The sequence below is a fragment of the Vallitalea pronyensis genome (assembly GCF_018141445.1).
Lineage (GTDB): Bacteria > Bacillota > Clostridia > Lachnospirales > Vallitaleaceae > Vallitalea > Vallitalea pronyensis.
In genome coordinates this window covers 4,530,357-4,645,699 of the sequence record NZ_CP058649.1, presented here as the reverse complement: position 1 = coordinate 4,645,699, position 115,343 = coordinate 4,530,357, and the positions used below count along the sequence as shown (strand labels likewise).

The 115,343-nt window shown below is 34.8% G+C and carries 99 protein-coding genes and 1 tRNA gene (2 of these 100 cut by a window edge); 83 read left to right on the top strand and 17 right to left on the bottom strand.

Features of this window, described 5'->3' with window-relative positions; all coding sequences use genetic code 11:
* The 6 genes from HZI73_RS19260 to HZI73_RS19235 all read left to right on the top strand — a co-directional run.
* Window positions 1-586, top strand: the 3' portion of a protein-coding gene (locus tag HZI73_RS19260) for an ABC transporter permease (protein ID WP_212694992.1). It extends 611 nt beyond the left edge of the window; 586 of the gene's 1,197 nt are visible here — the last part of the coding sequence; its start codon lies beyond the left edge, outside the window; the stop codon is at window positions 584-586.
* Between the two features lie 7 nt (window positions 587-593).
* On the top strand, window positions 594-1,613 hold the full coding sequence (locus HZI73_RS19255; RefSeq protein ID WP_330619598.1) for an ABC transporter ATP-binding protein: 1,020 nt from the start codon (window positions 594-596) through the stop codon (window positions 1,611-1,613).
* The gene (locus tag HZI73_RS19250) at window positions 1,606-2,598 is read left to right on the top strand and encodes an ABC transporter ATP-binding protein (protein ID WP_212694991.1); all 993 of its coding nucleotides are present in this window, start codon (window positions 1,606-1,608) and stop codon (window positions 2,596-2,598) included. Before HZI73_RS19255 ends, HZI73_RS19250 begins: the two co-directional genes overlap by 8 nt.
* A gap of 87 nt (window positions 2,599-2,685) precedes the next feature.
* On the top strand, window positions 2,686-4,407 hold the full coding sequence (locus tag HZI73_RS19245; protein WP_212694990.1) for a peptide ABC transporter substrate-binding protein: 1,722 nt from the start codon (window positions 2,686-2,688) through the stop codon (window positions 4,405-4,407).
* Window positions 4,408-4,649: 242 nt separating this feature from the next.
* On the top strand, window positions 4,650-5,423 hold the full coding sequence (locus HZI73_RS19240; RefSeq protein ID WP_212694989.1) for a type II toxin-antitoxin system prevent-host-death family antitoxin: 774 nt from the start codon (window positions 4,650-4,652) through the stop codon (window positions 5,421-5,423).
* A gap of 115 nt (window positions 5,424-5,538) precedes the next feature.
* Window positions 5,539-6,153 carry a TetR/AcrR family transcriptional regulator gene (locus HZI73_RS19235; protein WP_212694988.1) on the top strand — a complete coding sequence of 205 codons (615 nt, stop codon included), beginning with the start codon at window positions 5,539-5,541 and terminating at the stop codon, window positions 6,151-6,153.
* 96 nt (window positions 6,154-6,249) lie between these two features.
* Here HZI73_RS19235 and HZI73_RS19230 read toward each other — a convergent pair whose 3' ends face one another.
* Complete coding sequence (locus tag HZI73_RS19230; RefSeq protein ID WP_212694987.1) at window positions 6,250-6,726, bottom strand: GNAT family N-acetyltransferase; 477 nt, start codon at window positions 6,724-6,726, stop codon at window positions 6,250-6,252.
* Window positions 6,727-7,113: 387 nt separating this feature from the next.
* Here HZI73_RS19230 and HZI73_RS19225 point away from each other — a divergent pair.
* The 26 genes from HZI73_RS19225 to HZI73_RS19100 all read left to right on the top strand — a co-directional run bounded on the left by HZI73_RS19225 (window position 7,114) and on the right by HZI73_RS19100 (window position 41,104).
* Window positions 7,114-7,210, top strand: a tRNA-Sec gene (locus HZI73_RS19225).
* A gap of 48 nt (window positions 7,211-7,258) precedes the next feature.
* Window positions 7,259-8,317 (top strand): selenide, water dikinase SelD, encoded by a 1,059-nt coding sequence (selD, locus tag HZI73_RS19220; protein ID WP_212694986.1) that lies wholly within the window; start codon window positions 7,259-7,261, stop codon window positions 8,315-8,317.
* Between the two features lie 180 nt (window positions 8,318-8,497).
* Window positions 8,498-9,916, top strand: a complete 1,419-nt coding sequence (selA, locus tag HZI73_RS19215; RefSeq protein WP_212694985.1) for an L-seryl-tRNA(Sec) selenium transferase — start codon at window positions 8,498-8,500, stop codon at window positions 9,914-9,916.
* A 142-nt stretch (window positions 9,917-10,058) separates the two neighbouring features.
* Window positions 10,059-11,936 carry a selenocysteine-specific translation elongation factor gene (selB, locus tag HZI73_RS19210; RefSeq protein WP_212694984.1) on the top strand — a complete coding sequence of 626 codons (1,878 nt, stop codon included), beginning with the start codon at window positions 10,059-10,061 and terminating at the stop codon, window positions 11,934-11,936.
* Between the two features lie 375 nt (window positions 11,937-12,311).
* Window positions 12,312-12,728, top strand: coding sequence for a MaoC family dehydratase (locus tag HZI73_RS19205; protein ID WP_212694983.1), 417 nt, complete (start codon window positions 12,312-12,314; stop codon window positions 12,726-12,728).
* Between the two features lie 75 nt (window positions 12,729-12,803).
* Window positions 12,804-13,943, top strand: a complete 1,140-nt coding sequence (locus HZI73_RS19200; RefSeq protein WP_212694982.1) for an acyl-CoA dehydrogenase — start codon at window positions 12,804-12,806, stop codon at window positions 13,941-13,943.
* Window positions 13,944-13,958: 15 nt separating this feature from the next.
* Window positions 13,959-14,744, top strand: coding sequence for an electron transfer flavoprotein subunit beta/FixA family protein (locus HZI73_RS19195; RefSeq protein ID WP_212694981.1), 786 nt, complete (start codon window positions 13,959-13,961; stop codon window positions 14,742-14,744).
* Window positions 14,745-14,766: 22 nt separating this feature from the next.
* Window positions 14,767-15,774, top strand: coding sequence for an electron transfer flavoprotein subunit alpha/FixB family protein (locus HZI73_RS19190; RefSeq protein ID WP_212694980.1), 1,008 nt, complete (start codon window positions 14,767-14,769; stop codon window positions 15,772-15,774).
* A gap of 197 nt (window positions 15,775-15,971) precedes the next feature.
* A complete protein-coding gene (yedF, locus tag HZI73_RS19185) occupies window positions 15,972-16,307 on the top strand; it encodes a sulfurtransferase-like selenium metabolism protein YedF (RefSeq protein ID WP_212694979.1) in 336 nt (111 codons plus the stop codon).
* Between the two features lie 88 nt (window positions 16,308-16,395).
* Window positions 16,396-16,920 carry a peptidylprolyl isomerase gene (locus HZI73_RS19180; RefSeq protein WP_212694978.1) on the top strand — a complete coding sequence of 175 codons (525 nt, stop codon included), beginning with the start codon at window positions 16,396-16,398 and terminating at the stop codon, window positions 16,918-16,920.
* A gap of 171 nt (window positions 16,921-17,091) precedes the next feature.
* Window positions 17,092-18,579, top strand: a complete 1,488-nt coding sequence (locus tag HZI73_RS19175) for an ABC transporter substrate-binding protein (RefSeq protein ID WP_212694977.1) — start codon at window positions 17,092-17,094, stop codon at window positions 18,577-18,579.
* Window positions 18,580-18,649: 70 nt separating this feature from the next.
* Window positions 18,650-19,588, top strand: a complete 939-nt coding sequence (locus HZI73_RS19170; RefSeq protein WP_212694976.1) for an ABC transporter permease — start codon at window positions 18,650-18,652, stop codon at window positions 19,586-19,588.
* 14 nt (window positions 19,589-19,602) lie between these two features.
* Window positions 19,603-20,499: a carbohydrate ABC transporter permease gene (locus tag HZI73_RS19165; RefSeq protein ID WP_212694975.1), complete on the top strand. Its 897-nt coding sequence runs from the start codon at window positions 19,603-19,605 to the stop codon at window positions 20,497-20,499.
* Between the two features lie 74 nt (window positions 20,500-20,573).
* Complete coding sequence (locus HZI73_RS19160) at window positions 20,574-22,325, top strand: sensor histidine kinase (protein ID WP_212694974.1); 1,752 nt, start codon at window positions 20,574-20,576, stop codon at window positions 22,323-22,325.
* A gap of 118 nt (window positions 22,326-22,443) precedes the next feature.
* Window positions 22,444-24,054: a response regulator transcription factor gene (locus HZI73_RS19155; protein ID WP_212694973.1), complete on the top strand. Its 1,611-nt coding sequence runs from the start codon at window positions 22,444-22,446 to the stop codon at window positions 24,052-24,054.
* Window positions 24,055-24,076: 22 nt separating this feature from the next.
* Entirely contained in the window at window positions 24,077-26,305 is a 2,229-nt protein-coding gene (gene bglX, locus HZI73_RS19150) for a beta-glucosidase BglX (RefSeq protein WP_212694972.1), read from the top strand.
* 83 nt (window positions 26,306-26,388) lie between these two features.
* On the top strand, window positions 26,389-27,141 hold the full coding sequence (locus HZI73_RS19145) for a type II toxin-antitoxin system Phd/YefM family antitoxin (RefSeq protein ID WP_212694971.1): 753 nt from the start codon (window positions 26,389-26,391) through the stop codon (window positions 27,139-27,141).
* 351 nt (window positions 27,142-27,492) lie between these two features.
* Complete coding sequence (locus tag HZI73_RS19140) at window positions 27,493-28,539, top strand: hypothetical protein (RefSeq protein WP_212694970.1); 1,047 nt, start codon at window positions 27,493-27,495, stop codon at window positions 28,537-28,539.
* A 285-nt stretch (window positions 28,540-28,824) separates the two neighbouring features.
* Complete coding sequence (locus HZI73_RS19135) at window positions 28,825-29,550, top strand: ABC transporter ATP-binding protein (RefSeq protein WP_212694969.1); 726 nt, start codon at window positions 28,825-28,827, stop codon at window positions 29,548-29,550.
* A complete protein-coding gene (locus tag HZI73_RS19130; protein WP_212694968.1) occupies window positions 29,547-31,235 on the top strand; it encodes a putative ABC transporter permease subunit in 1,689 nt (562 codons plus the stop codon). The genes HZI73_RS19135 and HZI73_RS19130 overlap by 4 nt, the downstream gene beginning before the upstream one ends.
* Before the next feature lie 321 nt (window positions 31,236-31,556).
* Entirely contained in the window at window positions 31,557-33,080 is a 1,524-nt protein-coding gene (locus tag HZI73_RS19125; RefSeq protein ID WP_212694967.1) for an extracellular solute-binding protein, read from the top strand.
* Window positions 33,081-33,602: 522 nt separating this feature from the next.
* Window positions 33,603-34,559, top strand: coding sequence for an AAA family ATPase (locus HZI73_RS19120; protein WP_212694966.1), 957 nt, complete (start codon window positions 33,603-33,605; stop codon window positions 34,557-34,559).
* On the top strand, window positions 34,546-35,742 hold the full coding sequence (locus HZI73_RS19115) for a DUF58 domain-containing protein (protein WP_212694965.1): 1,197 nt from the start codon (window positions 34,546-34,548) through the stop codon (window positions 35,740-35,742). Before HZI73_RS19120 ends, HZI73_RS19115 begins: the two co-directional genes overlap by 14 nt.
* A gap of 42 nt (window positions 35,743-35,784) precedes the next feature.
* Window positions 35,785-38,133, top strand: coding sequence for a transglutaminase-like domain-containing protein (locus HZI73_RS19110; protein ID WP_212694964.1), 2,349 nt, complete (start codon window positions 35,785-35,787; stop codon window positions 38,131-38,133).
* 194 nt (window positions 38,134-38,327) lie between these two features.
* Window positions 38,328-38,696, top strand: a complete 369-nt coding sequence (locus tag HZI73_RS19105; protein ID WP_212694963.1) for a BlaI/MecI/CopY family transcriptional regulator — start codon at window positions 38,328-38,330, stop codon at window positions 38,694-38,696.
* A gap of 8 nt (window positions 38,697-38,704) precedes the next feature.
* Window positions 38,705-41,104: a M56 family metallopeptidase gene (locus tag HZI73_RS19100; protein WP_212694962.1), complete on the top strand. Its 2,400-nt coding sequence runs from the start codon at window positions 38,705-38,707 to the stop codon at window positions 41,102-41,104.
* Window positions 41,105-41,131: 27 nt separating this feature from the next.
* Here HZI73_RS19100 and HZI73_RS19095 read toward each other — a convergent pair whose 3' ends face one another.
* Window positions 41,132-41,803: a Crp/Fnr family transcriptional regulator gene (locus tag HZI73_RS19095; RefSeq protein ID WP_212694961.1), complete on the bottom strand. Its 672-nt coding sequence runs from the start codon at window positions 41,801-41,803 to the stop codon at window positions 41,132-41,134.
* 72 nt (window positions 41,804-41,875) lie between these two features.
* A complete protein-coding gene (locus tag HZI73_RS19090; protein ID WP_212694960.1) occupies window positions 41,876-42,625 on the bottom strand; it encodes a DUF2087 domain-containing protein in 750 nt (249 codons plus the stop codon).
* Window positions 42,626-43,178: 553 nt separating this feature from the next.
* Here HZI73_RS19090 and HZI73_RS19085 point away from each other — a divergent pair.
* The 17 genes from HZI73_RS19085 to HZI73_RS19005 all read left to right on the top strand — a co-directional run bounded on the left by HZI73_RS19085 (window position 43,179) and on the right by HZI73_RS19005 (window position 60,344).
* Window positions 43,179-44,063, top strand: a complete 885-nt coding sequence (locus tag HZI73_RS19085) for an ABC transporter ATP-binding protein (protein ID WP_212694959.1) — start codon at window positions 43,179-43,181, stop codon at window positions 44,061-44,063.
* A 4-nt stretch (window positions 44,064-44,067) separates the two neighbouring features.
* Window positions 44,068-44,865: an ABC transporter permease subunit gene (locus HZI73_RS19080; protein WP_212694958.1), complete on the top strand. Its 798-nt coding sequence runs from the start codon at window positions 44,068-44,070 to the stop codon at window positions 44,863-44,865.
* Window positions 44,866-44,893: 28 nt separating this feature from the next.
* On the top strand, window positions 44,894-45,688 hold the full coding sequence (locus HZI73_RS19075; RefSeq protein WP_212694957.1) for an ABC transporter permease subunit: 795 nt from the start codon (window positions 44,894-44,896) through the stop codon (window positions 45,686-45,688).
* A gap of 308 nt (window positions 45,689-45,996) precedes the next feature.
* Complete coding sequence (locus tag HZI73_RS19070) at window positions 45,997-46,596, top strand: TetR/AcrR family transcriptional regulator (protein WP_212694956.1); 600 nt, start codon at window positions 45,997-45,999, stop codon at window positions 46,594-46,596.
* 265 nt (window positions 46,597-46,861) lie between these two features.
* On the top strand, window positions 46,862-48,547 hold the full coding sequence (locus HZI73_RS19065) for an oleate hydratase (RefSeq protein ID WP_212694955.1): 1,686 nt from the start codon (window positions 46,862-46,864) through the stop codon (window positions 48,545-48,547).
* A gap of 320 nt (window positions 48,548-48,867) precedes the next feature.
* Window positions 48,868-49,008 carry a hypothetical protein gene (locus HZI73_RS19060; protein WP_212694954.1) on the top strand — a complete coding sequence of 47 codons (141 nt, stop codon included), beginning with the start codon at window positions 48,868-48,870 and terminating at the stop codon, window positions 49,006-49,008.
* A gap of 34 nt (window positions 49,009-49,042) precedes the next feature.
* Window positions 49,043-49,759: a lysophospholipid acyltransferase family protein gene (locus tag HZI73_RS19055; protein ID WP_212694953.1), complete on the top strand. Its 717-nt coding sequence runs from the start codon at window positions 49,043-49,045 to the stop codon at window positions 49,757-49,759.
* A 53-nt stretch (window positions 49,760-49,812) separates the two neighbouring features.
* Complete coding sequence (locus HZI73_RS19050) at window positions 49,813-50,190, top strand: CoA-binding protein (protein WP_212694952.1); 378 nt, start codon at window positions 49,813-49,815, stop codon at window positions 50,188-50,190.
* Between the two features lie 182 nt (window positions 50,191-50,372).
* The gene (locus tag HZI73_RS19045; RefSeq protein ID WP_212694951.1) at window positions 50,373-51,554 is read left to right on the top strand and encodes an AGE family epimerase/isomerase; all 1,182 of its coding nucleotides are present in this window, start codon (window positions 50,373-50,375) and stop codon (window positions 51,552-51,554) included.
* Window positions 51,544-52,731, top strand: coding sequence for a glycoside hydrolase family 130 protein (locus HZI73_RS19040; protein ID WP_212694950.1), 1,188 nt, complete (start codon window positions 51,544-51,546; stop codon window positions 52,729-52,731). The genes HZI73_RS19045 and HZI73_RS19040 overlap by 11 nt, the downstream gene beginning before the upstream one ends.
* A 125-nt stretch (window positions 52,732-52,856) precedes the next feature.
* Window positions 52,857-53,867 carry a substrate-binding domain-containing protein gene (locus HZI73_RS19035; RefSeq protein WP_212694949.1) on the top strand — a complete coding sequence of 337 codons (1,011 nt, stop codon included), beginning with the start codon at window positions 52,857-52,859 and terminating at the stop codon, window positions 53,865-53,867.
* 270 nt (window positions 53,868-54,137) lie between these two features.
* Window positions 54,138-55,502 (top strand): ABC transporter substrate-binding protein, encoded by a 1,365-nt coding sequence (locus tag HZI73_RS19030; protein WP_212694948.1) that lies wholly within the window; start codon window positions 54,138-54,140, stop codon window positions 55,500-55,502.
* A 129-nt stretch (window positions 55,503-55,631) separates the two neighbouring features.
* Entirely contained in the window at window positions 55,632-56,516 is an 885-nt protein-coding gene (locus tag HZI73_RS19025) for a carbohydrate ABC transporter permease (RefSeq protein ID WP_246552213.1), read from the top strand.
* Window positions 56,517-56,518: 2 nt separating this feature from the next.
* Window positions 56,519-57,352: a carbohydrate ABC transporter permease gene (locus tag HZI73_RS19020; protein WP_212694946.1), complete on the top strand. Its 834-nt coding sequence runs from the start codon at window positions 56,519-56,521 to the stop codon at window positions 57,350-57,352.
* Between the two features lie 57 nt (window positions 57,353-57,409).
* Window positions 57,410-58,432, top strand: coding sequence for a glycoside hydrolase family 130 protein (locus HZI73_RS19015; RefSeq protein ID WP_212694945.1), 1,023 nt, complete (start codon window positions 57,410-57,412; stop codon window positions 58,430-58,432).
* Window positions 58,433-58,598: 166 nt separating this feature from the next.
* Window positions 58,599-59,084: an LURP-one-related/scramblase family protein gene (locus HZI73_RS19010; RefSeq protein ID WP_212694944.1), complete on the top strand. Its 486-nt coding sequence runs from the start codon at window positions 58,599-58,601 to the stop codon at window positions 59,082-59,084.
* Between the two features lie 225 nt (window positions 59,085-59,309).
* Window positions 59,310-60,344, top strand: a complete 1,035-nt coding sequence (locus HZI73_RS19005; protein WP_212694943.1) for a serine hydrolase domain-containing protein — start codon at window positions 59,310-59,312, stop codon at window positions 60,342-60,344.
* A 50-nt stretch (window positions 60,345-60,394) separates the two neighbouring features.
* Here HZI73_RS19005 and HZI73_RS19000 read toward each other — a convergent pair whose 3' ends face one another.
* Window positions 60,395-60,574 (bottom strand): hypothetical protein, encoded by a 180-nt coding sequence (locus HZI73_RS19000; RefSeq protein WP_212694942.1) that lies wholly within the window; start codon window positions 60,572-60,574, stop codon window positions 60,395-60,397.
* A 130-nt stretch (window positions 60,575-60,704) separates the two neighbouring features.
* On the opposite strand from HZI73_RS19000, the gene HZI73_RS18995 reads away from it, so the two are divergent.
* From HZI73_RS18995 to HZI73_RS18935, 13 genes are all read left to right on the top strand, one after another.
* A complete protein-coding gene (locus HZI73_RS18995; RefSeq protein WP_212694941.1) occupies window positions 60,705-61,439 on the top strand; it encodes a flavodoxin family protein in 735 nt (244 codons plus the stop codon).
* 31 nt (window positions 61,440-61,470) lie between these two features.
* Window positions 61,471-62,154, top strand: a complete 684-nt coding sequence (locus tag HZI73_RS18990; RefSeq protein WP_212694940.1) for an HAD family hydrolase — start codon at window positions 61,471-61,473, stop codon at window positions 62,152-62,154.
* A gap of 131 nt (window positions 62,155-62,285) precedes the next feature.
* A complete protein-coding gene (locus HZI73_RS18985) occupies window positions 62,286-62,858 on the top strand; it encodes a hypothetical protein (protein ID WP_212694939.1) in 573 nt (190 codons plus the stop codon).
* Window positions 62,859-63,210: 352 nt separating this feature from the next.
* The gene (locus HZI73_RS18980) at window positions 63,211-63,594 is read left to right on the top strand and encodes a MerR family transcriptional regulator (protein WP_212694938.1); all 384 of its coding nucleotides are present in this window, start codon (window positions 63,211-63,213) and stop codon (window positions 63,592-63,594) included.
* Window positions 63,595-63,637: 43 nt separating this feature from the next.
* Window positions 63,638-64,801 carry an iron-containing alcohol dehydrogenase gene (locus HZI73_RS18975; protein ID WP_212694937.1) on the top strand — a complete coding sequence of 388 codons (1,164 nt, stop codon included), beginning with the start codon at window positions 63,638-63,640 and terminating at the stop codon, window positions 64,799-64,801.
* A 254-nt stretch (window positions 64,802-65,055) separates the two neighbouring features.
* Window positions 65,056-66,282: an ABC transporter substrate-binding protein gene (locus HZI73_RS18970; RefSeq protein ID WP_212694936.1), complete on the top strand. Its 1,227-nt coding sequence runs from the start codon at window positions 65,056-65,058 to the stop codon at window positions 66,280-66,282.
* A 15-nt stretch (window positions 66,283-66,297) separates the two neighbouring features.
* Entirely contained in the window at window positions 66,298-66,996 is a 699-nt protein-coding gene (locus HZI73_RS18965; RefSeq protein WP_212694935.1) for a GTP-binding protein, read from the top strand.
* Window positions 66,993-68,018 (top strand): ATP-binding cassette domain-containing protein, encoded by a 1,026-nt coding sequence (locus HZI73_RS18960; protein WP_212694934.1) that lies wholly within the window; start codon window positions 66,993-66,995, stop codon window positions 68,016-68,018. Before HZI73_RS18965 ends, HZI73_RS18960 begins: the two co-directional genes overlap by 4 nt.
* A gap of 112 nt (window positions 68,019-68,130) precedes the next feature.
* On the top strand, window positions 68,131-68,373 hold the full coding sequence (locus HZI73_RS18955; RefSeq protein ID WP_212694933.1) for a hypothetical protein: 243 nt from the start codon (window positions 68,131-68,133) through the stop codon (window positions 68,371-68,373).
* Window positions 68,374-68,547: 174 nt separating this feature from the next.
* Window positions 68,548-68,835, top strand: a complete 288-nt coding sequence (locus tag HZI73_RS18950) for a transcription initiation factor IIE (protein ID WP_212694932.1) — start codon at window positions 68,548-68,550, stop codon at window positions 68,833-68,835.
* A gap of 208 nt (window positions 68,836-69,043) precedes the next feature.
* Window positions 69,044-70,072, top strand: coding sequence for a CotS family spore coat protein (locus tag HZI73_RS18945; RefSeq protein ID WP_212694931.1), 1,029 nt, complete (start codon window positions 69,044-69,046; stop codon window positions 70,070-70,072).
* Window positions 70,073-70,091: 19 nt separating this feature from the next.
* The gene (locus HZI73_RS18940) at window positions 70,092-71,102 is read left to right on the top strand and encodes a CotS family spore coat protein (RefSeq protein WP_246552550.1); all 1,011 of its coding nucleotides are present in this window, start codon (window positions 70,092-70,094) and stop codon (window positions 71,100-71,102) included.
* Between the two features lie 16 nt (window positions 71,103-71,118).
* Window positions 71,119-72,267 (top strand): glycosyltransferase family 4 protein, encoded by a 1,149-nt coding sequence (locus tag HZI73_RS18935; RefSeq protein WP_212694929.1) that lies wholly within the window; start codon window positions 71,119-71,121, stop codon window positions 72,265-72,267.
* A 191-nt stretch (window positions 72,268-72,458) separates the two neighbouring features.
* On the opposite strand, the gene HZI73_RS18930 is transcribed toward HZI73_RS18935, so the two are convergent.
* Window positions 72,459-73,763 (bottom strand): UDP-glucose dehydrogenase family protein, encoded by a 1,305-nt coding sequence (locus HZI73_RS18930; RefSeq protein WP_212694928.1) that lies wholly within the window; start codon window positions 73,761-73,763, stop codon window positions 72,459-72,461.
* Window positions 73,764-73,999: 236 nt separating this feature from the next.
* Window positions 74,000-75,286 (bottom strand): M28 family metallopeptidase, encoded by a 1,287-nt coding sequence (locus HZI73_RS18925; protein WP_212694927.1) that lies wholly within the window; start codon window positions 75,284-75,286, stop codon window positions 74,000-74,002.
* A gap of 149 nt (window positions 75,287-75,435) precedes the next feature.
* On the opposite strand from HZI73_RS18925, the gene HZI73_RS18920 reads away from it, so the two are divergent.
* Complete coding sequence (locus HZI73_RS18920; RefSeq protein ID WP_246552212.1) at window positions 75,436-75,915, top strand: ferritin-like domain-containing protein; 480 nt, start codon at window positions 75,436-75,438, stop codon at window positions 75,913-75,915.
* Between the two features lie 75 nt (window positions 75,916-75,990).
* Here HZI73_RS18920 and HZI73_RS18915 read toward each other — a convergent pair whose 3' ends face one another.
* Window positions 75,991-77,436, bottom strand: a complete 1,446-nt coding sequence (locus HZI73_RS18915; protein WP_212694926.1) for a DEAD/DEAH box helicase — start codon at window positions 77,434-77,436, stop codon at window positions 75,991-75,993.
* A 264-nt stretch (window positions 77,437-77,700) separates the two neighbouring features.
* On the opposite strand from HZI73_RS18915, the gene HZI73_RS18910 reads away from it, so the two are divergent.
* Together HZI73_RS18910 and HZI73_RS18905 are read left to right on the top strand one after the other, a co-directional pair.
* A complete protein-coding gene (locus HZI73_RS18910) occupies window positions 77,701-78,564 on the top strand; it encodes a methionyl aminopeptidase (RefSeq protein ID WP_212694925.1) in 864 nt (287 codons plus the stop codon).
* A gap of 150 nt (window positions 78,565-78,714) precedes the next feature.
* Entirely contained in the window at window positions 78,715-79,353 is a 639-nt protein-coding gene (locus HZI73_RS18905) for a chloramphenicol acetyltransferase (RefSeq protein WP_212694924.1), read from the top strand.
* A gap of 62 nt (window positions 79,354-79,415) precedes the next feature.
* On the opposite strand, the gene HZI73_RS18900 is transcribed toward HZI73_RS18905, so the two are convergent.
* On the bottom strand, window positions 79,416-80,117 hold the full coding sequence (locus tag HZI73_RS18900; RefSeq protein WP_212694923.1) for a TraX family protein: 702 nt from the start codon (window positions 80,115-80,117) through the stop codon (window positions 79,416-79,418).
* A gap of 221 nt (window positions 80,118-80,338) precedes the next feature.
* Between HZI73_RS18900 and HZI73_RS18895 the strand changes: the two genes are divergently transcribed.
* Complete coding sequence (locus tag HZI73_RS18895; RefSeq protein WP_212694922.1) at window positions 80,339-81,208, top strand: leucine-rich repeat domain-containing protein; 870 nt, start codon at window positions 80,339-80,341, stop codon at window positions 81,206-81,208.
* Between the two features lie 3 nt (window positions 81,209-81,211).
* Here HZI73_RS18895 and HZI73_RS18890 read toward each other — a convergent pair whose 3' ends face one another.
* Together HZI73_RS18890 and HZI73_RS18885 are read right to left on the bottom strand one after the other, a co-directional pair.
* Complete coding sequence (locus tag HZI73_RS18890) at window positions 81,212-81,787, bottom strand: AAA family ATPase (protein WP_212694921.1); 576 nt, start codon at window positions 81,785-81,787, stop codon at window positions 81,212-81,214.
* Window positions 81,788-82,006: 219 nt separating this feature from the next.
* On the bottom strand, window positions 82,007-85,189 hold the full coding sequence (locus tag HZI73_RS18885; RefSeq protein ID WP_212694920.1) for a polysaccharide lyase family 7 protein: 3,183 nt from the start codon (window positions 85,187-85,189) through the stop codon (window positions 82,007-82,009).
* Between the two features lie 622 nt (window positions 85,190-85,811).
* On the opposite strand from HZI73_RS18885, the gene HZI73_RS18880 reads away from it, so the two are divergent.
* From HZI73_RS18880 to HZI73_RS18865, 4 genes are all read left to right on the top strand, one after another.
* Window positions 85,812-86,348 carry a GNAT family N-acetyltransferase gene (locus HZI73_RS18880; protein ID WP_212694919.1) on the top strand — a complete coding sequence of 179 codons (537 nt, stop codon included), beginning with the start codon at window positions 85,812-85,814 and terminating at the stop codon, window positions 86,346-86,348.
* A gap of 164 nt (window positions 86,349-86,512) precedes the next feature.
* The gene (locus HZI73_RS18875) at window positions 86,513-87,391 is read left to right on the top strand and encodes a class I SAM-dependent methyltransferase (RefSeq protein ID WP_212694918.1); all 879 of its coding nucleotides are present in this window, start codon (window positions 86,513-86,515) and stop codon (window positions 87,389-87,391) included.
* Window positions 87,392-87,543: 152 nt separating this feature from the next.
* Window positions 87,544-88,074: a dihydrofolate reductase family protein gene (locus tag HZI73_RS18870; RefSeq protein WP_212694917.1), complete on the top strand. Its 531-nt coding sequence runs from the start codon at window positions 87,544-87,546 to the stop codon at window positions 88,072-88,074.
* Window positions 88,075-88,375: 301 nt separating this feature from the next.
* Window positions 88,376-88,840 (top strand): GNAT family N-acetyltransferase, encoded by a 465-nt coding sequence (locus tag HZI73_RS18865; protein ID WP_212694916.1) that lies wholly within the window; start codon window positions 88,376-88,378, stop codon window positions 88,838-88,840.
* 73 nt (window positions 88,841-88,913) lie between these two features.
* On the opposite strand, the gene HZI73_RS18860 is transcribed toward HZI73_RS18865, so the two are convergent.
* A complete protein-coding gene (locus HZI73_RS18860; protein WP_212694915.1) occupies window positions 88,914-91,436 on the bottom strand; it encodes a glycoside hydrolase family 2 TIM barrel-domain containing protein in 2,523 nt (840 codons plus the stop codon).
* A gap of 219 nt (window positions 91,437-91,655) precedes the next feature.
* Here HZI73_RS18860 and HZI73_RS26555 point away from each other — a divergent pair, with 219 nt between their 5' ends.
* Complete coding sequence (locus HZI73_RS26555) at window positions 91,656-92,492, top strand: PocR ligand-binding domain-containing protein (RefSeq protein WP_246552211.1); 837 nt, start codon at window positions 91,656-91,658, stop codon at window positions 92,490-92,492.
* 75 nt (window positions 92,493-92,567) lie between these two features.
* Here the strand turns inward: HZI73_RS26555 and HZI73_RS18850 are convergent, their stop codons facing one another.
* Window positions 92,568-92,906, bottom strand: coding sequence for a helix-turn-helix domain-containing protein (locus tag HZI73_RS18850; protein ID WP_212694914.1), 339 nt, complete (start codon window positions 92,904-92,906; stop codon window positions 92,568-92,570).
* Window positions 92,907-93,771: 865 nt separating this feature from the next.
* Here HZI73_RS18850 and HZI73_RS18845 point away from each other — a divergent pair.
* Window positions 93,772-94,356, top strand: coding sequence for a hypothetical protein (locus HZI73_RS18845; protein WP_212694913.1), 585 nt, complete (start codon window positions 93,772-93,774; stop codon window positions 94,354-94,356).
* Between the two features lie 68 nt (window positions 94,357-94,424).
* Here the strand turns inward: HZI73_RS18845 and HZI73_RS18840 are convergent, their stop codons facing one another.
* Window positions 94,425-95,252 carry a potassium channel family protein gene (locus HZI73_RS18840; RefSeq protein WP_212694911.1) on the bottom strand — a complete coding sequence of 276 codons (828 nt, stop codon included), beginning with the start codon at window positions 95,250-95,252 and terminating at the stop codon, window positions 94,425-94,427.
* 330 nt (window positions 95,253-95,582) lie between these two features.
* Entirely contained in the window at window positions 95,583-97,493 is a 1,911-nt protein-coding gene (locus tag HZI73_RS18835) for a hypothetical protein (protein ID WP_212694912.1), read from the bottom strand.
* A gap of 545 nt (window positions 97,494-98,038) precedes the next feature.
* Here HZI73_RS18835 and HZI73_RS18830 point away from each other — a divergent pair.
* The 5 genes from HZI73_RS18830 (at window position 98,039) to HZI73_RS18815 (ending at window position 105,913) form a co-directional block, all read left to right on the top strand.
* Window positions 98,039-98,866, top strand: coding sequence for a potassium channel family protein (locus HZI73_RS18830; protein WP_212694911.1), 828 nt, complete (start codon window positions 98,039-98,041; stop codon window positions 98,864-98,866).
* A 201-nt stretch (window positions 98,867-99,067) separates the two neighbouring features.
* Window positions 99,068-99,337, top strand: coding sequence for a CDI toxin immunity protein (locus HZI73_RS18825; RefSeq protein ID WP_212694910.1), 270 nt, complete (start codon window positions 99,068-99,070; stop codon window positions 99,335-99,337).
* Between the two features lie 26 nt (window positions 99,338-99,363).
* Window positions 99,364-99,468 carry a hypothetical protein gene (locus HZI73_RS26960; RefSeq protein WP_456300853.1) on the top strand — a complete coding sequence of 35 codons (105 nt, stop codon included), beginning with the start codon at window positions 99,364-99,366 and terminating at the stop codon, window positions 99,466-99,468.
* Window positions 99,469-99,896: 428 nt separating this feature from the next.
* Window positions 99,897-104,246 (top strand): metallophosphoesterase, encoded by a 4,350-nt coding sequence (locus HZI73_RS18820; RefSeq protein ID WP_212694909.1) that lies wholly within the window; start codon window positions 99,897-99,899, stop codon window positions 104,244-104,246.
* Window positions 104,247-104,692: 446 nt separating this feature from the next.
* Window positions 104,693-105,913, top strand: a complete 1,221-nt coding sequence (locus tag HZI73_RS18815) for an IS256 family transposase (RefSeq protein ID WP_212694908.1) — start codon at window positions 104,693-104,695, stop codon at window positions 105,911-105,913.
* 1,221 nt (window positions 105,914-107,134) lie between these two features.
* Here HZI73_RS18815 and HZI73_RS18810 read toward each other — a convergent pair.
* Together HZI73_RS18810 and HZI73_RS18805 are read right to left on the bottom strand one after the other, a co-directional pair.
* Window positions 107,135-107,404 (bottom strand): helix-turn-helix domain-containing protein, encoded by a 270-nt coding sequence (locus HZI73_RS18810; RefSeq protein WP_212694907.1) that lies wholly within the window; start codon window positions 107,402-107,404, stop codon window positions 107,135-107,137.
* A 713-nt stretch (window positions 107,405-108,117) separates the two neighbouring features.
* Window positions 108,118-108,384 carry a transposase gene (locus tag HZI73_RS18805; RefSeq protein WP_212694906.1) on the bottom strand — a complete coding sequence of 89 codons (267 nt, stop codon included), beginning with the start codon at window positions 108,382-108,384 and terminating at the stop codon, window positions 108,118-108,120.
* Between the two features lie 253 nt (window positions 108,385-108,637).
* On the opposite strand from HZI73_RS18805, the gene HZI73_RS18800 reads away from it, so the two are divergent.
* From HZI73_RS18800 to HZI73_RS18780, 5 genes are all read left to right on the top strand, one after another.
* On the top strand, window positions 108,638-109,171 hold the full coding sequence (locus tag HZI73_RS18800) for a hypothetical protein (protein ID WP_212694905.1): 534 nt from the start codon (window positions 108,638-108,640) through the stop codon (window positions 109,169-109,171).
* 1,409 nt (window positions 109,172-110,580) lie between these two features.
* Complete coding sequence (locus tag HZI73_RS18795; protein ID WP_212694904.1) at window positions 110,581-111,648, top strand: methyltransferase domain-containing protein; 1,068 nt, start codon at window positions 110,581-110,583, stop codon at window positions 111,646-111,648.
* A gap of 46 nt (window positions 111,649-111,694) precedes the next feature.
* Window positions 111,695-111,868 carry a hypothetical protein gene (locus tag HZI73_RS18790; RefSeq protein WP_212694903.1) on the top strand — a complete coding sequence of 58 codons (174 nt, stop codon included), beginning with the start codon at window positions 111,695-111,697 and terminating at the stop codon, window positions 111,866-111,868.
* 17 nt (window positions 111,869-111,885) lie between these two features.
* On the top strand, window positions 111,886-112,992 hold the full coding sequence (locus HZI73_RS18785) for a WG repeat-containing protein (RefSeq protein WP_212694902.1): 1,107 nt from the start codon (window positions 111,886-111,888) through the stop codon (window positions 112,990-112,992).
* 143 nt (window positions 112,993-113,135) lie between these two features.
* On the top strand, window positions 113,136-113,975 hold the full coding sequence (locus tag HZI73_RS18780; RefSeq protein WP_212694901.1) for an SDR family NAD(P)-dependent oxidoreductase: 840 nt from the start codon (window positions 113,136-113,138) through the stop codon (window positions 113,973-113,975).
* Here the strand turns inward: HZI73_RS18780 and HZI73_RS18775 are convergent, their stop codons facing one another.
* On the bottom strand, window positions 113,976-114,770 hold the full coding sequence (locus HZI73_RS18775) for a class I SAM-dependent methyltransferase (protein WP_212694900.1): 795 nt from the start codon (window positions 114,768-114,770) through the stop codon (window positions 113,976-113,978). It lies immediately after the preceding gene.
* Between the two features lie 233 nt (window positions 114,771-115,003).
* Here HZI73_RS18775 and HZI73_RS18770 point away from each other — a divergent pair, with 233 nt between their 5' ends.
* A protein-coding gene (locus HZI73_RS18770; RefSeq protein WP_212694899.1) for a nucleotidyltransferase domain-containing protein crosses the window boundary here: on the top strand, window positions 115,004-115,343 show its 5' end (the start). It continues 440 nt past the right edge of the window; only the first 340 of its 780 coding nucleotides appear in the window; it begins with the start codon at window positions 115,004-115,006; its stop codon lies beyond the right edge, outside the window.

Here is a 115,343-nt window from a genome sequence, read left to right as displayed (position 1 = left end):
ACTTGTTAACTTTTTAATAGGTGTTGTCTATGGAAGTATATCGGGATTTGAGGGTGGACGTGTGGATAATATTATGATGCGTATTGTGGACATTATTAACTCTATCCCTCTGGTATTATACGTCATTTTGCTGATGGTATTATTTGAGAAAAGTGATGGTTTAGCAAGTATTATTATTGCACTATGCAGTGTGTATTGGGTGGCTATGGCTCGACTTGTTCGTGGTCAGATGTTATCCCTAAAAGAGCAAGAATTTATACTGGCAGCACGGGTAATAGGTGTATCCAAGAGAAAAATCATTCTTAGACACTTAATACCCAATGCATTGGGTCCTATCATTGTTTCCATGACCATGATGATTCCAGCAGCTATTTTTACCGAAGCTTTTTTAAGTTTTATTGGATTAGGCGTTTCTGCACCACAAGCCTCTTGGGGAACCTTAGCAAATAACGCTTTACCTGGATTATTAACATATCCTTATCAATTATTCTTCCCTGCAGCTGCATTAGCCATTACAATGCTTGCATTCAACTTTTTAGGGGATGGATTAAGAGATGCTTTAGATCCTAGATTAAGGAAAGGGTAGGTTGAAGATGATGAACAAAATTCTTGAAGTAAAAAACTTAACCACATCGTTCTTTACACATTTAGGTGAAGTACAGGCGGTACGTGGTAACAGTTTTACGTTAGATAAAGGTGAAATTTTAGGTATTGTTGGCGAGTCAGGTAGTGGAAAGAGTGTAACGGGGCTCTCCATTATGGGGTTAGTTGATCATCCAGGAAGAATCAAGGAAGGTGAGGTTGTTTTTGATGGAGAAGTCATCTCAACCAAAACAAATAGAGAAATGTCAGAACTTAGAGGGAAAGAAATATCCATGATCTTTCAAGACCCTATGACCTCTTTGAATCCTGTTTTTACAATAAAAAATCTCATGGTGGAAGTTATTCGTAAGCACAAAAAAGTCTCTAAACGACAAGCCTTAATGATTGCTATAGAAAAGCTACGACAAGTAGGTATACCAGAACCAGAAAAAAGAATAAACGCATACCCTCATGAGTTTTCAGGAGGTATGCGACAAAGGGCCATGATAGCTACGGCATTATCTTGTGATCCCAAATTGCTAATTGCCGATGAACCAACAACGGCTTTGGATGTAACCATTCAAGCACAGATACTGGATATCATGAAAAAACTCTCAGAAGATATAGATACATCCATTATTATGATTACCCATGACTTAGGTGTTATTGCTGAAACATGTACCAACTTAATCGTTATGTATGGCGGCTTAATCATGGAGAAGGGGACTGTTGAAGAAATCTTTTATTCCCCACAGCATCCCTATACCATTGGTTTACTGGAGTCTGTACCAAGAATGGATGCAAAAGAAAAAGGACGTTTGGTACCTATTCCAGGGTCCCCTCCAGATTTACTTAATCCTCCCAAAGGATGCCCCTTTTCTACAAGATGCCCGAATGTTATGGAGATTTGTAAACAAGCATTAATGCCTACATTTAGGATCAGTGATACCCATACATCAGCCTGTTGGTTATTACATGAAGATGCACCGGATGTAGAAGGATTTGTAAAAGGATGTGATAGCCATGGCTGACATGAGACCACTATTGGAAGTAAAGAATCTAAAAAAATACTTTGTGGCAAAAAACAGTCTATTTCGTAAGAAAAAAACATACCTAAAAGCGGTTGATAATATCTCTTTTGATATAAAAAAGGGGGAGACTTTTGGCTTAGTAGGCGAATCAGGTTGTGGTAAGTCCACCACAGGACGTAGTATTGTCAGGCTGTATGAACCTACAGGGGGCCAAATTATATTTGATGGAAAAGACATTGCCACACTGTCAGAAAAAGACATGCTACCTTATCGCAAAAAAATACAGATGATCTTTCAAGACCCCTATGCTTCGCTGAATTCACGTATGACAGTTGCGGATATTATTGGTGAGGGGATTGATATTCATACGGATTATAAAGGGAAAGCCCGTCAAAACAGAATATTTGAACTGCTTCATGTAGTGGGTTTAAAGAAAGAGCATGCAAGTCGTTATCCCCATGAATTTTCAGGTGGGCAACGTCAGAGAATTGGTATTGCAAGGGCATTAGCCATCGAACCGGACTTGATTATTTGTGATGAGCCTATTTCAGCTCTTGACGTTTCCATTCAAGCACAAGTTGTCAATATGCTCGAAGATCTTCAACATGAATTAGGGTTGACTTATTTGTTTATTGCCCATGATTTATCCATGGTAAAGCATATATCCGATAGAATAGGCGTGATGTACCTTGGGAATATGATGGAGATTACGGAAAGTGATGAATTGTATAATAATCCATTGCATCCGTATACAAAAGCATTATTATCCTCTATACCCATACCCGATCCAAAAGCCAAAAGTACCAATAAAAGAATTATATTAGAAGGAGAAGTTGGCAGTCCTATTAACCCTTCGGCAGGTTGTCGTTTTAGTTCAAGATGCCGTTATTGTAAAGAGATATGCAATGAAGAGACGCCGGAGTTACAAGAAATAAAACCTGGTCATTTTGTAGCTTGCCATCTGGTTGATGACATAAATAAGTAAGGATGTAATACGTTCAATTTTAATGATGATATTTTTTGCCATGTATTCAACGTGGCAACGAATATAAAAAGTAAAAGGAGGAGTTAGATGAAAAAGATATTATCACTGATACTTGTATTAGCTTTGACAATAACTTTATTTACTGCCTGTGGTAAAAAAGAAGATACAGCGAAAGAACAAGATACGAGTACACAACAACAAGACGATAACAATAAACAAGATGAAGGCAAAAAAGAAGAAGGCACACAACAAGATGAGAAAGATAAAGATGAGGCACTTGAAACAAATGAGAATGTTCTATTGTGGAACGTTGGTGCCGACCCTAAAACAATTGATCCTACCTTAAATGCTGCAAACGATGGCGGTAATGTGATTAGCCAAACCTTTGAAGGGTTAACTAGAGAAAAAAGTGGTGAGGTATATCCCGGTATCGCTGAAAGTTGGGATATTTCTGAAGATGGAAAAACAGTCGTTTTCCATTTAAGAGAATCAAAGTGGTCAGATGGTAGTCCACTTACAGCTCATGATTTTGTATATGCTTGGAAAAGAGGTATGGACCCAGCAACAGCATCCGAATATGCTTGGATATGGAAATATACCAATATTGTCGGTGCTTATGAAGCTGTTAATGGTGGATCATTGGACGACGTTGGTGTAGCAGCCAGCGATGACTACACATTAGAAGTTACGTTAAAGAATCCAACAGATTATATTGTAAGTTTATTGTCATTCTATCATTTCATGCCTGTGAAACAATCAGCAGTTGAAGCAGGAGCAGATGGTGCATGGGCGAAAGATCCTACAGAAGTCATATCCAATGGACCTTTTGTATTGACATCCTACAGAATTGGTGATGGCTTAACATTAGTTAAAAATGAGCACTATTGGAATGCCGATGTGGTAAAATTAGACGGTATTGAAGGTAAGTTCATTGATGAAGACGCTACAGCATATCAAGCCTATGAAAATGGTGAGCTGCACTTTATCCCTTCAGTACCTACAGCAGAAGTACCTCGTTTAATTGCCGAAGACCCAAATTTCTATGTATATCCTCTACTTGCAACCTATTATTACAGCTTCAATTTAGACCTTGATATCTGGAAAGATGCTCGGGTTAGAAGAGCCTTGGCTTTAAGTATTGACCGAGAAGTTGTTACAGAAACATTAGCTGCTGGTCAAGTTCCAGCTGCAGGCTTTATACCACCAGGATTAAAAGACTCAGAAGGAAGAGATTTCTTTGAAACGGCTGGTACGTATGGTCTAGCAACAGATAGCAGCAAAATAGAAGAAGCTCAAGCCTTACTTGCAGAAGCAGGGTATCCAAATGGCGAAGGGTTCCCAGAGTTTACCATACTCTATAACACAAGTGATGGGCATCAAACAGTTGCTGAACTGGTTCAAGAAATGTTCAAAACCAACCTAGGTATATCATGTAAAGTTAAGAATCAAGAATGGGCTGTTTTCCAAGAAAATAGGATTCAAGGTAATTTTGAAATAGCTCGAGGGGGCTGGGGAACAGACTTCATGGACCCTATAGGCTTATTAAGTCTCTTTACAAAAGAAAATGAATTAAATGATCCAAACTACGATAACAAAGAATTTGATGAATTACTAACCCAAGCAACGAAGACACAAGGTAAGGAACACTTTGATGCTTTATATAAAGCACAGGAAATATTCATGAATGATATGCCTATCATTCCTGTATATCACTATTCAGACACCATGCTAGCATCTGAGAAAGTTGTTGACTGGGACCGTTCAGTACTGGGTACAGTTGACTTTAGTGAAGCTTATATAGCTGAATAATACAATGTAAATTTTCATAAATATTCCTATTAGAACTGATCATAGATATGCTCCTCTTAAGTAGACTAAAAAATAACAAAAAATGTCTAACTTAAGATGGAGCATACTTTTTTTGATAGTACACAAGAAATGGTCGAAAAAATCTCTACATCCTTAAAAAAGTGTATGGAAAACAAAAAAACATCGTACGATTTTATTGCTCATATCATCTGCATATGCTATGATGATTTAGAGGTGATAAAATGGATAATACAAAAGAAAACAAAGGTTTAACCATTACGGCAACGGAGTTGAAAAAGAATTTAGGACAGTATCTTGATTATGTAACAGAACAAAATGATGTGGTCATCACAAAGAATGGACAGAAAATCGCACGTTTAACCCCTTATGTAACAGATATCGAACAATATTTTGTCATACGAGAAAAAGCAGTGGACTATCAGTATGGCGGAAAAAGAGTATCTTATGAAGAATTTATGGAGATTAATGAAAAAAGCACCCTACGGATGGAATATATTAATGGAGAAATCTATTTATTACCTTCACCGAATATCAACCATCAAGAAATCTTAGGCAGGTTGCATCTTTTATTTAATGCTTTTTTTAAGAACAAAACCTGTCGTGCCTTTCTTGCGCCATTTGATGTGCATTTTAGAAAAAAAGATATAAAGGACCCGGACGTGATGCAACCGGATGTGCTTGTGGCTTGTGATTTACATGAAGAAGGTAATGTAACAGAAAAAGGACGGTATATGGGGACACCTACCCTTGTACTGGAGATATTATCCAACAGTACCCGTTCAAAAGATATGATCGATAAATTGAATACTTACCGCTTATCTAAAGTTGAGGAATACTGGATTGTAGACCCAAGGCAAAAACAAATCATGGTGTATCATTTTAATGAAACAGAGGTAGGTGAGCTGTGTACTTATAAAGTTGGAGAAACCCTAGAATCATGCGTATTTAACGATCTAAAAGTGGACCTTAGCAGGTTGTTTGAAAACCTTGTTTAGACGGATATATTACAAATAAATGACATGATGAAGGCCTCATTGACATGTATAAAGTGCTATGATATGATGTGACTAGATAGTCAGTTGATGCATACATAGATAAGGAGAATCGCCAATGCCAAAAGATACATTTTTTAATCTATCGGATGATAAAAAAAATAGAATACTAAGTATTGTTATTGATGAGTTCGCTTGTAATGATTATAAAAATGTCAGCATATCACGCATTGTAAAAGATGCTTCTATCGCAAAAGGCAGTTTTTATCAGTACTTTGAAGATAAGAAAGACCTCTATCAGTACTTAATCCATAAAATCAGTGAAAAAAAATTAGAATACCTTAGCCGTTATATGGCACAAAGTGACGGTATTGATTTTTTTGAATTTCTTAAGAGTTTATTGATAGCGAGTATTGTGTTTTCTAAAGATAATCCTAAGTTCTCTAAGATTGCAGAACGCTTAATTAAAGGTGATGATGCCATAAAAAAAGATGTTCTTGGTCAAAGTGAACTGGATGGTGTAACATTATATGAATCTTTATTAAAACAGGGCGTTCAAGAAGGTAAACTTAATAAAAACATCGACATACGTATTACAGCAATCATGATTGCATCCATGGGTTCAGCCGTTATAGAATATGTCATGAATCATAATGAAGATGGGGACTATAAGACGTATGTTCCTTATATTGATCAGGTTATTGAAGTTTTAAAAAGGGGTATTCAGGTATAGTAAGTGATAGAAGCGGCGATTAGCCGCTTTTATCATTATCCACTAATCTCTGAAACTATTTTGCTTGATAATTTAGGTTATATAATTATAATCTTATTAGACTTTTTTTTCATATAAGAAAACCATATGATTAGCTTTTTCTCCAACTTTTATATATCCTGCTTTTGTATAAAGATGCTGATTTCTAACACTATAAAATGGTGTACCTAATGTCCATTTATTTTTTTCAGGAAACAATGATGCCATCATTAATAATGTCTTATAGCCATAGCCCTTACCTTGATGTTCTGGATGAATACAGAAATCATTGAGTTCTATAGTGCGTTCATCTGCTATGCGTAACCAAAAACATCCTACTATATCTGTGTTATGTATAAGTTTATAATAATGGAAGTTTCTTATGAGACTTTCAGTTTCAGTTACATCATTGTACCATTCTTTAATATACCAATCAGGACCTTCACCATCCACTTGCCATGGACCGAACCTTCTTTTTTCATCCCTATAAGCTGCTGTTTTTATGCGAGTTAAAATAACACTATCTTTTAATTGCGCTTTTTCAATGATAATCATAGGTTTACCTCCATTGTACGTGATATCAAAACTAGCTTTGTGTTTATAAGATAGCATATGATTATAGTCATGACAAAGGCTGAATGATTAACTCATATACCCATACAACGTAAGACATTCCATATACTATATTTTACTTCAAAATTCAAAGATTTACTTGTCTATTTGGTATTTGATTGATATCATATAATCATAAGTTATGAAATTTATATTATTTACTTTTTTACATAAACCTAAATCAATCCTTATATTAGAAACTGTCCATTGTTTCTAGTGTAAGGATATTTTATTTATACAACATACAGCATACGTACTATTATACTGTGTGAAGAAGTTAGTAGTATACAAATACAATGAAATCGGGTATAATAAAAAACAGCAATTTATGGGATAGAATGGGTTCTGGTGGATCCAAGAGACTTCAAATCTTTTTTCGGGTGGTAAGACCGTCCGAGGTAGGTTCGATTCCTACTCTTTCCCGCCATTAATAGGAATACGCGAAGTTTTTTTCGTTACTCAGGAGGTGGACGCGATGGTTGATCAAGATAGAATTCGTTTAACACAAATGTCATCAAAAGCTGGCTGAGCAAGCAAATTAAGTCCACAGGACTTGGCGCAAGTTTTGCGTCATTTAAAGAAAAAAGAAAATAAAATTGATCCCAATCTTATTGTAGGATTAGATACATCAGATGATGCTGGTGTTTATAAAATTCGAGAGGATTATGCCTTAATTCAAACATTAGATTTCTTTACACCGATTGTTGATGATCCCTATTTATTTGGGCAGATAGCAGCAACCAATGCGTTAAGTGACGTGTATGCTATGGGTGGTAAACCTTTGACCGCTATGAACATTGCCTGTTTTGCTACATGCTTGGAGTCCGATGTCTTAGCAGATATACTTAGAGGCGGTGCTGATAAAATTGTTGAAGCAGAAGCTGTCTTAGTTGGTGGACATACCGTAACGGATAAAGAAGTAAAGTACGGTTTATCAGTAACGGGTTATGTACATCCTGACAAAGTACTTGCCAATGCGGGCGCACAAGTGGGTGATGTACTTGTGTTGACGAAACCCATAGGAACAGGTATCTTAACCACGGCTCTTAAAAAAGGTATGATTACAGAAAAAGAGCTGGAGCCTGCTATTACAAGTATGTGTACCCTTAACAAAGGAGCAGCAATAGCCATGGAAAGGGTTGGCGTTCATGGATGTACGGATGTAACAGGTTTTGGTATTCTTGGACATAGCTATGAGTTGGCTAGTGGGAGTCATGTACAGTTAACACTGCGTTCAGAATCCATTCCACTATTTGATGGTACTCTTGCATTAATTGAACAAGCCGCAGTACCAGGTGGGGCAAGGTCCAATGAAAAACATTTTGGCAAGTGGGCGCAGATGGCTAATGTATCACGTAACATGCAAACAGCATTATATGATCCTCAAACATCTGGCGGATTATTAATTGCTGTAGCAGCCCATAAAGCAGAACAGCTTGTCAACGAATTAAAAAATGAAAAATGTCTGTGTGCCAATGTGATTGGAGAAGTTACCACGAAAGCAGAAGGTGACACATACATTAAGGTGATATAGACATGTAAGGATGCCTACATCCAATGTTATGAATAAGTTGCCATCCATTTGATTTTATTAACACTATAAGAGGGATATTTATCCCTCTTTTTTGATTTTATAGTAAAGTCCTTGAATATAGCATATAAGATGTTTTCCTATGATTAGCATATACTGGGATGATAACAAGGAGGTAAATGGATGCAACATTTACTCAGACATATTCCATCTGTACACGATGTTCTTGAACAGAAAACCATACAACATCTGTTGGAGAGTCAAGGCAGGAATCATATAAAAGCCTTAATTTTACAAGGCATAGAAATCTTTCGACATAAAGTATTCAGCAGTGAATTAGATACGTTTCACTATCAGTCGAAAGACCAAGTCATGGCAAGGATTGTTGCCTATGTCTTAGACATACAACAGCAAACGGAGAAAAAAGGATTAAGAAGAATCATCAATGGGACTGGCGTTCTCTTGCATACAAATATGGGTCGAGCTCCGTTAGGTAAGATAGCACTTGATGAGATGGTTGAGGTTGCTGGAGGTTATAGTAACCTTGAGTATAATCTAGAAGAAGGTAAGCGAGGGTCACGTTATGATTATGTTGAAACCTTATTAACGGATTTAACAGGAGCAGAAAGTGCTATGGTGGTCAATAATAATGCTGCTGCTGTATTTATAGCATTGAATACCTTAGCTTCAAACCAAGAAGTCATCATTTCTCGATCGGAACAAGTAGAAATAGGTGGGAGCTTTCGTATACCTGATATCATTAACAGAAGTGGTGCCCGTATGGTTGAAGTAGGTACCACCAATAAGACGTATATCCATGATTATGAAAAAGCCATCACAGAAGAAACAGCTGTTTTACTAAAAGTTCATAAGAGTAATTACCGTATTGAAGGATTCACTGCAGATGTGGATGGACATGCTATTGGTGCATTAGCCCATGCAAAAGAGCTCATTGCTATGGAAGATTTGGGTAGTGGTTGTCTTGTGGATTTAAGACAGTATGGCTTACCCTATGAACCAACGGTTACAGAATGTGTTAAACAAGGTATGGATGTCATTACTTTTAGTGGTGACAAGTTATTAGGGGGACCTCAAGGCGGCATCATCGTAGGCAAAAAAAAGTGGATTGACCAGATAAGGAAAAACCCCCTAACACGTATGGTAAGAATCGATAAATTATCCCTTATTGCCCTAGAGCAAGTATTACAATGCTATAGGAACGAGACCATAAATGAACATTTACCCATTATGAAGATGTTATGTCGGGATATGCAGCAATTAGAAGAAGAAGCCAATAAGTTAATGAAAAGGTTAAAGGATAATTTACATGATCATATACAAATATCCATCATTCAAGAAGAAAATAGTGTGGGCGGTGGCGCATTACCTGAAGCTAAGAAAGAATCCATAGCACTTGCCATCAGTAGTCCATATATAGGTGCGGTTGCTTTACAAAAGGCCTTGCGAAAATATACAATACCCATTATCGTAAGAATAAAGGATGAACATCTTGAGTTGAGCATGCGTACGCTGTTTAACCAAGATCATGATGTGATTGTTCAAGGGCTTTGTGATATTATTAACAAGATAGATAAAACGTAAGGAGCTGTTCCATAAAAAGCAATTTTGTTGCCTACGATATTGACGTTATTTTGCTTTTATGAGACAGCCCCAATTATAGGATTGTCAGGTATATAACCGTATAAGTTGCGATGTCACTTCATCATATGAAAGGTAAAATAAAATGGAACACTTAATTATCGGTACGGCTGGTCATGTGGATCATGGAAAAACAGAATTGGTAAAAGCGTTGACGGGTCATGATACAGACCGGCTGAAAGAAGAAAAAACAAGAGGTATGACCATTGAACTTGGGTTTGCACCTTTTTATATTGGAGACCAATTAGTATCCATCGTCGATGTACCCGGACATGAAAAGTTGGTTAAGACCATGGTTTCAGGTGCAAGTGGTATGGACATGGCACTTCTCATCGTGGCAGCCAATGAAGGCATTATGCCTCAAACCATTGAACACATGCATATCATTACGTTGTTGCATATACCTTGTCTCATGGTAGTCATCACAAAGATTGATCTGGTAGATGAGGAAAAAATAGCGCAAGTAAGTGAGGATATCCGAACTTTCTTAGAAAAAACGCCCTATGCAGCAGCTACTATTTGTCCCGTTTCATCTACTCAGGAACAAGGTATGCATACATTAACCTGTCACATTCAAGAACAGGCAGAGAGGCTGGATAAAACCCATAAAGACAGCCTATTTCGTATGCCCATTGACCGGGTATTTACCATAAAAGGTCATGGAACAGTGATTACCGGAACCATTGCAGGGGGACAGATTAGAAAAGATGATACCGTCACCATCTTACCTAGCCGATTACGTACCAAAGTACGAAGTCTGCAAGTACATGGTGAAACCCGAGATAGGGCAAAGGCAGGTCAACGATGTGCCATTAATTTACACAAGATTGAGAAATCCATGGTTCATAGAGGACAGGTGTTGGCTAAGCCAGATGATATAGAACCAACAAAGTATATGGATGTCATGTTACAAGCTTTGCAAGGCAATCGAATCAAACATAATCAACGAGTAAGGCTGCACATAGGTACCAGTGAGGTGTTTGGAAAAGTTCAATTGTATCATCAAAATGATGTAGAAAACGATAGGACCTATGCTAGAATCCGACTAGAAAAGCATGTTGTAGCTGTTCATGGTGATTACTATATTCTTCGGTCCGTAACGCCCGTGATCACCATTGGTGGAGGAAAAGTATTGTTACCACATCCTTCATTGAAGTGTTCAAAAGAGCAGATGGTACAACTGTTATACCGATTAGATGAGCAAAACTACCAGGAAGCACTTGACCAGATTTTAGACATTCAAAGAGAAGTACATACCGTTGCTTCACTATACGGTATGTTAAGAATATCCAGGCAAATCATATGGAAAGCTTTAGATACATTAGTAAAAAGGGAAAAGGCCATAAAACTGGGACAAGAGGGTTATATCAGCCAAAAGGTATTACATGAGGATATCCAACATGCATACGCATATTTGACCTCATACTATGAACGTTATCCTTATCGCATCTACACGGATAAAGAAAGCCTTAGAGCACAATGTTTTCCCAAGCTATCCATACAAGGTTATGAAGCCATAATGAAGCACATGATGGGGGAACAGACATTGGAGTTAGAAGGTCATCTTCTTGTATATCATAAAGTAAAGCGTATCCAGCAGATTGCTAAGTTAGATGGTGTTCAACACATGGAAGAACTTATTAAAGGGGAAGCATTAAAAGGTTTACAAGTATCAACACTTAACATGAAAACCATTGATGATATGGACGATATACTCCATTTCTTAGTAGCAACACTAAGGATTCGAGAGGTGACATCAGGTACGTATATTCATGAAACACATTATAAAGTTTTTGTTAACAAGGTGAGATCATTTATTGAACACCACAAAAAAATATCGGTTGCAGAAGCGCGTGATATCTTAGGCATAGGAAGAAAGCAAACCATAATTTTACTAGAATATCTGGATGCACAAGGTATGACGAAGAGGATCGATAATCACCGTATTTGGATGGATATATAGATAAAAAATGTGTGTGTTTTATAGACAGATGTCTGAAAATAAGACAATAAAATGAGCTTCATAATACGACCATAATATGTTGTGCTACTTTATTTAATAAAACAATAGGATTAAATACCATAATAAAAATAGCAAAACACCTAAAAGGGTGTTTTTTTCTTTTGGGAACAAGTATGATATAGATGTAGAGCAGTAGATATGTTATGATTAGAATAAGTACGTAAGGTGGACCTGTTTAGCGGGGAGTACTTGGAGCACATTGCATTCATTTTAGCATGCAAAAAATTTTACCTGAGTTTGTTAAAAAATTGGCATAGTAATTGCATTATAGATTTACATAAGTAAAATTAATTATTTTAAGGAGGTTTTCTAAGCATGAAAGGTCGTACAATGGCAGAGTTAAAAATTGGTGATAAGGCGTTTTTTGAAAAAACCATAACGGAGTCGGATGTTTATCTCTATGCAGGGATAACAGGTGATTTAAATCCAGCTCATATTAATCAGGTGGAAGCAGAGCAATCCATGTTCAAAGGGAGAATTGCCCATGGTATGCTAACTGCTGGGCTTGTTTCAGCCGTACTCGGTATGCAATTGCCAGGACCTGGCACCATATATCTTGGTCAAGAATTAAAATTCACAGCCCCTGTAAAATTTCAAGATACCATTAAAGCAGAAGTTGAAGTGATGGAAAAAATAGAAGAGAAAAATATCATGAAGCTTAAGACCATCTGTACTAACCAAGAAGGTACTGTTGTACTAAAAGGTGTAGCAACGGTTATGCCACCTAAATAGTTAAGTCCGATTGTATCAACACGTTAAATAACTTATATATAGGCGTTAGGAGACATATAGAAGGAGGAAACATACATGGATTTTCAGATGACCAATGAATATGCAATGTTACAACAAATGTATAGAGAATTTACAGAGAATGAAGTGAAACCTCTAGCTGCTGAAGTGGATGAAGAAGAGCGCTTTCCTGTTGAAACAGTCGAAAAACTTGCTAAGTATGGTCTGTTAGGCATACCATTTCCCAAGGAAGTAGGTGGCGGTGGTGCAGATAACTTAGCTTATGCCATGGCTGTAGAAGAATTATCCAAGGCTTGTGCAACGACAGGGGTTATTGTATCAGCCCATACGTCGTTATGTGCTTGGCCTATCTACGCCTTTGGTACACCAGCTCAAAAAGAAAAATACTTACGTCCCTTATTAAAAGGTGAAACATTAGGTGCTTTTGGTTTGACAGAACCTAATGCTGGAACAGATGCTGCGGCTCAACAAACAACGGCCAGAGCAGAAGGGGACTATTACATACTTAATGGTTCCAAAATCTTTATTACGAATGCAGGATATGCAGACGTATACGTTATCATGGCCATGACCGATAAGAGTCTTGGCACAAGAGGAATTTCAGCCTTTATTGTGGAGAAAGATTTTGATGGTTTTTCCATTGGTAAAAAAGAAGCAAAATTGGGAATCAAAGGTTCTGCAACTTGCGAGCTTATTTTTGAAGGATGTAAAGTACCTAAGGAAAACCTTCTTGGTAAGCTGAATCGAGGATTTGGTGTAGCCATGAAAACCCTTGATGGCGGGCGCATTGGTATCGCCGCTCAAGCACTGGGTATTGCTCAAGGTGCACTTGATGAAACGGTGAAATATGTAAAAGAAAGAAAACAGTTTAATCGTCCAATAGCCAAATTCCAAAACACCCAATTCACTTTAGCAGATATGGAAACCAAAATAGATGCGGCACGCCTGCTGGTTTACCGTGCGGCAAAAGCAAAAGATGAAGGTATACCTTATAGCAGCTATGCAGCTATGGCAAAACTCTTTGCATCCGAAACAGCAATGGAAGTGACAACAAAGGCAATTCAATTGCACGGGGGCTATGGTTACACAAGAGATTACCCTGTTGAAAGAATGATGCGTGATGCTAAAATCACTGAAATATATGAAGGTACATCGGAAGTTCAAAAAATGGTTATAGCTGCGAATTTATTAAAATAGGGAGGTATACGACACATGAATATTGTTGTTTGTATAAAACAAGTGCCAGATACAACAGAGGTAAAAATCAATCCAGAAACAGGTACATTAATAAGAGATGGGGTGCCGAGCATTATTAACCCAGATGATAAGAGTGGTTTAGAAGCGGCACTTACTTTAAAAGATAGATATGATGCAAAAGTAATCGTGATCACCATGGGACCTCCTCAAGCCAAGAAAGCTCTTCGTGAGGCTATTGCCATGGGAGCTGATGAAGGTATTCTCCTGAGTGACCGGGCTTTTGCTGGAGCCGATACATGGGCCACTTCAACAACACTTGCAAAAGCATTAGAGAAGATGGACTATGACCTTATTATAGCAGGCCGCCAAGCCATTGATGGTGATACAGCTCAAGTAGGACCACAGATTGCAGAACACTTACATCTGCCCCATGTGAGCTATGTGCAAGATTTAGAAAAGAAAGATAATAAACTGATTCTCAAACGTGTCTTTGAAGATGGTTATCACATGATCGAAGTGAAGATGCCTTGCTTAATCACAACATTAAGTGATATGAATAAGCCAAGGTACATGTCAGTAGAAGGTATCATGGATGCTTATCAGGAAAAAGAAATTAGGACCTTAACCATGAACGACCTTTCCATAGAAGATGCTGCAACCATTGGTTTGAAGGGGTCACCGACCAAGGTTAAGAAATCTTTTACAAAAGGGGCCAAAACAGCAGGAAAAGTCTTTGAAGTGGATAGCCAAGAAGCCGTATCAATTATTATGGATAAATTACAGGAAAAGTATATCATTTAATGGACATGAAGGAGGTATCGTTTTGAATATATCAGCGTATAAAGGTGTTGTTGTGTTTATAGAGCAACGAGAAGGCCAAGTGAATAAGGTATCCTTGGAGCTCCTTGGAAAAGGCAGGGAACTGGCAGATGCATTACATGAAACATTAATAGCCGTCTTAATAGGCCATAACATGCATGATGCATGCCAGGAACTGATCCATTATGGAGCAGATGAAGTGATTTATGCAGAGGATGAAGCGTTTCATGTCTATATGACAGAACCTTATACAAAAGCCTTGTCCACCATCATTCAGGATAGAAAACCAGAGATTGTTTTAGTTGGGGCAACGGCTATTGGAAGAGACCTAGCACCAAGAGTTTCAGCAAGAATCCATACAGGTCTTACCGCAGACTGTACATCTCTAGAAATAGATGAGGAAAAACACTTATTAATGACGCGACCAGCGTTTGGCGGCAACATATTGGCAACCATTATTTGTCCTGATTATCGCCCTCAGATGTCTACTGTTCGTCCAGGTGTTATGCAAAAGTTAGAGCGGGATATGACAAGGACTGGTGCCATAACAAGTTATCCAATAACCATAAACCCAGAAGATATGACCTATAAAATTCTGGAAGTGGTAAAAGAGAAGAAGGAAAAAGTCAACATTGAAGATGCCAATGTGTTAGTATCTGGAGGTAGAGGTATTGGTAATGCAGAAAACTTTGAGATACTAAAAGACCTAGCTTCTCAGCTAAAGGGGCAGGTATCTGCTTCGCGTGCTGTAGTGGATGCGGGATGGATTCATCGTGACCACCAAGTGGGGCAGACAGGTAAAACTGTTAGACCTTCTCTCTACTTTGCCTGTGGTATTTCTGGTGCCATTCAGCATCTGGCTGGTATGGAAGAATCGGATTTTATTGTAGCCATTAATAAAGATGCATCCGCCCCAATTTTTGAAGTAGCCGATGTAGGTATTGTGGGGGATGTTCATAAAATTGTACCAGAACTAATACATGCATTACAAGTAAAGCAGGAAAGTGAATAAGAGTCATCCTTATAGGTTATGTGGGTACGCTTAATTATTTTAAATGCATGATAGGTTTATTTTACAAATGCATATTGAATGGGGATATGTATCATGATATAATGGAACAAACATGACATCCTGCGCGTGAGTCTTATTTCAGTTTTGAGATAAGACTCTTTGAATGTTATTGTAACGAAAGAAAAGGAGCGTTTCATATGAATCGAGTAATCGTCATTAATAATGATGTGTTTGGACAAGGGGACCGTGAATTAGGTGCAAAACTGATGGGAGCATTTCTTAAGAAAATATGGGTAAGGACAGATAAACCTGATGCCCTATTGTTTTATAATGCTGGTGTTAAATTAACGGTACAGGGCTCTCCTGTATTGGATGTCTTAACAGGACTTCAAGATGCAGGTGTTGAATTATTAGCTTGCGGTACCTGCATTGATTTTTATCATGTAAAAGACATCATGAAAGTAGGACGCATTAGCAACATGGAAGAAATATCATCCACCATGATGGAGGCAGATAGCGTTATTACTGTTTAGGCAAAGAAAACAACAAGTTTTATATTGAAGTTAGGTCCATTATACATTACAATAGAATGGATATACTAATAAATGGAAGGTGATAAACATGGAAAATAAAAATCCAATCGTAACCATAGAAATGGAAAATGGTCATAAAATTGAAGTAGAATTATACCCTGAGGTTGCACCTATCACAGTGAATAACTTTATAGCATTGGTGAACAAGGGTTATTATGATGGTTTAACTTACCATCGGGTTATCCCTGGTTTCATGATTCAAGGCGGGTGCCCAGATGGAACAGGCATGGGTGGACCAGGTTATCAAATTAAAGGCGAATTTAACATGAATAACTTTACCAACAATCTTAAGCATACCAAAGGTGTTATATCCATGGCAAGATCAGCAAACCCTAACTCAGCAGGCTCTCAGTTTTTCATCATGGTAGCCGATTCACCACATCTTGATGGGCAATATGCTGCTTTTGGAAAAGTTATTTCTGGTATCGAAGAAGCAGACCGTATTGTTAATGTCCCAAGAAATCATATGGATAAGCCAGATGAACCACAGGTGATGAAAAAAGTAACCGTTGATACATTTGGTAAAGAGTATCCAGAAGTGGAAAAAGCTTAACGATACATGTGTTTAAAAGAACCTAAGGGTTCTTTTTTTCATGCTTTTTTGTAACCTCAGCTAATCCCATCCACTTTATGTCATAATAATGATAGAACAATGTCAAATAAGTTATAGTACATAAGTGCTTATTTGTGTAAACTATGTCTATAAAAATAAAGGAGGGTCTATATGAAGAAAAAATATGGTATTGGCATACTTATTTTGGTAATGCTTACATCCTTATTAGCTGGTTGTAAAAAGTCAGGGAATGATGAACATACGGCATCATCAGAAGAACCCTATTTGGTAACAATGGTTGTTATGGGAAGTCAGCAAAATGATGAAAAAAAAGTGGAAGCAGAAATAAATGCTCTGCTAAAAGAAGAACTAAATACAGCATTAGATTTGGTTGTACTTCCTTGGGGAAGTGCTTTGCAGCAAATGCAATTGATGTTATCAGGAGATGAAAAGATTGATGTATTCGTTACAGGTGGTTCAACGGCAATTAATCAAATGAAAAGTGGTCAGATTATTGACTTAAGTGGATTAATTGATGCATATGGACACAATCTTAAAGCGTTGTTTGGAGAAGACGTGTTGAACACCATAAGTATTGATGGTTTTACATATGGCGTTCCCCTTCAATTTGAGCGAGGCTCTGTGCCAGCAGCCTATTTACGAAAGGATCTTGTAGAAAAATATGCCATTGATGTATCTCAGATTAAAGAACCAAAAGATTTAGAGAAGGTATTTGAAATTGTTAAAGCTGGTGAGCCGGATATGACCATGCTGTTTTCATCGGCAACAAATGACTCACCTATTGACCGTTTGAACACCGCTGATTTATTAGGTGATGGTAATGGTGTGCTGATGGACCCTACAACCAGTACAGAAGTTGTTAATTACTATGGAACAGAGGAATACTTTAATAAAGCCAACATGCTATTTGATTGGTATGAAAAAGGGTATATTAATTTGGATGCCGCAACGGTCAATGAGAATTGGAGGAGTATGATCAAAGCTGGTAATGTGTTTTCCTTGTTTTACATCTATCATCCTGCTACCCTTATTGAGATTGAATCCTCAACAAGCTATGAATTTGAAGTGGTTAAATTCCAAGATAAACCCACAATTAACAGTGGCGCTTATCAAACCTTTGTCTATAGTATCGCCCAGAATTCCGAAAACCCTGAAAAAGCCATGCAGACTTTAGACTATATCTATCAAAGCAAAGAAATCATGAATCTTTTAAATTGGGGTATTGAAGGTGAGCATTATGTGTATAAGGATAAAGAAAAAGACATCATTGGGTTTCCAGAAGGTGTAACATTGGAAGATGTAGGGTACCATATGAATCTTGGGTGGGAATTTCCCAATCAATTCATTGCGCATATATGGGAAGGCAGTGACCCAGAACAGTGGAAAAACATGGAGCAATGGAATAAGACGGATAAAAAATCGTTAGCTGTGGGCTTTACCTTTGATAACACTGGTCTAGAAACGCAAATAGCAACAGTTAAAAATGTGATTGATCAGTATAGAGGAGCCATCGCATCTGGTTCAGTTAATCCTGAAGAATATATACCACCATTTATAGAGGAGCTTGAGAAGGCAGGCATTCAAGATCTCATTGAGGAAAAACAGAAACAGCTTGATCAGTGGTTACAATCTAAATAAGATGAATAAGCCTATTGTCCCTGATTTCAATGTTAGGACAATAGGCTGGATTTTTCGAAGGAGTTTTTGGATGAATAATACACACACATTAAAGAAGAAAAAACGTCGTCGATTCAAAGACCTGATGCCTTTATATATCATGCTTTTACCAGGGATTATCTATCTTTTCATCAATAATTACATGCCCATGACAGGGATTATCATAGCATTTAAACAAGTTAATTTTGCGAAAGGTATTTTGAACAGTCCTTTTATTGGCTTGAAAAATTTCGAGTTTTTATTTCGTACAAAAGATGCTTGGATTATTACGAGAAACACGCTGCTCTATAACCTGGCTTTTATTATACTTAATATGATAGTTGGTATATTCATTGCTGTTTTAATCGTGGAGATAAAGCATCTGTTTGCTAAGAAGATATATCAAAGTGCCATACTTGTACCCTTTTTAATGTCCACGGTTATTTTGAGCTATATTGTCTTTGCGTTATTTAGTTCAGAAAACGGCATGATTAACAATAGCATTCTTAAGCTGCTCGGAAAAGATCCCATCTCTTGGTATAATGAACCCAAGTATTGGCCCGCAATACTTATCTTAACGAATTTATGGAAAAGTGTTGGTTATGGCTGTCTTATCTATATAGCATCCATCATTGGTATTGATAAGTCTCTATATGAAGCAGCTCAATTAGATGGTGCAGGCAGGTGGAAACGCATCCGTTATATTACCTTACCCAGCTTATTACCTACCATCATTATCCTGACGCTGTTAAGTGTAGGAAGAATTTTTTATTCAGATTTTGGTCTGTTTTATCAAGTCCCCATGAATTCTGGAACTTTGCTCAAAACCACCAATGTCATTGATACCTATGTCTATCGGTCTTTAATGCAGTTAGGAAACATTGGTATGGCTTCAGCAGCAGGGGTATACCAGTCTGTTGTAGGCTTTATTGTTGTACTTTTAAGTAACTGGTTTGTGAGGAAAGTGGACGATGAAAAGGCATTATTCTAAGGAAGGAGAAAAGTATGCTAAACTCAAAGGGAAATAAATTATTTCAGACATTTGCACATATCATGCTAGGGATTATGGTATTGTTAGTTCTATTACCATTTGTACTTGTATTCATGTCGTCCATTACAGATGAGACTTCTTTAATCACCAATGGGTATTCTTTTTTTCCTAAGAAGACCAGTATAGATGCCTATCTCTACATTCTTCAACAAGGAGGAAAAATTGTACGTGCTTATGGTATAACCATTTTTGTTACCATCCTTGGGACGAGCATTAATCTTATCATGTCAACACTCATGGCGTACCCATTATCTTTAAAAAAGTTGCCCTATCGAAGAATCATTACGTTTTATGTTTTCTTTACCATGCTTTTTAATGGAGGATTAGTACCCACATATTTGATGTATACCAATGTATTGCATATTAAAAACACACTTTTTGCTTTGATTGTGCCTAATTTGCTTTTAAGCGCCTATAACGTACTACTCATAAGAACCTTCTTAAGTGTGAACATTCCAAGTGCATTATATGAGGCAGCACGGATGGATGGGGCAGGACAATTCAGAATACTGATCAGTATCGTCTTACCATTGGCTAAGCCTATTCTCGTTACAATAGGTTTATTTACAGGACTAGCTTATTGGAATGACTGGACAAATGGTTTATATTATTTATCAGGAAATGAAGGGCAGAGCTTATACGGTATTCAAAACTTATTGAATCAGATGATTACAAACATACAGTATCTTGCCAGTGGAAAAGTAGGTGGTATTGGTTCAGAAGTAGCTAAAATGCCAGCCGTATCCATTCGTATGGCTATTGCTTTTGTTGCTATGATTCCTTTGCTTGTGCTGTATCCATTCTTACAAAAGTATTTTGCGAAAGGTATAACTGTAGGTGCTGTCAAGTAATTTGCTAAAGCTTAATGGATGGCCTATAATTGTTATAAGACAATTGCTAAACAGCTAGACATAAGGAGGCAACAATGAAACCTTCTAAAAGGCATAAAAAAACGGCTTTTACAAAAAAAATAAGACTGATTATTATTACTTCCATCGTACTGGTCATGTGCGTTGCAGCGATTAATGCATTCATATTAGCCTATACGCGACAGCAAACCTTTCAATATTTGGATAATATGGCTACGTTATATGTCCAAGAGCTGGATGATAATTTCTTTAAAATTGGCAGACGCTTAGTCACCATTCTTATGGGGGATGAAGGAACACAAAAAGATATTAATGATCAGTTTAATATCTTAGAAAACAGCAAGGACGTGATTCAACGAAAAACAGCCATTGACCAGTTAAGAGATAATTTCCTAGAATATACATGGGAATATGGACCTGAATATCAGTTTTTTTCTTATTTAGATCAAACCGATACGTATATTCGGTTAAATAATTTCTATGCACATCGATTCGATGATCAGTTGATTAAGCATAATATCATTCAATTAATTAACCTTGAGCAAGCCAACACGTATTCCATTAAGAAAAAATGGGATGTCATGTCCATTGGTGATGAGAATTATTTGGTAAAACTCATGAAGACAAATGACAGGTACCTTGGGTGTTTTGTTAAAGCAGATGCATTACTGAAATCATTAGAGTCCCTTAGTAGCAATAGTGGAAGTCTTTATCTTCTGGTGGACCAGCAGGATCATTTTATAACCGGTCATCAATTAACAGATAAGCAAAGAAATGAGATCCAAAAAATCTTACAAAAAAGAGACTTAAATCATTGGTTATCCAAATATGTAGTTTTGGATAAACCCTTTAAACGGATTCCATATCATGTAAAAATATGTATAGCGAATAATGGTATATTTACGAATGTCATCATCGTACAGTCCATGCTGATTGCTTTAACGATTATGGTACTTGGTACGTTAAGTTTTATCATGATTTATTTAAGAAAGAGTATACTAAAACCCATACAAGTATTCACAAAGAATTTATCTGCCTATGATGATGATAATTTCGTCTTTAATATAACGGATAATAAAATAAAGGAATTAGAAGCTGCCAATGAACAATTTCGGCATCTGTTAAGACAAATAAAAAAAATGAAAGTAACCCTGTATGAAAACGAAATCAAAAGACAGAATATCCATATGGAATATTTACAATTACAGATTAAGCCCCATTTCTACTTAAACTGCCTTAGCTTTATCCATCAAACCATTGATCTAGGGCATTATGATAAGGCTCAGAAAATGATTCGAACAACATCAGACTACTTAAGGTATCTATTTTCTAATGGCATGGACCATGTATATCTCAAGGATGAATTATGCCATGTTAAAAACTACTTGGATATTTATAAAATGCGATATCAATCAGCTTTTAGTTACCACATTGAACAGGATAAGCGGACGGATGGGTGCCGTATAGTACCCCTCATTATTCAAACCTTTGTTGAAAATGCTATCAAACATACAGTGACATTAGATCAAAAAATTCACATATCCGTTGTGGCATCAATGGTAGGTGATCAAGACAAATCTTATGTTAAAATAGCGATTACGGATACAGGTGTAGGATTTCCTAATGATGTGCTGACAAAACTACAAAAGGGAGAGAACATTAAACAAGAAGGAGGAGAGCGTGTAGGTATCATGAATAGCCTCAATCGTCTGCATTATTTTTATGGTGATGACGCAAGTATTCAGTTCTCAAATAATCCTAGCGGCGGCTCATCTGTGGAAATCATGATTCCTTTTCATCTTATTTAAGAAAGAAGTTCACTGAATATAGCCTATAAAAAAGAAGCGTTTTCCAAGAAAACTTTCTTCATGCTATGATACAGTTGATTGACCAAGAGATGGTGCACGAATAAGGAGTGTGTTTTCAATGACGATACTCATTGTTGATGATGATATATATGTGATACAAAGCATACAGTTAAAAATGCATTGGGATGCATTAGGCATTGATGAAGTATATGTGGCACATAATGCGAGACAGGCAAGACGTTTATTAGAAAAGAAGCCCATTGACATCATTATATGTGATATTGAAATGCCCCAAGAAACAGGGCTGGATCTCATACAATGGGTTCGTGAAAAAGGTTATGCCGTACAGACCATCTTTCTAACATCTTATGCGGACTTTACCTATGCAAAAAAAGCCTTAGAATTAGATAGCTTAGACTATTTTTTGAAACCCATTGCCTATGATGAACTGCACAAAGGTATACAAAAAGCCGTGGAAAGGGTAAACAAAGCAAAAGAACAGCTCAAGCATCAAGAACAGAGCAATCTTTGGGTAGTTAATCAAGATAAGATCATGGAAAACTTTTGGCAGAATCTAGTGATTGACCCTGACCATATAAGTGAACGTGAGTTACAACTATCCCTACAAAAATATCATATCAATTATACGCTAGAGGATCGCTTTATACCCATTCTCCTTAACCTATTTGACCCACATAAAGAACTTGAAAAATGGTCAAAAAATCTATTTAAATTTACCTTAAATAACGTGACCAAAGACATTTATGGCGTAAATGGTTATGGTATCGTATCCATGACGTTGGTTGATGATAGTTCATGGCTCATTATATTAAAAATTGAAAAGCTTGACCATGATGATTATACCTTAAAGCAATTATCTAATGCGTATCTACAGCATATTAACGACATATTTAAAGTAGAATTGCTATGTGAAATTGGTCTAGCTTCAACCTTATTGACCATTGGACAGGTTATAAAAGAACTACAGGTAATAAGCACTCATCATGTAATCATGCAAAACAAAGTGATCTTATTAAGCGAATACACCCACACAAATTTCAAATACAACACGCCTGCTATGGGTGTCTGGGAGTCCTTGTTATCTAAGCATAAGATGGATGTTTTACTACGTAATGTTGACATGTATCTCAACTCACTTGCATCTAAGGATGCCTTAAATCAGGATATTTTAAAAGCATTTCGATTAGATTTCACACAGCTTATATATTCTTTTCTAAAACAGAGAGAGATCAGTGCACATAAATTATTTGCAGACCAAAAGAGCGAACAACACTATCGTGATGCTATCAAGTCCTTAGAAGATATGATGCATTATGTAAAGTTATTGATTGATTGTTCAGTGGAATATATCCATTATGCCCAACAGACAGATTCCATCGTTGATCAATTAAAGGCATATATGGATAAGAATTTTGAAAAAGACATCACCCGAAATCATTTAACCGATATCGTGTATTTAAATGCAGATTATATTTCAAGATTATTTAAAAAAGAAGTCGGTATATCCATTACAGCCTATCTCATTGAAAAGAGAATAAGAAAAGCCGAAGAATTATTGGTCCATAGCAACATGTCCATCAGTGCTATTGCCATGCATGTTGGGTACAGCAACTTTTCGTACTTTACAAAGATCTTTAAAGAAAATACAGGCTATTCTCCTAAAAAGTATCGAGAAGTTAAGAGCCAGTCATCATCTATCCAAAAATGAAAATTAAGGAGGTAAACATTAGATGAAACAGGAACGTTTAATTCAATTATTAGAGAGCATGTCTCTAGAAGAAAAAATCAATCAATTGTTACAATTATATGGGGCTTTTTATGAAAATGATGGGGCATTGACGGGTCCTTTAGCAGAAATGGGATTAACAGAAGAGCATCTTAAAGGTGCGGGTTCCATGATTGGTATAATGGGAGCTAATAAGGTAAAGGCATTTCAAAAGAAATATATGGCTACACAGCCTCATCACATTCCAGCACTTTTTATGTTAGATGTTATCAATGGGTTTAAAACCATATTTCCCATCCCCTTAGCTCAAGGGTGTACCTGGTCGCCAGACCTGTCAAAGAAATGCGCTTCCATTGCAGCAAAAGAAGCATCCGTATCGGGTATACACGTTACTTTTTCACCCATGGTTGATTTGGTTCGGGATGCTAGATGGGGAAGGGTTATGGAAACAACAGGGGAAGATACCTACCTAAACAGTTGTTTTTCAAAAGCAATGGTGGAAGGTTATCAAGGACAACATGTATCCGAAAAAGGTAAAATTGCCTCTTGTGTGAAGCATTTTGCAGCTTATGGAGCACCAACTGGTGGCAGAGATTACAACACCGTTGAATTATCCGAGCGTACATTAAGAGATGATTACCTACCCGGTTATCAGGCTGGCATTGACGCAGGCTGTGAACTTGTCATGACAGCATTTAATACCGTTGATCGTATACCTGCAACTGGCAATAAAAGATTATTAAGACAAATATTAAGAGAAGACATGGGATTTGATGGTGTTGTGATTTCCGATTGGCAATCCATTAAAGAAATGATTGGTCATGGGTATGCCAGAGATAAAAGTGAAGCGGCTGAGTTAGCCATAAAAGCAGGTGTAGACATTGATATGGTCAGCAATGTGTATATCAGTCAGCTTAAAGATTTAATAGCATGTGGTAAAGTGGACCAACATCTGATTGATGAAGCAGTGATGCGTATTCTCCAGCTTAAAAATAAGTTAGGCTTATTTGAGAATCCGTATAAGGATGCAGATGAAGAGGAAGAAGAAAACGTTATTTTATGTGATAAACATCGAAAACTGGCACGAGAAGCAGCCTCAGAGTCATTTGTGTTATTAAAGAACGACCATGTGCTGCCCCTAAAAAAGGAAGGTCAGTCCATTGCATTTATTGGACCCTATGTTGATAGTAGAGAAATATTTGGTGCTTGGTCGTTTTTAGGTGAAGCAAAAGATTGTATATCTTTAAAAGATGGTATTCTATCCAAAATGATGAACAATAAATTAATATTTGAAAAAGGATGCGATGTTTTAAAGTCTGAGGAAATACCAAAAGGATTTTTAACATTGCCAACAGAAACAGATGACGAAGAAAGTGCTCAAAAAAATCTTAACCAAGCAATACTTGCAGCAGAAAAATCTGAAATGGTTGTGTTAGCCCTAGGAGAGCATCGCAACCAATCAGGCGAAGCAACAAGTAGGGCTGACATTGGTATTCCAGAGATTCAGATGAACCTATTTAGAAAAATACATAAAGTCAATAACAATATCGTCGTGGTACTATTTAATGGCCGACCACTTGATCTTAGAGAGATAACATCGAAAGCTAAGGCTGTATTGGAAGTATGGTTACCAGGAACAGAGGGTGGCCATGCCATTGCTGATGTGTTATTTGGTGACGTCAATCCATCGGGTAAGCTGTCCATGAGTTTTCCATACAGTGTAGGTCAAGTTCCCGTTCATTATAATGAGTTTTCAACAGGACGGCCTCATGTGCCCGGGAAAGATAAAGACCGTTTCCGCTCAAAGTATTTGGATATACCCAATAAACCACTCTATCCATTTGGTTTTGGTTTATCTTACACAACTTTTAGTTACTCAGGTATAACACTTAGTAAAAAAGCCATAGACAAAAAAGAAACCTTAACAGCTTCTATTACAGTGAAGAATACGGGGCATGTCATGGGGAAAGAAGTGGTTCAGCTCTATATACAAGACCTATTTGGGAGTGTGGTAAGACCTGTCAGAGAATTAAAGGGTTTTCAAAAGGTAGCATTAGAACCCAATGAAAGTAAGACAATCACTTTTGAAATAAAAGAAGCGATGTTACGCTTTCATGGCGCTGATATGATACACCAAAGTGAACCTGGAGCATTCAACATTTATATAGGTGGTGATAGTACAACGGTTAATGAAGCTACATTTGAATTAACGGATACCACGAAAAGTCGTTAAAAAGATTTAATCAATAATCGTACGATTTAATTTGACAAATAATCGTACATATTGTATAATTATCGTACGAGGTGATAGAAATTATGTATGATAATAATAAAAAAATCATAACAGCAACAGAATTAAAATCAAATCTGGGTAAATATCTGGATTATGCCATCGATGACCATGAGATTGTTATCACAAAGAATGGCAAGAAGGCTGCAAGATTAACACCTTACATAACGGATATTGATCGTTATATGGTGGTAAAGGAAAATGCATTAGATTATCAGTATGGCGGTAAAAAAGTTTCTTATGAAGAATTTATGGAAATCTATGAAAGCACAGATTCTAGGCTGGAGTTCATTAATGGTGAAATTGTTATATTGAGTTCACCAAGTGTTTTTCATCAAGTCATATCTGGTAATTTATATTTGCAATTTAGAGCTTACTTAAAGGGGAAAACGTGTAAAGTATTTTATGCGCCATTTGATGTACATTTTAGAAAAGAAGGATTTAAGGAACCGGATGTGATGCAGCCTGACTTACTTATTGCCTGTGACCATGATGAAACCACCAATGAAAAAGATCGTTACATGGGTACACCAACATTGGTTGTTGAAATTTTATCACCAAGCACAAGATCTAAGGACATGGTAGATAAATTAAATACCTACATGTTATCAGGTGTACAAGAATTTTGGATTGTGGACCCTCAGAAAATGCTCGTGATGGTATATACTTTTCAAGATAGAACCATAAAAGAATTTAGCAGCTATAAATTAGAAGATACCGTACAATCCATGTGTTTTGAAGGAATGGTTATACCATGTCAAGATATCTTTGAGCAATAATGACTTCTAGCAAATGTTAATGATTGCTAAGACAAATAGTGATAGAGAAAATTAGGCAATAAAAAACACCTCTTAATGTGTAAAACTAAAAAAGTAACCTGTGGCAGATTAGAAATAAATTGCTAGGTTATAATCTAATAGTATAGGGATTCTCATTAAAACTCAAGTCAACATATGAGATTTGATGAGAATCCCTTTTGGTTCTCTAGGTGTTTTATGTCATAAATTTGTAATCCGTTAATAAAAATATAATAATATTTTTATTATATTTTAATATTAATGCAAGAAATACTTGTTATACTAGTGAACAAGAAGTATAACAAGAGAAGATAGTGAAATGAGGATAGTTAAATGAAAAAAATGTGTAGTTGTATAGTGGTCTTAAGCATGTTATTAACGGGTTGTACCGGTTTAGTAGATAAAGAAGCGGTTAGTAATGCTATCGATGAAGGTGATGGCAGCAATAAAGCAGATACAAGCAATACACAAGAAGCCTCCAATCATGACAGCCAACAATTGGATGAGAAGGCAGGCTCAACATTGGATAATGTATTGCCCGATACAATAGGTTACGGTTGGCGATACTATGGATCCGTTGAATATGGAAGAAGTGAATCCATTGTTGACGTTAAACAATTAGACCATGAGAAGCATATCATTGTACAAGGTGCCATTGATGATATGAGTGGCGGTGAAAGTAGTCGAGATTACAGCTTTACAAAAACTTATAAAATAGTTGAAGACGGTATTAAACTCAATCATCAAGACAGTAGTGGTGAAACAGAATTTTATTGGATAAAAGAACCCATAGAAGTGGGGAATACATGGGAACATCCTTGGTATGAGGATTCTACAGGTAAGTCAGAGATTGTGAAAGCGGATGAACAAAACATCGTAGTACGTACGGAACGGGTTGAGCCTAATCCCCTTCAATCTTATAACATAACCGAGTCTGTTATGACCATTACACGGGGCATTGGTATCATGAAGGAAGAACTGGTCATGGAAGGTTTTGATTTTTCGGCAGGTCTTGATTCCTATGGTGAACATATTTTTGATTGGCTTGGTTATTACGAGTTTGAAAGCAACGATGACCAATCAGGCTATGTGACCATCTATAAAATGAATAAAAACGAAATTGCCTTTGATTTATTTAGTATGAAGGGTGTAGAATTTGAAAACGAAACAGGGATGCAAAAGATAGGCAAGATAGAAGGCAATAGAGCTGTATTCAAAGAAGAAATACCTCTTGGTGATGGAAGTAAATCAACTTATACGGTACAAGTTGTATTAGAAAAAATAGGTGATACCATACAAGTAACAACAGATAATGTGACACCTGATTACAGTGGCTCTGATTTAATCATAGATGGAATTTATAAAAAAGTTAGTCCATAGTATTCAAGGAATATCAAGTGGATATAAACGGTTATATTCTAAGATAAATAAACCAGCTATATGGTTTAAAGCCTATAGCTGCTATACATACAGGGATGATTCATCATACAATAAGATGAATCATCCCTCTTTACATTCAGATATAATTATGGTATTATACAACTATATTTAGAAGTTTATCTAAATATATAATTACTTAAAATGAGCGTAACATAAGGGATGAATTCGATTAAAAGAGGCAGACTATGAACAAAATGAATACTAAGAGGGAGAGAGGCGATATATATGTTAAAGGTAAATAATCTATCCAAAACCTATGCAAAAGGGAGTGTTAAAGCTGTAGAAGACATTAGTTTTTCCGTAGAGCCTGGAGAAATATTTGGTTTTCTTGGTCCTAATGGAGCGGGTAAGACAACAACCATAAAGATGATTGTAGGTTTGCTAAAACCTACAAATGGGCAGATAACAATCAACGGTTTGGATAACCAAGAACAACCCATTGAAGCTAAGAAACAAATCAGCTATATACCTGATAAACCTGAGATACTTGATAAATTAAAAGGCATTACTTATCTGAACTTTATAGCAGATGTTTATGGTGTCAGCTCAGCAGATAGAAAAGAACGGTTAGCCTATTACTTAGACTTGTTTCAGTTGAAGGAAGCCGTTAATGATGTGATTAGCAGCTATTCACATGGTATGAAGCAAAAGATTGCCTTAATTGGCGGTTTACTTCATGACCCCAATCTTTTTATTTTAGATGAACCCATGGTTGGGTTAGACCCAAAGTCGGCCTTTCATCTTAAAGAAGTGATGCGTCAGATGTGTCAAAAAGGAAAATCGGTATTTTTCTCAACCCATGTGCTGGAAGTAGCAGAGAAACTGTGTGACCGTATTGCAATCATTAATAAAGGTAAGATCATTGCTCAAGGAACCATGGAAGAGTTAAGAGCCTTAGAGGGTACAAAAGGGTCTTTAGAAAATATATTCTTGGAGTTGACGGAAGCATGAGAGAGGTATTAAGATTAACAAAAGTCGGTTTAATCAATGGATTCAATCTACAGGGATTGAATCTTAAGAAGATCTTACAAGATAAGAAACAGCTTCTTAAATATATAGGGTACCTTGTGCTGGTGGTATTTTTTGTGGTGCTGTACGTAGGGTATATTAAGTTTATAGAGCAGATAACAGCAGGTTTTATTAGTTTAAATCAAGAGACATACACCAATGCGCTTGTCTATAACCTTCTCAGTATACTCATATTTATTTTTGGTATTCCATATATCATGGCTTATTTTTATTTTTCCAGAGATACGGAGATGTTGCTTGCACTACCTATAAAACCTAGAAATATTGTTTTATCCAAATTCATCATGCTCACATTATTTGAATATATACTCGTGTTTCTTATGATGATACCTGTGGTTGTTATAAGTGGGTCGGCATTGCATGCAGGGGTTAGTTATTATCTTATAGCACTCATTGTTATAGGCATGATACCCATTGCACCTCTAGCGTTATGTGGTATCATTATTATACTGCTTTCTCGCATCACCAATCTTGGTAGTAAAAAGAATCTTATACGAGGCATTTTTTTATTTGCTGTTACATTTTCTGCAATTGGTATACAGATGTATATTCAAAAGCATGCCATGGATATTGAGCAGAACCAAAATTTTATTATGGAACTCATTACAAACAATCAGTCCATGATTAACATGTTAGGGGATGCAAATCCATTTGCAAAATGGTTAGGAAATGCGTTAGATCCCATGGTCACAACAGGCAGTATTGTATCCTTACTTTACTTTTGCATTGGAAATCTTCTGATTTTCGCACTCTTTATCCTAGTAGGTGAGAAGATATATTTAGGTAGTATTATTGGTGGTCATGAAGTGGCTACTAAGAAAAAGCAACTCAGTGATGAAGCATTTAATCGAGAAATAAGTAAGGGCAATAGACCTTACATGGCTATTTTTAAAACAGATATGATTACCATGTTTAAAACACCCATATACTTGTTTAACTGCTTTGGTGTTGTGATTATCTTACCTGTTATCTTGACATTCTCATTTGTTACAGGTAGTCAGATGGAAGGACTGAGTATTCATTTACTTCAAGATATCTACAACAATAATACCCAACTTGCAGGATTTATACTTACAGGTGCTATCATGTTAACAGGGGCTATGACGCCCATTGCTCCCACAACATTCTCAAGAGAGGGAAAATATTTTTGGATCAGCCGTGTTATTCCCGTCTCTGCAAAAGAGCATATCATAGGCAGATCCATGACGGCCATGGTAGCTCAACTATGTCTTGTACTCATGCTAATTATAGGGTTAAATATAGCTATTGCCTTGGACATGAGTACGTATTATTATATAGCACTAGGATTGTTAGGTTCCATACCTATTATCTTATCCGGTATGCTAATTGATATAGAAAAACCATTGCTGAATTGGACAAATCCTCAGCGAGCAGTCAAGCAGAATATGAATGCAGTCTTTGGCATGTTAGCGGGACTGTTAATAGTAGCAGTTTTAGGAGGATTAACCTTTTTGATGCTTCAAGCTGCCATGAATCATGTGCTGATCTTTATAGCTGTTGTGATACTGATGATTGTGTTAACAGTGATGGTTTATAAGGTATTGGAAAAGAGAATAAGAATCAGGTTTATTGAAATTAACATGTGATACATGATATTGAGGCTCCCTAGGGGGCCTTTTTTCTTATAAAGTAATGCCCATGAAATTGCATAATCAAGTTATGATGAAAATACCGAGTGGAAATATTCTCCTTTACTATTGGAACGACTGTTGTTACGTTTATTTTGGTGGGAAAATTCTCTGAATGTAGCATATGAAATAATGTTCATGTTTCCTTGGTTATGTATGAGAAGTAGAAGAGAAGGAAATCCTATAGCTAGGGTGTTCAATAGTTGAAGTGTTTATCATTATGTGATACCAAATACACCCCATGATTAATGATGATCGTTTAGAGATAGGAGACTGGTTATGAAAAGAGTTCTTGGGTTAATTCTAGGCATGATTCTTATAATAGGGAATATAGCCGCTTGTTCACCGGAAAAAGAAACAGAACCAACGGTTCAAAAAAGTAAAGAGCCTGTTATAAGGGATACCAACACAAACAGAGAAAATGAAAGAGAAAAAGAAAGACAAAATGAAGATGACATCCCAACCCTGACGTTGGTCCAAAAAGATTTTGTACCCTCTAACCCAAATGATATGGCTTATATAGAAAAAATTAATACAGCATTATTGGAAAATGGGATAAAAGCTAAACTGGAACTTGTTGAGCTGCCTCGTGGTGGTTATTCGGAAAAACTAAATCTTATGCTTCAAGGTGGAAACGTACCGGACATGATATGGTTTAGAGATGGTATGGATGAACACTATATGGAGGAAGGGTTGCTGGTTGATTTAACAGAATATATAAATGACTCGGATGTCTTTAACCAATCCATGGAACCTTATCACAAAGCAAGAATAGCATCCTATCCTTACTTACTAAATATTCGTTACAACACACCCAAAATTGCATTGGTTCGGCAAGATTGGCTGGATGCATTAGGTTTAAAACCACCAGAGACAGTGGATGATTACTATGGCGTATTAAAGGCTTTTGCAAATAGTGATTTTGATGATAATGGTGAGAAAGATACCTATGGCATAACAGCAACAGGTGGCACAGAGCGATTAGATGCCATTTTTAATGGGGCATTTGGTATGCCAACCACTTGGATACAAGGTGATGACGGCCAGTATATATATCATAAAGTAAGTCAAAACGAGAAAGAGAAATTAGCTTTTTATCGACGGTTAAGAGAAGAAAAAATACTTGACCCAGCTTATATTACAACAAAATGGGATACCATGGAAGAGAAGTTGTATACAGGTAAAGTAGGTATGGTTGTTGGGTCTGCTGGAAAAGTGGTGGATATCTACAGCTCTAAATTGCAGCATGCTGGGGCTGATACCATGCTTATTCCACTGAATCCACCAAAAGGCCATGGTGGACAAGGTTTTGCACCTGTTGATGTGACAAAAGAACAAAAGGGTTTTGCTATTTCTACTGTATCAGAGCATCAAGCATTAGCTTTTCAGGTATTGGAGTTTATGGCATCGGATGAAGGGCAGTATCTCGACCGCCTTGGCTTTGAAGGAAGGGATTATGAAAAGGATGGTCATGGTATAATCACTCGGACGGAAAAAGGACAAGAATGGTATGCTCGATTCTTCGATGTACCATCTTGGCAATCACCTGTACCCCTTATAACAGATGTTGCTCAAGCATCATTAGATATAACAGCCCGTTACTATATAGAAGATAAAAATTTTGACATACCCAGTGAGCATAGCGCAAAATGGGAAACGATGAATAATCTCTATAAAGAATATGCTTATAAGATTATTATGGGTGACTATACCATGGATAAATTTGATGAATTTGTTAACAGATGGTACGAAGCAGGGGGAAATGAAATAACCGCTTTAGCAAATAAAATATTACTAAAATAGGGTTATTTTTACCTGGTATCAAAGAAAAATGCGGTTTTTATGGGTTTATTAGTATTTATTCCAAGGAAATAATTTAAGGCATAAATTATATAGTAAAAAATCAACAAAAAGAATTTAAAAATAAATCGAAGTTTGTTCAGCATTATTTGTCATATGCTGTATAATAGAAAGTGTAAGAAAACCCCATAAAACCTATAAACCCCCAAAAATTTATTTTTAAATACCTTCTCCTTAAAGAAGACAGCGATCGGTAGCTGTCTTCTTTTTATGTTATAAAATGAATAAATTATTTCATAAAGATACCCAAATATTACAAAACATTTAAGATTGTGTCACATGGGTGAATACGTTAATTTTGACTACAATTAAAGTCTAAAATATGATATAATTTATGAATGCAAGATACGTAACATCATGATTTCTTGTCATCATAATGTGTTGTAATAGAAAGTTGTTATAGGTGTTTATTCGACTTATTATGGTAACAAGAAAAAATACGCATGTAGAACGAGGGAGGTATATATGGAAAAATCAAGAAATATACTAATGCACATGGTTGATAATATCGAAAAAGTCATTGTAGGAAAAGGAGAAGTTGTCAAATTAATGGTTTTAGCCTTAGCTTGTGATTCACATCTTCTCATTGAAGATGTACCAGGGGTAGGAAAAACCACCCTTGTATCAGCACTGGCAAAGTCCATGAACGGGGTATTTAAACGTATACAGTTTACGCCAGATGTGATGCCATCAGATATAACCGGATTTTCTATGTATAATCAAAAAACACAAAGTTTTGACTTTCACGAAGGTGTGGTCATGGGTAATGTATTATTAGCCGATGAGATTAACCGTACCCCACCTAAGACGCAATCCAGTTTGTTAGAAGCCATGGAAGAGAAACAAGTGACCGTTGATGGCAAAACATATGCCTTACCAAGACCCTTTATGGTATTAGCCACACAAAATCCAGTGGAGTATATGGGAACATACCCGTTACCCGAAGCACAAATTGATCGGTTTATTATGAAGATATCCGTGGGTTACCCGTCTCACGAAGAAGAGAAAAGTATACTTCAATTGTACGAACATGATAATCCCATAGAGAGTTTAAAACCTGTGGTAAGTTGTGAAGATATGCTCCATGTACAAGGCAAGGTTAGAGAAGTTTATTGCAGCAGTATTATGATGGATTACATAGTGGAGATTGTTACAGCAACGAGACATTCTGAAAATATTATCTTAGGTTCAAGTCCCAGAGGGTCCCTCTATGTACTTAATGCTGCCAAAGCATTAGCCCTATACAATGGACGAGATTATGTGTTGCCAGACGATGTCAAAGAAGTATTTTTACCTGTTATCTCACATCGTATTCTTCTGAGAAATGAAGCTAAGTTTAATAAGATAACACCAGAGAATATTTTAACGGATATTCTTAATCGTGTTGAAGTGCCGGCTGGTGATTATTATGAAACGAAATAGAATCTATTTGATAACGTTAATAGGTGTTTCTATACTCACCTACTTTATAGAAGGTTATATTTTAACCACGTTATTTTACATGCTGTTATTTATTCCTGTTTTATCCTATCTATCCATTTGGCTCACATACCGACGATTTTACGTAACCCATGAAATAAGTAAAGATAAAATTGTTAAAGGGGATACGGTACAATATACGTTGACGCTATATAATGAGACGAGTCTGGTTTTTTGTCCTTTTCGTTTAAAACTTTCATTAGATAGGATTTTATTTCAAGGTCAATTTGAATCACCTACTTTTATTTTATATCCCAAGTCAGAAGAAAAAATTGTAATACCCTTACAATGCAAGTATCGGGGTTTTTATAAGGTTGGTATCCAGTCCGTTATCATTGAAGACTATTTTGGGTTGTTCTCTAAAAAAATAAGAACGGTGGATGCCATTAAAATGATGGTTTATCCTCGGGTTAAGCGTTTGATCGCATTACCCATGAGCCAAGTCAATATGGATGAAATCACCAACGTGAGTGCGAAAAAGCAAGACGAGCAAAATGATATATCCCACATGCGTGAATACGAAAAGGGGGATAACCTGAATAAAATTCATTGGAAGTTATCCGCTAAATATAAAGAACTCATGGTGAAACAATACAGTGGTGAAGTAAGTAATACGGTACAGATTATACTAGATGTTAACCGTCATTACCTAGATGAGGAATCCAATATAGCCATTGAAGATAAAATGGTTGAGACGGTTATTATGATGACCAGTTACTTGTTGATGCATAATAAACCTGTATCGTTGGTGTTTTATGACCGTCAATTTGTTGAGCTTAGCGGAAAAGGTTACAATGATTTTGAACGGTTTTATGAAGAGTGTGCATTGCTTGAGTTTCCCAGACAATATGATTTTAGTCAAACGGTAGTGGATTATTATCAGAGCATGGATGATCATGGGATGACCCATAGCCATGCTTATATCATTACTTCCAATGTTGATGAGGCATTGATAGATAAAATGAACATATTAACCATAGATAAAGCAAAAATGACCATCATGAACATCTATATGGACCAGCGTGATAAGAACGATAAAGGTATATACAGAGCAATAGCTGAAGGTTATGATTTGATGAATATACCTTATGAGAGAGATTTAGATACGTTAATAGAAGGTATATAGTGTAAGATAACTCCAGAATCATGCAATGAAGGAGTTGATATTGTGAGAAATTATATTAAGAAATTAATCGATATAGCGTTAATTGAAATGACTAAAATAATGATGATTTTTAGCTTAACCATTATTTTGTCAGGCCTGCTATATTACCAGTTATCTTATACCCACTTATTCCTAGCAATTGTCATGACGTATAGCCTTATAAAGGTGATGACATATAATCTAAAGTACTTTTTTTATAGCAGTGTAACCATTATTGGGTTGATAATAGGGGCTATTATTGTCAATTGGACCACAGAATACCTTTCCCAGATCGTTATAAAAATTGATCAATATATCTATGTTTATAGAACAGCGCTCACCAAAGGATACCTCATACCAGAAGAATACCAGATGGTGGTGGGTATAATCATTGGTTTCATTATTTGTTGTGTGGTACGTATGATACAAGGAAGTAAGCATGCCTTTATGTCGTATATCTTCATGGGGCTAACGATTATTCTAATTGCTTTCTTTGTGAGAGGTTTTTATAATCAGTCTGCTTATTATGTCTTTATTGGTGCTGTTATTGTTTATTATTATTATGAATTTTATCTGGGTAAAATAAAGGCCAAACATATTGCCAGGTTCTACCCATTAGCTATCCATGCAGTATTGTTTGCTATCGTATTGGTGTTTATATCGGGTTACAGCTACAGAAAAAGCCCTAGACCCTTACAGTTTGTCAATGAGATTGGTAAAACCATTGATAAGTATATTATCAATGGGAGAAGCGGTAGTGGAAGAGGTGGCAGCGGCACAGGAGCAGTAATAGACGACGAAGAACCTGTCATTGTGACATATGAAAACACAGAGGCGTTAAAAGCAGAAGTAGAGTTAACCAATCATGCTATTCTAAATGTCTACATTGATAACCCTACCTACTTAAGGGGAGGCGTTTGTAATATTTTTGATGGTAAAGAATGGTCTTATGATAATCCATCGATTTATGAAGTAGATGATTTTGAAGAACAATTATATGGTTTACAGTGGTTAAGCGAGGATGTTGATTCCCTATCAGACAGAAGCCAAGACACGTTGTTAGAGACGTATTATAGAAAATATGAGGTCAATGTTAGCTATAGAAATATAGCAACGGATATACTTTTTTTACCAACAAATGTGACCAGTGTATTAGACCCTTATGGTGATGAAGCAATGGATTCATTTTCATACAATGAAGGTGGTATTGCTAGCTTTGACAGTGATCTAATAGAAGGGTTCAACTATACGTTTACTTATCATAAACCGAAATATGACGAACCTATTTTGGAAGAAGTTTTGGTCAAGAGCCATAAAGGCTTTTATAAAAATATACCATCCTTACTCCATAAAAATGACTTAATCCGTAAGGCAGATAAAGTTCGTGAACATTATTTACAGATTCCAGATACGACGACAGAACGTACCTTTGAATTGGCAAAAGATATCACACAGAGTAGTCAATCAGATTATGAACGTGCAAAAGCCATTGAGTTGTATTTAAAATCTACATGTAATTATACGTATACAACAGAGCTGCCAGATAATGGCGATCCTATTGATTATTTTCTTTTTGAAACAAAAGAAGGTTTTTGTACTTACAATGCAACGGCTATGGTACTTATGCTTAGAATGAATGATATTCCAGCCAGATTTGTAAAAGGTTTTGTGGCAAAAGGCTCCCAAGTGGATGAGGAAGAAGTCATGCCCGATAACGAAATGATGTATATGACTGAAACAAAAACCAATCTAAATGTTATAACAGGTTGGGATTCTCATGCATGGGTGGAAGCTTATCTTGAAGGCTTTGGTTGGATTGCTTTTGAACCTACCAGTGGATTTGAAATCCGTACGGAAGCAGAGCGGTTACCAACGCCAGTGGTAGAGCTTCCAGATGGTGCCGAAGTCAATGAAGTATATGATCAAGAAGCCTTAGCAGCAGCTAGAAAAAGGATACCTGCATACGTTTTAGCCATTGCACTCAGTATTTTTATAATAGGTATTATCATCTTGGTGTTGGTGATACGATGGAAGAATAATGAACATAAATGGGAAGCAAGCCAAAATCGCTTTAAATATTTAATGTTATTCCACAAGTGTTTACTCATGCTTAAACTAATTGGATACGCAAAAGGTTCTCATTTAACCATGCGTGAATATGCAAAAGCCATTGCAGGTGATGTAGATACAGACGATTATCAATTAATGACTTATGTAACACAGTATGAAATTAGCTGTTACAGTTCAAAGTCTGTTCCTGATATATGGATTGAAGATGTTAAGGCTTACTATGGCTATCTTAAACAATTAGCTAGACAGAAAACCAATTATTGGCATGTACAATCCGCATTATTTATATACCATATTAAATAACTTAAAAGCTGTATATCTTACCTTGTCGATTAGACTATCATACATCTAATGGACTTGGAGGATAGACAGCTTTTTTTGTGTTCTAAAAATTAAAATATGACTTGACAAAACAGAATTACACGTGTAATCTTATATGTAGGATTACATGTGTAATTTAATATATATTAGTAGTCATGATGAGGAGGTGAGAAGAAATGGCTTTGCCGCAAATTTCAGATTTAGAGCTAGAGGTTATGAAGGTTCTATGGGAAGAGAGTCCCTTAACATCAAATACTGTTATTAAGCGTATTAAGGATATGAATCCCCGTACGGTGAAAACATTGTTATCACGGTTGATAAAAAAAGAAGCGATTCAATATAAGGAAGAGGGACGTACTTATCATTATTATCCAGTGGTCAAAAAAGAAGAATATATTAAACTTCAGAGCGATCATTTTGTGAAGAAGCTCTTCAATGGTTCATTAAATGCCATGTTTGCTAATTTTTTAGATCAAAAGAACTTATCAAGAGATGAGTTGGATGACCTAAAAAAGATGATTGATCGCTATGATGATGAAAGGTAAGGGGAAGTATGAGTGGTGTATATGATATATTATTAAAAACAACCATTATTTCAAGTGGGATGATAGTCGTTATCCTGGCGATTAAGCGCATCATGGCTAATAAGTTATCGTTAAGGTGGCATTACACCATCTGGTTTCTGTTAGTGATAAGACTCATGTTGCCCATTAGCGTACCCAGTTCACTAAGTATTTATAATTTGTTGGGAACATATGAGAGAAGTTCTACAATACAAGAACCTGTCACATATGAAATGGATAGTTCCCTTATAACAGAAGATAAGGTATCACCCAATGCATTGATAACACGTGATACTCAGCCTCAAAGTGAAAATCCAAACATGGGTGGAAAAGATCAGAAGCATCATATAGAAAAACCAAGATGGGAGATACATCAAATAGATGTCAAGGCGATAAGTGTTATCTTATGGTTAGTTGGTCTAATCCTTATAGGTAGCATAACACTTTTACATAATTGCCATATTCGGTATAAAATTGCTCGTAGTGTGCCCATAGAAGAGCATAACATGATGACTGTTTTAGAAGCTTGTAAAGAAAAATTGGGTATCACAAAAAAGGTACACATGAAGTGGGTAACAGGCATATCTTCACCGGCAATAACGGGTATGCTATCACCAACCATTTTATTACCAATCAGTTATCGAGAGAACTTACCAGATGGCTTAGAGATTATCATACTTCATGAATTGCTGCATTATAAAAGAAGGGATGTTATCCTATTACGCTTACTTACAATCTTACAGGTGATCTATTGGTTTAATCCGTTGGTATGGATTGCATTCTATAAAATGCGTCAGGAAATGGAAATGTGCTGTGATGAAAGTGTTCTAAAGATTATTGGTATCCAGCATAAAGCTGCCTATGGTAAGTTAATCCTTAACCTTATTGAGAGGAATGTATCTGCACCCCTATCATTGCCAGCACTGTTAGGAGGGCATAAAGCTATGAAAGCTCGACTTAGTCAGCTAATGAAGCATCATAAAAGAACAAAGTATACCATAGGATTAGGGATTGTGATTATCTGTTTGGTAATGGTGTTTTTTATGACAGATAAGCAGGATACAACAAAACAAGAAGAAGGGAATACGATAGCTACTTCTCATTCTGAAGATGGTGAAATTAATGAAAACCAAGACCTAACCATAAACAGTTTAGAGGAAGATAAGACGGTAGCAGATATAGGTGGTACAGATGGACCAACAGTTATGTTTACAGGGGAAAAAATCAAAGATGTGAGACTAGATGAGGCAGATGTTCAAGAACTCCAGATACTGACGAATGGAGAGCATTATAAAACCATAACTGATCTAGAAACCATTAATCGACTGGCTAGAAATCTGATCTTTGAAATAGGTATTCGTAGCGATATGGCTGCAAAAGAATTTTTGGATACCATTTCGTTAGCTCATGGTAGGAATCAACCCATAACACTTATCATTGATAAGATTTATAACCAAAAGGTTGATAAGATAATTGTAAAAATGGAATCAGGTGATTTATCCGCAAATTATACGCTTGCTAATAATAATGTAATGGTATCCAATATAATAGATATTCCGATGGATACATTTGATTATCATTTACCAAAGGATGTTAAAGCGTTAGTTGATAAATATAGCCTAAATGTTGGTTATTATTTGTTAAACACTAAGTTAATATTACCTGAGTCCTTTGATTATTATGTTGGAGATAATCCAATTCCTTTATATTGGGCTTATAAAAATGAATTAATTAAAGATATTAACATGGATATAACAGACTACCTTGGTAAAGAAATTGAATTGATTTGGTATACCTTAGATGATATGCCTGAAGTCAAAACATCTAAATATTATTTAAGACCTAATCGATTAACAATTTTGCGATACGATGGTAAGATTATTGGGGCATACATTGGAAGTAATGTAAGTCAAAGGGCTTGTTATTCGTTAAAAGGATCTACATTAGAACAGATGACTAAAATGGCATTTAATCCATGGGTGGATCAATTTGTTGTCATGACTGAAGAAACAAATGCATTAGCCAAGCTAACGCCAAAAGAAGTCGTAGAGGCATACTATGCAGCCTTAGAAAAAAAGGATTTTAAAAAAGCCAATCAACTCGTTACAATATCAACATTATTTGATATTGGAAGCTATATAGGCGATTACAAACTTCATGGATTTTTCCATCAAAATATGGAGAGTCTTTCACTTATCCGAATTAATGAGACTAACGTATCAACAAATGGGATTTATCGATTTGATATCGATTTAGATGTTCAATATAAGGAAAACAGATTGGGTGAGTGGACTATCTCTAGTCAAAATGTAAAAAAAGAACAAAAACAGGTGGGTTATAAGGTAGATGCAATAGTAGGTGCTTTTGATATAGCGACCCCCAACGAATAACCACTCATTGAAGGTCGAAAAGACTATCTACAATAAACAATCTTCAAGCATTTGAAGGTTGTTTATTTTTATGGTGTTTTTATGATAATCGATAATGCTCTCATCTTTCATAGCAGCTAACTCACGAGATAAGGAAGGTCTTGTGACCCCCAATGATTCTGCCATTTCTTTTCGGGATACATTCAGTTCAATGTAGAGGTTCTGTTGCCTTTTATATTCCGTTAAAATATAATCAGCAATTTTTTGGCGCATATTCTCATAAGATAGATTTCTTAGCTTTTTATTTAATGTGAGTATCTTACTGGTCAGTACATTCAGCAAGTTGTTCATGATGATGGGGTAATGTTCCATCAAGGCTATGATTTGCTCCTTGGCTATAAAAAGGACCTGTAGTTGGTTACAAGCCACCAATGTTGATGGGTAGCGTTTCATGTTGGAAAACAAGATCACTTCACCAAATATATTACTGGGATTAAGCCTTGTTACCGTAACGGATTTACCCATTGGATAAATTTTTCTAATTTCAATAGCACCCTCTAAGACAATACCTATACGATTGCAAAGGTCACCTTCAGTACTAATAACTTGATCTTTATTATAAGATACCATTTGATAATCAATGGTGTCTAACATGTCATCAATCTGCTCTTTTGTTAGGGATTGAAAGAGTGAGCATTTTAGTAAGATATCTGTTGCCATGATATGATCCTCCATAAGGTTTCAGACGTATATACTTAATATATACTGTAGGGAATAAAATATCAATGGTTTTTATTTCACCCAATAACGACTACCATCTTTTTTACGATCCAAAAACCCATACTCAATGAGATAACGTCTCAGAATAGCATGGTCCTCATAGATTCGCTTCAGAATACGGTTAATCTCAAGTTCACTATAAGATTTTTCGGGTTTAAATAATTTAATAATTTCACGTAGGACAATGATTTTACGCTTTTCCTTGGCAGGAAAATCTTTAAGGTAACCTTCTTCTGTAAAATAACGTTTTACGATTTTTTCACTATCCTCTATGGTAATGGCATAACGGTCATCAATCATTGTAGCTGTTGGATGTGGCTCCTTGTAATCCTCTTCTTTTGAGGTATTTTCTTTCAGAAGCTCCATCATGGTTACCATCATTTTAGCTTGTTTCTCTTTTTCTCTTAGCTTAAAACGATAATTTCGAATGGTTGAATCGTTAAGACTTAAAGCCCTAGCTGTTTCTTTATCACTTTTGTTTTCATAGAAACAGGTTAGGACTTCACGTTGATTATCTGTAAGCCCCGTAAATTTCTTATTGAGGTTTAGCAAATAACGAAAGACACCACCATGATCTTCTTCCATATGATAAGCCATACGCTTCTTCGATGTCATCATAAGTCCAGCATGTTCGTGAATAAGTCCAGACGCTAAGGTATAACCACAAAAAAGACACGTATAACAAGATGTCTGTTCATCGTATTGATACCCTTTTTTTAACACATCAATGGGAGCATTCCAAAATAATTCTTCTCTTTCCATTTATAACACCTCATTTCCTATTTCAAATAATATATAAACAGCATAACACAAAACATACTATAGTGCAAACGAATTTTATATTAGTTTGCTTTTATGCAAACAAATAACGATTTGGATTGGATAATGAGCTGTTTATCATGTGTTAATGGAAGAAGGTTCAACCTTCAAAAGTAACATTTAACATGCCGTATCAGAAATGAACTATTGACAAGGTAGATGTAGAAAGACATACTATTATTAAGGAATAGAAAATGTCAGTTTTTATAGTGAATAGCGATACATAAATACAAGTGAAAAGTGAAGTCAATGTTTAATTCAGATTCATAAAGCTTATACTAATAACGAATGTCATGTAACATAGGTTGTCTTACTTATTATTATGAAGTAAATTGCTTTGTGCTCTTAGCATTCATTATAAAAAGTGGTGGATTTGATACTTTTATTTTTATGTAACTTTATATTGAATTAAAACAGTGAGTGTGTTAAAATGAAATTGACCGAATCGGTCAATGAAATATTTTGGTTAAAGGACAGTATTAAAGGAGGTTATCTTATGCATGTTATAGAAACCAATAAGCTTACAAAATATTATGGAAAATCAAGGGGAATCCTTGATGTATCGATGAAAGTTAATGAGGGTGAAATTTATGGTTTTATTGGACCGAATGGCGCGGGTAAGTCAACAACGATTCGTACCTTATTGTCTTTGATTTATCCCACCAGTGGCAGTGCTAAGATATTTGGCAAGGACTGTATAAAGCATGGGGCACAGATAAGACAAGAAGTGGGCTATTTACCATCAGAAGTATTTTATTATGATAACATGAAGGCCATGGATTTATTAAAGTATTCAGCTAGTTTTTATAATAAGAATTGTGATAAACGTATAAAAGAATTAGCTGAAATAATGGATCTTAATCTAAACAAGAAGATTAACGATTTGTCTTTTGGAAATAAAAAGAAAGTAGGTATTGTACAGGGATTACTCCATGAACCTAAGCTCATTATCTTAGATGAGCCAACAGGTGGCCTGGATCCCCTTATGCAGCAAAAATTCTTTGATCTCATTCGTGATGAGAACAAAAAAGGAGCAACCATCTTTTTTTCATCCCATATTTTAGATGAGGTTCAGAGAATGTGTGACCGTGTGTCCATTATCAAAGAAGGTAAAATCATTAAAACAGAAAGTATTGAATCCTTAAGACAAGATAATTATAAGAAACTTCGTATTGAAGGGGCAACACCATTACCAGAAGGTATATTTAATGGTGCAGGTGTAACGGATTTACAAGTGGAAGCGAATCGAGCAAGCTTCTTATATAAAGGTGATATCAATAGCATTGTGAAGCAATTAAGCACCATACAATTAAAGAATCTATTGGTTGAAGAACCAACACTTGAGGAGATTTTCATGTATTATTATGAGAAGGAGGCTTAAGGGTATGAATATTTATCACTATGAATTTCGAAAATATCTTAAGAGTATGCTCATATGGACATTTTCCATGGTAGCCGTATTGTATTTCTATTTAGTACTCTTTCCAAATTTTGCAGAGGAAGCCTCTCAGCTTGAAAAAATGATGTCACAACTTCCAGAAGGGTTATTAAAAGCTTTTGGTATGAACAACATGAACCTATCCAATATAGGCGGTTTCTACAACTTTATATTTACTTACATTATCCTCATTGGAAGTATCTTTGCCACGAAATTAGGCATCGATATAACATCAAAGGAAGCAAGAGAGAAAACATCAGATTTTCTCTTAGTTAAACCACGTACAAGAGCTGCTATTTTAACGCCTAAGTTATTAACAGCTTTTACACATATTATTATCAGTAATATTATTTATATGGTATTTGCCTATATCGGCATGGAGCTATTTAAAAATGAGGCTTATAACAGAGAAGTTTTCTTTTTGATTACACTCAGTTTGCTGTTTATTCAGATTTTCCTCATGATGTTAGGTTTTTTGTTAGGTACAATTGTCAAACGTCTAAAGGGCGTTTTACCCCTTGCCTTAGGTGTGGTATTTGGGTTATTTGTTATTAATCTCTTGAATCAGACCTTAGAAGATGCCAAATACAGCTATCTGACACCATTTGGATATTTTGAGAGTGGGTATATCACGGAGAATCTAGCATATTCCACACCTCATCTATGGGTAAGTATAGGTGCTACAGTCCTATTTATCATTGCATCTTATGTGGTTTATTTGAAAAAAGATGTAGCGTCTGTATAGAAAGTCATGAGGGAAAGGAGGATTTTGTATGAATATCGTATTAAGAGAAATGCGTGCTAATCGTAAAGCACTCATCATATGGAGTCTAAGTATTATCGCATTTGTAGCCATGGGTATGGTGAAATTTTCTAGTTTTTCAGCTATGGGAGAAGAAGCCAATGAAGTCATAGAGGTACTTCCAGAATTCATGCAAAAGGCATTTGGTTTTGCAACGATTTCCTTAACGAACATTCGAGGCTACTTTAGTATATTCAATATGTACTTTATATTACTATTAGGCATTCATGCTTCTATGTTAGGTGCAACAATCATTGCAAAAGAAGCAAGAGATAAAACGGCGGATTTCTTAATGGTAAAACCCATAACAAGGCAACAGATGGTTACGGGTAAAGTCATAGCAGCCTTTATCAATTTGGTTCTTCTTAATGTGGTACTGACCGTTACATCAATAGGTTTTGTTGCAGCTAATAATGATGGTGAATCAGCTACAGGGGCTATTATAGCAATGATGGGCACCTTATTAATACTACAATGCCTATTCTTTAGCCTTGGATTAGCTCTGTCTGCCTTAACAAAATCATCAAAAAAAGCTTCATCAACGGCTACAGGCATATTGTTGGCCATGTATATCTTGTCCATAGCAAAAGACCTCTCAGATAATCTTGATTTTATTAAATACATCACCCCTTTTGCTTATTTTAATGCAAGAGATATATTATTTAATAGAGGAATTGAAGGGGTATATGTGGTCATATCACTTGTTGTGATCATTATTGGTTTGGGTATTTCTTATAACCAATACCAGAGAAAAGATATTTTATAAACACGAACGATTGTATTGTAATAAGCGTGGATAGCAGGGCATGTGAGCTATCCACGCTTTATTTTCTTATAGGAAAGTTCTCAATTTAACAAATGAGATAGAATCATTCTCATTTGTGCTAATGAAACTTTCCTAACGGACAAATCCGCTTTGCGGAATAAGGCGTAGCCTCTTTTGTTCTTTGATTGATTTATTTTTATGAAAGGTTTTCATATTAAAATTGCTATGGATATTATATTGTGTTAAAATTTACATAGAATAGAATGAAGTGGAAATATTTAAATAAATGTATAAAGAGGAGGTGTTACATGATTCATTCTCATATGACGAAACACGCTATGGCTGTAGCATTAAAAAAGGAGATGGAAAAAAAGTCTTTTCATAAAATCTCCATAAAGAATATCACAAAGAGTTGTGGTTTAACACGGCAAGCTTTTTATTATCATTTTCAGGATATCTATGAATTATTAGGATGGATATATAGCCATGAGGTAGTAGAAACCATGCATACCTATCAATCTCATGAAAATTGGAAGGACGTTTATTTAAATGTCTTTAAATACATAGAGGAAAATAAATTGTTCTGTATGAATACACTACACTCCATTGGTCGAGATCATCTGGAGAAGTTTTTGTTTGTGAATACAGCTGCTTATTTATCCCATATCGTTGACGATATATCCGAGGGAACCCAAGTAGACCCATCAAAAAAAGAGCTTATTGTGGATTTTTATACACCGGCGTTCATTGCACTTGTGGCAAAATGGATGGAATCTGGCATGAAAGAAAAGCCAGAAGAGATTGTTGAGAATCTAGCCGTATTGGTAGAAGGGACCATTGAAAAAGCGTTAAGGCAGTATGAAGCAAATGAAAAGGGGCTGTTTCATCCAAATAATTTTGCCGGTTAGAGGTTAATAAGTATATCAGAAGGTTAAGCCATTCAGATAACTAAACGTGTGTGTTTAGATGGTCTGAATGATAAGCTTAACCTTTTATATGTTCTTAAATAATCCTGATTTTTTATGATGCCCTTATTGGTTTTTACAATTAACGATTTTTGTAAAGAATCTTTACACATGAGCTTAGATGTCAATTGTAGAATATTTAAAAATAGATTATATTACAATTATCCAAAATATTTACATGAAATAACCATTAAGAAAGGGTGTTTAAATGATTAATTATGAAAGAATTAACACAGTAGCTCAGGAAGATGTAAAAAACAAGCATGCATACCTTGTGGGAGGCGGTATTGCTTCACTGGCATCAGCAGCTTATTTGATTCGGGATGGACATATGCCGGCTGAACATATCCATATCTTGGAGAAGTCACAGGTGTTAGGCGGCAGTATGGATGGTGCAGGTGATATGGAACAAGGTTATCGTGCACGTGGCGGAAGAGAATTAGAAGCCCATATGGAATGCTTATGGGATCTTTATAGCTTCATTCCTTCGCTGACCAATCCTGATCGCACAGTTCTAGATGAATTTCGGGAACTTAACATTGAGGAACCTATAAAATCCCATTGCCGATTAATGGAAAACGCAGGTCAAATAGCTGATTTTTCTACATTGGGTTTAAGCACAGAAGACATCATGTCCCTTAGTAAATTACTTTTCACCCATGAAGATGATTTGAGTTACATTACCTGCGAAGAATGGTTTAAGCCTGAATTTTTTGAGACTAATTTCTGGTACTTCTGGCGTTCCATGTTTGCTTTTGAGAATTGGCATAGTGTCATGGAGGTTAGACGTTACATGGCTCGTTTTATGCACTTAATAACAGGCATGAATCAATTGGAGGGTATTCTTCATACAGAATATAATCAATATGATTCGTTAATTTTACCGTTAATCACTTGGTTGGAAAAACAAGGTGTACACATGGAGCTGGGTGTGGAAGTAACAGATATAGATATCAACGTAACGGATACTGAAAAAACGGTAGAACGCATATACATGACCCGCAATGGTAAAAAGGAAACCATAGATACCACAGTGAATGATTTGGTATTTGTCACCAATGGTTCCATGACTGAGAATTCTACATATGGAAGTATGGATAGGCCAGCTGTTCTTAATCGTAATCAAAAGGATAGAGGATGTTGGTCCCTCTGGGAGAAGATTGCAAAACGCAGTCCTGATTTTGGGCATCCTGAGGTGTTTGCTGGTGATATTGACCAATCAAAGTGGTTATCGTTTACAACAACCATTATGGATTACCCCAAAGTGTTTGATTACCTGTATGAATTATCAGGAGATAAACCAGGTATGGGAGGCGCAGTGACCATTAAGGATTCTAATTGGTTAATCACGTGGGTTTTACCAAAAGATCCTCATTTTATGAATCAGCCAGATAACGCTCAGATTATTTGGGCATATGGGTTATTCGCTGATAAAGAAGGTAATTTCATTAAGAAAAAGATGTGTGATTGTACAGGAGCAGAGTTATTGTCAGAACTTCTTTATCACATGGGATTGGAGAAAGACATTCCTGAAGTGTTGGCGTCATCTAATGTAATCCCTTGTATGATGCCTTATATAACAAGCCAGTTTATGCCTCGTGGTAAAGGGGACCGACCAGATGTGGTACCTAAGGGTTCTAGGAATTTAGCTTTTCTGGGACAGTTTGCAGAAGTGCCTCATGATTGTGTGTTTACAGTGGAGTATTCCATTCGTTCTGGCATGATGGGGGTTTATACGTTGTTGGGAATAGATAAGCAGGTGCCTCCGGTGTATGCGGGTAAGTATGATGTGCGTGTGTTGTTAAATGCTGCGAGAACCATGTTGGGAGATCGGGAGATTTCTGTTGATCGGTTGATTGGGAAGTTATTGTTTAATACGGGGTTGAAAGGTTAGTTTGGAAGTGTTGTTGTGAAAATGGAGCTGTTTTGAAAGAAATGTATTTCAAGACAGCTTTTTTTTAGGGTAGGGCAAGACGTTCGTAGATAGGGGGATGGGTACCATAAAGCGGTTTGGGTTAAAAGTGTCTAAGAAAAACTAGGTGCGTTTCAGAGGTATTTCCTAAAGCTTACAACTCCCTGCGGTCAGACAAGTAAGCTTCTTAACGGAAAGACCTCTTTCACTTACCAAGATTTTCTAAGACACTTTTAAAAGTCATCGCTTTATGGTACCCATCCCCCTATCTACTAGGCTAGGTGTGAGTTTTGGAGGCGTTGATGGATAAGGATGGGGGAGAGATGGTAGTTCATGTTAGAATTGGTTTGTGGTATATTTGGGTTAATAGGGGATGTGGTAAATATGGGGGGATAGTTATGGGGGATATAGTTGTTGTGGTGGGGGCTTTAGCTGTGTTATAATAGTGCATCAGAAGAAAATACTAGGAGGAAGGGCATGATACGTACAATCATATGGTTTGTTGCTTTTGGTATATCGTTATTGATTGCTTTGATGGCTGAGTTTCGTTATTGGTATTTGGGTAAATGGGGCAGAAGTGAAAAGCAGATGGGGGTGTTGCATAACACCACTACAAGGTGGGCAAGATTAATGGTTAGGTTTACTGGTAGTGCTGTGGATGTGGTGGGTGTTGAAAAGATTCCTGATGGGCATGTGCTTTTTGTATCCAATCATCAGAGTAATTTTGATATTCCTCTTTTAATGGGTTATGTGCCAAAATTTAAGGGGTTTGTTGCTAAAATAGAGTTGGAGAGAGTTCCTGTTATTAGTTGGTGGATGAAGAAGATGGACTGTCTGTTTTTGGATAGACAGGATATGCGGCAGTCTTTAAAAGTCATTCTTCAAGGGATTGATTTATTAAAGGCGGGTCATACCATGGTTGTTTTTCCAGAAGGGACAAGAAGTCGAAGTCATGAGATGGGTGAATTTAAAAAAGGCAGTCTTAAGCTTGCTGTCAAATCGGGTGTACCCATTGTACCGGTTACCATTGATGGCTCTTATACGTTGTTTGAAGAGCATAACCGTATTCGAAAAAGCCATGTGAAGGTAACGATTCATGATCCTGTATATACAAAGAATATAACAAGGGAACAAGAGGATGGTTTGGTGGATCAGGTGTATCAAGTGATTGAAAAGGGATTAATGGATGAATAATATGAGGATAATATAGAATCCTATGCTATATAGAATGAGAAAGGTGTGACGATATGAATAGTACAGATATGTTAGCAATGAAGAAATGGGCAGTGGTAGGGGCAACAGAAGAACAGAATAAGTTTGGTTATCGGATATATAAGAAGCTGAAAGACCATGGTTATACAGTGTATCCTGTTAGTGTCAAGTATGATGAGATTGATGGGGATAAGGCCTATAAGAATCTAAGTGATTTACCTGAAAAAGTGGATGTTGTGGATTTTGTTGTTAATCCTAAGATTGGGTTATCCATTATCGAGCAATGTAAGGAACTGGGTATTGAGCATGTATGGTTACAACCTGGAACAGCGAGTACTGAGATATTGGATTATGCTAAGGAAAATCAGATAGCAATTGTAGAGGGATGTGTGTTGGTTAGTTTAGGTGAATAGGCATATGAATCAGTTGTAAATGTCAACAATAGAATAGATAATCATGAAGAACTGTAGGCCGTATAAGAGGTTTACAGTTTTTTTATTCCTGTAAATAACTTTATTGACAAAAGTAATCCATATAAGGTATTATTAATTTGTAAAGTTATCGGTTAATTAAAATGTTAGGGAGGTGTTCTTTCATGAATGGGATAAAAAAAGAAATTGCCATGGAGTTAAAAGCGCATATTCTGCCTTTTTGGATGGGTTTAAAGGATGATGTTCACGGTGGTTTCTATGGGGCTGTAGACCATGAGCTTGTGGTTAATCAGAAGGCAGATAAAGGTGGTATAGCTTCGGCTCGAATATTGTGGGCTTATGCTGCTGCTTATCGGGTGACTGGTGAACAGGAGTATTTAGACTGTGCGGATCATGCCTATGCTTTTTTATATGATAAAGTCTATGATCATGAGTTTCAGGGTATATATTGGATGCTGGATTACCAAGGTAACCCTGTTGATACAAGGAAACATATTTATGCTCAAGCTTTTGCTGTGTATGCATTAAGCGAATATTATCGAGCAACCCACCATCAGGAAGCCCTAGATTTAGCTAAGACCATCTATCAGGTGATTGAAAATAAAGGCTACGATGAAGAAAGAGAGGCTTATCTTGAAGAGTTTAACCGCTATTGGTTGCAAAAACCTAACAAGATGCTTAGTGAAAATGGCGTTATCGCAGATATAACAACCAATACACATCTACATATTCTTGAAGCTTATACGAATCTCTATCGGGTTTGGAAAAATGCTTCTTTAGAAAAAAGACTAATACGGTTAGTGCATATTTTTTATGACAAGATATACAATAGAGATACAAAGTTTTTGAAAGTGTTTTTTGATAAAAATTGGTGTGAAATCGTCAATTTAAAATCTTTTGGACATGATATAGAGGCCAGTTGGCTATTGGATGATGCCATTAAAGTTCTAAATATACAGAAACCCAAATATACGGAAATGGTAATAGATATTGCATATAACATTGGAGATTATGCTATTGAGAAAGATGGTTCTTTGATTAATGAAGAGCACAATGACAAGAAGGATACCACAAGAATCTGGTGGGGGCAGGCAGAAGCCATGGTCGGTTTTTTGAATGCTTATGAGCGAACGGGGGATACCTATTTTCTAGGATTGGTGAAACAGTTATGGCAGTATACGAAGGACCACATGATTGATGTGAGACAAGGCGGTGAATGGCATTGGTCCATTGATCAACATGGGCAGCTCTCCAAGAAGCCCCTGGTAGAGCCATGGAAAACGCCTTACCATAACACACGATTTTGTATTGAACTGATGGAAAGGAAGTGGAGTCATGATACATAAACAATATGAGGTGTTACGACGCAAACAGGAAGAACTGTTAACAAGAAACAATAAAAAAGATGAAGGGTTTTATAACGGTATTTTTACAAAATATCAATTTCCAGTCATAACAAGGCATCATGTGCCTATTCATTGGCGGTATGATTTAGATGAAACAACGAACCCATTTTTTATGGAAAGATTAGGGGTTAATGCAACATTCAACCCTGGAGCTATCTATTTAGATGGTAAATATTATTTAGTTGTTCGAGTTGAAGGCTTTGACCGAAAATCTTTTTTTGCTATTGCAGAAAGTGATACTGGTGTGGATAACTTCCGTTTCTGGGATTATCCGGTGTCATGGGATGACATGGACAAGGAAGAAACCAATATCTATGATATGCGGCTGGTTCAGCATGAAGACGGCTGGATCTATGGTACGTACTGTTCAGAGAAAAAAGACCCAGAAGCAGAACCTTCTGATACGTCATCTGCAATAGCTCAAGCTGGATTGGTAAGAACAAAAGACTTAAAAACTTGGGAAAGACTGCCCAATATAGCCACCTCTTCACCTCAACAAAGAAACGTTGTCCTTCACCCAGAATTTGTTGATGGTCAATATGCTTTTTATACCCGTCCTCAAGATGGCTTTATTACCACGGGTACAGGAGGGGGGATTGCATTTGCATGTTGTCAAGATATCCTAGATCCTGTTATTCATGAAGAAACGGTCATGCATGAAAAGAAATACCATACGGTTTATGAAGTGAAGAATGGACAAGGTCCTGCACCTATTAAAACAAAAAAAGGATGGATACATATAGCTCATGGTGTGCGTAACACTGCTGCTGGCTTAAGGTATGTACTCTATACCTTTGCAACAAGTTTGGAACAACCAGCAAAGATCATTGCAGAGCCTGGTGGATACTTCATTGCACCCTATGCTAAAGAGCGTGTAGGCGATGTATCCAATGTTATCTTTTGTAACGGCGCAGTGGTGAATGATCAGCAAGAAGTATATCTCTATTATGCATCCAGTGATACCAGAGTACATGTTGCCACATCGACCATTGATCAATTAATGGATTATACATTTAACACACCTGAAGATCGTTATCGCTCACTGGATTGTGTGGATCAGAGGACAGCCATGATTCGTCATAATCTAACGTTACTAAAGGGTAAGCCTATAGGATAGGTTTATAGCAATGACTGGCGGCTAAAGAGGCTTAGGGATTGCTTATTTCCCATGACGCTTATATAGGAGCATTGTATTTAGTCACTTAACTATGTTAAAATAGACACATCAAGGAGGTCCTTTATATGAAAAACAACGTGACAATGCAGGACATTGCAGAACAATTGGGGGTTAGCAAAGTAACGGTCTCCAAGGCACTTAACGATAAAGAAGGTGTCAGTGATGAATTAAAAGAAAAAATTAAAAATATGGCAAGAGATATGGGATACCGGTATAATGTCATGGCAAGATCCCTAAAAGTGAGCCACTCCTTTAACATTGGTGTTATTATTGCTGAAAGATTTACAGGCGAATATAAGTCTTTTTATACGGGATTATATCAACAGTTGTCCAAAGTGCTCGATACACAGCAATACTCAGGTATATTACATATTTTGAGTAAGGAAGATGAAAAGGCGCTCAATCTACCAAGAATCTATCATGAGAGGAAAGTGGATGGGTTTATCATATTAGGTCAAATTCATAAAAAGTATATTGAAGTGTTGCAAAAGATAGATATACCCATTATCTTTCTTGATTTTTATGATGATCATGTTGGCATTGATGCGGTAATCACCGATAATTTCTATGGCGCATATGAACTTACCAATTATCTTGTCATGAACGGCCATCAACAGATTGCCTATGTGGGTAATCTTCAAGCAACAAGCAGTATTCAAGACCGATTTTTGGGCTACTACAAATCTTTGTTGGAGCATCGTATACCCTTAAATAATGATTATGTGATTAATGATCGTGATGAAAATGGTAAGTTTATCGACATTGAACTGCCTGCCAAGTTACCATCAGCTTTTGTATGTAATTGTGACCAAATAGCCTATACGATAATTAATAAATTAAAAGCATCGGGTTATCGGGTACCAGAAGATTGCTCTGTTGTAGGCTTTGATAACGATATCTACGCCACCATATCTGAGCCAAAAATAACCACTGTGGAAGTCAATGTAGAAGATATGACCAATACAGTTGTCAAATACATGATAGAAAAAGTAAAAGGCAGCGATAAAACATATGGACGTGTTTTAATCAAAGGTAAAATTATCTATCGGGATTCAGTAAAAAAAATCAACGCTTAATCGTAGGATAACGATAAAAATGCAAGGTAATTCAATACCTTGTTTTTTATTTCTTTTTTTGAGTGAAACATGGGTCTAATAGCTGTTATAAGATAATAGGATTAAATCTATGATTTGTGCAGATTTCTATATAGGAAGCTGAAGAGTCACCCAAAGGTAATCAATCTGAATAAATGAAAGCATTCACTTGACAAAAAACTATTCATAATCTATAATTATTGTGTAACCTAACCGATAAAGTTACATAATAAAAGAAAGGGGTATTTAAAAATGAAAAAGATTTTTCCATTGATACTGATTCTGCTGTTACTGACTTCTGTTTTTGCAGGATGTGGCAGTAAGGATGACAAAGACACAGAATCTAGCGGCAACCAAACTGTTCAGGATACATCTGACAACAAGGATAGTAACGAAGATGACAACACAAATGAAGAAGCACCTATTAAGGGTGATATTACGGTATTAACCAATAGAACAGATATTGTCGATACGGTGTTTGAAGAATACAAAAAGGCATTCAACAACCTATACCCAGAAGTTAAGGTGAGTTTTGAAGCCATTACAGATTATGCAGGACAAGTTAAAATCCGTATGAACACGGAAGATTATGGAGATGTTTTATTAATTCCTAACGATGTACCGGTACAGGATCTACCAGATTTCTTTGAACCTCTTGGTACCCAGGAAGCATTAAGCAAAGACTATTTGTTTACGGAAGAAAAAGCTTATGATGGCACGGTATACGGTATTCCTGTTGTTGTTAATGCACAGGGGATACTCTATAACAAGAAGGTTTTTGAACAAGCTGGTGTGTCAACGTTACCAAAAACACCAGAAGAGTTCTTAGATGCCATGAGAAAGATTAAGGATAATACGGAAGCTATTCCTTATTATACCAACTATGCGGCTGGTTGGACCATGAATCAGTGGGAACCCCATCGGACATCTGTAGCAGGTGATTCCGATTATGTCAATAGCATGATACATATGGATGATCCGTTTGGACCAGATAAACCCCATTATCAGGTTTATCGCTTATTATACGATTTAGTAAAAGAAGGTTTGGTTGAAACAGACCCTATGACAACAGATTGGGAATTATCCAAACAATGGATAGCAGATGGCAAGATTGGTGCCATGGTATTGGGTTCATGGGCAATAGTGCAAGCACAGGAATTAGCAGCTAATCCAGATGATATCGGCTATATGCCTTTCCCATATACCAATGACGATGGTAAAATCTATGCTGCAAGTGGCGGCGACTACAAAATTGGCATTAATAAAAACAGTAAGAATAAAGAGGCAGCAAAAGCTTGGTTGGATTGGTTCATCAATGAATCTGGTTTTGCCATTGACCAAGGTGGTATTTCACCTGTTATAGGGGTAGAGTTTCCAACAACATTATCTGCCTATCAAGAGCTCGGTGTAGAATTAATTAGTAATAATCCACCATCAGCAGAAGAACAAGGTTTACTGGACCAAGTGGATCAAGAAGCAGAAATCGGCTTCTGGCAGCCAGACTATAAGCAACGCATCATTGAAGCGGCTTTGGGAAATAGAAGTGAATCTTTTGATGACATCATGAATGACTTAAATAAAAAATGGGCGAAAGCAAGAACTGAAATTATCAAATAATCGCACATTGTAGCAGTTATTTTAAGGGCTGCCTCACTAAAGCAAAAGATGTCTTAGTAACGATTGCTTTTAGGAGTCAGCCTTTTTGATAGGAGTATTATAGACAAAATTGTTATGGGAGGTGTGATTATGTTTAGGTTCTCTAACCTAACGTATAAGCAACAAAGACGGATTATCATTATACTTTTTTTGATAATTCCATTGACACTATTGTTTACTTTTTCTTTTTTACCCATGATCAATATGTTTTATTACAGTTTTTTAAAGTGGAACGGTTTTAGTAAGCGGCAAACATTTGTAGGGTTTGATAACTACATAAAGATATTTACCAACCCGGAGTACTTTTCGGTTTTCAAAGTTAGTTTGTATTATTTCGCAGCATCTTTTGTACAGCTTGGTTTGGCATTGTATTTTGCTACAGTACTTAATTTTAATATCAAGGCAAAAGGATTTTTTAAAGGTGTGTTATTCTTCCCATCTTTAATGAACGGTGTAGCCATTGGCTTTGTTTTTCTTTACTTTTTTAGACCAGAAGGCACACTGGATTCTCTCCTTAGTTTTTTAGGTACAGGGCACTGGATTAGATTATGGTTACAAGATATTAAGCTCATTAATGTATCCTTAGCAGCCACATCCATTTGGACATACATGGGTTTTAACTTTATTGTGTTTTTAGGTTCTATCCAATCCATATCTGGGGACATATATGAAGCAGCAGACATCGATGGTGCTAATCGTTGGCAGCAATTTAAATACATTATTTGGCCCAGTATACGAAGAATCATTGAATTAAATCTTATTCTAGCTGTTAAAGGGTCTATTAGTGTGTTTGATATCCCTTACATTATGACAGGTGGTTCCAATGGCAGTAAAACCTTTGTTATTCAAACAGTGGATACGGCCTTTAAATATGGAAAGTTTGGTTTAGCTTCAGCCATGGCCGTTGTCTTATTGCTGATTATTGTCATAGCCACCATTATACAGAAAAAATTCTTTAAAGAAAAGGAGGCATAACCATGCTCAAGGTCAAGTATGGTCTTCTATCCCTATGCAAGTATTTATCTTTGTTGTTAGGAGTCTTTGCTACAGTAACGCCTATCGTTGTGGTATTTTTTGCTTCTTTTAAAACATCGGAAGAATATGGTCAGTCGGGAGCTCTAGCACTACCAGAAAGCTTCATGAACCTGGCTAATTATAAAAAGGCTTTTGTAGACGGACATATGTTACTGGGCTTTTTCAATACATTTTTTATACTCATCATATCCATAGGCGGGGCCATTCTCATTGGAACCATGGTCGCCTATGTTTTAAGCCGGTTTCAATTTAAAGCACGTCACCTGATCTTAGGTGCTTTCTTAATCGCTACCTTAATACCTGGTGTCACCACACAAGTGGCTACCTTTCAAATTATTAATAAACTAGGTTTTTATAATACACGTATAGCACCTATTTTATTGTATATGGGAACCGATATTATATCCGTTTACATCTTTATGCAATTTATGGACAGCATATCCGTGTCCTTGGATGAGTCAGCCATGTTAGATGGTGCATCTTATTTGACCATTTACAGGAAAATCATCTTTCCTCTTTTGAAACCAGCCATTACAACGGTACTCATCATAAAAGGTGTTGCCAGTTATAATAACTTTTATATACCTTTTCTATACATGCCTAAAAAAGGATTGCAGGTTGTATCAACTGCTTTATTTAAGTTCAAAGGTCCATATGGTTCCCAATGGGAAGTCATATGTGCAGGTATTATATTAGCCATTATTCCCACGTTAATCTTGTTTCTAAGTCTACAAAAATATGTGTACAACGGATTTACCAGAGGAGCTGTTAAATAGAACATTTTTAAGAGAATCGATAGAATATATATGCAATGCATGGAGGGAGACATGAGAATGGATACAATTAAAATAATAGGTGACGCATTACATCATATACCTTGGCAGGATAAACCACAGGGACATGAAGGTCCCGTATGGCGATATTCGGATAATCCGGTGATACAGCGCAATCCAGTAAAGGGTATTTCAAGGATTTTTAATAGTGCAGTAGCACCGTTTGAAGATAAATTTGTTGGTATATTTAGAGCTGAAACCATCAATGGCAAGCCCCATTTACATCTAGGCTGGAGTATGGATGGTTTAAACTGGGACATTGACGAACATCGAATCGAATTTGTTGACCAAGAGCATAAGCCTTATCAACCTCGATATGCCTATGACCCTCGCCTCGTGCGTGTGGAAGATACGTTTTACATCATATGGTGCACAGATTTCTTTGGTGCTTCTATAGGTCTTGCAAAAACGGATGATTTTAAGACATTTACTCGCTTTGAAAACCCATTTTTACCGTTTAATCGTAATGGGGTACTGTTCCCCAAAAAAATGAATCAAAACTTTATGATGCTGTCACGCCCAAGTGATAGCGGGCATACACCTTTTGGTGATATTTTTATCAGTGAAAGCCCTGATTTAGTTTACTGGGGCAATCACAAGCATGTGATGAGCAAAGGCGGAGAAGGTTGGTGGCAGTCTTTAAAAATCGGCGGCGGACCTGCACCCATTGAAACCTCAGAAGGATGGCTCATGTTCTATCATGGGGTCACACAAACATGTAATGGGTATGTCTATAGTATGGGCGGTGTCATTTTGGATAAGGATGAACCATCCAAAGTCAAATACCGGTCAAAGCATTACATCTTAACACCTGAAACATGGTATGAAGAAAGAGGATTTGTAAGTAATGTTATTTTTCCATGTGCTACCTTACAAGATGCTAGAACAGGTAGGATTGCCATATATTATGGTGCAGCGGATACCTATGTAGGTGTGGCTTTTACAAAAGTGGATGACATAGTACAGTACATTATGGATAACCATGAAGCTGTAGGAGAAGACCAAGCATTGGGTAGAATCTAGAAATATTAGTGTCATACCTTTGCACAATCTTCATATAATCTTGGTTGAAGGGGTAGAATAATAATGCTATAATATAATGACGAATGTTGTCAAGCTTAACCTGTAGAAGGCAGTGCTTAGCTGGATAACGAAACGTCACATAAAACATTGAGATGAGGGAGATAGCATGCGTTTTCAAGTAAGAGAAAAAGTATTCAGTTTTGGTGATGATTTTACCATCAAAGATGCAACAGGCAATGATTACTTCATTGTGAAAGGAAAAGTCTTTAGTTTAGGTGATAAACTACGGTTATACAACATGGCAGGGCAAGAGTTATTCTATATCGAGCAAAAATTAATGCGCTTGCTGCCAGAATACACCATCTATGGTGGAGGTAGACCAGTAGCCACTGTTAAGAAGAAAATATCCTTTTTTGGCTCGAAATTCATGATTGATAGCGAGTATGGCAGTTATGATATTGAAGGACAGCCTTTTAATTATAGTTTTGAAGTGAATAAAAACGGGGGACGGGTAGCTACTGTTTCAAAACAATTTTTCAGTTTTTCAGATACCTATGGTGTGGATGTAAGCGATCAAGAAGATTATGGTTTTATACTGGCACTGGTGATTGTTATCGATCAGATTATTCATGATAATAAAAATAGGCATTAAGCACCTTATATAAGACGTCATTTCATATCTTTTTTAACATAGTCGAAGCAGGGTCGAAACCACGAATTAGAGGTGGAAACATGATAATATAATGAACGAAATACCTTGAACGATGATAATGAAGAGGTGAAAACATGATAATATAAATAGAACCTAGATGCATGACAATATGCCATTCATTAGAGTGGACAATGAATAGAAGAGGTGACGTTTATGTTAAAAGATATGATAAAGACATTACATGAGCAAGGAGCACTTGATCATTTTAACGGTGTTGTATATATAAAGCAAGGTGAAACAACGTTATTAAAGGAAAGTTATGGCTATGCCAATCGAAGCTTTCTTGTACCCAACCAGATACATACGAAGTTTAGAATAGCTTCTGTATCTAAGATGTTTACAGCGGTTGCAATACTGCAACTTATTCAAGAAGGTAAGCTGAATGTGCACACAAGCATTGTGGAGCTATTAAACCTTAAGAACACAACATTATCAAAAGAAATAACCATACATCATTTATTAACCCATACATCAGGTATTGCTGATTATTATGACGAATCAGCAGGGGATGAAGCATGGGAAAAAATGTGGCAGGAAACACCTATCTATACCATGAGAACCTTACAAGATTATATGAAATTATTCATAGCCCTTGACCCAATTTCAACGCCTGGTGAAACCTTTCACTATAATAATGCAGGTTATATTTTACTAGGTTTGGCCATAGAGAAGGTATCCGGTATGTGTTACGATGCCTACATTAAGCAACATATATTTGATAAATTAGGTATGAAAAACTCAGGTTTTTATAGCTTGGATGAAGTGATACCAGAAGTGGCTGAAGGTTATGAACAAATGGAGGGTAAATGGATAAGAAATATCTATACAGCAACCCCAACAGCAGCTTCTGATGGTGGAGCAACATCTACCGTTGACGACTTGATGCTTTTTATTGAGGGATTACGACATGGTCTATTACTGAATGATGACATGACCAATAAGTTACTGACCCCCTATGTTATCGATGAAGGTTCCAATGGCTTTAGGGATTATGTATGGAAGTATGGTTACGCTAATTATTACTTACTAGATGAAGAGCATCATATTGTAAGAGGCGGTCATACAGGAGAAGAATATGGGTTCAGCAGTCGCGTGTATTACTACCCACAAGAAGATATTCATATTATCATATTAGGTAATGAAGGTTTTAATGCAGGGAAATTAGGCTGGGCCATACATGATATGATTATCAAGAAATAGCATAACAATAAAGGCACCCCCTCGGGTGCCTTTATGTCATCTAATGGGTATTACTCATAATAAACATATTGCCGTGACTGATCATCCATAGGGGTTGTATCCTGTTGACGATCAAATGCAATGATGTAGTACTTCTCATTCAGATCTTTCTCAAGATGGGTGAGCTTATCCAGTTCATGGTGATTAAGCTCAGCTATTGGCATCTCGTTCAGTTTGTTAAGATTTTTCATATATGACCATCCTTTATAATAGATATAGACTAAGAAACTTGATTATGTGATCAAGAACATATATAATCATTATTATTATAAGTAACATGTCCAAAAATTAACCATGAAATAAATGGAGGCCAGTTGGTTTATGGGAAAAAAAGTAATAGCCATTAACAGCAGCAAACGTAAGAAAAACACGTATGGTTTGCTGATTGAATTGAAAGAACAACTAAAACCGTTGGACATTCATATGGATATTATACATCTCCATGACTATAGCATAAAAGCATGTGCCGGTTGTGAAGCATGTATTATGACGGATCGCTGCCCTATACAAGATGATTCTCAAAAACTCATGAAAAAACTCCTAACCTATGATGGTATTGTTATCGGTTCACCTGTCTATATGAATCAAGTAAGCGGTATGCTAAAGAATTTTTTTGATCGTACATGCAAATGGGCACATCGGCCAGCATTGTATGGTGTACCTATGCTATTTGTCATATCCACAGCAGGTTCAGGTATTAAGGCTACTTCAAAATATCTAAAGAATGTAGCTCTTCAATGGGGAGCTTTTCCAACAGATACAATTGGGCGAAAAGTATCCACCATGGATAAAAAAATAGTACCTGAAGAATATAACAAATTTTTACAGCATTTAGCCATGCCCATGGAACATTATCGACCATCTTTTGGTCAAATTATTTATTTCTCAGTCTACAAAGCGTTGGCATTGAAACTCCTTGACATAGACAGAAATTATTGGGTTGAAAAAGGCTGGCATCAAAAAGCGTATTTTTTCGATAGCCGATTGCATCCTTTAAAAAAACTGTTTGGTCACTTGTTTTTTAAGCGACTATATCGTAAAATAAATAAGGTATAATGCAGTTATGTTACGAATGAGGAGGAATTAAATGAAATTAGCAATTTTTGATTTCGATAAAACACTACTTCAAGTGGATACATTACCTTTTTTGTTATCCAGATGGCGGTCATTTCGATATCCAGCAATCCGATATTATAAAGTATTTTTCTCTATTGTTTTTTTATACATACAGTATAAATCAGGGATCGGTCGGTTATCCAAGTCAGAGATGAAAGTCATGGCCATTAAACGCTTTAATCGCGTGTTTAAAAACATGACAGAAGAACAAATCGAGGTTTTTTTTGAAAAATGTGCCATAGAAGCTAGGGAATTATTAAACTTAGGTGTCTTACATGAACTTGAAATTGCTAAAAAGAAGGGGTATCATACGGTATTATTATCAGGTGCTCATAGCAAGTTCATCTATCCCATTGGGGCTTTTCTAGAAATGGATACGGTGATTGGCACATCCTTGAATTATACCAATGGTATCGTTGACTTGGAACAAGGAATAAACATTATTAGTGGTGAGCAAAAATTGGATAAAGTGAAAGAAATATTCCAAGATGAAAAAATTAATTGGAAGAAGAGTATGGCCCTTACAGATGGTTATTCGGATATATCTTTACTTGAAGCAGTAGGTAATCCAATTGCTGTTAATCCTGATCGTCATCTAAAAAAAGCAGCAAAGGAGCGGAGCTGGCGTATATTAGATGGGCTTTCTCGAAAATAAATATGACGTAAAATTTAACATTATACGGTGTTTTTTAATACTATTTTAATTGTACTTTTAGACAATTTGTGGTAACATTGCAACATAGAAGATGAATGTTAATGAGATTATGTAATAAACGAGGGTTGGGCATGAAGAAAGAGACACGCTACACATATATAATGCTTTCCGATACGGGTTCTATTTTAACACGATTAATTAAAAAGTATACGAAGATTCCTTACAACCATGTATCAGTTGCTCTTGACGAAGAATTGAATGAAATGTATAGCTTTGGTAGAAAGTTTCCCAGAAACCCGCTTATAGCCGGTTTTGTAAGAGAGTATGTGGACAGAGGAACATTTGCTAATTTTAAAGATACCACTTGTTTAGTGTTAAAGATAAAAATTACAACAGAACAGCGTAAACAACTCATTCAGAATATTGAATACTTCAAACAGCGTAAAAGGCGATTCTATTATAATATTTTCTGTTTATTTACTATGCCTTTTAATATACCTTTAAAAGTACCTTATGGGTATGTGTGTACACATTTTGTAGCCCATGTTCATGAAAGAAGCGGTGTGAAATTATTCAACAAAAAAAGTTATCTCGTATCAACAATAGATTTTTATCAATTAGATAATGTGGATATTATTTATGAAGGTAAACTTTCCGATTTCCAGAAATATAGACATTTAGATGATGAACTTGTATGCAGTTAATTTTGAAGAAAGTCATACGTACATAGATGTATTAGAAATATATCAGGATTTAAGTCAAAGTTATTCCTATTAAATGTGTTTAGAAGAGTAAAAAGGGTATTTTATAAGATAGCCTCTTTTAAGACTTGAATCCTTTAAGAATTCAACGTGAAGAAATATGGATTAACCGAATGAAAGATGTATACTTAGTAGCTATTCTAATGCTATTCTGATTATAGATCTTTTTTAGTGTGTTACCATCTAAACAAAAAATAAGCTTAAAGGATTCATTTTACGAAAAAATAAATTAATGCTTGACTTAGAGTTAACTATAAGGCATATAATAAACTTGCGATAGTTCCAATACCATAATATGATGGAAGGTGAAAGCATGGGCTATACAATTGGACAGACAGCTGAAAAAGTGGGGTTAAGCACCTACACGCTACGTTATTATGAAAAAGAGGGGCTAATACCCATTATACATAGAAATGCTAGTGGCATAAGAATGTATAACGACGATGACCTGTTCTGGATTGATTTTGTTCGATGCTTAAAAGATACAGGTATGTCTTTGGCTGGTATTAGGGAGATTATAAGTCTTAGTATGAAAGGGCAAAGTCGTTTTAACAGCACCAGGAAAAAAGAGATTCTACTGGAACATCGTAAACAAGTGATGCAACATATAGAAGAACTGCAAAAAAGCCTTGAAAAAATTGACAATAAAATTCGTCACTTAGAAAAAGAAATGGTTTAACAAGGATAACCAAAAGTTTAGATAGAAATAAGGAGAGATAAACATGTTAGATTTTCGATTTGATAATAAGACAGAAATTATTTTTGGAAAAAATACCGAAAACCAAGTGGGTACTGAAACTCGAAAATACGGTAAAAAAGTGCTTTTACACTATGGTGGCGGGAGTATTAAAAAAATTGGTTTATACGACCGCATCATTGCATCATTAAAGGATGCACATGTAGACTATGTGGAACTTGGTGGGGTTAAGCCTAATCCAAGATTGTCCCTTGTACAAGAAGGTATAGACCTGTGTAAAAAGCATCATATTGATTTTATTTTGGCTGTTGGTGGAGGAAGCGTTATTGATTCAGCAAAGGCCATAGCCATGGGTGTTTTGTATGATGGTGATGTATGGGATTTCTTTAGCGGTAAGGGTCAAATAGAGGCTGCATTACCTATTGGTGTTGTTCTCACCATTCCTGCTGCTGGCAGTGAAACAAGTGCAGGGACGGTTATCACCAATGAAGAGGGTTGGTATAAGCGCCCTACAGGTAGTCTGTTATTAAGACCAAAATTTGCGATTATGAACCCAGAAATCACCTATACATTACCAGCCTATCAAACATCATGTGGTTCGGTGGATATCATGGCTCATGTCATGGAGCGTTATTTCACCAATACACAACATGTTGATTTAACAGACAGATTAAGTGAAGCTACCTTAAAAACCATGATTCATAATGTACCAAAAGTCTTAAGACAACCAGAGGATTACCATGCAAGAGCTGAAATTATGTGGGCAAGTACGGTTGCTCATAATGACCTGTTAGGAACAGGTCGCCAATCCGATTGGGCTTCCCATGATATCGAGCACGAAATAAGCGGCATCTATGATATTGCACATGGTGCAGGACTTGCTATTGTATTTCCTGCTTGGATGAAATATTGTTTAAAACATAACCCAAATAAATTAGTACAATTTGCTGTTCGCGTATGGGATGTGGATTACCTGCCCGAAGATCATGAAGGGGTTGCCCTTGAAGGTATCAGACGATTTGAAGCCTTTTTAAAGTCCATTGATATGCCTATTCGATTAAGTGATGCGGATATACCTGAGGACCGTATTGAAGAAATGGCAACAAAAGCAGTTGGCGATGGTACAATGGGTAGTTATGTACCCCTTAACAAAGAAGCTATTATCGACATATTACAATTAGCTAAATAATAGTCGTATCCATAAGCGAATATGGGACTGTCCAGAAAAAAAATAGCATAGGCTATGCTATTTTTCAGTGGACAGTCCTTTTTTGGGTTCTGATAACACATAAAACATGAAGTTGGTAACATAAGATACGGTGAAATCTTAAAAAACAGGTATAATAAGAAACAAATAGAAAAAGCTTTTAGTATGATAACTTTAGCATGTTACCCTTTATAAATAGATGAAAAATATGGAACAAATATGAAAGGATGGATGATATGGCTAATTATGTGAAACAAACAGATACCTTATATGCTATAACCAATAGATATCCAGAAACCATTGATTTGTTTATATCAATCGGTTTTGAGAGTATGGGTGATGAAAAACAAAGAGAAACCATTGGAAAAATGATTAACCTTGAAGCTGCTATGAAAATGAAAAAAATAAACGTGGATGTTTTTATTGAAAACCTTGAAGATGCTATTAATCACAACAAGGCCATTCAAGATGAAGCGGATAAAGGAACCCATGAAGGTGCTAATGTAAAAATTGAAGGGATATTACCCTGCCCTGTAAGAATTCCATTAATGGAAGGTTTCACAAAGTGGATGGAAGATACAGGTAGTCATTTGGGCATCAAAATTGATTATGAATTAAAAGCTGCTTCTATGGGCGTTGATTGGTTAAAGGAATCTCTAGAAAAGGCAGAAAATCCAGATGTGCTTGCAGATGTTTTTATTTCTGCTGGATTTGATTTGTTTTTTGATAAACATTTAATTGGTAAGTTTAAAGAAGAAGGTGTTTTTGAAGATATTACAGGGTTCGAACATTATAATAAGGATTTTGAAAATGACCGTATCGCTCTAAAAGACCCCGATAAAAGCTACTCCATGATAGGGGTTGTGCCAGCAGTATTCTTAGTGAATACAGAAGAGCTGAATGGGCGAAGCATACCAAGGTCATGGGAAGATATATTAAAACCTGAATTTGAAAATTGCGTGAGTCTGCCCATAGGTGATTTTGATTTATTCAATGCCATTTTATTAAATATTCACCAGAAGTACGGCGAAGAAGGTGTACGGAAATTAGGAAAAAGCTTGCTAAAAAGTATGCACCCATCAGAAATGGTTAAATCGCATCGTAAAAAATACGACAAACCTGTTGTGACCATTATGCCATATTTCTTCACCAAAATGACAAAACGTGGCGGTCCAATGACGGCTATATGGCCATCAGATGGTGCCATTATTAGCCCCATATTCTTATTAGCTAAAAAAGATAAAAAAGAGTTGTTAAAACCTGTTGTGGATTTCTTTGCCTCTAAAGATGTCGGCGAAATTCTTGCACATAATGGCAAGTTCCCAAGTGTCAATCCAGAAGTGGACAATATGATTTCTAACGAGCACCAGTACATGTGGCTTGGTTGGGACTATATTAAGGAGACAGACATTGGTGGGTTAATTGAAAAATGCGAAAAGATATTTAATGAAACCATAGAATAGAAAGGGTGGTTAGCCATGAATTTAGTAACGATTTCAGGACCTCCATCATCAGGAAAAACCTCTGTTATTTTAAAAACCATTCAAGCCTTGCAACAAAGAGGGTTATCCGTAGGTGTTGTGAAGTTTGATTGCCTCTATACAGATGACGATATTTTATATGAGAAGGCAGGTGTACCTGTTAAAAAAGGTCTTTCAGGTTCTCTTTGTCCAGACCATTATTTTGTTAGCAATATTGAAGAAGTGGTACAATGGGGCATTGAAGAAAATCTGGATTTGCTCATTACAGAAAGTGCCGGTTTATGTAACCGTTGTTCACCCTATATCAAAGACATTAATGCCATCTGTGTGATTGATAACTTAAGTGGTATTAACACACCTAAAAAAATTGGACCCATGCTTAAGTCAGCAGATATTGTTGTGATCACCAAAGGTGATATTGTCTCCCAAGCTGAACGAGAAGTCTTTTCATCAAAAGTTAATTCCGTGAATCCAAAAGCAGTCACCATGCATATTAATGGGTTGACAGGGCAAGGAGCTTATGAACTAAGCACCCTATTATATGATGAAACAGCAGATATAGATTCCGTTAAAGGAAAACAACTTCGCTTTTCCATGCCATCGGCTATGTGTTCTTATTGTCTTGGAGAAACACGTATTGGGGAAGATTATCAGATGGGTAACGTCAGAAAAATGAAATTAGGTGAGGAAAAATGATACGTAAAGACATGTTAAATACATTGACCATTGGCGAACTAGAAGAAAAATACCCCTTCATTATGTCTTTCTTTGCAGATAACAAGTTAGATGTGGATGCTTATAAAGCATCAACTTTCAAAGCATATCTGGATCATTTTTCAGAAGAAGATATTGAAGAGTGGGCTATTGATACCTCAAAACTAATGGATGACATTGTGATTTATATTAATCAGATGCTTACATTCCTAGGTATCAAGGAAGAAAAAGGGGTAGAATCCTTAACCATCCTTGCAGGGCATGATAAATCAGGAAACAGAGAAGGCTTTGGTGAGCTTGTTATTCATAAAAGTGAGATTGTGTCCATCGTGGGTCCTACTGGTTCTGGGAAGAGCCGTTTACTAGCCGATATTGAATGGACAGCCATGAACGATACACCCACAGGTCGCTCCATTTTAATTAATGGTGAAGAGCCAGATAAAAAGTGGCGTTTTTCCTCTGGCAATAAACTAGTAGCTCAGTTATCTCAGAATATGAATTTTGTCATGGACTTAACGGTGAATGAATTCTTAGAGCTCCATGCAAAAAGCCGTATGGTAGAGAATGAAGAAGGTGTCATTAAGAAAATCATTGAAGCAGCTAATCATCTAGCTGGTGAGAAATTTGATCTGGATACACCCATTACCAGCCTTAGCGGAGGTCAGTCTAGAGCGCTTATGATTGCAGATACTGCCATACTCAGCACATCACCAATTGTGCTTATTGATGAAATAGAGAATGCTGGTATTGATCGTAAGAAAGCCCTTAATCTCTTAGTGAGTAAAGAGAAGATTGTGCTCATGGCTACTCATGACCCTAGCTTAGCGCTTATGGCAGATAAACGTATTGTCATCAAGAACGGCGGTATCTATAAAGTCATTGAAACTGGTGATGAGGAAAAAGAAATGCTCATTGAACTAGAAAAAATGGATAAGGTCATAAAAGCTATGCGTTCTACACTGAGAACAGGTGATATGATTCATGAAGGATTACTTCATGCATAGTGTACGATTGGTATACGTTTATTAACTGTTTTATAACAGCAATGCAATGGATTGTGGTTTAGTTATGGTCACATAGTAAAAAATAAAAGTTGCCTTAAAGGAGGATATTAGAATGCACGAAGGATGTTCAGGAAGTTTTGAAAATGGAAAACAAGTGGTTGATAAGGTAAGAATGATGGGATTTTCGACACAGCATATGCCCATGCCCCTTACCATAGAATGTGAGGCATGTGATCAATCATTTGAAATGGTAACATTTGAAGATAAATGTCCCCATTGTGGAATGGTTTTTGGTGTTACACCATGTCATGCTTTTGATCCAGATAATGTAATGGCAGCAGGTATTGACTATTAGTCAATGGATAAAACGTTGATCCTATAGGGGTTGACGTTTTTTTGTTTGTACAATTTTTTGTGTACAAGGTGAACACTTTTTTTTCTTATTCATATACTATAGTAACTTTAAAAATGTATAACAGACATTCATTGAAGTTGTTATGATGGTATTAAAAATAAGGAGGAACAGAATTTGAAGTGTAAAGAGGTTTTTGTAGGCAATAAAAAAGAAGGTGTACATTTTCTAAATTCAATGCTTTCGAAATTATTCAAAGGCGAATTACAGATTGAAGGCGAAGATGTTTTCTTACCAAGCGGCGAAGAATTTGAATTCAAAGTAAAATTTGAATATGATGAAGAGTACAATTACGGCTCTTTTGGACTAAAGATTAATTGGGGCGAAGAACCAGAATTTGATGAAGAGGAAGAGGAGCAAGAAGGAGAAGACATGTTTAAAAACCCAAAGGATTATTATCTCTAAAATAAGATAACAAGGCTGTCCATAAAACATTTTGATGGTTAGCAGTTTCTAGGAGATAGACTCTATTTAGCTATTTAGACCATTAAACGTCTTAGTAGATGGTCTGCTTGCCTATATGGTTTAAGCTTAACGCTGAAGAGAGTCTATCTTCATGAAATGAAGGGACAGTTCTTCATAGAAAATATGTGTAAAAGGAGTTGATTCATACATGCCAGTTGAAGACTTATCAAAAGTTTTAAGTGCATATGATATGGAGGTTCTTCGTATTAGAAATGAGAATTACAAAGTGAAAAAGGGTGTATGGTGGATTGAAACACCAGAAGGCTATAAAATTCTAAAGAAAAATTCAATTCCATGTGATAAATTTGACTTTATCATTGCAGCAATCGAATACCTGGTAGAGCGAGGCATTAAGATGCCTGCAATATTACCTTCAAAACAGGGAGAAAAATATGTTCAAGTAGATGGCGCTAACTATGTCCTTAACGAAGCCATCAAAGGCAATGCACCTAGTTCTAAAAAAAGGGCAGGGCTTGAGATGATCATAAAAGAACTGGCTAAGTTTCATGCAGCTTCTGTCGGGTTTCAAGCACCAAGTGGCAGTAAACCCAATGATCTGCTTGGAACATGGGGTCATAAAGTGAGTAAAAAGATGGAACAATTAAACGGGTTTTATGAAGAAGAAAAGGCAAAACAAGAGCATTCTGCCTTTGGACTGTTGATTTTGACAGAGTATCCATTGTTTCGTGATATCGTGGATAAGGCTCTTGCTATCCATCATCAATCCCAATACAACAAATGGTCAGAAGACATGAAACAAGCAGGATGTTTGGTTCATCAAGATTTCATTGATGGGAATTTAATATTGGATCCAACAGGGCATATCTATGTACTTGATCCAGATTCCATAGCCTTTGATTTACCAACAAAAGACATACGAAAGTTCCTTAATAAAATTATGAAAAAACGTGAAGGATGGGATATTTCCTTAACAAGAGACATTCTAGCATGGTACCAAGAAGAAAATCCACTAGAAGCATGGCAATGGCAGGTACTATTACCAACTATCATGTATCCCCATTTGTTTGTAGGACTTATGAGTAAATATTATCAACAAAGAGAAGCAAGTTGGTCAGAAGATAAATACGTTAAGAAGTTGAAGCATGTGATTGCTATTGAAAAATCAAAAGAGCCTATCATTGAAGCATTCAATAGCATCATCGATTCATTATTATAAAGAAAGGAACGTGAGATTAATGAAAGTAACCAATTCATTGAGTGAATTAATGGATATAGCCAGTCATGTACTTTCAAAATATAATATTGTCCCTCAAGATATTAAAGTGATACAAAATGATGGTTTAAAAAGTTTATGGCGATTTAATTATAATGGTGAAACATTATGTTTGAAACGCCTTCGACATACCCTTGAAAAAGCTACTTTTTCCGTGAATGCTCAACGCCATATCTATACTAAAGGTGGAAAAGTACCTAAAATCCATCTGAATACCTCAGGTGAGGCAATTACCATTCATAACGAACAATTGTTTGTTCTCTACGAATGGATTCATGGAAGAGACCTTAATTTTACGAAATCAGCTGATTTTGTTAGGGGCATTGAAGGATTAGCCGCTTTTCATGCCATGTCTACAGGTTATCAAGCACCCGAAGGAGCAAAAATATCCACAAAGCTTGGAAGATGGGTTGACCAATATACATCCATGCGCAATAGAATGGAGAAATGGAAGGGGATAGCCAGTGAGAACCCTTCACATAGTGGGTATAAAACGTATCTGCAATACATTGATGGCATCATAGCATTATGTAATCAAGCCATTGAGCAGCTTGAAAAATCCTCTTATGGTCAATTAACCAACAAAGCATTACATGAATCAACCATGTGCCATCAAGATTATGGTTCTGGTAATGCCATTGGAACCACTGATGACGTATACATTATTGATCTGGATGGTGTCACCTATGACCTGCCTGCTCGTGATCTAAGAAAAATTATTGGCAAAAGAGCAGAAAAACGGGGGAAATGGGAATTAGATGATATCCATAACATTTTGGCTATGTACAATAAAAACAATCTTTTATCATCAGAAGACAAAGAAGTTCTAAAAATTGATATGCTATTTCCACACTGGTTTTTTGGCACCATCAAAAATATATTCGCCAAAAACAAATCCGTGAATCCTGGTAAGATCGCTAAAATTGCAAAATTGGAGCAACAAAAAATAGCAATTCTTAATCAGTGGCACTAGAGAGAGGGGGGACGCTATGAATATTGCATTTGTTTGCACAGATAAGTTACCTGTTCCACCTGTACTTGGGGGAGCTATTCAGCTTTATATTGATAATATATTACCGATGATAGCCAAGGTGCATCGTGTCACCGTGTTTTCAGTTTTAAAGGGTGATTTACCGGAGAAAGAAACCAATGGCAACATTACATTTATTCGCCTTGGTGCAAGAACAAAATCAGAATATGTGAGGAATATAAAACAAGTATTGAGTATGAACAAAGAATCCTTTGACTTAATTCACGTGTTTAATCGACCAAAGTGGGTTAAACAATTGAGTCAAGTGGTACCCCATACCAAGTTCAGTCTTAGTTTGCATAATGAAATGATGATACCTAAGAAAATATCACCGCCCCAAGCCAGAGAAGTGATTGATAAAGTAGAGTTTATTACAACGGTAAGTAAATTCATTGGTAACGAAGTGATTAACATGTATCCTTCTGCTATGGGAAAAGTACATCCTGTTTATTCAGCTGCAAATGTTGATCTCTATCACCCAGCTGGCTCTAAGGAAGCACTAGCAATAAAAAATCAACTGTTAAAGAAATATAAAATAGAAGGGCGAAAAGTAGTCTTATGTGTGAGCAGATTGAGTGCCAAGAAAGGGCAGCAAATCGTTTTAGAAGCCATGAGGTCTGTGATGGAAACGCATCCTGATACAGCTGTAGTATTTGTTGGAAGTAAGTGGTATGGAAGCAATGAGATCGATGAATTTACCACTAAAATACATGAAGAATCCAAGACCTTACCTGGTCCGGTTGTCTTTACTGGTTTTTTAGCAACAGATGAAATTCCAGATTTTTATAACATTGGTGATATCTTCATATGTGCCTCACAATGGCGCGAACCTTTAGCTCGTATTCACTATGAAGGCATGGCAGCAGGTCTACCCATTATAACAACCAATCGTGGTGGTAACGCTGAGTTATTCCAGCAACATGTTAATGGTATTGTCATTGATGATTATGATAATCCAGCAGCAATGGCAGAGCAGATAACCTATCTATTAGATCACCCTGATGAGGCTGCAGCTATGGGAAAACAAGCTCGTCAAGATGCAGAAGAACACTATACGTTCAGAAGGGTAGCGAATCAATTATTAGCCTTGTTTGAAACAGTAAAATAATGGTCGTATCATCCTATATTATTCATGAAAAAAGTGTGCACAGCACACTTTTTTATTCTTATAGTTATAGGAAAATCCTCGAACTAGCATATGAAATAGAAGCGTTTTCATATGCGTCAAGGAAATTTTCTAACGCAACAACTTGCTTTACAAGATGCCACGTAGTCGCTTTTATCATGTATTTACAGTACTTACGTATAAGATCCTTTTCCCATAGAATAGTAACCCTTAAACCCCTTAGATTTCACCTCATCCATGTCAAACATGTTTCTTCCATCAATCATGATAGCATTCATCATTTTCTTAACCACTTTCTTGAGGTCCATTTGATAGATATCATCTAATTCAGTACAGAGTATAAGACACTCCGAATCAACAACACTGTCATAGAGGTCATCACAGTAGGTCAGTTGAGGGTATATTTTTTTAATCTCATTACTTACCATGGGATCATAACACTTAACGATGGCACCTTTTTCAAGTAAGGCCTTAATAATGTATAGGGAAGGCGCTTCTCTTATATCGTCCGTTCCCGGTTTGAATGTAAGACCCAATAGGGTAATGATTTTACCTTCCAAGCTTTCATAATGATTTAATAATATGTCAATAGGAAGAAGGCGTTGGGTTTCATTAACATCAATGGCACTTTTAACAATACGAAAGTCATAGTCATAATGTTTACCGATATTAACGAGCGCTTTTGTGTCTTTTGGGAAACAGGATCCACCATAGCCAATACCTGCCTGTAAGAATTCAGGGGATATACGTTTATCCATACCTAGGGCATAAGCAATGGTATCTATATCAGCTTCAACAATATTGCTGAGATTAGCTAATTCATTAATAAAAGATATTTTAGTTGCCAGGAAAGCATTGGAAGCATACTTAATCAGCTCTGCTGTTGGAGGGGTCGTTACAATAACAGGGGTTCTTAAAGGTTTGTACAATTTTTTCATGATGCTACTAGCTTTTTCTGAATCACAGCCTAGAACAATTCTTTCACCATGTAAAAAATCGTTGATAGCTCTACCTTCTCGTAAAAATTCAGGGTTTGACACCACATCATACTTGTTTTCTTGTACCCCATTATCATGGATAATGTCCTTAATACGCTTTTGTGTTCCCACAGGAACAGTACTTTTCGTTACAATAATTTTATACGTGTTTATGGATTGAGATATTTGATTAGCCACTTCCATGACCTGGGATACATCAACACTCCAATCCTCTTTAGTAGGTGTTCCTACAGCTATAAATATAATATCAGATTTCTTAACAGCCCTATCTATATCCGTTGTAAATATTATCTTTTTTTTCGATAAACATGTTTTTAATAAGGGTTCTAACCCTTTCTCATATATAATAGGAACACCTTGTTTTAATTTATCCACTTTTTCTTGATCTTTTTCGACACATATAACGTTGTTTTTAAATGTTGCAAAGGATAATGCGGCTACGAGTCCTACATATCCAGCACCTATTACACATATTTTCAATTAATCACCTACTCATTTTGCTTTACAGATACAGCCAAGCTTCCTATTTTACAATATTATATGCTTGTTCTAAGAATGATGTGATTAAAGAGGGGTAGATTAATGCTAGATGAAGCTTTTTTGTTATTTATTTAACAAAAAAAGCTGCTGTCATCCAACAATATGTCTTAGATCATTGACATGCTTGGACAACAGCGGCTTTATGTTTTGTAGATGCAGCAACGTGTGACGATTATTTAGGATGGCGTAGGGACATAGATGGTACCATCATTGGTAAGTATGAAGTCAAAGAGCGTATCTGCTACCTTCCTCATTTCATCATAATCCACATAGTCCAGATTATCATCTTTGGTATGAATCATTGTACCGCCGTTTTCACCCATTAGGTCTTTTTGGCCAAGGGTAATACCTGCATGACCGTTATTAACAAAATGGATGTGATCACTTGCACCATAGAATTCATCTAACAGTGTTACATGATTCTTTTCAAAATTGGTTAATAAAGCTTGTGTTAATGTGGTATTGATGGGGGATGCATCATGCGTACCATTGATGGTTATGTCACCGCCATCGGTTTTACCGATACAGTCAATGTTAATGTTATAGAATGCATCATATTGCTTTTCTATATCTTTTACAAAATCATGACTACAGAATAAGAAAGAATCCTCACCATTAAATGCAGCAAAGATGATATCGTGTTTAAAAGTATAATCCTTTGAATGGTCCTTTAATCGTTTGGCTAATTCCAATAGAATGGCAGTGCCAGAAGCATTGTCAATGGTACCGCGAAAGATGGTATTACCAGCCCATCCCACATGATCAAAGTGAGCAGATATGACAACAGCCTTGGTGGAATCTTGTCCTTTAATTTTTCCTACAACACTTATGGCATCTATATCAGTGGGTTCATATTTGAACTTCATGGTTACTTGGTCAACATCTTGTGTTGTTAACTGTGTAAATAACTCTGGGGAGATGGCCGCCTTTGGAGCTTTTAATTTTAACATGGAGCTCAATTTGAAGAGTGAATCATATTCCAAGAGAACCCCTTGAGCTTCAACCCCATAGGATTTGCTTTTTGATGCTTTATCCAGTACAAGTATTTTATTGGCTAAGTCTGGGTCCTTATCATCGGTGGTTATCTTAGCTGTCACATCTGCATGAGGTATAGGGTATTCAAGATAATCATCTCCATAGGCATAGACTTTACTTGTACCATCCGTATAGGTAACTTCCATAAAGTGTTCTTGTTGATGAGGTGGATAGATGGTTTGTCTGCTTTCATGATAATAATCATCATCATATTTTGCTAAATCAAGATTGTCAAATACTTTTGTAATATAGTCTATGGTCTTTTCGTTGCCTTCTGTGCCAAGAAGTCGACCATTAAAAGCATCAGAAGATAGTGTTTCAACTGTTTTTTGTATAGTGACAGTATCTTGTTGTATATAACGTAGTGATATGTAAGTAACGAAGATGATGGTAACAATAAGGACTGGTATAAGCATTCTTTTTTTCATATAAGCACCTCTTTCGCATTATTTAAACAACTACAAATGTAGTCTAATTGTAGTATACCATATATGTAAACTGGAGTGAAGTCATTTTAGTTGAACCAACAACTTGTATATTTCATACATTATAGTGAAAACGACTTTGGGAGGATTATATGTATCTCGATCCAATTAATATGATGGAAATGAATGAAGAACCCATGCCTATGCGTGATGACTACATGGAAGAATTTAATGAAGTGTTGGGTATGATTCGTGATTCAATTGAAAGTGAAAAAGAAGATGAAATGTTTTACGATTATCTCATAAGTATTGCGCCAACAGAAGATGAAAAGCAAATTATTGGTTCCATACGTAATGATGAGAAGAAGCATAATATGTATTTTAGACAAATTTATGAAGATTTAACAGGCGAGACCATAGAACCCATTGATAATATTACTTTTGAAGAGCCGGCTAGTTATGTGGATGGTATAAAAACTGCTTTATTTGATGAGCTAAGAGCTGTTGAGAAATATAGACCCATTAGAGAGCTTATGCCCAATAGATATTATAGGGACGTTTTATTTGAGATAATTACAGATGAATTAAAGCATGCTGCAAAATATAATTATTTATTTGCACTCAATCAATAAGGTAAAATAGAAACAGCTCCCACAATGATAGGCATCTATCATCGTGGAGGCTGTTATTTTATTGAAACATATGTTCTAGGAACGATTGGAAACTTTTTTTACTGTAACAGGTCGTCCTTTTACTTTGCCTTGACGAAGCCCATTTAACACACGAAGTCCTTTGTTATTGAAGATTTCAATATAAGAACAAGTGTCATGTATATCAATAATGCCAATATCTTCGGATGTTATACCAGGCAAATTGCTAACAGCACCAAGTATATCTCCAGGTCTAATTTTTTTCTTTTTTCCAGCATTTATTCGGAGTTTCGTAATATCTTGATACCGCTTTTTATTTTTTGAGTGAGTTTCTTTTTTTCTTGGTTTTATGGAAGGTGATGGATGTGTCCCCCTAAGCATATTCTCAGACCCTTGTTTGACTTGGTAGTTAATAAACGCTTGAATTTCTAACCATCTTTTTTTATCATGTTCTGAAACAAAAGAGATGGCTTCACCCTTTTCACCTACCCGACCTGTACGCCCAATTCGGTGGACATAACTTTCGTTCTCATGAGGAATTGTATAATTAATCACCAAATCAAGTTGGTCCACATGAATACCTCTGCCAGCTAAATCTGTTGCAATGAGATAGGGTACTTTACCATTCTTAAAATCCGATATAGCTCTTAAACGGTATTTTTGAGCCATTTTACCATGTAGAGCAACGCAATTATATTTTCCTCGTAAGAGTTTGTTAGAAAGCTGATCAACTTTGTTTCTTGTATTACAAAAAATCATACATTTTTTAGGTAGATAGACATCTAAGATTTTCGTTAAGAGTTTAAACTTCCAATCTTGAGATACCTCGTACCATGTTTGTTTAATTTGGTCAATGGGTATTTGATTGGGTTCCATTTCAATCCTTATGGGATTGTGCATATAATCAGCGCAAATAGCCTCTATCTGGGATGGCATGGTTGCAGAGAAGAGAAGTGTAGAACGTTCTAGTGGCATTTTTTTGACAATAGCTTCCACTTCCTCCCAAAAACCACGTTTCAGTAATTCATCGGCTTCATCAATGACTAAATATTTCATGGCCTCTAATTTTAGATTCTTTTTCTTAATGAGGTCCAATAGGCGTCCTGGTGTTCCAACAGCTATATGGACCCGTTGCTTTAATTGTCTTAGTTGTATGTGTATAGGTTGTTTTCCATATATAGGTAAACAGCGTACTTTTTTATACTTACCAATTTCAGCTATTTCTTCACATATCTGAACGGCAAGTTCTCTTGTAGGGGTTAATATTAGGGCTTGTGGAAGCGTTTCATCTATCTTAATGTGATGAACAATAGGAATACCAAAAGCAGCTGTTTTGCCACTACCTGTATTGGATTGTACAATCAAATCTAAGCCATCTAATACATGGGGGATGACAATTTCTTGTACAGGCATCGGTTGATTGTATCCCATCAAAGATAAGGATTTACAGACATTAGCATCGATATGGTATTTGTTAAAAAACGTATTCGTATTATTTTGCATGATTCTTACCTTTCATAAAACATCATCTATAGGTTTAATTTTAGGATTAATCGTGATGAGCATTACGTTACATTATAACATATCCTATTAGAAATAGGCGGATTATTATTCATACAATCTAGCCCATACGTTAAGATTTCTGAAAGTCATTATGTAGACTTGACAAGATAGAAGATTAGTCATAACATGAAGATAATTATGTATGGATATAAAAGATCCGTTAATAGATATAAAAAGGTGAAAGGATATTAGAGGTGATGTAAGTTGAAAGATATATCTAGGAATGATGCATGTTGGTGTGGCAGTGGTAAAAAATATAAACACTGTCACTATAATACGGATATGCAGTTAAAGAAATATGAACAAGATGGGTATAGGATACCCGATAGAGAATTAATCAAACCGTCAGATGCCATTAAAGGTATTGAAGAAAGTGCAGTAATAACAACGGGCATATTGGATGAACTGAATGAGATGCTTGTTGCAGGAATTACAACATCAGCCATTGATAAGTTTGTGTATGATTATACAACGACTAGAGGTGGAAAGCCTGCTACATTAGGATTCAACGGCTACCAATATAGCTGTTGTACATCCATAAATGATGTGATTTGTCATGGTATACCTGACCAGACAGTTTTAAAAGATGGTGATATCATTAACGTGGATATTTCCACAGAGTATAAAGGCTATTTTTCTGATGCAAGTAGAATGTATGCAATAGGTGAGGTGGATAAAAAGGCAAAAGATATCATGGACATAACCCATGATTGTCTCATGATAGGTATTGAATCGGTGATACCTTATGAAGCAACAAATGTTATAGGCGAAGCTATTGAGCATTATGCTAACAGTAAAGGTTATTCTGTTGTTCGGGATTTTGGTGGACACGGCATCGGTTATGCATTTCATGAAAAGCCTTTTATCAATCATTTTGCAACGCCCATTAAAGGGATGATCATGGTACCAGGTATGGTATTTACCATCGAACCCATGATTAATGAGGGAAGCAATCGAACTAAAATTCTTAAGGATGGGTGGACAGCTAAAACAATCGATGGCGGATTGTCTGCACAGTGGGAACATACGATTCTGGTAACGGAAGAGGGGGCTCGTATTCTTACCTAAACAAGTAAATGAGGGTAGGCTGTTTAGTCTAAAATAAAACATGAAACATACTATTCAGTATTCATGTAATATGATAAGATAAGCATAGATTTATAAGATTATTCAAGATAGTAAAAGTTCCAAGTAACATGAAGATGGAGAGTGATTCTAGTGAAAGTAGTGGATATGGATAAGTGGAAACGAAAGGAACATTTTAATTTTTTTAAAGCATTTGATTATCCGCATTTTAACCTGTGTGCTAATGTAGATATAACAGCTTTTTTGGGTTATATAAAAGAAAAGAAATACCCTTTTTTTCTTTCTAGTGTATATGCAACCTATAAGGTTGCTAATCACATAAAAGAATTTCGTTATCGCATACGTGGTGAGCAGGTGATTGAACATGAATATGTGGATCCTGCTGTGACAATTATGAATGATGATGGGGTATTTAATTTTTGTACCATACCCTACGAACATACATTAAGCGCATTTTTACAAGCAGGTCAACAAGAAATAGACAAGGCTAAGAAAAACATATCCATTGCAGATGAAGAAGAACGAGACGATTTGATCTATATGACCAGCATTCCTTGGGTGTCCTTTACAAATATTATGCATCCCATTCACATGAATCCAGTGGACAGTGTACCTCGAATAGCTTGGGGAAAGTATTTTACAGATGGGGATAAAGTGATGTTGCCCTTATCCATACAAGCCCATCATGCTTTAATGGATGGTATGCATGTAGGACTTTATTATGAACAGATTCAAGCATTTTTTGATCATCCTGAAAAATATATGAAGTGAAAGAGTAAAGCTGCCTCAAACCGATAGGGTTAAGGCAGCTTTTTTACTTTATTATGGATATTTTACGATAGCTTATATTTCACCAACCAGTTGACGATACCAAGTAGAGCTATGTGTGTCGGATAAAATACATAAAACAAGTATTTAATATCCTTGCCTTTTTTACCATTATAAAAATACAGAATAAAAAGGCTTAACACCGCAAATCCTTGAAGAAACATGTAAAAGGATGTTCTAGGATAGAATCTTATAAGCAGTTCAGTAATATAAGCAGCCATTAATATCGTTAAGCTGCCTGCTTGTTTAATAAAACTTCCTCTAAAGATATAGAAGAAAAACACAAGAAGTATGCCATAAGCACCATAACCTGTATGAATCACCGATTGATTGAGATAGCTAATCACAATAACGGCTACAATACCAGCATACTTATTCTTTTTATAAATCCATAGCGCAAATAGAGCAAAGAAGAAATTGAACAGGATGTTTAATTGATCCCATTGAATCCATTCATGTTGAAATACGATATTATAGGGTATCTGGGAAATTATTGCAAATAATAATAATCGGCTTAAATATTTATATACATTTCTCGTATGGTAAAATCCCTCTGCAATAAGAAAAGCAAATATGGGAAATGCCAGTCGACCAATAGCATGCATGGTGGCTACAAGATTATAATCGGCTTTTGAATCAAAAAACAGGGTCGCATGATCGATAAGCATGGTCACACACGCAATAATTTTCAGTTTAGTTGAAGTCATAATATCATCCTCCTATGTAAAACGATGACTACAAATGTAATTATATCATATCATATTATAATTTGCATTAATGATTATGGTCTTCCTGCAAATTATTTAATCTTCCTAGATTTTTTAGATAATAGAAGTTTGTTTCCGGGCTATTTTTGTTTAGTTGATTGACGTGATACTTGATAAAAGGTAATATAAAGTATAAATAAGTTGTCTAGGAGGAATAAAATATGTTAAAAAATGAAACTATTTTGAAGGCAGTACAACAACTTTTAGGTAAAGACAACATATCAAAAGCAGATATACTATCTATAAAAGCGTTAAATCTCAATAACAAACAATTAATGGATATATCTGATCTTGCGGTTTTTGAGAACCTTGTAAAATTAGAAATTAAGCAAAATGCTATAATTGATTTTTCACCACTATCAAATCTTTTTCAGCTAGAAGAATTAGACATTTCAAATGATCCTTGGAATGAATCACCCCAGCGAAATAAAATTAAGTCTTTAGATTTTGTACAAAAATTAGTCAACTTAAAATATGTGAATTTTTCACATACCGCCTTAACAACCATTGATTTTGTGAAATACTTACCAAAACTCCAACGCATTGAAGCTATGTGTAATAAGATTTCAGATTTATCACCATTAAAGCATTGTTCAGACCTTAGAGCAATGAATTTCTATAGTTGCCGTATCTGGGATATTGATGTTTGTCGATACTTACCTAAGCTTGAAGGTATTTCTATCAATGAAAATGCTGTAAGAGATCTATCACCTTTAGAAAATTGCATAAACTTAAGGGTTTTAAATGTTCATTCAAATAAACTAGGTGATATTAGTTGCCTTAAAAATTTAACTCAAATCACATATATTACTTTAGATCAAAATAGTATTGGTGATATTTCAGTCTTGAAAAACATGCCTAATATTAATCATTTGACTCTTTCCCTTAACCCATACATAAAAGATATGAGTGTACTTAAGGAACTCAAAAAACTAAGCTATGCAGAAGTTGCTAATCTTGACTTAACACCTGTGCAAAAACATGAGTTGCAAGAGGATCATCCAAAATGTAAATTTGTCTGGAGCTATTAATCGTTATTCGTGTCCTAAACGCGAATATTGACTTTTAATCCATGTTGAGATGATATCTGTACCAATCGTTGGCAAACTTGAACCATTGAGGATAATATCCGCATGCCAACGGGATGGCTCAACGAATTCTTGATGGCGATACCTTACGGCATCTAAATAAACAGAAGTAATGTCTTCAAAACTCTGGCCAAATGCCAAGTTACGATTGATTCTTCTAACGATTCTTTCATCGGCTTGACAATCAATAAATATTTTTAGATGTAGAAGCTTTCTTATGTCGTTGTTATAAAGTGTCATAAGACCTTCAATGATGATAACGTCATATTCCTGCTTAAGCAATTGTTTGTAATCATCTAGGAGCTTATCAAAATCAAAAGAATCTGGATGATTGTGATCTTCATACTCAATTTGTGTATAAGGTGCTGTGATGGTGGGTTTATCTTCTTTAAAATAATCATCCATGTGGATAACTTTCACCTTAAGATTTAATAAATGATCCTCTAAATGGGACGAAAAAGTGGACTTACCACTTCCTGAACCACCAGCAATACCAATAATGATTGTTTCTTTCGTATTCATTAACCTCAGCTCCTTCATCTTATATTAATATCTAATACTCGTATTATAGGATAGTTTTAGATAGTTTACAATCCGTTTATCTATTATTTTATCATAAAATAAGGCTGGATCATTATAGTTGACCCAGCCTCATTTAGCCTGATTAATTATCAATATTACCTGAACGCTAATGAACACTTATATTACAAGCATATAGTAGTTGTTCTGACTGCTGATATATTAGGGTGTTTTATACCATACCCTGAGTTCAGGTGCTTTTGCGGTATTTTCACTGGTGCCAAGTTTTAAATCAGAGTTGGCTCCTGCTTCATCCAGTAAAACGAAGGTGAACTGATCCGTATCCAAATGATCGTTAACAAACCCAGAGACATCAAGGGTGTAATCCGTGTCGTTATCATTCAAACCGAAGTTAATGACACCGATTTTAACAGCATGCTCACTTAGCCATGTGGGTATATCGGTATTGTCATTTTTGCTGTATCTTGAATCAGCAGTAAATAAGTCCGTCCAAACAAGTGTTTCTGAGAAGGTTGTAGGTAAGCCATATACTGTAATGGCTGAATCTGCCTTTTTAAGACTGTGTTTTGTTAGTTTTAACTGAGCTGTATCTATGCTGTTGTTGATAGAACGCTTATCAAATTCAATGAATCCAATCCGAATGGTTGTCTGTCCACTACTCATTTTAACATACATGGTATCTTTATCATGATATGGGGTCGTGTTAGGGTTTTTAGATGCTAACTCGATGTAAGTATCCATAACTGGATTCATGGTTACATCTGCTTCATTATTAGGCGTATCGTTGTTGGATGATTCCGAATGGGTTACAACCAAATCATAGATTTCAGATTCACCATAAGCAGTTGGTTTATCACCTTTTTCGGTATTGGATTGGGTGTACATGCCGGCTTTAAAATAGCATCCATGCTTAGAATTACCAGTTGTTGTAGGAGAATCTTTTACATCATAAGTTACTTTTTCATCTTGGTTGTAATAGACTTTAATGATATCATTTTCAGCTTCTATTTTAATGGTGAACCGGCTACCTAATTGATAGTTAGCATCAAGTAAACCCACATCTTCACCTTCAGCTTCAACAAATAAACGATTGTTTTCAAGTCTAATCATCATAACATCGTCAGAGGCATCATGAATCTGTCCAACTACCACATGCCGCTTAACATCAGGTATGTGAGTTATTCTTAGGTCCATGGTCATCACATGTTTTCCAGAATTGGTTGACCAACTTGCTCTGGTGGTACCATTATTCGCCATTTCTCTTAGTTCAGATCGGGGGTATCCAGAACCACTTGTGGTTTCACCACCACAATGGGCTTTAAACAAAACCCCGTTGCCATCTGTATTGGCATGGAAATAATCGTCATGCTCATAATCCATTAATGCTGGCTGTTTTATTTCTTGGGCATTATTAATGGGCAGGGTTAATTTCCAATTTGTTAAATCCAGTATCTGAGAGGGTAGTTTACTAGCTGCATATTTGTAGGTTCTTGAATCAAGGAAAGGTGTATCTAATATATTAAAATAGCTATTATTTTGAACAGTTATATCTGTTCCAGATGTAAGCCTTATCCCATTGGTACAGTTTTCTAGGGTATTTCCCTCGATACTTATATTATGGGGGCTTCCATAACCTCTGCCATTTGTACCTTTGTCATAAGCTAATAAGACACCTACAAAATCATAGGATGTATTATTATAGATATGATTGTTTTGAACAAGGGTACCTGGAGCATTTTGAAGGTATATGCCTTTTGCACGGTTAACGGTTGCTCCTGTTATGGTGTTATCATGTATTAGGGTATCTTCTGAGCCAAGGTGCACTTTAATACCTTCTCGACAATTATCAATATGATTGTGATGAATAACATTACCTGGACCGGATTTATCATGGGTTGCACCGGAGTTACCAACGCCAATACCAGCCCCTGTTTCAATACTTTGGATGTTATTATGATGTATGTCATTGAGGTACTCATCTTCACCATGTAAATCAATGGCATCCAACTTGGTTTGAATAAATGTATTATGGCGTATGACATTGTTATGAGAATAATATTGAATCAATACACCATGACGCAGGTAAGGTCCTAGGAATGTGCAGTCTTCAACCAAGTTGAAACGGGAATCATTCAGATAACCGAGACGGTCAATGTTATTCCCTTCACCTTGAATGGATACGCCATAGCCAGCACCGCCACCGCCTATATCTGTAGCATTTTGGAAGATAGACCGCTTAACAACGATATCATGGCTGTTACTTATCCGAACACCCATGGTTTGATATTTTTCAAGGATAAGTTGATCCATGGTTATGTTATAGGATGGTTCATTCATGGCATTATCTTCAATTTGAATACCGTATCTGGATCCTGATGCGTCTGGGTTATTGCTGATATGATCCAATGAGTAATTCCCAGAAAAATCGGAGGTAATGGTCATGTTGGATACAAGGATATTATGTTGTCCCATGGCTTTAATAACACTTGAAGGGTAATAACCATCTTTGCCACAGATGATGAGTTTGGTTCCTTCTTGACTTTCACCACGTAAGTTAACACCAGATTTTAGCTTCAAAGCATAGCCAGCATCGGATTGTAAATTATAGGTACCATTTGGTAAATAAACCTCATCACCATATTGAGCTGCATTGATTGCTGCTTGTATAGCACCCACATCATTGGCACCATTGTCGGCTATATCAGCACCAAAATCAACCACATTCAAGATGGTTCCAGTGACATCATTTGGCTGATGTACGTCATGTACAGGTATATCATTAGGATTGTCTTGAGGTGAAATACCTTCATAAAATCCTGCTTTTGTATAAGTTATATCCATAGGTGTCTCTGGTTCTAATTCATTTATTTTATCAAATGGAACGTCATCTGAGGGGTAAAAATGAACTTCATTTAAACTGTTCCATTCTCCTGTTTTTGAACCGTCAGTGTATGTATACCCATGACAAATCAATTTTACGTATTGGGCTGAAATATCTTCTATATCAAATTTTTCCATATCAATTGTGGTCCCTGAACCTCGACCGCTAAAAACTTCTTCCCAAGTCACATCATCCGATGAAACGAGAATATCAAAATCTGTATAGCGTATATCGCCCTTGTGGAAAGCTACTCCCACATACCCAATGGTTTGCTGACTACCCAAGTCATATCGAATCCATTCGTCTGGTCCTTTTGCTGACCATCGGGTATCAATAACGTTATCTATTGTATTGGCTGGTACATTACCATCATCACTGCTTGCTGTAACATAAGCGATATCAAGACGATTTTGTATGACTTCTTTCCCATAAGATAGATTGGTTGATGCCAAAAGGTTAAACCCAATCAAAACCGATAATAATAAACCCATTGTTTTTTTCAATTGTTTCTCCTCCTAATCGTTGGATTAATTTTGTTCTTAAGAATGCTATGGTTAGCCATAGATGCTTTTAGAAATCATAACGAAGCTAAAATAAACATATAGTTGTACTTTTTTCCCTCCTTTATGATACTTAGATTAGCTTTGTTACATATAATGACGAAGTAAGATTCACCTCCTTGAGTAACTTGAACAACTGCTCATCGCATAATAAGTAATCATACACAACTTATTGTTGGATAATTGTTTTCAAGCAAAAGATTTTATTAAGACAAAGATAATGATTTGTAAGCCATATTGAAGCGGTATCATATATAATCGATTGGATATTTTACGTATATACATAATAGTTACGAAAAAATGGATATGATTTTAGTATACTTCAATTATTATTACGAGTCAAACTATTTATTCAATTTTTTAATTTAAATTTTATATGCACTTTTTGTATCACTACCTTCAATCCTTGTGCAATATAATGTTTTAAAATGTAATTGCTAGCTATGTATTGTAATGATAAAATAGAGAAATGAGAAAACAGCTTTATTTAAAAACAGCTATAAATAATTAAGAAGGGTATAGGGTAATAGATAAGATGCTGTCCAAAAGATTGGAAGTGAATGGAATGTGTGAGATACATCTAACAGAATTTAAAGAATCAGATATATCCCGATTAGTTTCATGGGTGCCTAGCGAAAGATTTTTGTTACAATTTACAGGTCGTGCATATGCTTTATCAACATTAGCAGAGCAGTTAAAAGGCGATATTCATCGCATGATAAGTAAAAAAGATATGATGCTGTATAATATTGTCCATGAAAAAAATACAATAGGACATATGCAGCTACTGCGTATTAACAGAGAGGATAAAACAGGTGCAATTGGTCGCATCATAATCGGAGATCCCAATGCAAGAGGTAAAGGTTACGGTACGTTGGCTATTCGAAATGCATTACATATAGCTTTTGATGATATAGGTTTAGAGAAGGTGCTATTAAGGGTATATGACTTTAACGCAGGAGCTATTAAATGTTATAAGAATATTGGGTTTAGGATAATTGAAAAACTTGAAAAGAAGGTTGAGTTTAATGGTCACCATTGGGGATGCTATGTAATGGCGATTAACAAGGAAGAATTTGAAAAGCGTAATAATACGGATTAAAATTACAAATAGCCATTAGGAGTCAAAATAAATGGTAGTGATAAAATAAAGAAATAAAAACCTCTTTCTTATGAGCGGCATATAAAGGGGAGAAGGCTAATAATAAAATACTAGCAATTAATAGTAGTATTGAAGTGAATGTAGATAGAGGAGGAGGTTTAAAGGTGTCTAAATATTATTGGGATAATAAAATTGAATATTTAAGAAATACACGTGGGTTGTATTATAACGATGACTATTTAGAGTTTTTGGTTAAGAAAGTATGGAAGATAGATGAGCCAGTAGACATGATTGATTATGGATGTGGTTTTGGATATATGGGTCTTAAGCTGCTTCCAATATTACCTGAAGGTTCAACGTACACAGGTGTTGACAGAGGTCATGATTTGATAGAAGAAGCTAAGAAAATTTTTAAGAATCTTCCATATAAAACAGATTTTATCGTGGAAGATATAACCCAAATCGTCATGGAACGCCAATATGATATAGCTCTATGTCACGCGGTTTTATTACATATGGCTAATCCTAAGGTAGTCTTGAAAAATATGATCAATAGTGTTATTAATAATGGAAAAGTTATTTGTTTTGAGACGCACAGAATATCGTGTATGTCCAATTATCATGTTGACGGTGTGGAACACTCTCAGATTGTACGTTTAGGTGTTTTGCAAAAGTTATATGAGAACGATTTTTTAGAGAAAGGCAAAGACGGTAATATTGGCATAAAGTTGCCCATCATTCTTAGTCAACTTGGATTAAAAAATGTAGAATGTAGGGTTAGTGATAAAGTCAATTATTTTGACCAATTGATGGAGCAGCATAGTAAGGACATGCTTTATGAAGCTTTGAAAGAAGAAGGGTTAGGCTATGAACCGAAAGATAAATCTAATACCATTAATTATTTAATGGATAGGGGGTTGACTCAAGAAGAAGCAAATGAGCAGTATGAAGCAGAATTATTGGAGTCCAAGTTATTTAATAAGGAATCGCGGTTAACATTCGCACCCAATATGAAAATTACTTTTGGTGTGGTGAAAAGATGAGCTTTTATTAAGCTGCAGATGAAAAATTATGACAATCAAATGTAAACAGTGACTTAGAAGATTGAGTAAAGGAGAAGACGATTGCTTGTCGAACTTTAATAATATGTATAAAAAGAGATAGTCTTAAATGTATAAGCGAGAGGAGATATATTATGAGAAAGATAATACTGTATATTGCCATTAGTCTTGATGGTTATGTGGCAGATTCTAAGGGACGAGTAGATTGGCTTGGTGGACAAGACCCTAATAGTCAAGACACGGGCACATACGAAGCGTTTTACAAGACAATTGATACGGTGATTCTGGGGTACAACACCTATAAGCAGATAATAACCGAGTTATCTCCAGATGCATGGGTTTATGCTGGTATGCACAGTTATGTATTTACAAGTAGAAACTTGGAGAATACAGATGATATAACGTTTAAGAATGGCGATGTAGTTTCACTACTGAAAGAGCTGAAAGGAAAAGAAGGGAAAGATATTTGGATTTGTGGTGGTGCTAGTATTGTGAATCAAGCCATCAAAGCAAATATAATTGACCAATATAGAATAACCATTATTCCTACCATACTAGGTAGTGGTATACCTCTTTTTGACGGTAAGAATGATACAATACCTTTAGAACTAACGGAAACAATCACAACCAACGGCATGGTAGAGCTTATTTATGAAAAACGTTAGCTATCCACTTTACCAATGTTGTACAAAAATATAATACACAGAAGTTAATACAGAAGCGTACTTAATGAAGTACCATTATTAAAAATGCATATAACAAGATAATTTTGGCACATGATCTTTCATGTGTCTTTTTTATTGGAAAGATGGATGTAAAATATAATTGTACCTATGTAGTTTAGTCTATAGAACGTTCTAGATTACTCTAGATTCAATAACAAATCAAAAACCTTGATATCGAACAAGTGTTCTGGTAGAATAGTTAGTAGAAGCATGACAATACTGTGAAAAGGAGAAATTAATTATGTTACAGTTAATAAGAGCGAAGGATAATGATATAAGTGTATTAGCAGATATAAAGAAAAGTGCGTTTAAAGAAGAGTTTAAGAAATATGGCTTTACTCCTGAAGATATGATTCGTATAGAATGGCATAAAAAAATGCTAATTAACAGCATCTATTATGCGATATACTATAATAATGAAATTGTGGGTGGTGTAAATATTTTTAAGGGAGATAAAGGTGAATATTACCTTTGTAGTCTATTCATTGTAGCTGAACTACAAAATAAGGGAATAGGCAAACAGACAATGGATTTATTAGAAACATTACATAATGATGGTAAGAAATGGCAGCTAGAAACGCCATCCATGAGTACTCAAAACCATCATTTTTATGAAAAGTGCGGTTATAAATATGTTAAAGATATGACTCCCGATGGTGCTCCAGAAGGTTTCTCGTTAAGGGTATACGAAAAAATAATGGATTAACATCACACAAAAATCCTTCTAGATTAGCCTTATTATCATCTAGAAGGATTTTGTTTTGATCAACACTTAGATACTAAATGCCTCCATCAGCATGTGCTTTGGGTCGATTAATGGTCTCATTGGATGTGGCTGTTTCAATAATTGGCATATAATTTGTTTCATTGGATGTAATCATAACGGTTACTTCTTGATCGTTCCAATGACCTGTGACTTTGATTTCACCGGCTTCATAGGTGGATTGAACAGCTACAAGGCACTTTCCAACAAATAAAGTTCTTTGTGGCTCAATATCGGATTCATTACCAAAGTGGTCGCCATTACCTGTACCCAAGAAAACACAAGGTCCGTCAAAGGCAAAGTTTATCATCTCACTAGACGTCATAACCATATTTCCTTCACTGTCTTCAAGATGGGCTGATACAAGTACGGCATCTTCATTATCTGCTAATAGACTTGTTTTATTAGGGGTTAACACCAACGTCTCAGGTGTACCAGCTGTCACCTTATAATCACGCATGATTTCAATGCCATCACGATAACCAATTGCTTCAAGTTTGCCAGGTTCATAGCTTACAGACCATTCAAGATGTCCGTATTGTTCGCAGGTCTTACGGCCTTGACTCACACCATTAATGAATAATTCTACTTCATCACAATTAGTAAATGCCCAAACATCTACGTTTTCACCGGTTTCTAAATCCAGATTCCAATGGGGCAGTAGGTGGAGTACATCACGATCTGTCCAATTGGATTGCATGTAATAGAACCAATCTTTTTCAAAACCACATAAGTCAATGATGCCATAGAAGCTGATAACCGCAGGATAATGAAAAGGGAATACCTCACCACGATAGTCAAAACCCGTCCATAAGAAGACACCTGCAGAATAGGGTTTATTCACATGTACTTTCCATGACGTTTCTGGGTCCATCCCCCAAACAGGCTCATTAGACCCATAACATGTAATCTTATATTTATATTTTTCGTTCTTCCAACGACTAATTTTATCGTATTCTTTCGATACCAGACCCATATCTTCTTTTGGCAATACAAATGCTCTTGTGGAACACATGCCTGTTGTTTCTGAGTTAATCATGCATAAGTCAGGATATTGCTGATGCATGGTTTCAAGAATATTATCGTCATGTGGTACAAAATAATTCAAGCCAACAGGGTTCATCATTAAATCATGGTTACGATCAAAAGTCACAATGCGGTCGTAATCGGCATTAATAGCATATAAAAAAGGTCTGGAATGGTCGTATAATTGACCAATTGCAATCATTTTTTTATAGATTTGAACACCAACTTCAGTGGCGTGAATAGCCATTTCTTCATTACCCATGGACCAAGCAATGATAGATGGATGATTCCGGTCTCGTTTAATCATGGCCACATAATCACCTAGATCATCCTCATTGACACCAGATAAACGGGTTTCATCCATAACGAGCATACCCACTTCATCACAGTAATCTAGAAATTTGGGGTTCGGTGGATTATGGGAACAACGATAGGCATTAGCACCCATTTCCCTTAATTTATCAATTTTAAACTGCATGATGGGGCGCGTTAGTGCCACACCAACACATGCAAAATCATCGTGACCATTAACCCCTTTAATCTTAACGGTTCGTCCATTTAATTCAAAACCATGTTCCGCACTATACTTAATGGTTCGAAGACCAAATCTTGCACAATGATGATCTTGCATGGCTTCACAGCGGGCTGTTATGACAACAGAATAGAGTTGAGGTTGATCAATATCCCAAAGCTGAATATCTGTTAGGTCAAAATCCAATGTGAATGCAGCTTGTTGGAATGTTTTAGCTTTTAGCTGTATTGATTTGCTTGCTAAGGTGGATGTATTGGAATCAGTTGTTTTGCTACCACATGTATCTTTAGAAGGTGGTTTTAACTGGACGTCAACGGTTATATAGTCATCTTCGATATAGCCACAATCAATAGCGCCATGTACTACTATTGAAGCAGTCTTATCCTCTACAGAAATGTCGGTTGTTTCAATGTGCACTTCTTGATCCATAACACGTATCTGGTCTGTTTTTAGTAATCTAACATCCCGATAGATACCACCGCCTTCATACCACCAACCTTCAAATTCAGATACATCCACTTTTATGGCAAAACTATTCACCTTATCATAGTGAATGAGTTCGGTTATCTCAAATTCAAACCCCATGTAACCGCCAATATGACGTCCCACAAGATTACCATTGAGCCAGACTTCACTATTTCTATAGATACCATCAAATTGTACAAAAAGACGACGATTTCTATCTTCTTCAGGTATAAAGAAAGATCTTCTATACCAAACAATTCCTTTCTTCATGGAACCTGTACAGCTGGGAACAGAATCATCAAATACATTGCGCCTAATCACAAAGTCATGAGGAATCTGTACAGTTTCCCAATTACTATCATCATAGGATGCATAAGCTAAACCATGATTACCAGCTTTTACGTATTCCGGTCTTTCAAATTGAGCATGTACGGTATTGATATTATGCTTGGTAATGTCCCCATCATGAAATTTCCAGTCAGAATTAAAATTAAACAATTCACGTTTATGAACCATTGTTCTCCTCCAATCATTGGATTTATCTATTTTCCAACACAATATAGTAGTAGGAAATAGATGATTACTTGTTGTTGTTATTATAGCAAGCACTATGATATAATAATAGCAAAGTTCACCAAAAGTAGGACGAATCATCATAAATGAATGAAATATACAGGAAAAAAGTGAAAGATATTTTTATGATAAAATACGGTATGGGATAGGTAGGGAGACGATATGGCATTACTGTTAGAATTAGAACAAGCAGAAAGAATATTTAGCGATTATTACAGTCTGTTGGGTATCGGTATCGGCCTCTACGATAGATACTACAAACCCATATGTCTCATACCTAAAAGAGACTGGACATTCTGTAATAGCATTAGGCAAAATAAAGAGGTATTAAAAGCATGTTCCAAGTGCGATCGAATAGCTTTTGAACATGCCAAAGAAACAAAAGAATTATATGTGTATAAATGCCACATGGGCTTATATGAAGCAGTTGCACCTATTATTGATAACAATATGATTATAGGCTATATTATGGTAGGGCAATTACTGGATGAGCAATCACCTGAATTTCAATGGTTGCATATAAAACATCAATGTAAAGCATATGGGTTTCATGAGGAGGAATTAAAAGAGGTCTTTTTTCGATTGAAACAAATGAATGTGGCGCAGATAGAAGCAGCCGCAAACATTATGCATGCTTGCGTTGCATACTTATGTTACAAGAATATTATACATGTTGAGCGGAGTGGCATATTCAATCAAGTACACCAGTTTTTAGTTAACAATATGAAGAATACAATAACCCAAGATATGGTTTGTCAACAGTTACGTATAAGCAAAACCACCCTTTATAATACTCTTACCCATCAAACATCTCTATCATTAACCAAGTATCTACGTCAGCTTCGTATGACCAAAGCTAAAGAGCTCTTAAGTACAACGTCACTTCGTATTAATCAAGTGGCTGAAGAAGTAGGTATATGTGATTACAACTATTTCTCAAGACTCTTCAAAAAAACATATGGTATGTCACCACGTCAATTTAAGGAACTTAAATTGTAATCATGCATGTTAAAATAGGAGAAGAAAAATCTTTGAATACCTACGCCTAGCAAAAAAAATAAGAGTGGGAAGTCCCTACTCTTTTTTCGTTAACTTGTAGTTTGTAACAAAATCTAATATACATGCTTGTTCCTCTTTATTTAGTTCCATTAATTTGGCTATCAAAATTGGAAATACTTCATTATCTGTTTTAGAGGAAGGTTGTATCTGTTTAAAGAAATCTTCAAAGCTTATGTCTAGAGCAGTAATGACTTTATTTAACATTTCTATGGTACAATTAATTGCGCCTCGTTCAATTCTTCCTATATGTGTGGGATGAACGTGTGCTCTATCAGCTAATTCCTCTTGACTTAAATTTTTTGATGTTCTAAAGTGCCTTACTGCATGACCAACAATATTTATTATATCATTCATTTTATCACCCCAGTTTCCATGTATCTAACTTACATATTTGTTTCAGTAATAACAAGAGCATATATGCTGTATAAATTTAATAACAAAAGCGTAAAATGCTTGACAATAAATCATACATTTCTTATACTTAATATAGGGGAAGTTGTTGTATTAATAAGAAAAATGATAAAAGGGCAGCTACTACTAGGTCGAAGAGTGGTATGATTATTTAATATAGCAATTTCCACCGCTCACATCTTAACCCCAAGTTGAAGAAAGGGACGTGAATGTAATCCCTTTCTTTTTACTGTCGTTTATTATTAGTATTGACAAAGTAATAAGGTATTCTGATTTATTTTCATATTTATTGTAGGAGTAATTGTATTTTGATGGAAAAGAGGGGATAATATATCATGTTTCTTAACGTCCAATAATGTAATAAATAGCAATATATGCCTTAAGGAACTACTGATAGGATGTAAAATAGACCTCAATATATCAACGAAATTTGTTAGTCATGTGAGGGATTCAAAAGTCATTATAAAAGTATATTTTGTAAATTGTTTTGTAAAATGCTATAATCATAGATGTAAATTCTAAGATTCTTCGTAATGTATTCATTATTAGAGCAAATCAATTTTGACGTAGAATCTAGGTATAACAATGTTATAGTGTAGATGCTTTTGAAAATGTGTCTTAAAGGAAGAGAGAATACATGAATCGATTTGGCTACAACGTTTTTTTCTATATATTAACGATTATATTAGTTATAGTGCTAATGATGCTAGGAGTTAAACCTTTACTAGCATGGCTATTAACCTGTATTACTGTGATTATTTTGTATATTAGCATTAGCTTTCATCGACATCGGAAAAGGATAAATCTATTGGATGATGCATGTGACCCAGAAGCCTTTTTAGTTCAAATAGCTAAACAAAGAAAAATAACTGGCAAAAGTAAAAGAGCCAATGCTATTTTTGATGTAGATGTAGCGGCAGGTTTGATGTCTTTAGGAAAATATCAAGAAGCACTGATTGATTTAGAATTAATTGACCTATCATACCTTTCAACTAAGAATGGAACGCTGCTCGCCTATTATATTAACCTTATTGGATGCTATCATGAGTTAGGTGAAATAGAAAAAGCAAAAGATGTATTCGATAATAAAATAAGTACGTTATCTCCTATTAATAAACAATTAGTGGTTGCCGTTGAAATCATGATAGCCGAAAAATATTATGCTGAACAAAACTATCGGCAATCCAAAGAAAAAATATTACGATTGTTAGAAAGCCCTTATATTTCTAAACGCCAAAGAATGTACCTGATATACCGGCAAGGCTTAATCCATGAACAAGAGGGAAATAAAGAAGATGCCCACGCTAATTTCCAATATGTTATCAAACACGGTAATAAGTTAGGTATTGTTAGCCTGTCAGAAAAGCATATACAAGATGTAAAGAGCCAGTAAAATTATCTCTGAAGCTTCTATAATATTTCGGCATAAAACTTAAATAGCAAAACAGAAATAGTATATATTTATTCCCTGGCATTATTACTTAATTTATTGAAAATTGAGCTAATAAAAAGCCCAATAATAATTATACCTAATACTGACTCCAAGCCAACTAGAAGTCTCGCCCTATTTGTAATCGGCACAATGTCACCATAACCTAGTGTTGTAATTGTCACCATACTTAAGTATAGCATTCGTTTATATGTTCCCTTTAAACCATAAGGAAGCCCATTCAAACTATCTACAAAGATTTTAAGTTTTCTAGATACTTCCATGGGTAACTTTATACTACACACCTTATTTTCCTTGATCGTAAAAATTCTATCTAATTCAATCTTAGAGTAACCTAAGTCAGTCAAATTAGTGGGCGTCTCGTTTATAAGCCTAAAATAAAAAGTATGAATTTCACTATTACTTTTCAAACTTCCTCCATAACTATGTAATTGAAATTTATCATTTGTTTGAATCCACCCAGTAGCCGATGTCCCTTTATTAAATAAATACACTACAAGACTTATATTTAAGTTTCTACCATCTGCATTAAAATCAGTAACATATAAATCGTTGATATCTAAAATCCAGCCTTGTTCATCATCTAAATATGCAGTTTGTCCATTATTTATATCAATAAAATTTTTCTTTATTGATAATTCAATTTCATCTTTTATGTATTTATATGTATCTTGAACAGAGTTCTCATATTTGATGGTTGTATGATAAAATTCATCACTATAAAGAGTAAAAAGCCCCGAAAAAACAAGTATAAAACCTATGTATATGCAAAGAAAAATGAATCCAGTATTTTTAGTTAAAACACTCTTTGTAAAATTAATCTTTTTTATTCTAGCCATTATTTCGCTCCTTTATCTGTTGTGGTCAAGTCTGCGAATGGTTCTAAGAGCATTCGGCAGGGAAAAGCTTCTGAGAATCTTTCGGTGAGAAGTCATAAAGATACATATCGTATACAATATACATACAATCTTGTCTATAGCTACTACAGCGCCATCCACAGGAAGGCTTCGAAGAACAACCCCAAAAACCTCTCCCTCTTCTTTTTCATTATCGCCCTTTGGGCGACTATATCTATACTTACAACAAAAGTAACTTACTTAATGATCATGAAACCTTATTCATTTACAGTATATAAAAAGATATACAAGTATTATACTTAGTATAGACTCCTATTGAGAATTACTCATGTAATCCTCTTTGATACATAGGTCATCATTAATTTTAATAACAACGATTACAATCAGTTTCAAAATTATGTGGTAATCTGTTTTATATTGTTTTTCATTATTGCTATTAGTTCCATGGAGATACTTATTTCGAATATCATGACCATTTGTGAATTTAGACTTATTAAGATAGTAATCAAAATAATCTTGTTCATTTTTTGAAAATAAGCTACTCTTAAGATTAACGAAGTTTTGGTTATATAGACCCTCTATCACTCGTCTTATATTATCAGGATAGTGCCAATAGTTTATTACTTCCTCATAAAAAAGTTCTTTTAAAATATATATGACTTTCTGGTCAATGAATTCTAAATAACCCTCTTTATCTTCACAAATTAAATTATTCTCAAATAACCATTCCATATCTTGCAACTGATATTCTTCAAAATCATTCTTCTTCAAATGTTCAGATATCATTAAATCTAAGAAGTTCTCGTAATTATCTTCTTTATTTGGCATATAAAAAATACTACTCTGGTCAGAAAACAATAAATGTGAGGCTCTTTTATACCAATCACTTGTAGAATAGACATACTTCTTTTCAATTAAAGACTTAATATCTTTGCTTTTAACACTTGATGATGACATTTGAATCAGTTCTTGGTCAATAAAGCCATCTTCAACTAAAAGATTATACTGCTTAAAGATTCTATCAATTTCAGGGAGAATAGTTCTACACTTTTCAAAATATGAAGTTTCTTTAGATGGCATTTTAACTATAAAATTACTGATTTTAAATTCATCTTTAAGATACTTACTAAAGAACCATTCAATCATATCTTCCAATCTTATATCAAAATCATTTAGCACTTTTATATAGCTATATATCTCCGCATTTGAAAGCATTTTATTATATCTAAAAGAAAACGAAGTAGTATAAAGGTGTTCTTCTTTAGGGTGCATTAGTGATTCTAATACACCCATATCACTTGTCTTTGAGACGAATTGCAGTCGCATTTTAATATCCACAAAACTAAAAATATAAATAAAATTGTTCCAAAGTGTTGGATAATCTAAGTTCTCCTTAATCCATTTTAGACTTATGTTTATATTTGCAGTATTATCATTCATCGTAATTATTACTACTTCTTCTTGGTCGTTTGGATATGATATCATTACACGAGTTTTAATACCAGTTCCATCATTAAATAATTTACTTTCTTCTATTTTTTCTTTTCTCATAGCATGTAACTTGATTTTATCAGGTATATTAAGCCCCTTACCTACGGGATACGTAATTATCTGCCGTAATGTATTTATATTAACTTGTGGTGAATCAATATATTCATCAATTAAACTATAAATCTCTGTTTCAGTCAAAGATGAAGGTAAATATAAATTATCTTCTTTAATATATTTTGACAGAATAATCTTTGCATTGCTAGAATCAGTTAATATTACCTCTTTGATCTCACTATCAAAATGCTTTGCTAATTGCTTAAACTTGAGTATTGAATATACGTGAACATTATCTTTATTAAGAAATGCTCTAAAGTCACTATTTTTCACTTTCTTATATAACTTATATTTTTCAAATATTTCCCAAAAATCATCAGTACTATTAGAGGCTATGTTATCGTGAAAATTGATATAGTCATTTTTATACTTGTTTATGAAATGACCTATTTTATGGTGTATCTTTTTCTCATATGTCCTTATTTCAATATCTGTTTTTTGAACTATATAGTCACTAAATTGCTTGATATGTATATATTTCAAAATATTGTAGAAATCAATTAAATCTGTGATAGACCACTCAGATTCAATAGCATTTTCCTTAACTTTTTTTACAATCTTATTAAGCTCCCAGCCACAAGCCATACCATATTTTGAATTGAATTTAATTCCCGCCATACATCCTCCATTCTGAATAATCTAAAGTAACGTGCGACAAAATAATCTCTGTCGGTGATATTGATAAACTACTATTCTTCGTTGTATGTTAATATTATTTCTGCAATAACTGTACCATAAACCAATAATTTTATTTATCTATATATTATAACAACAAAAAAATTGATATGTATAATTTTATCATAATAAAACCTAAAATCAATATATGCTATTAAATCATACAGAATTATTAGCTCTTTTAATAGCATTTACGTATGTTTTCTTAAATAAGGTTTCACGGCCATTAAGTAAGTTACTTTTGTTGTAAGTATAGATATAGTCGCCCAAAGGGCGATAATGAAAAAGAAGAGGGAGAGGTTTTTGGGGTTGTTCTTCGAAGCCTTCCTGTGGATGGCGCTGTAGTAGCTATAGACAAGATTGTATGTATATTGTATACGATATGTATCTTTATGACTTCTCACCGAAAGATTCTCAGAAGCTTTTCCCTGCCGAATGCTCTTAGAACCATTCGCAGACTTGACCACAACAGATAAAGGAGCGAAATAATGGCTAGAATAAAAAAGATTAATTTTACAAAGAGTGTTTTAACTAAAAATACTGGATTCATTTTTCTTTGCATATACATAGGTTTTATACTTGTTTTTTCGGGGCTTTTTACTCTTTATAGTGATGAATTTTATCATACAACCATCAAATATGAGAACTCTGTTCAAGATACATATAAATACATAAAAGATGAAATTGAATTATCAATAAAGAAAAATTTTATTGATATAAATAATGGACAAACTGCATATTTAGATGATGAACAAGGCTGGATTTTAGATATCAACGATTTATATGTTACTGATTTTAATGCAGATGGTAGAAACTTAAATATAAGTCTTGTAGTGTATTTATTTAATAAAGGGACATCGGCTACTGGGTGGATTCAAACAAATGATAAATTTCAATTACATAGTTATGGAGGAAGTTTGAAAAGTAATAGTGAAATTCATACTTTTTATTTTAGGCTTATAAACGAGACGCCCACTAATTTGACTGACTTAGGTTACTCTAAGATTGAATTAGATAGAATTTTTACGATCAAGGAAAATAAGGTGTGTAGTATAAAGTTACCCATGGAAGTATCTAGAAAACTTAAAATCTTTGTAGATAGTTTGAATGGGCTTCCTTATGGTTTAAAGGGAACATATAAACGAATGCTATACTTAAGTATGGTGACAATTACAACACTAGGTTATGGTGACATTGTGCCGATTACAAATAGGGCGAGACTTCTAGTTGGCTTGGAGTCAGTATTAGGTATAATTATTATTGGGCTTTTTATTAGCTCAATTTTCAATAAATTAAGTAATAATGCCAGGGAATAAATATATACTATTTCTGTTATTTATTAATCCTTTAATTATTCAAAGATTAGTCGCCCCCTCAACATATAGGGTGATAACTAAGCAAAATAAGAATTGGCTTTTACTAGCCTAGGGGACGAAATTCTGTTTTTGCTTAGTTATCACCCTATATGTGGAGGGGATGAGTAATCTTAAAAGTTATATATGAAAGAGGAGATATAAATGACGCTTTTAGATGAGTGTTTGGAAGCACTACAAGATAATTACAAAATATTATCTAATACTCAAAAGGAACAATTATTAAAAGAATTATTTGAAACATTTTCTCTTACAAACTGGGGAAGAATCAACTGGGTTAAATTGAAAACAGTAAAAAAATGTATGGATACAGAGAATTTTATTGATAGTATTATTGATTTCATTGGAGGTAATAATGAAGACATTATTATTGTATGGGATGAGATAAATCATCCTAAAATACTTCTAAACTAACATCAATTTTAAACGTAATTGATGATGTGACTGCTGTAAGTTTTAATACTTGGATATTCTCAAAAGATAAAAAGAAAATAGTAGAATTTTATCATGATGGTGAGATTATCTTAGGAATAATCAATGCTTAATTACTAAGTATGATTTATCTAATAGCTATTACTATTAAATAATAATTCCTCTAACTGATAAGGTTCTCTACTTAATAATAAAATTATAATACACAGCATGTATACAATGTACATATAGTGCTGGTATATAGCCTAGAGTAATATGTTGACCCCAGAGCAACTCACAGGAAGACTTCGAAGAACAAACCCAAAACCTCCCCCCTTTCTTTATCGCCCTTTGGGCGACTTCTTTTTAGAATATTGCCCTATGGGCAATAAATGGTTCTCAATGTACTAATTAGTTGTTCAGTTCAAGATTCTCTTATAATACAAACTCACTCTTTATATCTGCCCTTTTCATTGATAATTATGCTCTTATTAGATATAATTATATTAAATTTAAATTGAATTAATTTTTTGTAATTAAATTAATTGAAGAGGGTGGCTTAATGACGAGAATTAATTGGATTCATATATCGGATATACATTATAATTTTGATAATTACAATACAACAGTAATGAGAGAGAAAACTATTGACTATCTTAAATCCATAGAGCAATCGTATAACTTTATTGTTATTACTGGTGATATTAGATATAGAGGTGAACCATATACAGATGAACTCATTGAATTCATAAGTAACATATTAAATGAGTTGAAAATAAGTAACACTAACCTTTTTATAGTACCAGGTAATCACGATGTAAAAAGAAGTCAAAAAAGAAAAATACTTATTAATGGAATTTGTAGCTTAGAAAATCCATCTGATGAAGTGGATACGCTTGATACTGAAATATATAATGATTTATTGTCAGGACAAGACGAATACTTTAATTTTTATAATAAGTTAATGGGACATGGCTATAAACAAGAGGAACTTCATTATGTGGCATGTAGAGAGAATTATAATATCATACATATAAATACTTGTTTAATAAGTGGTATTGATGGAGAGGATAGTCATAAGAAATTAATAATTGGTCAAAAAAAGTTACGAAATGCATTAAAAAATATTAATAATGAAAACTTAAATGTAGCAGTTGGACATCATAGCATTGAATGTCTAGCTATAGAAGAACAGAAAAGATTTGAAAACAATCTTTCAGATCATAATATAGATATGTATTTAAGTGGACATGTTCATAAACCTAGAGCCACATTTAATGTTAATAATGAGAATGATTTACTATATGTTAGCTGTGGGTCTGGTATGTGCGATAGCTATTCCACGGTTGGGATAGTAACGGGTTCTTTAGACATAGAAACTGGTAATGGACAAATTACATTCCATAAGTGGTCTCAAAGTTTAGGGAAATGGGTTGAAGATAATGAAGTTTCAAGAAGAGCTTCTGGTAATAGTTTAGAGATTTCGATAAATAGATTATTAAAAAATAATGTAAAAAAAAATGCTGAATGCATAAAATCAACAAATATTAATTTGGCAAACACAGATGTAAATAATATCATTTCGCAGTACTTAAAAAGTAGTACTGATTATAAAGAGCTAACAATTAAAAATTCTAAAAGGAACATACATATAGATATTCCAATTATTTCTACAAAAATATCTACTCGTCAAGACAATGTTAACGATTTAATAGGAATTTTAAAGGAGAAAACATGGATACATTTACATGGTGATATTTGGTCAGGTAAAACTTATCTAGCCACTTTAGTGGCACAAAAATGGAAAAACAATACACTATGGATTACTCTTAAAGGATTTAATTCAAAACAAGCTTATAATAATATATATGAATTATTAATTTCACTAACAGGGGTCCCTTCATCACATCATTTAGAACATTTTTGTAAAAACGTTTGCGAGCAAATAAATGAACATACTCTAATAATATTTGATGATGTGCCAATGCTTTTATCCAACTTAAGGGAATTATTTCTCAGGTTTGTCCTTCAATGCAAAAAACGCAATATTAAAATTATATCTACTGGAATAGAAGATATTCCATTAAATGTACGACAATCTATAGGAGAAGAAACGTTGGCCTTAGATATTCCTAAGTTCTCTAACTACGAAATAAATGACTTATTAAAGGTATACAAAGCTCCTGAAGAAATAATTACAAATGAAAAATTTACGGATTTTATAGCTGTTAAAACAAAAGGAAATCCTTCGTTGATAGGGGCATTAATTTATTATTTATCCATTAATGAGTGGCAGTTTACAAATGAAATACTAATGGATATTATCAATGATAGATATTCTTTAAATCTTGAAAGTGAAATACAAGATATAGTAATTAAAACCTTAAATAATCCTCAAGAAAGAGAGTTGTTATATAGACTGTCAACAATCGGTTGGGCATTTACATTTAATGATGTTAGAATTATATGTAATATATTACCAATAATTGAATTACCTTTAGAGAATTTCAATAAACTAATAAACATATGGGTTAAAGAAGAAAACAATAAATTTATTGTATCACCTCTTATTAAAAAGATTGCTGAAAAAAATATTACGTTAACTACAAAACGCTCTTTGAACTTATCAATGGCAAATGAATTGATGAAAAAAGAAACTCTTACACCATTAGAAATTTTAAGAGCTATCACTCACTTTATTGATGCCGAAAAATTTGATGATGCTGGTTATGTACTAATCAAAACACTAAATGAAATGGATTCAAGAAATTTGATTACTGATGAGTGGGGATTTGCAGGTATCTGGTACAATATATCATTACCACCACAAATGAATATTGAGACTAAATTGTATTTAAGAGTAATCCAAATTAAGTTTTGTATAAGAATAGGGAAAGATATAAAGAAATTACTTGAGGACTTTGATAATCTAATAAATGAGTTAAGTATACCTCATATCACTTTTTATATGTCAACAATACTTGCACTAACTAAACCTCAAAAAGCAAATAAATATTTATTAAATTCCATAGATTCATTATCTGATATGCAATTACCTAACGGTGAACCTGTATTATTACCCGAAACAATAAAACCAGAATCTATCATTTGGTTAACAGGAGCTTCGATTAAATCGTATAAAGATATTAGAAATTGGATAGATACCCTTAGTAGTTTATCTCACGACCAACTTAAGATTGCTTTTAGTGATACGCTTGCTGAACAATGTTGTTTCAGTATAATTGATAATATATGGCTCATTGAATATAAAAAAGAAAAACAGGAATGGAAATTGTTAATGGACTACTTTATCGAATTAACATATTTTGCCTATCAAAGAAATTTAGAAATTTTATGGGCTTGCGCTATAAGAGGGAGAATCATTATTTTAGCTGAAAATCAGCAAAATCTTAATGAAGCTATTAAACTAGCTAATGCGTCTCTTAAATTAGCTTCAAATAATCCAATAATACAGTTTATTATAAAGTCTATTACTGGAAAACAATTAGTATACAAGGGAAAATATACTGATGCTATAAAGTGGCTTAAAGATGCTTTATCTAATAATATAAACTTATATCTATTTGAGAAAGTAGATACATACTTAAAACTAAGTGAAGCAATAGCATTTAATGATTTAGAAGAATCTGCCCAATATGCAAAACAGGCTGTTGAAATTTCTAAAAGCAACCAAAGTATACCTAAATATTATTTAGTTAAAGTAATTGGAGAGTGTATTATAGCATTATGGGAAGCGAAAAATGTAGAGGATATGTTTTTATATTATGATGAAGCGGTTAATATATTATTAGGAAATAAAAAAGATAGTAATAGTTGGAAAGAAGTGTTTACTATTTTTGGACACGTTTCAGGGTATATAATTATTCTTTTACAAACTGGAAGTGCTCCAGATAAAACAAAGGATGGAACTCCATATAAACGTCCCTATAGACGAATGTTTCTTAACGATAGTCCTCTTTTAGCTGAGCAATATGATCAAAGTATGGATTATGTGCTAGCTATCCATACTTATTGGTTCGCAGAAAAGATTGGTGAATATGATAAAGCTGAAGAGTGGGCAATAAGTGCGTATGACATGGGAATGAAATCTCATAATAAACACATTCTAATAGCGGATGGATATCGTTTAGGCAGTTATCTAATAAATAGAAATATGTATAGAGATGCGTTGGTTATACAATTAGATTGTATTATTAATTTAGTCAGAAATAATGTTGGTAATTCTAATGAGAAAGGTGACAATACCGAATTCGTAACATATAAAAATGAGATATTAAATAGTACTAAATTAGAAGCTGAAAAAAAGATGATAATTTACTGGGCGATACCATCTTTTATGAAAGTAAGTACAATTCACTTTTTGGATGCAAAATTAGCACAAGATTATGCACATGAAATTATTGATATATGTAATCAAGCAAAAGAAACATATAGTAATCAAGAGCTATGGGACAATATAATGAATTTATTTGTTTCGGTTTTCAATACGAAAAAAGACTTTAATAATTTTTCAAACGAGTATAGCCATATAATTAATTCTCAAGATACATGGCTTAAAGCATTGTACTATATTGGTGCTTCTACTTTATGCAATGATCCAAATCATAGCATAAAAATACAATTATTATGTGCTCCACTAATTAATAATCAATACATTGGATTTCCACCAATGTTTAAAATGATAGTAGGTGATTATTTTAAGTTATTTTGGTTAAACTTTTTATCAATTCACAAGTCTAAATTTATTGGTTGGAATAGGACGATTAAAAGTCAAATAGATAGATGTTATTTCTTATCAGATGATGTAGCTATAAAAAAAATATTGGGAGTTATCTCAGTAAATTTAGATATTGACTTAGGTGAAGATATAATGAATTGGTTAGAAATATAATCATAAAATTATCTAAGACAAGTGTAATACGAAGAGTGAGTTTGTATTATAAGAGAATCTTGAACTGAACAACTAATTAGTACATTGAGAACCATTTATTGCCCATAGGGCAATATTCTAAAAAGAAGTCTCCCAAAGGGCGATAAAGAAAGGGGGGAGGTTTTGGGTTTGTTCTTCGAAGTCTTCCTGTGAGTTGCTCTGGGGTCAACATATTACTCTAGGCTATATACCAGTACTATATGTACATTGTATACATGCTGTGTATTAATTTTATTATTAAGTAGAGGACCTTATCAGTAAGAGGAATTTTATTTAATAGTAATAGCTATTAGATAAATCATACTTAGTAATTAAGCAATTGATGAGACGGTGAAAAAAAGTCTGTAAAATACAAATTTTGAATGGCTTTCTATGATAAAATAAATATCATAGGAGGCTATTTTATAATGGCGAAAAGGAAGAAGAAATTATCAGAAGGAAAACAAAACATTATTGCTGCTCTTTTACAAGAGTATGATATCAAATCAGCTGAAGATATTCAAGATGCATTAAAAGATCTGTTTGGCGGTACTATTGGAAGTATGATGGAGGCTGAACTTGACGATCATCTAGGATATGAACCTTATGAGCGAACGAATAATTCTAACTCTCGTAATGGGTGTAAATCAAAAACTGTACGTAGTAAATATGGCGAGATAGATATTGACGTGCCACAAGATAGAGATTCATCCTTTCAACCTCAAATCGTACAAAAACGCCAAAAGAATATTTCTCACATTGACGATAAAATAATAGCTATGTATGCAAAAGGGTTATCCACTAGGCAAATATCTGAGCAAATAGAGGATATTTATGAATTCGAAGTTAGCGAAGGTATGGTATCTAACATTACGAATAAACTTCTTCCAGAAATAGAAGATTGGCAACACCGTCCCCTATCTAGGGTTTATCCCATCGTGTTTGTAGATGCTATCCATTTCTCGGTTAGAGATAATAATGTCATTAAGAAGATTGCTGCATATGTTATTCTTGGAATTAATGAGGATGGTATGAAAGAAGTCATCAGTCTTCAAATAGGACAAAACGAAAGTAGTAAATATTGGCTAGGCATCCTAAATGAATTGAAAAATCGTGGAGTTCAGGACATTCTAATTCTTTGCGCAGACGGATTATCAGGAATGAAGGAGGCTGTAAATGTAGCTTTTCCAAAGACTGAATATCAAAGATGTATAGTACATCAAGTAAGAAATACCTTAAAATATGTATCATACAAAGACAAGAAGAAATTTGCAATAGATTTAAAGACTATTTATCAAGCACCATCTGAAGAAATAGCCCATGAAAGAATGCTTGAAGTTACTGAAATGTGGGATACTCATTATCCAAATGCTATGCGAAGCTGGTCTATGAATTGGGATGTAATTAGCCCTATATTTAAGTTTTCGGCGAATGTTCGCAAAGTAATTTACACAACAAATGCTATAGAAAGTCTAAACAGCACTTATCGTAGGCTAAATCGAGGAAGAAGCGTTTTCCCAAGTGATAAGGCATTGCTTAAAGCTCTATATTTAGCGACATTTGAAGCAACTAAGAGGTGGAGTATGTCCGTCCGTAATTGGGGGAAGATCCATGGAGAACTTTCCATCATGTTCGAAGGATGGTTATAAGAAAACCCTAAAATACACGTAAAGCAAGGGTTTTATTGACATGCTCTTAAGTATATCATATAGTTGAGATAGGCATGAGTATTGCATATTACAAGTGTTCATGCCCTCAAAACTTATCATAGAAAGCTAATTTACAGAGATTATTCCCTTCTCGAATTGGATGTTGAATACAGGATAAAATTCCTTGAATAAGTTGTCTAGAAAAATATTTTCAATGCAATTGCTACTATAAAAAATATTGCACTTGTTTTAAGAAAATATTTTATTCTATTTTTATAAATATCTTTATCATTCTTATCAAATAGCCAAAATACATAGATAATACAACTTAAAAGCAAAGTAAAGATACCTGATACAATAAACATGAAGCTAAAAATTTCAACGTTACTCCACATACCACTAAACCTGAACATGGGGTACTCCTTTCAATAGGTAATTGAGAATAATAGTATAACTTTAAGAAAATCATTTGAAAATAATTCATCAATTAAATATCTATCATTTGAAAAATAATACATCATAAACTAATATTATTATATCAAATAGTTGATAAAAAATATATAAAATACTTTAACTTTCTCCAGTTAATAAAAAGGGCTAAAATCAGCCCTTTTCATGATAGTGATTATGTAAATGTAAAACTTTCAAACTAAAATTAATCTTAATTAAGTTGGAAATTCTACGATTGTCCATGAATAGGAATCAATATCCCAATCCGTTATTTCTTCTAGTGTAAAAGGATATCCATTCGCCTGTGATATTGAACAAATAATAGGACTAAGGTTTCCATAGAAATCAGATCCTAAAAAATCTTATTCTTAATTTCTTACCATTGTAACGTATACCATCAGCTGTATCATCGATTTGTTGAGCAATAGCGTTTCTATTAATATTATATGCAGTCAAACCTAGAGAAATGCCAGTACCAGTAACACCAACCCATGGAGCCGTAAAAAGTAATCCACCACTCAAAAGCTAGACCAATATCAATATACATTAGATTTCTTATAGTATCTGCAAGTGCATCTACCTCAGCATAGGTTAGATATATTATTCATATTGGTAACAAACTCAATTTCCCAACTGCTTAAGACTGGTTGCGCTATAGTATATTTCATCCAAAGTGCTTTCTTCTAGAAGAATTCTAAGTAATATTTCTGCTTTTTCTTGTAGACTAAAAGTTCTTCTTTTTCTACTCATATCTATATTATAACTTATTTTTTAGAATTTGCGTCCAACCTTATGTACATTATAATAAGAGGCATGAACATTCCAGTCACAATCATTTGAGTACACATCATTAATTAATGAATACCCTAATTTGTTTGAGAATAATTTAACGATATAAGCTGACGGTAATCGTTTACTAGCTTCAAGCCTATAGACATGTTGTTTAGAACAACAACCTTCTGCTAATTCTTTTTGGGTTAAACCTTTTTCTAGTCTTAAATTTCTAATTACTTCTCCTACTGTTTTTTTTTGTTCATTCATTTGTAACCTCTCCTTCCAATTGATTCATTAAAGAAAACGGCAAATTAAAATAAAATTTAATTTTAATTTATAGTAGAGTACATAATTAAAAAGAAAAGCTTAATATATATTTGTTTGGGTTAAACATATTTATAGTTATCATTCTAACTTATAAATGGTTAAAGAGTTATCACTATTATATTATGTCAGAATACTATAAAATTTAAATGATCAATAGGTTTTCTAAAATATCATACAAAAGCAAGCTTACTTACTATATTTAGTTTTCTATTAAACTAGTACTCTACTTCAACAATATTCAACATTATCAATATAATTATAACACTATATAATATTTTTTTGAATAATAAACACATTACAAGATGTTGATTTAATTAAATAATAATATGATGTACATATTAATGTAATACTTTTATGATTTGAAATGCAATTTCGTTCACCTTATATTCGTAAAAAACATATATAAATTAAAGTAGTTCTTTTGACACCTTTCAATCATTGAAAATAAGAGCATTTTATAAGTTGTAAATTTTTTATCCTGGTACTAATATAACTAAATATGAAGCTCAAATTTTGATTAAATATGTCTACAATACTTTTAAGCCGTAATCTTATACTATACATAGTTTTGTACAATATTTATAGATATAACCAGATTGGTCTTGTGCCAAGATATCGGACAACTTAAATTTAACAAACTATGTTGTACCTTATTATGTAAGATTTGACATCTCGTTATTATTAGGTGACTCTAAACCACATGTACTGTGGGTTCGTCTTGTATTGTAGAATCCATCAATGTATTGAAAGATTACGATACCATCATTTTTCTTGGCATTTTGTATCCAATTGTTGATTGATGCCTGACTTACTTGAAGTTCTTCGGCTACCTTTGCCATTGATTTGTCTGATGAATGATAATAATTGACTGCATCTTGTTTAAACACAGCTATATAGTGTCTTTTATTTTTAGTTCCCATAAATATCTCTCCTTCTCAAAGTATTATATATATTTTTGAGTTTAAGTATATTTATGTCTAACTCCAATTGAGTTTCGAATATTAAAATAATATATTATTTAGTAATGCAGTAGAATTATTAAACTAATTAACGCTGTTCATATAATTAAATGAACAGTGTAAACCAATTGGTCTATTTAATGTATTATGATATAGAGTTATTATTATATTGTAAACGTCAAGTACAAATTATATTAAAAAGGAGATTGATAATATGAAAAACACAAAAAAAATGATAAGTTTAGCTTTAGCTATCATGCTGTTATGTTCTTTTTCTGTGACTTCAAATGCTTCTACAATGGTATTTAAGGGTGTTGAAGCATCAGATCAAGCGCCAGGGATAGTTTTGTATGAAGAAATACTATATCTAACCTATGCTGAGGCAGATGCACTTGCAGATACTATAAGAAATCCAATGTATATTGATATTGGTCTAGCAGTTTTGAGTGGTGGATTACTTTTTACGGCTCCATGGGTTGGTGTTACTGGTACTGGCATTTCTCTAGGTTTGACTGCATATAATATTAATAGAAACGCTATTGCTCAACAAATCGATGATGCAGCTGATGGTATACGTTACAATGGTAAGAAATTAAGAGTAAGATTTTTTAGATCTGATTTCTATGGAAACCTTAGTCCTATTAATTGTTCAATATCACAGGCGAATGGGTATCCTTTTACACTAGAAGAAATAACGGATTGGGATATTGATTCCTATTCATGGACAACTATAGAATTTCCAGCTTAATTAAGATTAATTTTAGTTTGAAAGTTTTACATTTACATAATCACTATCATGAAAGGGCTGATTTTAGCCCTTTTTATTAACTGGAGAAAATTAAAGTATTTTATATATTTTTTATCAACTATTTGATATAATAATATTAGTTTATGATGTATTATTTTTCAAATGATAGATATTTAATTGATGAATTATTTTCAAATGATTTTCTTAAAGTTATACTATTATTCTCAATTACCTATTGAAAGGAGTACCCCATGTTCAGGTTTAGTGGTATGTGGAGTAACGTTGAAATTTTTAGCTTCATGTTTATTGTATCAGGTATCTTTACTTTGCTTTTAAGTTGTATTATCTATGTATTTTGGCTATTTGATAAGAATGATAAAGATATTTATAAAAATAGAATAAAATATTTTCTTAAAACAAGTGCAATATTTTTTATAGTAGCAATTGCATTGAAAATATTTTTCTAGACAACTTATTCAAGGAATTTTATCCTGTATTCAACAGAGCAATTCCAATAAGCCCTACTTTATGTTTTTATTGAAAGAATATATTATCCCCATGGTTGGACATAGAGGTTTCCATTTATGCCTATTGATTTCAGATAAATAATAAAAATGAAATGACACTATATCTACATTGTACCAAATTATTTTGTTTTTGAAACTAATATAAATGGTAAAGAACTAAATTAAGCCTTTCTCTTTTATTCTGTAATATCGCAATTAAAATTCAATATTACTGGTCTCCTCTTTTATCAAACAAATACAATTACTCCCACCCTAAATATGAAAATAAATAAGAATACCTTTAGTATGTCTTGGAAGCTTAAGTTACTATTCATATTTCTTAGCCTTTTGTTTACATAATTAGTACTCATAAATCATGAATCACAAATCGTGGTGATTAAGAATATTTCGCTCTATATCGTCTAGAATAGCATCTTATTTTGACTATAGATATATAGGATAATACCTAACTTGTTAGAGTTACCAATATAAATCTAGCAAAGCGCTTTTGGGTCTTTTTTTATCTCTATTCCCATTTCTTGTAATGGATTCAAGATGGTAGTATTGGTGGTGGCGATATAAAACTTGTTGGAGCAACTGAATTTTCTCTATGCTTTTCACAGACTATATTTTCATCTATTATAGGAATTATTGTTGTGTTATAATTCTATTGCCTTTATTGTTTAACCAAAGAAAGTTTAAAAATCAATCATTTTCATTGCACCTTTTTTAGATGGGGTTGCATTTTGATTATGATATTTATGTGAAAGTGCAGACAAAGCAATGATAAGCTATTTACCAAAGAGTTCATTAGCTTATTAACTGTTTTATATAATTCTACGATTCGTAGGTTTTTTTATATTTACTAATGAAATATAATGACTATAGAGAGGTGGTGTCGCGTTGGATCAAGTTGAAATTGGACGATTTATTGCAGTACTGAGAAAGCAACAAAATTTAACCCAAATTGAACTTGCTGATGTTCTAGGAATTAGTAACAAAACTATTAGCAAATGGGAATGTGGTAAAGGAATGCCGGAATTATCCCTTATGATGCCACTTTGTGAATCGCTTAAAATTAATCTAAATGAGTTGTTCTCTGGTGTAAAGTTGACCGATACTGACTATAAAAAGAAAGTTGAGGAAAACATAATGAAGCTTATTGAAGATGCAGAAAAAACTAAAAAAAATGTAGTTGGTGGAAAAGTTCTAGGCAAGGTGGCTAATATAGATATGGATGTGAGTAAAACTCATAAGACTAACACCGAGTTTTGGAATACAATTGGTAGTGAATTTTTGGGAGTAACTGCTTTACCAAGTTGGGGTGGGTATTTACCATCGGAACTAAAATTGAATTTACTTGGAGATTTATCAGGTAAAAGTATACTTGAACTTGGTTGTGGTAATGGTCACTCATTAGATTATGTTGCTGGTTTAGGAGCAAAAGACTTATGGGGAGTGGATATTTCAGCAAATCAAATTAATAAAACTAAAAGCTATTTAAGTTCACAAAAAATTAGTGCTAATCTAATATGTTCCCCGATGGAGGAGGAATGTGGGTTGCCGACCGACTATTTTGATATAGTGTTTTCAGTTTTTGGAGTGGGTTGGACAACAAGTTTGGACCAGACCTTTGAACATGTACATTCATATCTGAAAAAAGATGGAATCTTTGTTTTTGGATGGTCACATCCTATTCATAAATGCGTGTCTATTGAAGATGATAAATTTGTTTTTAGTAATTCGTACTTTAATGAAGAATGGTATTGTGCCGATATGAGCGATAAAGAGATTATGCTCTCTAACCGTATGCTGAGTACATATATTAATACACTTGCCAGAAATGGTTTTGCTATTGAATCACTAATTGAAGAAACGGATAAAGAAAGAGCTATATCATCAGGAACTGATTTTGGTAAAAAGGCGTTGATGTTGCCAACGGCTTTTATCATTAAGGCAAGAAAACTGTAGATATACAAACAAATAGAGCTCGTTAATTAACGATAGTGGTTATTACATGATTGAAAGAACAAAAGACAGTACACTGGAAGACATGCTATTAAAGATTGAACCACATTTTGGATTACAAAATAATAGAATAAAATACTTGAAAAAAGAAGTAACAATCACTAATAAGCCTTATATTCTATCGTATAATATAAATATATACGTCTTACAGAATATGGAGTGAAATCAGTGAATAGATTCATGAAAGTATTTGTTGTAATATTAATCACTTGTACAATAAGCATTGTTAGTTGTCGTCCTGATAAAAACCACAAGTTTTCAGATACATCCCATAATGATGCAAATAATAAAACCACTAATTTAACTACACAAATGCAAGACTATAGAGCTTATGGTGATTTCCGTGATGGACTAGCACATATTCGATCAGAAGGGAAATCTGGTTACATTAATACATATGGAGATGTGGTTATTAAACCTACATTTGATATTGCATATGATTTTAGTGAAAATCTTGCGGTAGTAGAAATAAATTATAAAGAGGGCGTTATAGATAAAAATGGTGAACTTGTAGTAGAGCCTATATATAATACTATAAAATCATTTAGTGAACAGAAAGCAGCTGTAGCTATTTATGATAAAAATAAGAATGGTGGGTATAGATATAGTAGTAGTTATAATTGGGGCTATATTGATACTGAAGGAGAAATAATAATAGATTTAAACTATACGAATGCATTCCCTTTTAGCGAGGGGCTTGCAGCTGTAAGGATTGAAGATAAATATGGTTATATAAACGAACTAGGTAACATGGTTATTGAGCCTCAATATGAACAAGCAAGCAAATTTAGTAATGGTCTAGCCCCAGTTTTATTTAATAACGGTAAATGGGGAGCTATAAATAAAGATAATGAAATAATAATAGAACCCAAATATGATAGATTAAACGAGTTTAAAGACGGGATAGCATTCTGTTATGATAAAAACACACAAAAATACGGAGGATTGGATTTGAATGGTAATATTGTAATTTCTCCAAATTATGCATGGGCATTTGATTTTAAGAATGGTTTAGCTGTGGTGGTGCTTCCCAATCATATGTATGGTATGATTGATAAAACTGGTGATTGGTTTATTGAACCTAAATATCAATTCTTGTCAAATTTTAGTGAGGCATTAGCAGTTGCTAAATTAGGTGGGAAATATGGTTATATAGATATCAATGAGTCTTTCGTAATTAGTCCTAAATATGATACGGCTAATGATTTTAGTCATGAAAGAGCAAAAGTCTCTTTAGGTAATATTAAAGGATATATTGATAAGAAGGGTAGATGGATATTTCCTTAAAACATTAAAAAACGAATAGGTTGGAAAACTATTTTCTAAGTAAGCTCTCATTTTATCAAGAAATTGTAAAAAGATTTGACGGAGAACAAATGTTCTGGTAAAATTTTCTTATACATTACAATTTCGTAAAGGGGTGTGTATATATGAAAGATATAAAAGGGAAAGTAGCACTTGTTACAGGTGCAACGCGAGGTATCGGAAAAGGCATTGTTATTGCACTTGCAAAAGCTGGAGTAATCGTTTATTTTACTGGAAGAACTGAAAAAGAATATGAAGGTGCAGTTAAACTTTCAGGTTCTTTGAAGACTACAGAAAATGATGTTAAAAAACATGGGGGTATAGCCATTGGTTTAAAATGTGACCATACGATACAGGTAGAAGTGGAAAAGGTTATTGATACAATCATGGCTGAACAAGGACAAATAGATATCCTTGTCAACAACGTTTGGGGTGGATATGAACATTTTAATAATGGTACAGAGTTTTGGAAAGAACAAGAATTCTGGACAACGCCAATGTCACGATGGAATAGTATGTTTGACGCTGGTGTAACGGCTCATTATATGACAAGTCATCTAGCAGCACCAATCATGATCAAACAAAACTCCAGTTTGATTATTAATATTTCATTTTGGGCATCACAAAAGAATGATCGAGGTGTTGCTTATGGAACTGCGAAGGCTGCAACGGATAAGATGACGGCTACAATGGCTTATGAACTTGAAAAGTATCATGTTGCTGTTGTTTCTTTATATCCAGGTTTGGTAAGAACGGAATCCGTGTTGGCAGCACAGGATTATTTTGACTTATCTAATTCCGAATCTCCTGAATTTATTGGGCGAGCAATTATAGCATTAGCTTCCGATTCTAATGTCATATCAAAAACTGGTAAAGTATGTATAGCTGCTCAGTTAGCAAAAGAATATGGGTTTACAGATATAGATGGAAAACAGCCAATACCTTTAACGTTGGAAACGTGTTAATTATTTTTCAGCTAGTTCTTGTTTTAATGCAATCAAAGTAAAATCACCAGGGAGATTTTTGTAAGAATCAAATCGTGGACCTTCCACAAGCTGTTTTATTACAAAACCAGCTGATGCAAAGGCCGTAATAATTTCGCCCATAGTCCAATACCTCAAAAGGCATTTTGGGAATTCATCTTGTGTATTATGGGACAAGTACTTTTCGTAAGAAACTTCACCTACGATTAACTCGCTCTCAAAGTAGTTGCCAGTGAGTTCAAGATTGTCATTTGCATCTTTAAAAATATCACGTTCCTGAAGTAGTTTTCTAAATGGGTGAAAATCATTTAATATTAACTTCCCATCAAGTTTTAACAACGAATATAGCTTATTAGCGAATTTATGTAAGTCTGAAAAATAATGCAATACGCCACCTTCAAGGTAAGCAATATCAAATGGATTGTGTATGTTATCAATGTTAAATTCTAAGAAATCAGATACAATATAAGTTAGATTTACATTGGCTGCTACTGCAATGTCAGTAGCATATTTCTTGTTTTCTTCTGAAATATCAACAACGGTTACATCAGCACCAAGTATGGCTAAAGGAACTGCTTTTTGACCACATGAGCCAAGAGGATTAATGATTTTCTTCCCTCTTATTTCATCGAAAAATTGAATATGTCTACGCAAGTAATAATGAGGTCGTTCTATCATGTCTTTGGCTGCTTGACTGGGTTTACCTAGTTTATTACTCCAGAATTCAGTAGCCCTATAAGACCATGCCTTTTTATTAATTTTACTTTGCTTATTCATGATACACATCCTTTCACATTATCAGACATTATTTAGCTCAAATGAAAGCTAACTATCAGGAACCTTATTGTATAGGAATTATTAATAATTTGCAACTTAAACAAGAGTAAATATACAAGTTATAGACATGGAAATTGGAGTGATAGAAGTGAATGTGATAATATATATAGGAACTTGTTACTCCAGTTTACAAGTAAACAAAATAAGAATCGGACATTAAAGGGGAGAATTTAATGAATAATAACCAACATGATACTATTCAACAGTTAATTAATTATGTTTCTAAAGATGAGAGTGTTCTAGCACTTATACTATGTGGTTCTATAGCAAGAGGAACTGAAACAGATCGTTCAGATATTGATGTTATTGTTGTTGTAACAGATGCAAGATTCAATAGGGAAAGAACTTGCAAAAACTATTTTTGGGGAACGGATTTTGATTCAAAAGACTTTAAAGTAGAAGTTGATGGAAAAATAATACCCAAAGAATTCTTGGAAAAGGTATGGAAGGATGGCAATGAAAGTATTAAAAGTACATTGTATCATTCCAAAGTACTTTATTCTCGAGATAGTG

Bases quoted from the DNA above. Each gene is read 5' to 3' on its own strand.
- HZI73_RS19160 (WP_212694974.1), top strand. From the start codon at position 20,574: ATGAAACCTTCTAAAAGGCATAAAAAAACGGCTTTTACAAAAAAAATA.
- HZI73_RS18940 (WP_246552550.1), top strand. From the start codon at position 70,092: ATGAAAGTAACCAATTCATTGAGTGAATTAATGGATATAGCCAGTCAT.
- HZI73_RS18820 (WP_212694909.1), top strand. From the start codon at position 99,897: ATGACGAGAATTAATTGGATTCATATATCGGATATACATTATAATTTT.
- HZI73_RS19145 (WP_212694971.1), top strand. From the start codon at position 26,389: ATGTATGATAATAATAAAAAAATCATAACAGCAACAGAATTAAAATCA.
- HZI73_RS19030 (WP_212694948.1), top strand. From the start codon at position 54,138: ATGAAAAAGATTTTTCCATTGATACTGATTCTGCTGTTACTGACTTCT.
- HZI73_RS19175 (WP_212694977.1), top strand. From the start codon at position 17,092: ATGAAGAAAAAATATGGTATTGGCATACTTATTTTGGTAATGCTTACA.
- HZI73_RS18850 (WP_212694914.1), bottom strand. From the start codon at position 92,906: ATGAATGATATAATAAATATTGTTGGTCATGCAGTAAGGCACTTTAGA.
- HZI73_RS18970 (WP_212694936.1), top strand. From the start codon at position 65,056: ATGGCTAATTATGTGAAACAAACAGATACCTTATATGCTATAACCAAT.
- HZI73_RS19250 (WP_212694991.1), top strand. From the start codon at position 1,606: ATGGCTGACATGAGACCACTATTGGAAGTAAAGAATCTAAAAAAATAC.
- HZI73_RS19040 (WP_212694950.1), top strand. From the start codon at position 51,544: ATGATACATAAACAATATGAGGTGTTACGACGCAAACAGGAAGAACTG.
- HZI73_RS18865 (WP_212694916.1), top strand. From the start codon at position 88,376: ATGTTACAGTTAATAAGAGCGAAGGATAATGATATAAGTGTATTAGCA.
- HZI73_RS19235 (WP_212694988.1), top strand. From the start codon at position 5,539: ATGCCAAAAGATACATTTTTTAATCTATCGGATGATAAAAAAAATAGA.
- HZI73_RS18825 (WP_212694910.1), top strand. From the start codon at position 99,068: ATGACGCTTTTAGATGAGTGTTTGGAAGCACTACAAGATAATTACAAA.
- HZI73_RS19050 (WP_212694952.1), top strand. From the start codon at position 49,813: ATGAATAGTACAGATATGTTAGCAATGAAGAAATGGGCAGTGGTAGGG.
- HZI73_RS18775 (WP_212694900.1), bottom strand. From the start codon at position 114,770: ATGAATAAGCAAAGTAAAATTAATAAAAAGGCATGGTCTTATAGGGCT.
- HZI73_RS19180 (WP_212694978.1), top strand. From the start codon at position 16,396: ATGGAAAATAAAAATCCAATCGTAACCATAGAAATGGAAAATGGTCAT.
- HZI73_RS19205 (WP_212694983.1), top strand. From the start codon at position 12,312: ATGAAAGGTCGTACAATGGCAGAGTTAAAAATTGGTGATAAGGCGTTT.
- HZI73_RS18830 (WP_212694911.1), top strand. From the start codon at position 98,039: ATGGCTAGAATAAAAAAGATTAATTTTACAAAGAGTGTTTTAACTAAA.
- HZI73_RS19155 (WP_212694973.1), top strand. From the start codon at position 22,444: ATGACGATACTCATTGTTGATGATGATATATATGTGATACAAAGCATA.
- selA (WP_212694985.1), top strand. From the start codon at position 8,498: ATGCAACATTTACTCAGACATATTCCATCTGTACACGATGTTCTTGAA.
- HZI73_RS18870 (WP_212694917.1), top strand. From the start codon at position 87,544: ATGAGAAAGATAATACTGTATATTGCCATTAGTCTTGATGGTTATGTG.
- HZI73_RS19000 (WP_212694942.1), bottom strand. From the start codon at position 60,574: ATGAAAAATCTTAACAAACTGAACGAGATGCCAATAGCTGAGCTTAAT.
- HZI73_RS19130 (WP_212694968.1), top strand. From the start codon at position 29,547: ATGAGAGAGGTATTAAGATTAACAAAAGTCGGTTTAATCAATGGATTC.
- HZI73_RS18805 (WP_212694906.1), bottom strand. From the start codon at position 108,384: ATGGGAACTAAAAATAAAAGACACTATATAGCTGTGTTTAAACAAGAT.
- HZI73_RS18890 (WP_212694921.1), bottom strand. From the start codon at position 81,787: ATGAATACGAAAGAAACAATCATTATTGGTATTGCTGGTGGTTCAGGA.
- HZI73_RS18780 (WP_212694901.1), top strand. From the start codon at position 113,136: ATGAAAGATATAAAAGGGAAAGTAGCACTTGTTACAGGTGCAACGCGA.
- HZI73_RS18860 (WP_212694915.1), bottom strand. From the start codon at position 91,436: ATGGTTCATAAACGTGAATTGTTTAATTTTAATTCTGACTGGAAATTT.
- HZI73_RS19125 (WP_212694967.1), top strand. From the start codon at position 31,557: ATGAAAAGAGTTCTTGGGTTAATTCTAGGCATGATTCTTATAATAGGG.
- HZI73_RS19055 (WP_212694953.1), top strand. From the start codon at position 49,043: ATGATACGTACAATCATATGGTTTGTTGCTTTTGGTATATCGTTATTG.
- HZI73_RS18840 (WP_212694911.1), bottom strand. From the start codon at position 95,252: ATGGCTAGAATAAAAAAGATTAATTTTACAAAGAGTGTTTTAACTAAA.
- HZI73_RS19255 (WP_330619598.1), top strand. From the start codon at position 594: ATGATGAACAAAATTCTTGAAGTAAAAAACTTAACCACATCGTTCTTT.
- HZI73_RS19045 (WP_212694951.1), top strand. From the start codon at position 50,373: ATGAATGGGATAAAAAAAGAAATTGCCATGGAGTTAAAAGCGCATATT.
- HZI73_RS26555 (WP_246552211.1), top strand. From the start codon at position 91,656: ATGGCATTACTGTTAGAATTAGAACAAGCAGAAAGAATATTTAGCGAT.
- HZI73_RS18785 (WP_212694902.1), top strand. From the start codon at position 111,886: ATGAAAGTATTTGTTGTAATATTAATCACTTGTACAATAAGCATTGTT.
- HZI73_RS18810 (WP_212694907.1), bottom strand. From the start codon at position 107,404: ATGAATGAACAAAAAAAAACAGTAGGAGAAGTAATTAGAAATTTAAGA.
- HZI73_RS19195 (WP_212694981.1), top strand. From the start codon at position 13,959: ATGAATATTGTTGTTTGTATAAAACAAGTGCCAGATACAACAGAGGTA.
- bglX (WP_212694972.1), top strand. From the start codon at position 24,077: ATGAAACAGGAACGTTTAATTCAATTATTAGAGAGCATGTCTCTAGAA.
- yedF (WP_212694979.1), top strand. From the start codon at position 15,972: ATGAATCGAGTAATCGTCATTAATAATGATGTGTTTGGACAAGGGGAC.
- HZI73_RS18880 (WP_212694919.1), top strand. From the start codon at position 85,812: ATGTGTGAGATACATCTAACAGAATTTAAAGAATCAGATATATCCCGA.
- HZI73_RS19020 (WP_212694946.1), top strand. From the start codon at position 56,519: ATGCTCAAGGTCAAGTATGGTCTTCTATCCCTATGCAAGTATTTATCT.
- HZI73_RS18900 (WP_212694923.1), bottom strand. From the start codon at position 80,117: ATGACTTCAACTAAACTGAAAATTATTGCGTGTGTGACCATGCTTATC.
- HZI73_RS19135 (WP_212694969.1), top strand. From the start codon at position 28,825: ATGTTAAAGGTAAATAATCTATCCAAAACCTATGCAAAAGGGAGTGTT.
- selB (WP_212694984.1), top strand. From the start codon at position 10,059: ATGGAACACTTAATTATCGGTACGGCTGGTCATGTGGATCATGGAAAA.
- HZI73_RS19100 (WP_212694962.1), top strand. From the start codon at position 38,705: ATGAGTGGTGTATATGATATATTATTAAAAACAACCATTATTTCAAGT.
- HZI73_RS19170 (WP_212694976.1), top strand. From the start codon at position 18,650: ATGAATAATACACACACATTAAAGAAGAAAAAACGTCGTCGATTCAAA.
- HZI73_RS19105 (WP_212694963.1), top strand. From the start codon at position 38,328: ATGGCTTTGCCGCAAATTTCAGATTTAGAGCTAGAGGTTATGAAGGTT.
- HZI73_RS18815 (WP_212694908.1), top strand. From the start codon at position 104,693: ATGGCGAAAAGGAAGAAGAAATTATCAGAAGGAAAACAAAACATTATT.
- HZI73_RS18925 (WP_212694927.1), bottom strand. From the start codon at position 75,286: ATGAAAAAAAGAATGCTTATACCAGTCCTTATTGTTACCATCATCTTC.
- HZI73_RS18920 (WP_246552212.1), top strand. From the start codon at position 75,436: ATGTATCTCGATCCAATTAATATGATGGAAATGAATGAAGAACCCATG.
- HZI73_RS18895 (WP_212694922.1), top strand. From the start codon at position 80,339: ATGTTAAAAAATGAAACTATTTTGAAGGCAGTACAACAACTTTTAGGT.
- HZI73_RS19060 (WP_212694954.1), top strand. From the start codon at position 48,868: ATGGATAAGGATGGGGGAGAGATGGTAGTTCATGTTAGAATTGGTTTG.
- HZI73_RS19005 (WP_212694943.1), top strand. From the start codon at position 59,310: ATGATAAAGACATTACATGAGCAAGGAGCACTTGATCATTTTAACGGT.
- HZI73_RS19240 (WP_212694989.1), top strand. From the start codon at position 4,650: ATGGATAATACAAAAGAAAACAAAGGTTTAACCATTACGGCAACGGAG.
- HZI73_RS19090 (WP_212694960.1), bottom strand. From the start codon at position 42,625: ATGGAAAGAGAAGAATTATTTTGGAATGCTCCCATTGATGTGTTAAAA.
- HZI73_RS19085 (WP_212694959.1), top strand. From the start codon at position 43,179: ATGCATGTTATAGAAACCAATAAGCTTACAAAATATTATGGAAAATCA.
- HZI73_RS18995 (WP_212694941.1), top strand. From the start codon at position 60,705: ATGGGAAAAAAAGTAATAGCCATTAACAGCAGCAAACGTAAGAAAAAC.
- HZI73_RS19065 (WP_212694955.1), top strand. From the start codon at position 46,862: ATGATTAATTATGAAAGAATTAACACAGTAGCTCAGGAAGATGTAAAA.
- HZI73_RS19115 (WP_212694965.1), top strand. From the start codon at position 34,546: ATGAAACGAAATAGAATCTATTTGATAACGTTAATAGGTGTTTCTATA.
- HZI73_RS18935 (WP_212694929.1), top strand. From the start codon at position 71,119: ATGAATATTGCATTTGTTTGCACAGATAAGTTACCTGTTCCACCTGTA.
- HZI73_RS18965 (WP_212694935.1), top strand. From the start codon at position 66,298: ATGAATTTAGTAACGATTTCAGGACCTCCATCATCAGGAAAAACCTCT.
- HZI73_RS19140 (WP_212694970.1), top strand. From the start codon at position 27,493: ATGAAAAAAATGTGTAGTTGTATAGTGGTCTTAAGCATGTTATTAACG.
- HZI73_RS18985 (WP_212694939.1), top strand. From the start codon at position 62,286: ATGAAGAAAGAGACACGCTACACATATATAATGCTTTCCGATACGGGT.
- HZI73_RS18955 (WP_212694933.1), top strand. From the start codon at position 68,131: ATGCACGAAGGATGTTCAGGAAGTTTTGAAAATGGAAAACAAGTGGTT.
- HZI73_RS19080 (WP_212694958.1), top strand. From the start codon at position 44,068: ATGAATATTTATCACTATGAATTTCGAAAATATCTTAAGAGTATGCTC.
- HZI73_RS19095 (WP_212694961.1), bottom strand. From the start codon at position 41,803: ATGGCAACAGATATCTTACTAAAATGCTCACTCTTTCAATCCCTAACA.
- HZI73_RS18790 (WP_212694903.1), top strand. From the start codon at position 111,695: ATGATTGAAAGAACAAAAGACAGTACACTGGAAGACATGCTATTAAAG.
- HZI73_RS19165 (WP_212694975.1), top strand. From the start codon at position 19,603: ATGCTAAACTCAAAGGGAAATAAATTATTTCAGACATTTGCACATATC.
- HZI73_RS18915 (WP_212694926.1), bottom strand. From the start codon at position 77,436: ATGCAAAATAATACGAATACGTTTTTTAACAAATACCATATCGATGCT.
- HZI73_RS18960 (WP_212694934.1), top strand. From the start codon at position 66,993: ATGATACGTAAAGACATGTTAAATACATTGACCATTGGCGAACTAGAA.
- HZI73_RS18975 (WP_212694937.1), top strand. From the start codon at position 63,638: ATGTTAGATTTTCGATTTGATAATAAGACAGAAATTATTTTTGGAAAA.
- HZI73_RS19025 (WP_246552213.1), top strand. From the start codon at position 55,632: ATGTTTAGGTTCTCTAACCTAACGTATAAGCAACAAAGACGGATTATC.
- HZI73_RS18800 (WP_212694905.1), top strand. From the start codon at position 108,638: ATGAAAAACACAAAAAAAATGATAAGTTTAGCTTTAGCTATCATGCTG.
- HZI73_RS18990 (WP_212694940.1), top strand. From the start codon at position 61,471: ATGAAATTAGCAATTTTTGATTTCGATAAAACACTACTTCAAGTGGAT.
- HZI73_RS19035 (WP_212694949.1), top strand. From the start codon at position 52,857: ATGAAAAACAACGTGACAATGCAGGACATTGCAGAACAATTGGGGGTT.
- HZI73_RS19200 (WP_212694982.1), top strand. From the start codon at position 12,804: ATGGATTTTCAGATGACCAATGAATATGCAATGTTACAACAAATGTAT.
- HZI73_RS19075 (WP_212694957.1), top strand. From the start codon at position 44,894: ATGAATATCGTATTAAGAGAAATGCGTGCTAATCGTAAAGCACTCATC.
- HZI73_RS18835 (WP_212694912.1), bottom strand. From the start codon at position 97,493: ATGGCGGGAATTAAATTCAATTCAAAATATGGTATGGCTTGTGGCTGG.
- HZI73_RS19120 (WP_212694966.1), top strand. From the start codon at position 33,603: ATGGAAAAATCAAGAAATATACTAATGCACATGGTTGATAATATCGAA.
- HZI73_RS18980 (WP_212694938.1), top strand. From the start codon at position 63,211: ATGATGGAAGGTGAAAGCATGGGCTATACAATTGGACAGACAGCTGAA.
- HZI73_RS18945 (WP_212694931.1), top strand. From the start codon at position 69,044: ATGCCAGTTGAAGACTTATCAAAAGTTTTAAGTGCATATGATATGGAG.
- HZI73_RS19245 (WP_212694990.1), top strand. From the start codon at position 2,686: ATGAAAAAGATATTATCACTGATACTTGTATTAGCTTTGACAATAACT.
- HZI73_RS19010 (WP_212694944.1), top strand. From the start codon at position 58,599: ATGCGTTTTCAAGTAAGAGAAAAAGTATTCAGTTTTGGTGATGATTTT.
- HZI73_RS19015 (WP_212694945.1), top strand. From the start codon at position 57,410: ATGGATACAATTAAAATAATAGGTGACGCATTACATCATATACCTTGG.
- HZI73_RS19230 (WP_212694987.1), bottom strand. From the start codon at position 6,726: ATGATTATCATTGAAAAAGCGCAATTAAAAGATAGTGTTATTTTAACT.
- HZI73_RS19070 (WP_212694956.1), top strand. From the start codon at position 45,997: ATGATTCATTCTCATATGACGAAACACGCTATGGCTGTAGCATTAAAA.